The 113,120-nt window shown below is 57.8% G+C and carries 121 protein-coding genes and 1 tRNA gene (1 of these 122 running past the window's edge); 50 read left to right on the forward strand and 72 right to left on the reverse strand.

Going from position 1 to position 113,120, the window contains the following annotated elements; genetic code table 11:
* Nucleotides 1-2: 2 nt before the first annotated feature.
* The 5 genes from A7976_RS11875 (at nt 3) to A7976_RS11895 (ending at nt 4,186) form a co-directional block, all read left to right on the forward strand.
* Nucleotides 3-485 carry a TPM domain-containing protein gene (locus A7976_RS11875; protein ID WP_067112090.1) on the forward strand — a complete coding sequence of 161 codons (483 nt, stop codon included), beginning with the start codon at nt 3-5 and terminating at the stop codon, nt 483-485.
* The gene (locus A7976_RS11880) at nt 466-1,101 is read left to right on the forward strand and encodes a hypothetical protein (protein WP_067112093.1); all 636 of its coding nucleotides are present in this window, start codon (nt 466-468) and stop codon (nt 1,099-1,101) included. Before A7976_RS11875 ends, A7976_RS11880 begins: the two co-directional genes overlap by 20 nt.
* Nucleotides 1,102-1,174: 73 nt before the next feature.
* On the forward strand, nt 1,175-2,881 hold the full coding sequence (locus A7976_RS11885; RefSeq protein WP_067112096.1) for a proline--tRNA ligase: 1,707 nt from the start codon (nt 1,175-1,177) through the stop codon (nt 2,879-2,881).
* A gap of 18 nt (nt 2,882-2,899) precedes the next feature.
* On the forward strand, nt 2,900-3,493 hold the full coding sequence (locus A7976_RS11890; protein ID WP_067112099.1) for a lytic transglycosylase domain-containing protein: 594 nt from the start codon (nt 2,900-2,902) through the stop codon (nt 3,491-3,493).
* A 198-nt stretch (nt 3,494-3,691) separates the two neighbouring features.
* Nucleotides 3,692-4,186 carry a DUF1097 domain-containing protein gene (locus A7976_RS11895; RefSeq protein WP_067112102.1) on the forward strand — a complete coding sequence of 165 codons (495 nt, stop codon included), beginning with the start codon at nt 3,692-3,694 and terminating at the stop codon, nt 4,184-4,186.
* 53 nt (nt 4,187-4,239) lie between these two features.
* Here the strand turns inward: A7976_RS11895 and A7976_RS11900 are convergent, their stop codons facing one another.
* Nucleotides 4,240-5,130 carry a hypothetical protein gene (locus A7976_RS11900; protein WP_067112105.1) on the reverse strand — a complete coding sequence of 297 codons (891 nt, stop codon included), beginning with the start codon at nt 5,128-5,130 and terminating at the stop codon, nt 4,240-4,242.
* A 44-nt stretch (nt 5,131-5,174) separates the two neighbouring features.
* Between A7976_RS11900 and A7976_RS11905 the strand changes: the two genes are divergently transcribed.
* The 7 genes from A7976_RS11905 to panD all read left to right on the forward strand — a co-directional run bounded on the left by A7976_RS11905 (nt 5,175) and on the right by panD (nt 10,828).
* Complete coding sequence (locus A7976_RS11905) at nt 5,175-6,260, forward strand: hypothetical protein (RefSeq protein WP_067112108.1); 1,086 nt, start codon at nt 5,175-5,177, stop codon at nt 6,258-6,260.
* A 65-nt stretch (nt 6,261-6,325) separates the two neighbouring features.
* The gene (pcnB, locus tag A7976_RS11910) at nt 6,326-7,684 is read left to right on the forward strand and encodes a polynucleotide adenylyltransferase PcnB (protein WP_067112111.1); all 1,359 of its coding nucleotides are present in this window, start codon (nt 6,326-6,328) and stop codon (nt 7,682-7,684) included.
* A complete protein-coding gene (gene folK, locus A7976_RS11915) occupies nt 7,681-8,166 on the forward strand; it encodes a 2-amino-4-hydroxy-6-hydroxymethyldihydropteridine diphosphokinase (RefSeq protein ID WP_067112114.1) in 486 nt (161 codons plus the stop codon). The genes pcnB and folK overlap by 4 nt, the downstream gene beginning before the upstream one ends.
* Entirely contained in the window at nt 8,163-8,813 is a 651-nt protein-coding gene (locus tag A7976_RS11920) for a deoxynucleoside kinase (protein WP_067112117.1), read from the forward strand. The genes folK and A7976_RS11920 overlap by 4 nt, the downstream gene beginning before the upstream one ends.
* Nucleotides 8,810-9,586: a 3-methyl-2-oxobutanoate hydroxymethyltransferase gene (panB, locus tag A7976_RS11925; RefSeq protein WP_067112120.1), complete on the forward strand. Its 777-nt coding sequence runs from the start codon at nt 8,810-8,812 to the stop codon at nt 9,584-9,586. Before A7976_RS11920 ends, panB begins: the two co-directional genes overlap by 4 nt.
* Nucleotides 9,586-10,416 (forward strand): pantoate--beta-alanine ligase, encoded by an 831-nt coding sequence (gene panC / locus A7976_RS11930; protein ID WP_067112123.1) that lies wholly within the window; start codon nt 9,586-9,588, stop codon nt 10,414-10,416. Before panB ends, panC begins: the two co-directional genes overlap by 1 nt.
* 31 nt (nt 10,417-10,447) lie before the next feature.
* Entirely contained in the window at nt 10,448-10,828 is a 381-nt protein-coding gene (gene panD, locus A7976_RS11935; RefSeq protein ID WP_067112126.1) for an aspartate 1-decarboxylase, read from the forward strand.
* A gap of 78 nt (nt 10,829-10,906) precedes the next feature.
* Here the strand turns inward: panD and A7976_RS11940 are convergent, their stop codons facing one another.
* The 7 genes from A7976_RS11940 to A7976_RS11970 form a co-directional block, all read right to left on the reverse strand.
* A complete protein-coding gene (locus A7976_RS11940) occupies nt 10,907-12,064 on the reverse strand; it encodes a methyl-accepting chemotaxis protein (protein WP_067112129.1) in 1,158 nt (385 codons plus the stop codon).
* Between the two features lie 76 nt (nt 12,065-12,140).
* Nucleotides 12,141-12,833 (reverse strand): dethiobiotin synthase, encoded by a 693-nt coding sequence (bioD, locus tag A7976_RS11945; protein WP_067112132.1) that lies wholly within the window; start codon nt 12,831-12,833, stop codon nt 12,141-12,143.
* Entirely contained in the window at nt 12,830-13,708 is an 879-nt protein-coding gene (gene bioC, locus A7976_RS11950; RefSeq protein ID WP_067112135.1) for a malonyl-ACP O-methyltransferase BioC, read from the reverse strand. Before bioC ends, bioD begins: the two co-directional genes overlap by 4 nt.
* Nucleotides 13,705-14,514: a pimeloyl-ACP methyl ester esterase BioH gene (gene bioH, locus A7976_RS11955; protein WP_067112138.1), complete on the reverse strand. Its 810-nt coding sequence runs from the start codon at nt 14,512-14,514 to the stop codon at nt 13,705-13,707. Before bioH ends, bioC begins: the two co-directional genes overlap by 4 nt.
* Entirely contained in the window at nt 14,511-15,683 is a 1,173-nt protein-coding gene (gene bioF, locus A7976_RS11960) for an 8-amino-7-oxononanoate synthase (protein WP_067112141.1), read from the reverse strand. The genes bioH and bioF overlap by 4 nt, the downstream gene beginning before the upstream one ends.
* 44 nt (nt 15,684-15,727) lie before the next feature.
* A complete protein-coding gene (bioB, locus tag A7976_RS11965) occupies nt 15,728-16,714 on the reverse strand; it encodes a biotin synthase BioB (RefSeq protein ID WP_067112144.1) in 987 nt (328 codons plus the stop codon).
* Nucleotides 16,707-17,099, reverse strand: coding sequence for a hypothetical protein (locus A7976_RS11970; protein WP_067112147.1), 393 nt, complete (start codon nt 17,097-17,099; stop codon nt 16,707-16,709). The genes bioB and A7976_RS11970 overlap by 8 nt, the downstream gene beginning before the upstream one ends.
* A 93-nt stretch (nt 17,100-17,192) precedes the next feature.
* Between A7976_RS11970 and A7976_RS11975 the strand changes: the two genes are divergently transcribed.
* Together A7976_RS11975 and trmL are read left to right on the forward strand one after the other, a co-directional pair.
* Nucleotides 17,193-17,849, forward strand: coding sequence for a ComF family protein (locus A7976_RS11975; RefSeq protein WP_256365517.1), 657 nt, complete (start codon nt 17,193-17,195; stop codon nt 17,847-17,849).
* Between the two features lie 76 nt (nt 17,850-17,925).
* Nucleotides 17,926-18,390, forward strand: coding sequence for a tRNA (uridine(34)/cytosine(34)/5-carboxymethylaminomethyluridine(34)-2'-O)-methyltransferase TrmL (gene trmL / locus A7976_RS11980; RefSeq protein ID WP_067112150.1), 465 nt, complete (start codon nt 17,926-17,928; stop codon nt 18,388-18,390).
* 58 nt (nt 18,391-18,448) lie between these two features.
* On the opposite strand, the gene A7976_RS11985 is transcribed toward trmL, so the two are convergent.
* The 7 genes from A7976_RS11985 to A7976_RS12015 all read right to left on the reverse strand — a co-directional run bounded on the left by A7976_RS11985 (nt 18,449) and on the right by A7976_RS12015 (nt 21,948).
* Entirely contained in the window at nt 18,449-19,438 is a 990-nt protein-coding gene (locus tag A7976_RS11985) for an NAD(P)H-dependent glycerol-3-phosphate dehydrogenase (RefSeq protein ID WP_067112153.1), read from the reverse strand.
* Nucleotides 19,439-19,505: 67 nt separating this feature from the next.
* A complete protein-coding gene (locus tag A7976_RS11990; protein WP_205633529.1) occupies nt 19,506-19,958 on the reverse strand; it encodes an SH3 domain-containing protein in 453 nt (150 codons plus the stop codon).
* The gene (gene secB, locus A7976_RS11995; RefSeq protein WP_067112159.1) at nt 19,936-20,445 is read right to left on the reverse strand and encodes a protein-export chaperone SecB; all 510 of its coding nucleotides are present in this window, start codon (nt 20,443-20,445) and stop codon (nt 19,936-19,938) included. Before secB ends, A7976_RS11990 begins: the two co-directional genes overlap by 23 nt.
* 82 nt (nt 20,446-20,527) lie before the next feature.
* On the reverse strand, nt 20,528-20,785 hold the full coding sequence (gene grxC / locus A7976_RS12000; RefSeq protein ID WP_067112162.1) for a glutaredoxin 3: 258 nt from the start codon (nt 20,783-20,785) through the stop codon (nt 20,528-20,530).
* A 3-nt stretch (nt 20,786-20,788) separates the two neighbouring features.
* Nucleotides 20,789-21,202: a rhodanese-like domain-containing protein gene (locus tag A7976_RS12005; RefSeq protein WP_067112165.1), complete on the reverse strand. Its 414-nt coding sequence runs from the start codon at nt 21,200-21,202 to the stop codon at nt 20,789-20,791.
* Between the two features lie 11 nt (nt 21,203-21,213).
* Nucleotides 21,214-21,444 (reverse strand): DUF2892 domain-containing protein, encoded by a 231-nt coding sequence (locus A7976_RS12010; protein ID WP_067112168.1) that lies wholly within the window; start codon nt 21,442-21,444, stop codon nt 21,214-21,216.
* A 183-nt stretch (nt 21,445-21,627) separates the two neighbouring features.
* The gene (locus A7976_RS12015; RefSeq protein ID WP_067112786.1) at nt 21,628-21,948 is read right to left on the reverse strand and encodes a helix-turn-helix transcriptional regulator; all 321 of its coding nucleotides are present in this window, start codon (nt 21,946-21,948) and stop codon (nt 21,628-21,630) included.
* A 146-nt stretch (nt 21,949-22,094) separates the two neighbouring features.
* Here A7976_RS12015 and gpmI point away from each other — a divergent pair, with 146 nt between their 5' ends.
* On the forward strand, nt 22,095-23,651 hold the full coding sequence (gene gpmI / locus A7976_RS12020) for a 2,3-bisphosphoglycerate-independent phosphoglycerate mutase (protein ID WP_067112171.1): 1,557 nt from the start codon (nt 22,095-22,097) through the stop codon (nt 23,649-23,651).
* 13 nt (nt 23,652-23,664) lie between these two features.
* The gene (locus tag A7976_RS12025) at nt 23,665-24,891 is read left to right on the forward strand and encodes a murein hydrolase activator EnvC (RefSeq protein ID WP_067112174.1); all 1,227 of its coding nucleotides are present in this window, start codon (nt 23,665-23,667) and stop codon (nt 24,889-24,891) included.
* Nucleotides 24,892-24,900: 9 nt separating this feature from the next.
* On the opposite strand, the gene A7976_RS12030 is transcribed toward A7976_RS12025, so the two are convergent.
* From A7976_RS12030 to clpB, 11 genes are all read right to left on the reverse strand, one after another.
* Nucleotides 24,901-25,659 (reverse strand): VIT1/CCC1 transporter family protein, encoded by a 759-nt coding sequence (locus A7976_RS12030; RefSeq protein ID WP_067112177.1) that lies wholly within the window; start codon nt 25,657-25,659, stop codon nt 24,901-24,903.
* Nucleotides 25,656-26,276, reverse strand: a complete 621-nt coding sequence (locus tag A7976_RS12035; RefSeq protein WP_067112180.1) for a DUF2238 domain-containing protein — start codon at nt 26,274-26,276, stop codon at nt 25,656-25,658. Before A7976_RS12035 ends, A7976_RS12030 begins: the two co-directional genes overlap by 4 nt.
* Entirely contained in the window at nt 26,273-27,463 is a 1,191-nt protein-coding gene (locus A7976_RS12040; RefSeq protein ID WP_067112183.1) for an iron-containing alcohol dehydrogenase, read from the reverse strand. Before A7976_RS12040 ends, A7976_RS12035 begins: the two co-directional genes overlap by 4 nt.
* The gene (locus A7976_RS12045) at nt 27,460-27,762 is read right to left on the reverse strand and encodes an antibiotic biosynthesis monooxygenase (protein ID WP_067112186.1); all 303 of its coding nucleotides are present in this window, start codon (nt 27,760-27,762) and stop codon (nt 27,460-27,462) included. The genes A7976_RS12040 and A7976_RS12045 overlap by 4 nt, the downstream gene beginning before the upstream one ends.
* 2 nt (nt 27,763-27,764) lie before the next feature.
* Nucleotides 27,765-28,184, reverse strand: a complete 420-nt coding sequence (locus tag A7976_RS12050; protein ID WP_067112189.1) for a secondary thiamine-phosphate synthase enzyme YjbQ — start codon at nt 28,182-28,184, stop codon at nt 27,765-27,767.
* A gap of 171 nt (nt 28,185-28,355) precedes the next feature.
* Nucleotides 28,356-29,024, reverse strand: a complete 669-nt coding sequence (locus tag A7976_RS12055) for a thiopurine S-methyltransferase (protein ID WP_067112193.1) — start codon at nt 29,022-29,024, stop codon at nt 28,356-28,358.
* A gap of 45 nt (nt 29,025-29,069) precedes the next feature.
* Nucleotides 29,070-29,513, reverse strand: a complete 444-nt coding sequence (locus A7976_RS12060) for a glutaredoxin family protein (protein ID WP_067112196.1) — start codon at nt 29,511-29,513, stop codon at nt 29,070-29,072.
* Nucleotides 29,514-29,559: 46 nt separating this feature from the next.
* Nucleotides 29,560-30,462 carry a lytic transglycosylase domain-containing protein gene (locus A7976_RS12065; RefSeq protein ID WP_240483871.1) on the reverse strand — a complete coding sequence of 301 codons (903 nt, stop codon included), beginning with the start codon at nt 30,460-30,462 and terminating at the stop codon, nt 29,560-29,562.
* Nucleotides 30,463-30,581: 119 nt separating this feature from the next.
* Nucleotides 30,582-31,226, reverse strand: coding sequence for a VTT domain-containing protein (locus tag A7976_RS12070; protein WP_067112202.1), 645 nt, complete (start codon nt 31,224-31,226; stop codon nt 30,582-30,584).
* Nucleotides 31,227-31,352: 126 nt separating this feature from the next.
* The gene (locus tag A7976_RS12075) at nt 31,353-31,847 is read right to left on the reverse strand and encodes an EF-hand domain-containing protein (protein WP_240483872.1); all 495 of its coding nucleotides are present in this window, start codon (nt 31,845-31,847) and stop codon (nt 31,353-31,355) included.
* Between the two features lie 646 nt (nt 31,848-32,493).
* The gene (gene clpB / locus A7976_RS12080; protein ID WP_067112208.1) at nt 32,494-35,073 is read right to left on the reverse strand and encodes an ATP-dependent chaperone ClpB; all 2,580 of its coding nucleotides are present in this window, start codon (nt 35,071-35,073) and stop codon (nt 32,494-32,496) included.
* Between the two features lie 273 nt (nt 35,074-35,346).
* Between clpB and A7976_RS12085 the strand changes: the two genes are divergently transcribed.
* The 3 genes from A7976_RS12085 to A7976_RS12095 all read left to right on the forward strand — a co-directional run bounded on the left by A7976_RS12085 (nt 35,347) and on the right by A7976_RS12095 (nt 41,770).
* On the forward strand, nt 35,347-38,001 hold the full coding sequence (locus A7976_RS12085; RefSeq protein ID WP_067112211.1) for an EAL domain-containing protein: 2,655 nt from the start codon (nt 35,347-35,349) through the stop codon (nt 37,999-38,001).
* Complete coding sequence (locus A7976_RS12090) at nt 37,998-39,293, forward strand: HD-GYP domain-containing protein (protein ID WP_067112214.1); 1,296 nt, start codon at nt 37,998-38,000, stop codon at nt 39,291-39,293. Before A7976_RS12085 ends, A7976_RS12090 begins: the two co-directional genes overlap by 4 nt.
* Nucleotides 39,294-39,541: 248 nt before the next feature.
* The gene (locus A7976_RS12095) at nt 39,542-41,770 is read left to right on the forward strand and encodes a TonB-dependent receptor (RefSeq protein WP_067112217.1); all 2,229 of its coding nucleotides are present in this window, start codon (nt 39,542-39,544) and stop codon (nt 41,768-41,770) included.
* Between the two features lie 220 nt (nt 41,771-41,990).
* Here A7976_RS12095 and A7976_RS12100 read toward each other — a convergent pair whose 3' ends face one another.
* Genes A7976_RS12100 through A7976_RS12110 form a run of 3 tightly spaced genes read right to left on the reverse strand, consistent with a single transcriptional unit; the run spans nt 41,991 to nt 46,047 of the window.
* Nucleotides 41,991-42,464, reverse strand: a complete 474-nt coding sequence (locus A7976_RS12100; RefSeq protein ID WP_082878117.1) for a redoxin domain-containing protein — start codon at nt 42,462-42,464, stop codon at nt 41,991-41,993.
* Nucleotides 42,461-43,666 (reverse strand): sialidase family protein, encoded by a 1,206-nt coding sequence (locus A7976_RS12105; protein WP_067112788.1) that lies wholly within the window; start codon nt 43,664-43,666, stop codon nt 42,461-42,463. The genes A7976_RS12100 and A7976_RS12105 overlap by 4 nt, the downstream gene beginning before the upstream one ends.
* 2 nt (nt 43,667-43,668) lie before the next feature.
* Nucleotides 43,669-46,047: a TonB-dependent receptor gene (locus A7976_RS12110; protein ID WP_205633514.1), complete on the reverse strand. Its 2,379-nt coding sequence runs from the start codon at nt 46,045-46,047 to the stop codon at nt 43,669-43,671.
* 141 nt (nt 46,048-46,188) lie between these two features.
* Between A7976_RS12110 and A7976_RS12115 the strand changes: the two genes are divergently transcribed.
* The 8 genes from A7976_RS12115 to A7976_RS12145 all read left to right on the forward strand — a co-directional run bounded on the left by A7976_RS12115 (nt 46,189) and on the right by A7976_RS12145 (nt 54,962).
* The gene (locus A7976_RS12115; RefSeq protein WP_067112223.1) at nt 46,189-47,475 is read left to right on the forward strand and encodes an ATP-binding protein; all 1,287 of its coding nucleotides are present in this window, start codon (nt 46,189-46,191) and stop codon (nt 47,473-47,475) included.
* Nucleotides 47,472-48,020 carry a response regulator transcription factor gene (locus tag A7976_RS12120; RefSeq protein ID WP_067112226.1) on the forward strand — a complete coding sequence of 183 codons (549 nt, stop codon included), beginning with the start codon at nt 47,472-47,474 and terminating at the stop codon, nt 48,018-48,020. The genes A7976_RS12115 and A7976_RS12120 overlap by 4 nt, the downstream gene beginning before the upstream one ends.
* 221 nt (nt 48,021-48,241) lie before the next feature.
* Nucleotides 48,242-48,385, forward strand: coding sequence for a cytochrome oxidase putative small subunit CydP (gene cydP / locus A7976_RS15210; protein ID WP_165601741.1), 144 nt, complete (start codon nt 48,242-48,244; stop codon nt 48,383-48,385).
* A 15-nt stretch (nt 48,386-48,400) separates the two neighbouring features.
* On the forward strand, nt 48,401-49,954 hold the full coding sequence (locus A7976_RS12125) for a cytochrome ubiquinol oxidase subunit I (RefSeq protein WP_067112229.1): 1,554 nt from the start codon (nt 48,401-48,403) through the stop codon (nt 49,952-49,954).
* Nucleotides 49,955-49,964: 10 nt separating this feature from the next.
* On the forward strand, nt 49,965-51,107 hold the full coding sequence (gene cydB / locus A7976_RS12130; protein ID WP_067112231.1) for a cytochrome d ubiquinol oxidase subunit II: 1,143 nt from the start codon (nt 49,965-49,967) through the stop codon (nt 51,105-51,107).
* Between the two features lie 9 nt (nt 51,108-51,116).
* Complete coding sequence (cydX, locus tag A7976_RS12135; protein WP_067112234.1) at nt 51,117-51,224, forward strand: cytochrome bd-I oxidase subunit CydX; 108 nt, start codon at nt 51,117-51,119, stop codon at nt 51,222-51,224.
* Nucleotides 51,208-53,826, forward strand: coding sequence for a cation-translocating P-type ATPase (locus A7976_RS12140; RefSeq protein ID WP_067112237.1), 2,619 nt, complete (start codon nt 51,208-51,210; stop codon nt 53,824-53,826). The genes cydX and A7976_RS12140 overlap by 17 nt, the downstream gene beginning before the upstream one ends.
* Nucleotides 53,827-53,927: 101 nt before the next feature.
* Nucleotides 53,928-54,962 (forward strand): MBL fold metallo-hydrolase, encoded by a 1,035-nt coding sequence (locus tag A7976_RS12145; protein WP_205633515.1) that lies wholly within the window; start codon nt 53,928-53,930, stop codon nt 54,960-54,962.
* 27 nt (nt 54,963-54,989) lie between these two features.
* Here A7976_RS12145 and lspA read toward each other — a convergent pair whose 3' ends face one another.
* From lspA to murJ, 4 genes are read right to left on the reverse strand one after another with little or no spacing between them, the layout of a single operon-like run.
* Nucleotides 54,990-55,481 carry a signal peptidase II gene (gene lspA / locus A7976_RS12150; RefSeq protein WP_067112240.1) on the reverse strand — a complete coding sequence of 164 codons (492 nt, stop codon included), beginning with the start codon at nt 55,479-55,481 and terminating at the stop codon, nt 54,990-54,992.
* Nucleotides 55,474-58,260, reverse strand: coding sequence for an isoleucine--tRNA ligase (ileS, locus tag A7976_RS12155; RefSeq protein WP_067112243.1), 2,787 nt, complete (start codon nt 58,258-58,260; stop codon nt 55,474-55,476). The genes lspA and ileS overlap by 8 nt, the downstream gene beginning before the upstream one ends.
* A complete protein-coding gene (locus tag A7976_RS12160) occupies nt 58,257-59,171 on the reverse strand; it encodes a bifunctional riboflavin kinase/FAD synthetase (protein ID WP_067112796.1) in 915 nt (304 codons plus the stop codon). The genes ileS and A7976_RS12160 overlap by 4 nt, the downstream gene beginning before the upstream one ends.
* Nucleotides 59,172-59,188: 17 nt before the next feature.
* A complete protein-coding gene (gene murJ, locus A7976_RS12165) occupies nt 59,189-60,733 on the reverse strand; it encodes a murein biosynthesis integral membrane protein MurJ (protein ID WP_067112246.1) in 1,545 nt (514 codons plus the stop codon).
* Nucleotides 60,734-60,857: 124 nt separating this feature from the next.
* Between murJ and rpsT the strand changes: the two genes are divergently transcribed.
* Nucleotides 60,858-61,124: a 30S ribosomal protein S20 gene (gene rpsT, locus A7976_RS12170; protein ID WP_067112249.1), complete on the forward strand. Its 267-nt coding sequence runs from the start codon at nt 60,858-60,860 to the stop codon at nt 61,122-61,124.
* 121 nt (nt 61,125-61,245) lie between these two features.
* Here the strand turns inward: rpsT and A7976_RS12175 are convergent, their stop codons facing one another.
* From A7976_RS12175 to rplU, 6 genes are all read right to left on the reverse strand, one after another.
* The gene (locus A7976_RS12175) at nt 61,246-62,373 is read right to left on the reverse strand and encodes a 5-(carboxyamino)imidazole ribonucleotide synthase (protein WP_067112252.1); all 1,128 of its coding nucleotides are present in this window, start codon (nt 62,371-62,373) and stop codon (nt 61,246-61,248) included.
* Nucleotides 62,370-62,837: a 5-(carboxyamino)imidazole ribonucleotide mutase gene (gene purE / locus A7976_RS12180; protein ID WP_088178437.1), complete on the reverse strand. Its 468-nt coding sequence runs from the start codon at nt 62,835-62,837 to the stop codon at nt 62,370-62,372. Before purE ends, A7976_RS12175 begins: the two co-directional genes overlap by 4 nt.
* An 89-nt stretch (nt 62,838-62,926) precedes the next feature.
* Nucleotides 62,927-64,045: a glutamate 5-kinase gene (gene proB, locus A7976_RS12185; protein WP_067112258.1), complete on the reverse strand. Its 1,119-nt coding sequence runs from the start codon at nt 64,043-64,045 to the stop codon at nt 62,927-62,929.
* Complete coding sequence (gene cgtA / locus A7976_RS12190) at nt 64,042-65,094, reverse strand: Obg family GTPase CgtA (RefSeq protein WP_067112261.1); 1,053 nt, start codon at nt 65,092-65,094, stop codon at nt 64,042-64,044. Before cgtA ends, proB begins: the two co-directional genes overlap by 4 nt.
* A 71-nt stretch (nt 65,095-65,165) precedes the next feature.
* Nucleotides 65,166-65,423, reverse strand: coding sequence for a 50S ribosomal protein L27 (gene rpmA, locus A7976_RS12195; RefSeq protein WP_067112264.1), 258 nt, complete (start codon nt 65,421-65,423; stop codon nt 65,166-65,168).
* 12 nt (nt 65,424-65,435) lie between these two features.
* A complete protein-coding gene (gene rplU, locus A7976_RS12200) occupies nt 65,436-65,750 on the reverse strand; it encodes a 50S ribosomal protein L21 (protein ID WP_067112267.1) in 315 nt (104 codons plus the stop codon).
* Nucleotides 65,751-65,912: 162 nt separating this feature from the next.
* On the opposite strand from rplU, the gene ispB reads away from it, so the two are divergent.
* From ispB to A7976_RS12250, 9 genes are all read left to right on the forward strand, one after another.
* Entirely contained in the window at nt 65,913-66,881 is a 969-nt protein-coding gene (gene ispB / locus A7976_RS12205) for an octaprenyl diphosphate synthase (protein WP_082878118.1), read from the forward strand.
* A gap of 27 nt (nt 66,882-66,908) precedes the next feature.
* Nucleotides 66,909-66,985, forward strand: a tRNA-Pro gene (locus A7976_RS12210).
* Nucleotides 66,986-68,059: 1,074 nt separating this feature from the next.
* Nucleotides 68,060-69,313: a DNA-primase RepB domain-containing protein gene (locus tag A7976_RS12220; RefSeq protein ID WP_067112273.1), complete on the forward strand. Its 1,254-nt coding sequence runs from the start codon at nt 68,060-68,062 to the stop codon at nt 69,311-69,313.
* A gap of 373 nt (nt 69,314-69,686) precedes the next feature.
* Nucleotides 69,687-69,926 carry a hypothetical protein gene (locus A7976_RS12225; RefSeq protein WP_067112276.1) on the forward strand — a complete coding sequence of 80 codons (240 nt, stop codon included), beginning with the start codon at nt 69,687-69,689 and terminating at the stop codon, nt 69,924-69,926.
* A 21-nt stretch (nt 69,927-69,947) separates the two neighbouring features.
* Complete coding sequence (locus A7976_RS12230; RefSeq protein ID WP_067112279.1) at nt 69,948-72,212, forward strand: type IV secretion system DNA-binding domain-containing protein; 2,265 nt, start codon at nt 69,948-69,950, stop codon at nt 72,210-72,212.
* A 178-nt stretch (nt 72,213-72,390) separates the two neighbouring features.
* On the forward strand, nt 72,391-72,780 hold the full coding sequence (locus A7976_RS12235; RefSeq protein ID WP_082878119.1) for a hypothetical protein: 390 nt from the start codon (nt 72,391-72,393) through the stop codon (nt 72,778-72,780).
* Nucleotide 72,781: 1 nt separating this feature from the next.
* The gene (locus A7976_RS12240; RefSeq protein WP_067112284.1) at nt 72,782-73,663 is read left to right on the forward strand and encodes a relaxase/mobilization nuclease domain-containing protein; all 882 of its coding nucleotides are present in this window, start codon (nt 72,782-72,784) and stop codon (nt 73,661-73,663) included.
* A 13-nt stretch (nt 73,664-73,676) separates the two neighbouring features.
* A complete protein-coding gene (locus A7976_RS12245) occupies nt 73,677-74,144 on the forward strand; it encodes a hypothetical protein (RefSeq protein ID WP_067112287.1) in 468 nt (155 codons plus the stop codon).
* Nucleotides 74,144-74,416, forward strand: a complete 273-nt coding sequence (locus A7976_RS12250) for a hypothetical protein (protein WP_067112290.1) — start codon at nt 74,144-74,146, stop codon at nt 74,414-74,416. Before A7976_RS12245 ends, A7976_RS12250 begins: the two co-directional genes overlap by 1 nt.
* A gap of 373 nt (nt 74,417-74,789) precedes the next feature.
* Here A7976_RS12250 and A7976_RS12260 read toward each other — a convergent pair whose 3' ends face one another.
* The 4 genes from A7976_RS12260 to A7976_RS14975 form a co-directional block, all read right to left on the reverse strand.
* The gene (locus A7976_RS12260) at nt 74,790-75,095 is read right to left on the reverse strand and encodes a hypothetical protein (protein ID WP_067112294.1); all 306 of its coding nucleotides are present in this window, start codon (nt 75,093-75,095) and stop codon (nt 74,790-74,792) included.
* A 69-nt stretch (nt 75,096-75,164) separates the two neighbouring features.
* A complete protein-coding gene (locus A7976_RS12265; RefSeq protein WP_131801024.1) occupies nt 75,165-75,914 on the reverse strand; it encodes a hypothetical protein in 750 nt (249 codons plus the stop codon).
* Between the two features lie 23 nt (nt 75,915-75,937).
* Nucleotides 75,938-76,582: an SOS response-associated peptidase gene (locus A7976_RS12270; RefSeq protein WP_067112300.1), complete on the reverse strand. Its 645-nt coding sequence runs from the start codon at nt 76,580-76,582 to the stop codon at nt 75,938-75,940.
* A gap of 52 nt (nt 76,583-76,634) precedes the next feature.
* A complete protein-coding gene (locus A7976_RS14975) occupies nt 76,635-76,865 on the reverse strand; it encodes a hypothetical protein (protein WP_088178438.1) in 231 nt (76 codons plus the stop codon).
* A gap of 161 nt (nt 76,866-77,026) precedes the next feature.
* Here A7976_RS14975 and A7976_RS12275 point away from each other — a divergent pair, with 161 nt between their 5' ends.
* Nucleotides 77,027-77,473 carry a LexA family transcriptional regulator gene (locus tag A7976_RS12275; RefSeq protein WP_240483873.1) on the forward strand — a complete coding sequence of 149 codons (447 nt, stop codon included), beginning with the start codon at nt 77,027-77,029 and terminating at the stop codon, nt 77,471-77,473.
* Nucleotides 77,451-78,743, forward strand: coding sequence for a translesion error-prone DNA polymerase V subunit UmuC (umuC, locus tag A7976_RS12280; RefSeq protein ID WP_067112306.1), 1,293 nt, complete (start codon nt 77,451-77,453; stop codon nt 78,741-78,743). Before A7976_RS12275 ends, umuC begins: the two co-directional genes overlap by 23 nt.
* Before the next feature lie 69 nt (nt 78,744-78,812).
* Here umuC and A7976_RS12285 read toward each other — a convergent pair whose 3' ends face one another.
* From A7976_RS12285 to A7976_RS15405, 5 genes are all read right to left on the reverse strand, one after another.
* Nucleotides 78,813-79,844 carry an RES family NAD+ phosphorylase gene (locus A7976_RS12285; protein ID WP_067112309.1) on the reverse strand — a complete coding sequence of 344 codons (1,032 nt, stop codon included), beginning with the start codon at nt 79,842-79,844 and terminating at the stop codon, nt 78,813-78,815.
* Nucleotide 79,845: 1 nt separating this feature from the next.
* A complete protein-coding gene (locus A7976_RS15085; protein WP_067112313.1) occupies nt 79,846-80,796 on the reverse strand; it encodes a sce7725 family protein in 951 nt (316 codons plus the stop codon).
* A gap of 27 nt (nt 80,797-80,823) precedes the next feature.
* Entirely contained in the window at nt 80,824-81,750 is a 927-nt protein-coding gene (locus tag A7976_RS12295) for a sce7726 family protein (protein ID WP_082878122.1), read from the reverse strand.
* Between the two features lie 49 nt (nt 81,751-81,799).
* Complete coding sequence (locus A7976_RS12300; RefSeq protein ID WP_067112317.1) at nt 81,800-82,816, reverse strand: site-specific integrase; 1,017 nt, start codon at nt 82,814-82,816, stop codon at nt 81,800-81,802.
* Between the two features lie 310 nt (nt 82,817-83,126).
* Nucleotides 83,127-83,594 carry an HU family DNA-binding protein gene (locus A7976_RS15405; protein WP_165601742.1) on the reverse strand — a complete coding sequence of 156 codons (468 nt, stop codon included), beginning with the start codon at nt 83,592-83,594 and terminating at the stop codon, nt 83,127-83,129.
* Nucleotides 83,595-83,598: 4 nt separating this feature from the next.
* On the opposite strand from A7976_RS15405, the gene A7976_RS12310 reads away from it, so the two are divergent.
* Together A7976_RS12310 and A7976_RS12315 are read left to right on the forward strand one after the other, a co-directional pair.
* On the forward strand, nt 83,599-84,201 hold the full coding sequence (locus A7976_RS12310) for a LexA family transcriptional regulator (RefSeq protein ID WP_067112812.1): 603 nt from the start codon (nt 83,599-83,601) through the stop codon (nt 84,199-84,201).
* Nucleotides 84,198-85,478, forward strand: coding sequence for a Y-family DNA polymerase (locus A7976_RS12315; RefSeq protein ID WP_067112325.1), 1,281 nt, complete (start codon nt 84,198-84,200; stop codon nt 85,476-85,478). Before A7976_RS12310 ends, A7976_RS12315 begins: the two co-directional genes overlap by 4 nt.
* A 30-nt stretch (nt 85,479-85,508) precedes the next feature.
* Here the strand turns inward: A7976_RS12315 and A7976_RS12320 are convergent, their stop codons facing one another.
* Entirely contained in the window at nt 85,509-85,826 is a 318-nt protein-coding gene (locus A7976_RS12320) for a hypothetical protein (RefSeq protein ID WP_067112329.1), read from the reverse strand.
* Between the two features lie 168 nt (nt 85,827-85,994).
* On the opposite strand from A7976_RS12320, the gene A7976_RS12325 reads away from it, so the two are divergent.
* From A7976_RS12325 to A7976_RS12345, 5 genes are all read left to right on the forward strand, one after another.
* A complete protein-coding gene (locus tag A7976_RS12325; protein WP_067112334.1) occupies nt 85,995-86,855 on the forward strand; it encodes an A24 family peptidase in 861 nt (286 codons plus the stop codon).
* Nucleotides 86,852-87,448, forward strand: coding sequence for a dephospho-CoA kinase (gene coaE / locus A7976_RS12330; RefSeq protein ID WP_205633516.1), 597 nt, complete (start codon nt 86,852-86,854; stop codon nt 87,446-87,448). The genes A7976_RS12325 and coaE overlap by 4 nt, the downstream gene beginning before the upstream one ends.
* A gap of 73 nt (nt 87,449-87,521) precedes the next feature.
* Entirely contained in the window at nt 87,522-88,280 is a 759-nt protein-coding gene (gene zapD, locus A7976_RS12335; protein ID WP_067112337.1) for a cell division protein ZapD, read from the forward strand.
* Between the two features lie 38 nt (nt 88,281-88,318).
* Nucleotides 88,319-88,495: a DNA gyrase inhibitor YacG gene (locus A7976_RS12340; RefSeq protein WP_067112340.1), complete on the forward strand. Its 177-nt coding sequence runs from the start codon at nt 88,319-88,321 to the stop codon at nt 88,493-88,495.
* Nucleotide 88,496: 1 nt separating this feature from the next.
* Nucleotides 88,497-88,931 (forward strand): copper chaperone PCu(A)C, encoded by a 435-nt coding sequence (locus tag A7976_RS12345; RefSeq protein ID WP_082878123.1) that lies wholly within the window; start codon nt 88,497-88,499, stop codon nt 88,929-88,931.
* Here A7976_RS12345 and A7976_RS12350 read toward each other — a convergent pair.
* Genes A7976_RS12350 through argJ form a run of 4 tightly spaced genes read right to left on the reverse strand, consistent with a single transcriptional unit; the run spans nt 88,928 to nt 92,368 of the window.
* On the reverse strand, nt 88,928-89,335 hold the full coding sequence (locus A7976_RS12350) for a hypothetical protein (protein ID WP_165601743.1): 408 nt from the start codon (nt 89,333-89,335) through the stop codon (nt 88,928-88,930). The two genes, A7976_RS12345 and A7976_RS12350, sit on opposite strands and share 4 nt — an antisense overlap.
* Complete coding sequence (locus A7976_RS12355; RefSeq protein ID WP_067112349.1) at nt 89,332-90,273, reverse strand: Nudix family hydrolase; 942 nt, start codon at nt 90,271-90,273, stop codon at nt 89,332-89,334. Before A7976_RS12355 ends, A7976_RS12350 begins: the two co-directional genes overlap by 4 nt.
* Entirely contained in the window at nt 90,270-91,139 is an 870-nt protein-coding gene (locus tag A7976_RS12360; protein WP_067112352.1) for an ATP-binding protein, read from the reverse strand. The genes A7976_RS12355 and A7976_RS12360 overlap by 4 nt, the downstream gene beginning before the upstream one ends.
* Entirely contained in the window at nt 91,139-92,368 is a 1,230-nt protein-coding gene (argJ, locus tag A7976_RS12365) for a bifunctional glutamate N-acetyltransferase/amino-acid acetyltransferase ArgJ (protein ID WP_067112355.1), read from the reverse strand. The genes A7976_RS12360 and argJ overlap by 1 nt, the downstream gene beginning before the upstream one ends.
* 132 nt (nt 92,369-92,500) lie before the next feature.
* Between argJ and A7976_RS12370 the strand changes: the two genes are divergently transcribed.
* Complete coding sequence (locus tag A7976_RS12370; protein WP_067112358.1) at nt 92,501-94,900, forward strand: ATPase, T2SS/T4P/T4SS family; 2,400 nt, start codon at nt 92,501-92,503, stop codon at nt 94,898-94,900.
* 12 nt (nt 94,901-94,912) lie between these two features.
* On the opposite strand, the gene A7976_RS12375 is transcribed toward A7976_RS12370, so the two are convergent.
* From A7976_RS12375 to A7976_RS12440, 15 genes are all read right to left on the reverse strand, one after another.
* Entirely contained in the window at nt 94,913-95,398 is a 486-nt protein-coding gene (locus tag A7976_RS12375; RefSeq protein WP_067112360.1) for an Rrf2 family transcriptional regulator, read from the reverse strand.
* A gap of 28 nt (nt 95,399-95,426) precedes the next feature.
* Entirely contained in the window at nt 95,427-97,052 is a 1,626-nt protein-coding gene (locus A7976_RS12380) for an HD family phosphohydrolase (RefSeq protein WP_067112363.1), read from the reverse strand.
* Nucleotides 97,053-97,070: 18 nt separating this feature from the next.
* A complete protein-coding gene (locus A7976_RS12385; protein WP_067112364.1) occupies nt 97,071-97,760 on the reverse strand; it encodes an FHA domain-containing protein in 690 nt (229 codons plus the stop codon).
* Nucleotides 97,761-97,890: 130 nt separating this feature from the next.
* Entirely contained in the window at nt 97,891-98,361 is a 471-nt protein-coding gene (gene nusB, locus A7976_RS12390; RefSeq protein ID WP_067112367.1) for a transcription antitermination factor NusB, read from the reverse strand.
* Complete coding sequence (gene ribH, locus A7976_RS12395) at nt 98,358-98,807, reverse strand: 6,7-dimethyl-8-ribityllumazine synthase (RefSeq protein ID WP_067112370.1); 450 nt, start codon at nt 98,805-98,807, stop codon at nt 98,358-98,360. Before ribH ends, nusB begins: the two co-directional genes overlap by 4 nt.
* A gap of 7 nt (nt 98,808-98,814) precedes the next feature.
* A complete protein-coding gene (locus A7976_RS12400) occupies nt 98,815-99,393 on the reverse strand; it encodes a phospholipase D family protein (protein ID WP_067112373.1) in 579 nt (192 codons plus the stop codon).
* A gap of 3 nt (nt 99,394-99,396) precedes the next feature.
* Nucleotides 99,397-99,642, reverse strand: a complete 246-nt coding sequence (locus A7976_RS12405; RefSeq protein ID WP_067112375.1) for a hypothetical protein — start codon at nt 99,640-99,642, stop codon at nt 99,397-99,399.
* On the reverse strand, nt 99,639-100,640 hold the full coding sequence (locus tag A7976_RS12410; RefSeq protein ID WP_067112378.1) for a formate dehydrogenase subunit gamma: 1,002 nt from the start codon (nt 100,638-100,640) through the stop codon (nt 99,639-99,641). Before A7976_RS12410 ends, A7976_RS12405 begins: the two co-directional genes overlap by 4 nt.
* Nucleotides 100,641-100,647: 7 nt before the next feature.
* Entirely contained in the window at nt 100,648-100,869 is a 222-nt protein-coding gene (locus tag A7976_RS15220; protein WP_067112381.1) for a hypothetical protein, read from the reverse strand.
* A complete protein-coding gene (gene fdh3B / locus A7976_RS12420; RefSeq protein WP_067112383.1) occupies nt 100,866-101,507 on the reverse strand; it encodes a formate dehydrogenase FDH3 subunit beta in 642 nt (213 codons plus the stop codon). The genes A7976_RS15220 and fdh3B overlap by 4 nt, the downstream gene beginning before the upstream one ends.
* Before the next feature lie 86 nt (nt 101,508-101,593).
* Complete coding sequence (locus tag A7976_RS12425) at nt 101,594-104,482, reverse strand: formate dehydrogenase subunit alpha (protein WP_240483874.1); 2,889 nt, start codon at nt 104,480-104,482, stop codon at nt 101,594-101,596.
* A 14-nt stretch (nt 104,483-104,496) separates the two neighbouring features.
* On the reverse strand, nt 104,497-104,697 hold the full coding sequence (locus A7976_RS14980) for a formate dehydrogenase (RefSeq protein ID WP_131801026.1): 201 nt from the start codon (nt 104,695-104,697) through the stop codon (nt 104,497-104,499).
* A 22-nt stretch (nt 104,698-104,719) separates the two neighbouring features.
* Nucleotides 104,720-105,337, reverse strand: a complete 618-nt coding sequence (locus A7976_RS12430) for a molecular chaperone (RefSeq protein ID WP_067112386.1) — start codon at nt 105,335-105,337, stop codon at nt 104,720-104,722.
* Nucleotides 105,334-106,917 carry a 4Fe-4S binding protein gene (locus A7976_RS12435; protein ID WP_067112388.1) on the reverse strand — a complete coding sequence of 528 codons (1,584 nt, stop codon included), beginning with the start codon at nt 106,915-106,917 and terminating at the stop codon, nt 105,334-105,336. The genes A7976_RS12430 and A7976_RS12435 overlap by 4 nt, the downstream gene beginning before the upstream one ends.
* Nucleotides 106,914-107,300, reverse strand: coding sequence for a DUF3306 domain-containing protein (locus A7976_RS12440; protein WP_067112392.1), 387 nt, complete (start codon nt 107,298-107,300; stop codon nt 106,914-106,916). The genes A7976_RS12435 and A7976_RS12440 overlap by 4 nt, the downstream gene beginning before the upstream one ends.
* 372 nt (nt 107,301-107,672) lie before the next feature.
* Here A7976_RS12440 and A7976_RS15090 point away from each other — a divergent pair, with 372 nt between their 5' ends.
* Both A7976_RS15090 and A7976_RS12450 read left to right on the forward strand, forming a co-directional pair.
* Entirely contained in the window at nt 107,673-107,909 is a 237-nt protein-coding gene (locus tag A7976_RS15090; RefSeq protein WP_131801027.1) for a hypothetical protein, read from the forward strand.
* 36 nt (nt 107,910-107,945) lie between these two features.
* Complete coding sequence (locus A7976_RS12450; protein WP_067112398.1) at nt 107,946-108,233, forward strand: (2Fe-2S) ferredoxin domain-containing protein; 288 nt, start codon at nt 107,946-107,948, stop codon at nt 108,231-108,233.
* Here the strand turns inward: A7976_RS12450 and A7976_RS15410 are convergent.
* Nucleotides 108,222-108,353, reverse strand: a complete 132-nt coding sequence (locus A7976_RS15410) for a hypothetical protein (protein ID WP_256365518.1) — start codon at nt 108,351-108,353, stop codon at nt 108,222-108,224. The genes A7976_RS12450 and A7976_RS15410 overlap by 12 nt on opposite strands.
* Nucleotides 108,350-109,720 carry an OFA family MFS transporter gene (locus tag A7976_RS12455; protein ID WP_067112401.1) on the reverse strand — a complete coding sequence of 457 codons (1,371 nt, stop codon included), beginning with the start codon at nt 109,718-109,720 and terminating at the stop codon, nt 108,350-108,352. Before A7976_RS12455 ends, A7976_RS15410 begins: the two co-directional genes overlap by 4 nt.
* 201 nt (nt 109,721-109,921) lie before the next feature.
* Between A7976_RS12455 and A7976_RS12460 the strand changes: the two genes are divergently transcribed.
* Nucleotides 109,922-112,312, forward strand: coding sequence for a GspE/PulE family protein (locus tag A7976_RS12460; RefSeq protein WP_205633517.1), 2,391 nt, complete (start codon nt 109,922-109,924; stop codon nt 112,310-112,312).
* Between the two features lie 88 nt (nt 112,313-112,400).
* Here A7976_RS12460 and A7976_RS12465 read toward each other — a convergent pair whose 3' ends face one another.
* Together A7976_RS12465 and A7976_RS12470 are read right to left on the reverse strand one after the other, a co-directional pair.
* The gene (locus tag A7976_RS12465; RefSeq protein WP_082878144.1) at nt 112,401-112,571 is read right to left on the reverse strand and encodes a YbdD/YjiX family protein; all 171 of its coding nucleotides are present in this window, start codon (nt 112,569-112,571) and stop codon (nt 112,401-112,403) included.
* 8 nt (nt 112,572-112,579) lie between these two features.
* Nucleotides 112,580-113,120 carry the 3' portion of a hypothetical protein gene (locus A7976_RS12470; protein WP_067112826.1) on the reverse strand. Its footprint extends 215 nt past the window's final position, so only the last 541 of its 756 coding nucleotides appear in the window; the start codon falls outside the window, past its right edge; the stop codon is at nt 112,580-112,582.

Below are 113,120 nucleotides of genomic sequence, written 5' to 3' on the forward strand. Positions count from 1 at the left end.
TCCTGAAACACTGGTTTTTTCCGCCCTGGCTGGTTAAGCGTAATTTTCCATCCAGCGCCATGTCGGCCATCGCCAAAGCCATTAGCGATAGCGAGCGCTCGCATACGGGCGAAGTGCGCTTTGCCATTGAAGGTGCGCTGCCCTGGCATGACGTGCTGGACGGCATGCCGGCGCGCAAGCGGGCGCTGCAAATCTTCTCGCAACTGCGGATCTGGGATACCGAACACAACAACGGCGTGCTGATCTATCTGCTGCTGGCAGACCATGATGTCGAAATCGTCGCCGACCGCGGCGTGCATGCGCGGGTTGGCGCGGCCAACTGGGAAGCGATTTGCCACGCAATGGAAACCGAATTCCGCGCAGGCCGTTTTGAAGCGGGCGTGCTGCTGGGCATCGCGCGCATTACCGCCATCCTGCAAGAACACTTCCCCGCGCATGGCCGTGACAACCCCAACGAATTGCCCGATGTCCCGGTGGTGGTCTGATCGTCATGTTTTGAAAGCGGCGGTGGTGGCCGCTGTTTTATCTTTTCCCATCGCGGCAACAGCCGATGCCGAAGCGATGACGCACGTTCTACATGAAACTCCGACACCGCAGCGCTTCAGCTTCTGCTGGGGCGGCACCTGCGCCGCCATCGAGCAGGTCGGACTGACTTCAGAGGAATGGTCGCGGGTGCGCGCGATGTTTGACCCCCTGCCGCGCGATGCGGAATCCGAGCTCGAAACCATACGCAACGCTATCGGCCTGCTGGAAAGCATCGTCGGCCCCAAGACCGGCACTTCAGGCGACCGCGCCGGGACTTTCGGCAACTCGGCCTGGCCGGGCCAGCTCGATTGCAACGATGAAGCCACCAACAGCACGAATTACATGCGCATGATGCGCGCCGACGGGCTGATACACTTCCATGAAATCCTCGATACCAAGACTCGCGGCGGATTTTTGATCTTCGGACGCCACTCCACCGCCGTCATCGCCGAAATCGGCAGCATGAAGAAATTCGCCGTCGATTCGTGGTTTTACGATAACGGAAAACCAGCAATTATTCTTCCTCTCGATATCTGGCAGGCTGGCTGGAAGCCTGACAATAGCGCGGCGCATTAAGTCATCGCTGACTTAACACGGTAATTCCTATAAAATTCCGTGCCTTAACGGTTCAATTCAGAAAGCTTTCCCGATGCGCGTTTCACAATTCTTCCTGTCCACCCTTAAAGAAGCTCCGGCCGAAGCCGAACTGGCGTCGCATCGCCTGATGCTGCGCGCCGGGCTGATCAAGCGTTTGGGCTCCGGGCTCTATAGCTGGATGCCGCTGGGCCTGCGCGTGCTGCGCAAGGTAGAAGCCGTCGTGCGCGAAGAAATGGACAAGGCCGGCGCGCTGGAGCTGCTGATGCCCGCCGTCACCCCAGCCGAACTGTGGCAGGAAACCGGCCGCTGGGAAGTCTTCGGCCCGCAGATGCTGAAAATCAAGGACAGACACAGTCGCGATTTCTGCTTCGGCCCGACGCACGAAGAAGTGATCACTGACATCGCGCGCCGCGAAATCAAGAGCTACAAGCAACTGCCGCTCAATTTCTACCAGATCCAGACCAAGTTCCGCGACGAGATTCGCCCCCGTTTCGGCGTGATGCGCGCGCGCGAATTCGTGATGAAGGATGCATACTCCTTCCACACCGACAAGGGGAGCCTGGAAGAGACCTACGCGGTGATGCACCGTACCTATTCCAACATTTTCACCCGCCTCGGCCTGAAATTCCGTGCCGTGGCCGCTGACACCGGCGCCATAGGCGGCACCGGCTCGCATGAGTTTCACGTGCTGGCCGATTCAGGCGAGGATGCAATCGCTTTCAACCCGTCCTCGGATTACGCCGCCAACGTGGAAATGGCGGAAGCACTCGCCCCCGCCGAACCGCGCGCGACAGCAGCCGAAACCATGCGCGATGTGGAAACGCCCAAGCAGACTACGTGCGAGGACGTCGCCGCGCTGCTCGGCATTCCGCTGCAACGCACGGTGAAGCTGATCGCCGTGATCGCCAACGAAAAGCTGCACATATTGCTGATTCGCGGCGACCATAGCCTGAACGAAGTAAAGGCCGCCAAGATCGAGGGGCTGGCCGATTTCCGCTTCGCCTCCGAAGCCGAAATCCGCGAAATCTTCAATTGCCCGCCCGGATTCCTCGGCCCGGTTGGCATCGACCGCAGCAACATCCGCGTAATCGCCGACCGTACCGTGGCCGCAATGAGCGATTTCGTTTGCGGCGCCAACAAGCCGAAATATCACACCGCCGGCGTCAACTGGGGCCGTGATTTGCCAGAACCCGACCTGGTCGCAGACATCCGCAACGTGGTCGCGGGCGATCCATGTTCCGACGGCAAGGGCGCGCTGGATATCTGCCGCGGCATCGAAGTCGGTCACATCTTCCAGCTGGGCAACAAATATTCGCAAGCGATGGAAGCCACTTACCTGGACGAAAACGGCAAAGCGCAAGTAATGGAGATGGGCTGCTACGGCATCGGCGTTTCGCGCATTGTGGGTGCTGCCATCGAACAGGGCAACGACGAGCGCGGCATCATCTTCCCCACGGCGATTGCGCCGTTCACCGTGGCCATCGCGCCCATCGGTTTCGACCGCAACGAAGAAGTACGTGCCGCCGCCCTCAAGCTGCACGATGAACTTGCCGCTAACGGGATAGACGTGTTGCTGGACGACCGCGGCGAACGGCCCGGCGTGATGTTCGCCGACCTGGAACTGATCGGCATTCCGCACCGTATCACCATCGGCGACCGCGGCCTCAAGGAAGGCCAGGTGGAATACCAGGCCCGCACCGACAAGGAATCGCGCAACATGCCATTGAACGATATCGTTAATTTCGTAAAATCGTTATAGGTCTCGATCGGAAACCCTATGCGCGCAATGCTATTCATTCTGCTGGCGGCCCTTTCGCTGCCCTGCCTCGCCGGCAGGCAGAAGGAAGAGCCGTTATCCAACAGCGTGCGTGCCATGCTGCACAAGTCGATCAGCGATTCCGCCTCGCCCAAGCTGATGTTTGCAAGCGAGCAGGAAGCGACGGCCTGGCTTGAGGATATGTCGCGCCGTCTGGCCAAGCGGATTCCCGACGAAAATTACCGGATGGATTTCCTGCGCACGGTGCATTACGAAGCGACACGCGCCGGCCTTGATCCGCAGCTGGTGCTGGGGTTGATCCAGGTCGAAAGCGGCTTCAAGAAATACGCCGTCTCTTCCGTAGGCGCACGCGGCTTCATGCAGGTGATGCCGTTCTGGGTGCGCTCCATCGGCACCACCGACCAGAATTTATTCCACCTGCGCATCAACCTGCGCTACGGCTGCACCATCCTGCGCTATTACCTGGACATCGAAAACGGCGATCTCTATCGCGCGCTCGGCCGCTACAACGGCAGCCTGGGCCGGCCGGAATATCCCAACCTCGTTCTGGGCGCCTGGAAACGCCACTGGGCCTACCCTGTCACCAACCCCTGACCGGCCAAAAACCGGCAATACATCTGACTAGACAAGCGCTTAGCGCCACATTTCCGGTGCAAATTCATTGCACCAGCAGGTGTTCGGGGCTACCATCCTCTGCGGCGGGCCTTCCAGGGCGATCCCAAGAACGGAAAAATCCGTCGCGCCAATACGAACGTCCGCAGTTGTTCCATTCACTTTCCGAGGAGAAAAGCAATGGATTTACTTGTAGCGTTAGGTATCAGCATCGGTGTTTTAATTGCGGTGTGGGTGTATGTGGCGGTCGGCATGCCCGATCTGGGATTGATCGTCTGGGCCGGAATCGTCGCGTGGGCTACGTTCTATGCAGCCGGCGGCGGCATGGAAGGCCTGAAAAAAGCCATCGCCTCCAATCTTGCCGGTAATTTCTGGGCGGCAGTCGCCTTGTTCATCTTCGGCATGGTCGGTGATAGCAATGTACTTGTACTGGCTGGTCTGTTCGGTGTTGTCGCCTTTATCTTCTGCGTACAGGCAAAAATTCCATTGCTGAGCTTCATCCCGGGCGCCTTCCTGGGCGCCGCCACCTGGGTCGGGGTTGACGTGGCGGGCGCTGGCGCCGACGGCGGGGTTGTCGATGCCGCAGACATCATGATTCCCGTGTCCATGGTGATCGGCGCCGTGCTTGGCTATATCTCCGAAATCGCCGGCAAGAAACTGGCGGGCAAGGGTTAGGATTTAATCGTAGGAATTGACGGCGGACGGGTGACCTTCCGCCGTTTTTTACGCTATCGCGCCTTATCCGAGATGCGAAAACCGTGATAGGTGCCGAACTCGCCTTCCGGCTCGTGATACACGAAGAACAGGTTGTTGGCGTAGCCCAGTCCGTTGTAATGATTATTGGCACGCAGCTTCATTCCGGCAGGCAACGCGCTCTTGCCAACGAATTTACCCTTGATATCGAACACCACGACCGCCTTGTGATCCACATCCAGCAGCGCCAATTCCTCGCCGGGGATATCGGTATAAGCCACGAAGTGTTCGCTGAGATCGTCGGGCAGCACCCCGGCAGCCGCGAAATCGAGCGCGATTTCGCCGACGGGAGTACGGCTGTCGAGTTTGACGACGAGCACCTTGTTGCTTCTTTCCTGCTTGGCGTAATAACTGTTGGTCGCGGCGTCGTAGGTCGGCATGGTGGCAGCGCCGCCGAATGCGGGATTGTGCCCCTGTATCTCGTCCGTCTGCTCGGACAGCTTGCCGCCTTCGTCCAGTTTGAGGCCGAAAACACCGGTATTGGGTGTAAAGCCGGCACCGCTGGAGATGTTGTAGGTGATGCTTTCCAGCCGGTCGGTGTTGCGGTTGAAATAGATCGAGCGATTGTCGAGGCCGGGCTTGGCCGATTGCAGGTACTCGCCCTTTTCACTGTATACATGAACTTCGGAACGCGACATGGGAATACCGAAGCCGTCCGGCATCGGAGCAAGACCGCCATCCGCGATGAAGTAACGGCTATAATCCGGCACATAGGCAACGGTCATGGGCCGCGACGTGGGCTTGGCAACCAGCGGAATTCGCAATTCGGAAACCGCTTCCGGCAGAACCTGCGCATTTGCGGAAAAACTGCCGGCCGACAGCAGGGCTGCCGCCCAGATAACAAAAATTCGTCGATTGCTATTCATACGGGTTCCTTGCCATGAGAAACGGATTCTAACCTGCACAGCCTATGGACACGCAACCGCATTTATTAGTTTGCATCTCCGGACATGGTTTCGGCCACGTCGCACAGACGGCACCAGTGCTCAACGCCTTGCACGAGCGCATGCCCGATTTACAGATCACCGTACGTACAACGGCGCCAATTTCTCATCTGCGCAGCAGGATACATTGCCCGTTCAATTACATGCGCGAAAGCGGCGGCGATGTCGGTATCCTGATGCACTCTGCCCTCGACGCACAGGTCAACGAAACCGCCGCCGCTTACCAGCAATTACACCGCGACTGGGGACTCACCGTATCCAATGAATCGCGCGCACTACGCGAGATTGCTCCCGACTTCGTGCTTTCGAATGTCGGCTATCTTGCATTGGCAGGCGCTTATCGCGCCGGCATTCCATGCGCCGGAATGAGCTCGCTTAACTGGGCGGACGTCTTCGATCACTACTGCGGTGCAATTTCGGGCACGCACCAGATTGTCGAACAGATCAACCTCAGTTATGCCAACGCCGGTGCTTTCCTGCAATTGACACCTCACATGCCGATGATGCATCTGGAAAATCGTTTGCAGATTGGTCCGATTGCACATGTAGGCCGCAATCGGCGCAAAGAGATCGATGAGTTCTTCGGCCTGGGCGATGGCGAAAAACTTGTACTCGTCAGCCTGGGCGGTTTCGACAGTCGCCTGTCCACCGAGCAATGGCCGCGCATCCCCGGCGTCCGCTGGCTGATCCCGGCCAGCTGGCGCAGCGCGCACCCGGATGCGTTGATACTGGAAGCGCTGGAGATGAACTTCAGCGACGTACTTGCCAGTTGCGATACGCTGGTCTGCAAACTCGGCTATGGCAGCTTCGTAGAAGCCGCATGCAGCGGGGTCCCGGTGCTCTACATTCATCGTGAAGACTGGCCAGAGACGCCCTTTCTGGCGAAATGGCTGGATGAAAACGGCACATGCAAGGGCGTGTCGCGGCCCAGGCTTGAAAGTGGAGACTTCTTCGACGAACTGTACGACATTCTCGACATGCCAACCGAGCCGATTGCTGCCGCGGGCGTGGCGCAAGCCGCCGAATGGCTGGAACAACGTCTTGCTCGTTAGGTCTCCGGGCTTGATCGTGGCGTTTGCGTTATAATTCTGCGGGTTAGCCCACCATTCATGGCTCCATGATCAAAAAACTGATTCAACGCGTCTTCAACGGCAAAAAGAAGACGGTAAATTCCAAATCCCACCATAGCGTCCACCGCTATCCCCGCCGCGACCATGGCATCGACCGCAAGCAGCTCAGCTCTGCCGCCTTGCGCACGACCCAGGAACTGCAAAAGGCCGGATTTGCCGCCTTTGTGGTCGGCGGTGCTGTGCGCGACCTGCTGCTGAAACGCATACCGAAGGATTTCGACATCGCCACCAATGCGACGCCGGAGCAAGTGCACAAGATTTTCCGTCGCTCGCGCATCATCGGTCGTCGATTCCAGATCGTGCATGTGATGTTCGGCTCGGAAACCATCGAGGTTTCCACGTTCCGCGGCAGTCATCTTGCTGACGATGTCGGCGCGCAAATCGCCGACACCGGCCGGATTCTGCGCGACAACGTCTTCGGCTCGCACGAAGAAGACGCCGTGCGCCGTGACTTCACGGCGAACGCGCTGTATTACGATCCGCACACCGAGGAAATCTTCGATTTCCATAACGGCCTGCCCGACCTCAAGGCCGGCGTGCTGCGCATCATCGGCAATCCGCAAACGCGCTACCGCGAAGACCCGGTGCGCATGCTGCGCGCCGTGCGGCTTTCCGCCAAGCTCGGGCTCAAACTCGATCCGGCCACGGAAACACCGATTCCGAAACTCGCCGATTTGCTGCACGACGTGCCACCCGCGCGTCTGTTCGACGAAATGCTCAAGCTGTTCCTTTCCGGCCATGCGATGGAAAGCGCCCGAGCATTGCGCGAGCATGGACTGCACCACGGCCTGCTGCCGATGCTGGATGTGGTGCTGGAACAACCGATGGGCGAGCGCTTCGTCACGCTGGCGCTGCAGAACACCGACGAACGCGTATTGGCCGACAAACCGGTATCGCCTGCCTTTCTGTTTGCAACACTGCTATGGCACGAGGTACTGGCCGCCTGGCAGAAGATGCAGGCCAAGGGCGAGCGCTCGATTCCGGCACTCATGCAGGCGATGCACGACGTCTCCGACATCCAGGCGGAAAAACTCGCGATCACCAAGCGCTTCAGCGTGACGATGAAGGAAATCTGGGCCATCCAGCCGCGTTTCGAGCAGCGCTCCGGACAGCGTCCTTACCGTTTGCTGGAAAACCCGCGCTTCCGCGCCGGTTACGACTTTCTGCTGCTGCGCTGCCAATCCGGCGAGTTGCCGATGGAACTGGCAGAATGGTGGGATACCTTCGCTCAAGCCGATGCCGAGCAGCGCGCCGCAATGCTGCTACCCGACACCGGCCCCAAGAAACGCCGTCGCCGCCGCCCGCGCCGCGCCGCGAGCGACACAACCCCGCCCGTCGAAGCATGAGCCATCGTGCTTTTGTTGCCCTGGGCAGCAATCTGGAAGATCCGCAGCAACAGGTGCTGCGCGCCTTGGCAGAACTGGATGGATTGCCCGGAACTCGCGTCACGGCCAAGTCCGCGCTTTATCGCACTGCTCCCGTGGGCTATGACAACCAGCCGGACTTCATCAACGCCGCCGCCGAAGTGAGCACGACACTGGAGCCGCTTGCGCTGTTGCGCGCTCTTCTTGCGCTGGAGACGGCACACGGCCGCGAGCGCCCATTTCCCAATGCGCCCAGAGTGCTGGACCTCGATCTTCTGCTCTACGACGATCTGGAACTGCACGACCCCGAATTGACCTTGCCCCATCCACGCCTGCATGAGCGCGGATTCGTGCTGTTCCCGCTGGCGGATATCGCGCCCGAATTGCACGTCCCTGGCAAGGCCAAGGTACGCGATCTGCTGCTCGTCTTGCCGGACCAGGGAGTGGAAAGGATGGCGGCATGACGCTGACGGAAAAATTCCCTTACATCGTCATCGAAGGCCCCATCGGCAGTGGCAAGACGACTCTTGCGCGTCGCTTGTCGGATCGTTTCTCGGTCGATCTGCTGCTGGAAAATGCCGGTGCCAACCCTTTCCTGCCACGCTTCTATCAGGATCCGCAGCGTTATGCGCTGCAAGCGCAATTGTTCTTTCTCTTCCAGCGCGCCGAGCAGGTGCGCGAACTAGGTCAACGCGACCTGTTTGCCAAGGCCACTATCGCGGATTTCTTTCTTGAAAAAGACCCTTTGTTCGCGCGCCTCAACCTCAGCGACGAAGAATATGCGCTTTATCGCCAGATCTACGAGCATCTGCAATTGCAGACGACCACGCCCGACCTGGTGATCTATCTGCAAACGCCGGTAGACGCGCTATCGAAACGCATCGAGCAGCGCGATATTCCCTACGAGCAGGACATTCCGCGCGATTACCTGGTGCGCCTGGCGGAAGCCTATAGCGACTTTTTCCATCATTACGACGCGTCGCCGCTCTTGATCGTGAACAACGAAAACCTCAACGTCACCAATAACGAAGCCGCGCTCGAACTGCTGCTGGAACGCATCCAGTCCATGCGCGGCCGACGCGAATATTTCCACCCGAGGCTGGAAGGATGAATCTGACTGCACTTCAGCAGATGGCCGCTCGTGGCGAGAAGATAGCCGTCTTGACCTGCTACGACGCGAGCTTTGCCGCACTGTGCGAAGCCGCGGGCGTGGATGTGCTGCTGGTCGGCGACTCGCTTGGCATGGTGTTGCAGGGCGGTAGCGATACGCTCGGCGTCACGATGCGAGACATGGAATATCACACCCGCACCACTGCAACTGGCGCAAAAAACAGTTATATCGTGGCCGACCTGCCCTACGGCAGCGATACCACGCCGGAAACTGCCCTGGAAAATGCCCGCGTGCTGATAGCAGCCGGGGCGCACATGGTGAAGCTCGAGGGCGACAAGGTCGCCGTTGTGCAGCTGTTGGTGAAAAACGGCATTCCGGTATGTGCCCATCTCGGATTCACGCCGCAATACGTACATGAACTGGGCGGCTACAAGGTGCAGGGCCGCGATGAAGCTGGCGCCCGGAAGATCATGGAAGACGCCGTTGCTCTCGACCAGGCGGGTGCGGCGATGGTGGTGCTGGAAATGATGCCGGCTGCGCTGGCGAAGCAGATCACCGAGAAGGTGGGCATGATGACCATCGGCATCGGCGCCGGCCCCGACTGCGACGGACAGGTCCTGGTGCTGCACGACATGCTGGGCATCTACCTCGGCAAATCACCGCGCTTCGTGCGCAACTTCATGGAAGGCGCTTCCAGCATTCAGGAAGCCGTCCAACACTATGTAGCCGCCGTCAAAAGCGACGCATTTCCGACGACGGAACACAGTTTCTGATGGAAGTGATCGGTACTATCGAAGCGCTGCGCCAGCGCCTGGCGCGCGAACGCGCAATCGCCTTCGTGCCCACCATGGGCAACCTGCACGCCGGCCATTTGCAGCTGGTTGAAATCGCGCGCCAGCGTGCAAGCTGCGTGGTGGTCAGCATTTTCGTAAACCCGCTGCAATTCGGCGCGAACGAGGATCTGGCAAGCTACCCGCGTACGCTGGAACAGGACTGCGTGAATCTTGAAGCCGCCGGCGCGGATATCGTATTTACCCCCAGCGTCAGCGAAATGTACCCGGTACCGCAACATGTGCTGGTTGAGCCGTCGCCCATCGCCAACGCGTTGTGCGGAGCGGCCCGCCCCGGACATTTTCGCGGCGTGGCGACTGTTGTGCTGAAACTGTTCAACATGGTTCAGCCCCAAGTGGCGATATTCGGCAAAAAAGACTTCCAGCAGCTTTTTATCCTGCGCGACATGGTGCAGCAGCTCAATTTGCCCATCGCAATCCTGGCGGGTGAAACGGTACGCGAAACCGATGGCCTGGCAATGAGTTCGCGCAACAGCTACCTGAAACCGGCCGAGCGCATGGAAGCGCCGCGTCTCTATCGCGCGTTATTGCAAGTGGTGCAGGCCGCAAAAGGCGGCCGCCGCGATTTCGACGCCATCGAAGCCCAGACCGCGCAATACCTCACACAACTCGGCTGGATCGTCGATTACATTTCGGTACGTAGCGCAACCACCTTGCTGAGGCCCGCGCCTGACGAGCAATCGCTCGTCGTTCTGGGGGCTGCGCGCCTGGGGAAAACCCGGCTTATCGACAATATCGAGTTTGCGTTATAATAGTCGCCCTTTGAAATCAATCGGATACCACATGCAACGAACCATGCTCAAATCCAAGCTTCACCGGGTGCGCGTCACGCACTCCGAACTGGACTACGAGGGTTCCTGCGCCATCGACGAAGAATTGCTGGATGCCGCGGACATTCGCGAATACCAGCAGATCGAAATCTACAACGTCAACAATGGCGAACGTTTCTCTACCTACGCGATTCGCGCCCAGCGCAACTCCGGCATCATTTCGGTCAATGGCGCGGCAGCGCGCAAGGCTGCCCCCGGCGACATTCTGATCATCGCGACCTATGCGATCTACAATGAACTGGAACTGGAAAAATTCCGCCCGGAACTGGTATACGTGGATTCCATGAATCGCATCAAGGACAAGCGCCGCGACATCCCGGTACAAGCCGCCTGATAGCAATTCCTTTCGGATAAAAACAAAAACGGCAGCCAAGGCTGCCGTTTTTTATTGCGCTGATTGTGCGATCTCGTGCTACACGATGAATTTCGAAACCAGTTCATTAAGATGTCCGGCCTTGTGGGACAGATCCTGCGACATCGTATGGAAGGAATTCGCTTCATCGGCGTTCTGACGGGAAAGACCTTCAATATAGGTCACCGCTTCGGTGATACCGCCGGTAGCGGTTTCCTGTTGCGCAGTCAGCTCGGCAATCGCATCAGACAGCGTCACGATCTCGTGAACCGCGCCGACGATGCCGTTCAGGGCATTTTCAGCAGATTTTGCGCTGCTGGCTGCAGCATTGGCATCCTGCTGCTTTTCCTGCACGGTCTTGGCGACCTGGTGCGACTTGCTTTGCAGGCTGGTGATGATCTGCGTAATTTCTTCGGTGGACTTGCTGGTACGTTGCGACAGGTTGCGCACTTCGTCGGCAACCACGGCAAATCCGCGACCGGCCTCGCCGGCACGTGCGGCCTCAATGGCGGCGTTGAGTGCCAGCAGGTTGGTTTGTTCGGAAATGTCGCGGATGACCTGCATCACCGAACTGATCTTGTTGATTTCGTCCTGCAGCGAGGTGATGGATTCGGCAATGCCTTGCACGTCATTGGAAATGGTCTCCAGCGAATGAATCGTGTCCCCAACCACTTTGCTGCCGCCGACTGCGGCTGTGTTGGCTTCCTTGGCTGAAGAAGCAACGCGCGTCGCCTGGGCGGAAACTTCCTTCACCTGACTGGCCAGTTGCATGATGCTGGCGGCAATCTGGTGGGTATGTTCGCCCTGGCTGGCGATGGCTTCCTTGGTACGCAGCGCCATCGTACTCATATTGTCCGCGGAGCGGCCAAGATCCTGCGATGTGTCGGTCACCCCCTTGATCAGGATGGACACGCCCTTGCGCGCGCGGTCGGATTCGTAAGCCATCCAGGCAAAGTCATCCTTGCCCTGCAGACCGAACTTTTGCGAAAGATTACCGCCGGCGATAGTTTGCAGGTTACGCGCAATCGCCTGGGCGCGATTTGCGGAACGATAACCGAACCACAATGCCGTCACCACGTTCAGTATCAGGAAAACGAGAATTATTGGCCATGAATTGTCGAAATAAACGACAACAAATCCAATCGCCTCAAGGAAACAAAGCATCAGGAATTGCTTCTTGAGGTTCAGCTGCTGTACGAGTTTCTCAAATATATTCATAGCACGTCCAATTCGATAGGTAATTCGGGGACTTAAGGCAATACCCCATATTAGGTATTTTAGCTAGTTTGGGTAATTACGCGCAAACTAAATTCCGTATTTCCTGCGTATCAAACGCCATTGCCACCGTGTTGAAATCTGCCACGGACTGATAGGATACGACACCCAGGCATGGCGCGGAAATACGTTTGCCAAGTGCGGCCAGGTTTTCTTGTTGCATCTCCATTTCCGGGTCTATGCAATTTGCCACCCATCCGGCAAGCTTCAGCCCGCGCGCAACAATACTCTCCGCAGTCAGCAGCGCATGATTCAGGCAGCCCAGCCGCAGCCCAACCACTAGAATGATCGGCAGCCCAAGTCGACACGCAAGGTCTGCGGTGTCTTCCTGATCGTTGAGGGGGACGCGGAAACCGCCGACGCCTTCCACTACGAGGATATCGACAGTATCCGCCGCTTTCTTGAAGGCTTCGTGAATAATAGTTAGTTCGATGCGCACTCCTTCCGCTTCCGCGGCGATATGTGGAGCAAGCGGAGGTTCGAAGGCGTAAGGATTGATGACTTCGAGCGGTATGTCGACGTTGCCTGCATCTCGAAGCGAAGCGACATCTTCGGACAGCAGGTGAGCACCCACGCGCTCGCAGCCTGCCGCAACCGGTTTCATCCCGGCGGCCCGTAATCCGGATTGCGCAAAGTAATGAACCAGCGCCGACGAAATAAGCGTCTTGCCTACGCCGGTATCGGTACCAGTAACGAAGAAGCCGTGCTTCATTTGCGATGCAGCTTGATCACGCTGGCGCCATCCGGCAACACCGATGCGGCAGATTCGGATTTCCATGCATGCCCATACACCACTTCGAATGTCGCGGGCAGTTTGCCTTGTTCACGGAAGCGCTCATAGCGCTCGGTCAATCGGGCGAGGAAGCCCTTGCCTTCGAGGCCGCGCGGACGGCCCTGGGCGGCGTTGCGTGCGCCGATGGCCTTCAGATCGCGCATTACGCCGAGCACGTCGTCGTAAGTCAGCACAAAATGCTCGACATCCATCACCGGCGCGGAAAAACCGGCCCGCACCAGCGCATCGCCGATGTCATGCATGTCGATGAAACGGCTGACATGCACATGGGAAGGATCGGCGGCGCTCGCTTCGCGCAACTCCTTGAGGGTGTCCGGCCCGAAGGTGCTGAACATCAGCAAACCTTCCGGGCGCAGCACCCGCGCCATTTCGCCGAACGCCTGATCGAGGTCGTTGCACCACTGGATCGCGAGATTGGACCACACCAGATCCATGCTGCCGGTTTGCAATGGCAGGTTTTCGATGTCGGCACACACGGCGCTGCGACGGTCAGGAATGAAGCGGCGCCACCACGGCTCGGCGGCAGCGGCCAGACGCAGCATGCCAAGGGCGATATCCAGCGCAACGATGTGGCTATCCTTGTAGCGCTCGGCCAGCGCGCGCGCGGCATGCCCTGGACCTGTACCGGCATCGAGAATCCGGCGCGGCGCCAGTCGGGTGTAATCCAGCCGCTCCAGCATGCGCCCGCGCACTTCTTTCTGCAGCACGGCGGCGGCATCGTAGCTGGCAGCTGCGCGGTCGAAAGAGGCGCGCACGCGGGCCTTGTCGATGGTGTATTCGTCCTGCTGACTCAAGTATTCGTCTCCGCCGTGCTCAGGTACTCGCTTCCGGCAGACGCCGGAGCAAGAAATTGCATCGTTTCCGACATGAATGTCGTGGGGTGCGAAAGAAAAGGGGCATGCGACGCGCCTTCGATGATGCGCAATCGGGCATGCGGCAAATGCGCAGCCATGAAGCGCGAGGCATCGGCCGGCGCCAATGTGTCGCGATTACCGTGTATCAGCAGCGTCGGTTGCCGCAAACCGGGCAACTCGCCGCGCAAATCGCTTTCCAGCAGGATATGCAGGGCATCCTGCAATACGGCGCTGTCCGGCACCGGGCGTGCAAAAAAACGCTCTTTCAACTCGCGCATCAGCACCCGCGAGGACTCGCCGCCGAAGGCCTGCAAGCCGAGAAAGCGCGTCATGGTGTCGTGGTAATCCGCTGCCACTTGCGATGCGAAAAGATTGAATACCTCGGCCGCGACGCCGGATTGCCAATCGGCACCGTTGACGAAGCGCGGCGTTGCACCGATCAGCACCAGCTTCTCGACTTGCTGAGGATGATCGAGCGCCAGCCGCATGGCGACCTGCCCGCCCAACGACCATCCGAAAAAAGCGGCTCTATCCGGCAACTCCGCGGCAATGACCTCGGCCACGCGCTTCAGAGTATAAGGAGAGCATGCCTTGCTCCACCCCATGCCGGGAAGATCGACGACATGCACGCGATAGCGTTCGGCGAGCGCATCCCTCACGCCGGACCACACGCCGCCATGCATGCCCCAGCCGTGAATCAGGACGACATCTTCGCCGCTGCCGACGGTTTCAATATAAAGGCTCATTGCGCACCTTCCGCCGCATGCAGCGCATTCACCAGGCGCATTACGTCTTCAACGGTATGTGCGGCAGACAGCGTAATCCGCAGCCGTGCCGTGCCCTGCGGAACGGTCGGCGGGCGGATTGCCGGTACCAGGATGCCACGCTCGCGCAAGTGCTCACTCACGCGCAGAGCATCTTCGTTGCTGCCGATAATCAAGGGCTGAATCGGCGTAATGGATTCGTCCAGTCGCCATTGTTTCGGTTTCAGGTTTCCGCGCAAGGTCGCGATCAGCGTTTGCAGTTGTTCGCGCCGCGAGGTTTCCTTTTCAATAATGGGTAGTGCCGCCAGTAAAGCCGCCGCCAACACGGGCGGCATGGCGGTCGTGTAAATATAGGTGCGCGCCCGCTGGATCAGGTATTCCACCAACTCCGACTCGCCGGCGACGAATGCGCCGGATACGCCGGCAGCCTTGCCCAACGTCGCCATGTAGATGATGCGCGGGCCATGCACGCCGAAATGCTCCAGCGTGCCCTTGCCGTGCGCGCCCAGCACGCCGAAGCCGTGCGCATCATCGAGCATCAGCCAGGCGTCGTAGCGTTCGCATAGCTCCAGCAATTGCGGCACCGGTGCGATGTCGCCGTCCATGCTGAACACCGCGTCCGCCACCACCAGCTTGCGCCTGGCCGTGCTCCGCGCCAATTGCTTTTCGAGCGCGGCAACATCGTTGTGCGGATAGCGGTGCAGGTCGGCGCGCGACAAGACCGCCGCATCGTTGAGCGACGCATGATTGAGACGGTCGGCAAAAATGGCGTCGCCGCGGCCCGCCAGCGCTGAAATAACGCCGAGGTTGGCCATGTAACCGGTGGAGAAAAACAATGCGCGCGGCATGCCGACGAAGTGCGCTAGCGCTTCCTCAAGCTCATGATGCAGCCGGTGATGGCCGGTGATCAAATGGGAGGCGCCGCCGCCCACTCCCACCTCTTGCGCGGCCTGTTGCACGGCAGCGATCAGTGCTGGGTGACTTGCCAATCCGAGATAGTCATTGCTGCAAAAAGACAGCATATCTTCGCCATCGGCCAGCAGCGCCGGCTGCTGCTTGCCGGCTATGATCCGGCGCTTGCGCAACAGGCCTTCCGCGGCGCGGGCATCCAGCTCTTCCCGCAATTCGCGAAACGGGTCGGTAGTCGTCATGATGAAGGTTGAACACAAGGGGAGCGAGCGCTCCCCTCAGGCGTTCAGTTGGACATGTTGATGCCGAGTTTGGCGAATAGCGCCTTGTCGGCTTCGACATCGGGATTGCCGGTGGTCAGCAGTTTTTCGCCGTAGAAAATCGAATTGGCACCAGCGAGGAAGCACAGTGCCTGCAAGCTTTCCGCCATGCTCTGGCGACCGGCCGAGAGACGGACGTAGCTCTTGGGCATGGTGATACGCGCAACGGCGATGGTGCGCACGAATTCGAACGGGTCGAGCTCGTCCGTGCCGTGCAGCGGCGTGCCTTCGACTTGCGTCAGCAGGTTGATCGGCACACTTTCCGGGGGTGTTTCCATGTTGGCGAGCTGGGCGATCAGGCCGGCGCGCTGGTTACGCGATTCGCCCATGCCGACGATACCGCCGCAACACACATACATGCCGGCGTCACGCACGCGATCCAGCGTTTCCAGGCGATCCTGGTAGGTACGGGTGGAAATCACCTCGCCGTAGAATTCGGGCGCGGTATCCAGGTTGTGGTTGTAATAATCGAGTCCGGCTTCGCGCAGCTGTTCCGCCTGTCCTTCTTTCAGCATGCCCAGCGTCGCGCAGGTTTCGAGACCGAGCGACTTCACTTCCTCGATCATTTTCAGCACCGGTTCCAGGTCGCGCTGCTTCGGGCCGCGCCAGGCGGCACCCATGCAAAAGCGGGAAGCGCCGTTTTCCTTGGCGGCTCTGGCGGCAGCGACCACGTCATCCAGCGCCAGCAGCTCTTCGTTCTCAACGCCCGTATGGTAGCGTGCAGACTGCGGGCAGTAGCCGCAATCCTCGGAGCAGCCGCCGGTCTTGATCGACAGCAGCGTACTGACCTGTATGGCATTCGGGTCGAAATGTTCGCGATGCGCCGTCTGCGCACGGAACATCAGATCACTGAATGGCAGTTCGAACAGCGCGGCGATTTCCGCCACGGTCCAGCGTTCGGTGTCCGGCTTGGCCTTGGCCGGGCGAACGAATTCCAAAGTTGTTTCAAGCATGCTCTACCTCGATTGTCATATCCTGCCAGTTCTCCTTGCCTGCGCGAATAATGTCGCGTATCGCCGGCAACACCACGATCAGCAGTCCGAGGCCCCAGATGACAAATGCCAGATTCCAGGCGCCACCGACCATCTTTGCCAGCGGCGAGCTGAAATTGAGCACCGCGATCAGTGCGCCGACCAGGCCGTAAAAACGGTGCCCGGACGGCCGCAGATAATCGACGACACGCGGGTTCGGATGATGTGCGACGGAAGCGTAAACGAAAATGGACGCAGCGATCCAGATGGCAATGGGCACTACCGTAGCAACGGCAATTGCGGAGAAAAAATTGAACACTTGTGCCGCACGCTTCTGATCAGCTGCGGTAATCGTTTTCGCTGGCATAATGGTGGCTCTCGTGAGAAAGCGGGAATTATAGCCTGTCAAAGAACGTTGCCGCAATTGATTGACATCAGATCAAAAATTAAGCATATTTTGTTGCCGCAGCGTTGCGCGCTGTGTGACGCACCGGCATTCGAACATATGCTCTGCGCGGATTGCGAGCGCGATTTGCCTTGGCATGACGGCAAGCAATGCCCTGTCTGCGCCCTCCCCACGGGCTCCGGCGACATCTGCGGTACCTGCCTGAAGACTCCACCGGCCTTCGATGGCACCTACGCTCTGCTGGAATATCGTTTTCCGGTAAATGCAGTATTGCAGCGCTACAAGTACTCCGGCTTTCTGACAGTTTCCGCACTGATAGGCCATCTTCTGGCACGCGAACTCGCGACTGCCGCTCGACCGGGCATCATTATCCCGATGCCGCTGCACCCCTCCCGCCTGAAGGAGCGCGGATTCAACCAGGCCTCCGAAATCGCCCGCATCGTTGCGGAACAGCTTGGCATTCCGCTCGCAACACGCATCTGCTCGCGCACGCGCCAGACCTCACCGCAAGCCGGGCTGTCACTGCAAGAACGCCGACGCAACATGAGAGGTGTTTTCGCATGCGGGCAGAGTCTTGCGGGAAAACACGTGGCGCTGCTGGATGACGTCATGACCACCGGCGCCAGCCTTGACGCGCTGGCGCGCGCCGTCAAGAACGCCGGCGCTGCGCGCGTGGATTGCTGGGTCATTGCCAGGACCTTGCCGGAATAAGTCTTTCTTCGGGCGCACGGCGCGGCATAATAAAAGCCCGTCGCAATGCCTTCTCTCATTATTATCGGATTCACCCATGTTCCATCTCGTGCTCTACCAACCCGAAATTCCGCCGAATACCGGCAACATCATTCGGCTGTGCGCCAATACCGGCGCGACGTTGCATCTGGTGGAGCCGCTGGGATTTGCGCTGGAAGACAAGCAATTGAAACGCGCCGGACTGGATTATCACGAATACGCCAGCCTAAAGGTGCATGCCGACTGGGAATCCTGCCTGGCCGCGCTGGAAGGCAGGCGCATGTTTGCGCTGTCGACGCGCGGAAGCCGCTCTTACGATCAGGTGGAATACGCGCCGGAGGATGTGTTTGTTTTCGGGCCGGAAACGCGCGGCTTGCCGCAGGAACTGCTCGAGACCTTCCCCCTTGAGCAACGCATTCGTTTGCCGATGCTGGCGCACAGCCGCAGCCTGAATCTCTCGAACTCGGCGGCGGTGATTACATATGAAGCCTGGCGGCAGAACGGGTTTTCGGGAGGGAAATAACCGACCGGAACGGAGGGCACTGAGGTAGTGCAAGCACCCTCGCTTGCACTACCTGTTGTTAATAATGTTCTGCCTTTTGCTCGCGGTTCAGCAGGTTTTCGACTGCGGTACGCGGCGATCGGCCTGCGGAAAGTACGGCATGCACTTCGCAGGTAATAGGCATTTCCACGCCAAGCTCGCGCGCCTTGTTGAACACTTCGCGCGTGGTGTGCACGCCTTCGGCAACGTGGCCCAGTGAAGTGATGATTTCGTCGAGCGTCTCGCCCTTGGCCAGCCGCAAGCCGACCGTGCGGTTGCGCGAGGCGTCACCGGTACAGGTCAGGATCAAGTCTCCGGCACCGGCCAGGCCCATGAAGGTTTCCAGCTTGCCACCCAGCGCCATGCCGAAGCGGGTGATTTCCGCCAGGCCGCGGGTGATCAACGCGGCGCGCGCGTTGCTGCCGAAGCCCATGCCGTCGCTGATCCCGGCTGCAATTGCCATGACGTTCTTCAGTGCGCCCCCCACGGCCACGCCGACCACGTCGGTGCTGCTATAGATGCGTACGGTACCGCCATGCATTGCGGCAGCGGCTTCGCAGGCGAATATCGCGTCGGAAGACGCCAGCGTGATGGCGGTCGGCAGGCCTTTCGCCAGCTCACCTGCAAAGCTCGGGCCGGAGAGAATGCCGCGCAATTGACCTGCCGGCAACTCTTCGGATATCACTTCATGCATCAGCTTGGACGTGCCGTTTTCAAGCCCCTTGTTGGCCCATACCACTGGCGCCTTGCAGCCGGAGGCCTTGATCTCGCGCAGGATGCTGCGGAAACCGGCGGTCGGCACCACGGATAGAATCAGGTCGGCCGAGTGCAACGCGGCATGTAGATCGGATTCCAGTCGCAATGCCTCAGGAAAAACATAATCGCCCAGATAGCGCGGATTGGCCCGCAGGCGGCTCATTTCGGCGACTTGCGCGGCATTGCGCGCCCACAGCGTGACAGGGTGGCGTTGAGCCAGATGGATAGCAAGTGCGGTGCCCCAGGCACCGGCGCCAAGTACGGTGATATTCATAGACTAAATCGTTGCAAAACACCCTGGGCGCAAACAACGCAACAAGCGGGGTGTTTCACGCTCCCTTTTATAAACCCCAAACTTGATTGATCTGGATGTAACCCATCAGGCCGTCGCGATGGCGAACCTTGACCCAGCCATTGGAGCCATTCTCGACCAGTTCGAGCGCGACATCCTGCTCGGCGCGAAACACCAGTTTCGCCGATGGATCGGCAGCCTCGCGGGCTTCGGCTTGCGGCACTCTCACGATAACCGTACGTTTCTGCTCAAGTTGCTTGGCGTCGACCCAGGCAAATTCGCCGCGCACATCGCGCACCTTGATCCAGTCGCCGAGATTGACGATGACTTCGACCGGATAGAACTGGTACGCCACATAAAGCTTTTTGGCTTGTGCGGATGGGGCATCGTAGAACACGGCCCTGGGCACCGATATCGAGCGATAATCCAACGCCCAGGCCATGGCTGGCAGCAGCAGTGCCGCCAGCGTGACGGCTATCTTAATGCTGCGTAGTTGCTGCATCACCGGCTTGCGCCTGTTGTTGCTGCTTCTGCTGGAGATAGAGCGCTTCGAAGTTGATCGGGTTGAGCAGCACCGGCGGGAATCCGGCACGCGTCACCAGGTCGGACACGGCTTCGCGAGCGTACGGGAAAAGGATGTTCGGGCAAGTCACGCCGAGGATGCCTTCGATGGCTTCGTTCGGTACGTTGCGGATCTGGAAGATCCCGGCTTGCGCCACCTCGACCAGGAACACGGTCTTGTCTTCGATCTTGGAAGTAACGGTCACGGTAATGACCGCTTCGAACACGCCTTCGCCAATGGCGGCGGCGGAGTTGTGCAACTCGATGCCGACTTCGGGGTTTTCGCGTTGCAGGAATACGTGCGGCGCATTCGGGATTTCCAGCGAAACATCCTTGACGTATATCTTCTCGATACCGAATGCCGCTTGTGCTTGTTCCTCGCCTGCGGCCTGTGCCGTATCCTGGGCGTTTTCCTGATCTTGTGCCATTGCGATTCCTAAAATGTTGATGGGCTAAAAGTTTGCCATTTTAGCCGCTAAACAAGGCTTTTTGAAAGCCGGATCGGGAATCTTACTCCACAAGAAGAGGATCGAGCGCGCCAGCCATGTCCAGTGCGCGCAAGTCATCGAAACCGCCGACATGACGCTCGCCTATCCAGATTTGCGGAACGGTGCGGCGGCCGGTCTTTTCCATCATCTCGAGGCGACGCTGCGGGTCGAGATCGACGCGAACCTTCTCGATATCTTCCACACCCTTGTTGCGCAGCAGGCGCTCTGCATTGATGCAGTAAGGGCAGGTCGCGGTGGTGTACATGGTAATTTGCGCCATGACTCAACCTTTCGCCACCGGCAGTTTGGCCTCGTTCCAGGCAGTGATGCCGCCTCTGAGGTTGTAGAGGTTGGTGAAACCGGCTTTCTTCAGCTGGCCGCAGGCATTCGCGGAGCGGACACCCCCCTGACAATTCACCACCACGGGCTTCTGCTGGAACTTGCGTAACTCATTGGCGCGTTCAGCCAACTTGGAAAGCGGGATATTCCTCGCAGCGGGAATATGGCCGGCAGCAAATTCGCTTTCTTCGCGCACATCCAGGACGATCGCATTCTCGCGATTGATCAAAAGCACCGCCTCGGCCGGCGAAACATCCCTGGCGCCCGAAGCGCTGCCGCGCAGCATCGGCCACAGCAGCATCGCACCCGAACCCAGCATCAGGCCGATCCACCAGATATTTTCCATTACAAATTTCAAGACTCGCTCCTTTAGCGTTGCGTCGCAGTTTCGCAGGTTTTCTTCAACCCGAACCGGGCTAGGATTCTATCCATCAGACAAGCGTTGGTAAATCCGCTTTGAAGCAAGTTCAATCCGACAAAGACGGTAAACCATAACCATGATACCCGCCCGAGGTCTGCCTGCCCTTGCAAATGCGCCAGTATCAGCGACAACAGGATAAAAAATCCGGCAATGATCCGTACTGCACGATTGATTGTCATGAGGCAAATCCTTCCATACGTTGATAATTAAATGCGTAATAAAGCACCGGATCACCAGCATTAGCGGGTGGGAACCAGCAAGTGCTTCATACCCGACCCTTAAACATTCGTTAATTAGAATATTCTAATATATAAAAGAAAGCAAGATGGCTAAATGGTGATGGCAGCAATTATTTCAGTGGCTTATTCGGAAAAACCACAGAAAACATCACGCATCAAAGCGATCAATTTCAGCGTTCTTGGATCGCCGATGCGGTAATAGACGCGGTTGGCATCCTTGCGGGTACGCAGGACATCCTTGTCGCGCAGAATGGCGAGATGTTGCGAAATGTTGCTCTGGGTTGTGCCGACCGCTTCGACGATTTCCTGGACGCTGATTTCCTTGTCGCCGAGCACGCACAGAATCTTCAGGCGCAGCGGATGTGACATGGCTTTCAGCGCACGAGCAGCCTGCTCGATCTGCTCATCGTGTTCAATAATCTCGGATTGGCTTGTTTTTTGCATAAATTTGTAAGCAACTTTGACGAAACTACCCTGCATGGATAATGTCACAGAACCTTAATACCCATTAAGTATAATGCGAAAACCCTTGAAATATAATAGAATAGCAAGGGTTTATACATTGGAATATCAAGAAACGAAAAGTTGAGATGAAAGTCACTCCTGTTTTGCTGCTGATTCTGGACGGCTTCGGCCATAGCGAGGAATCCGCGGACAACGCCATCGCTTTGGCGCATAAGCCAAACTGGGATTCCCTCTGGCGCACTTACCCCCACACCCTGATCAATGCCTCCGAGCACTCCGTCGGCTTGCCTGCCGGCCAGATGGGCAACTCCGAAGTCGGTCATCTCAACATCGGTGCGGGACGGATTCTCTACCAGGAATTCGAACGCATCAACCGCGCCATCGGCGATGGCGATTTCTTCACCAATCCGGCACTGACGGCAGCCGTCAACACCGCCAAGGACAACGATCGCACGCTGCATATCTTCGGCCTGCTTTCCAGCGGCGGCGTGCATAGCCACGAACATCACATCCACAGCATGGTGGAAATGGCTGCACGACTCGGCCTCAAGAAAATCTGCGTGCATGCATTCCTCGACGGCCGCGACACGCCGCCCAAGAGCGCGGAGGCTTTTATCAAACGCATGGACGACACTTGCACCCATTTTGGTGCGGGGCGTATCGCCACCATCATCGGCCGCTTCTACGCAATGGATCGCGACAAGCGCTGGCCGCGCATGGAAGCCGCGTACAACCTGATTGCCTGCGGCAAGGGGGAATTCCATGCCGCGACAGCCGCCGAAGGCCTCGAAATGGCCTATGCACGCGGCGAGACGGACGAATTCGTCAAGGCTACCGTCATCGGCGAGCCGGTGCGCGTGGAAGACGGCGATGTGATCGTTTACATGAACTTCCGTTCCGACCGGGCGCGCGAACTCACTCGCGCCTTCCTCGACAAGAATTTCGAAGGCTTTCATCGCAGCCACGTCCCCAAACTGGGTGGTTTCTATACGCTGACGATGTACAACAAGAACGAACTCTCGGCGCACGTCGCCTTTCCGCCGGAAACCATACACAACAGCCTGGGCGAATACCTGGGCAACCTGGGCCTGAAACAGCTGCGTATCGCGGAAACCGAGAAATACCCGCACGTCACCTTTTTCTTCAACGGTGGCGAAGAGCAGGTTTATCCCGGTGAAGATCGCATTCTGGTGCCCTCGCCGCAAGTCGCCACGTACGACATGCAGCCGGAAATGAGCGCATTCGAAGTCACCGACAAGCTGGAAGAAGCCATCCTCAGCAAGAAGTACGACACCATCATTTGCAACTACGCCAACGCCGACATGGTTGGCCATACCGGCAACCTGCCGGCTGCGATCAAGGCGGTCGAGGCGGTGGATATCTGCATCGGTCGCGTGGTGCGCGCGATGCAGAAGGTCGGCGGCGAAGTCATCATCACTGCCGACCACGGCAATGCGGAGTGCATGGAAGACCATGCCCACCAGCAGCCGCACACCCAGCACACGACCAACCTCGTGCCGTTGCTGTACGTCGGCCGCCCGGCGCACCTGGCAAACAATGGCGCGCTTTCCGATGTCGCACCCACGCTGCTGCGCATGATGGGAGTGCCGCAACCCACCGAAATGACGGGGCGTCCATTGGTCGAGTTCGAGGATGTACCTCTCGTCGTCAACGCTCAGTAACGGTTATCGCATCATGGCATTACAGCGGCGGGTTCGGGGCGGCGTCCTCGCGCTCGCCCTGCTGTCGCTGCAGGCCACCGCCTTCGCCGCCAAACCGGAAACCTCCAAGGAAGCTCTGCAAGAACTGAAAAGCCGTATCGAGTCGCTCAAAAAGGAGCTTGATACGACCAAGGAGGCTCACTCCGAGGCCGCCGACGCGCTCAAGAAGAGCGAAAAGGCCATCAGCGAGGCCAACCGCAAGCTCCATGAAATCGCCCAGCAGCAAGCCACCAGCCGCCAATCGCTGCAATCCTTGCAACAGGAGCTCGCAGGCCTTAACGAGACGATACGCGACCAGCAGCAATTATTGGGCAAGCAGTTCTACCAGCAATATCTCAACGGGCAGCAAGGCTATATGCAGATCGTGCTGACGGGGCATGACCCAAATACCGTCACGCGCGACCTGCAGTATTTTTCATACCTGGCCCGCGCCCGCGCCGAGATGATCGAGTCGTTGCGCAAAAACCTCGACCACGTGGCGACGCTCAACCAGAAAACAACGGCCACACTCGCCGAAATCAATGCCTTGAAAGAAGAGCAGGAAAAGCAGCGCCAGCAACTGGAATCCGAAAAAAAAGAACGCAAGGGCGTAATGCAGGAGCTCGCAGGCAAGATCAAAATGCAGCGCGGCGAGATTTCCAAGCTGCGCCGCGACGAGAAACGCCTTACCAACCTGGTCGAGCGGCTGGCCCGCATCGTACCCGCCAAACCCAAGCGCAAGAAACAGGCGCAACCGGCACCTTCGCCTGCGGCACCCATAGGCAAGAACGAATCCCTGCCCAGCCCGTCGCTGGCCGACACCGCCTTTGCGGCGCTCAAGGGCAAACTCAACCTGCCGGTGCGCGGCGACATCGTCAACCGCTTTGGCACCACGCGCGAAGACAGCGGAATCTCCTGGAAGGGATTGTTCATCCGCGCCAACGAAGGCAGCGAGGTGAAGTCCATCGCTTCCGGCACCGTGGTGTTCGCCGACTGGCTGCGCGGCTTCGGCAACCTGCTGATCATCGATCACGGCGACGGCTTCATGAGCCTTTACGGCAACAACCAGGCGTTGCTGAAAAACGTTGGAGATGAGGTTGGGCCGGGAGACAACATCGCCTCGGTCGGCAATAGCGGCGGAAACGCAGACGCCGGGCTTTACTTCGAGATGCGCCACCGCAGCAAGCCGTTCGACCCGCTTGGGTGGTGCGTGATCAGGTAGACCTCCTGGCTAAATACTCCCGACCAATCCTTTCAGTAAAATCCCCGCCAGATAAGCCAGTGCAGCCGCCGCGCCACCGACCAGCAAGGTCTCCATTCCGGATTTGAACAACGGATATTGCAAAGTCCGGCCTTTCAGCACGCCGATTGCAAAAAAGGTCAGCCCGGTAGCGGCAGCGCTTACCGGGAACACCTGTGATGCCGGCAGGCCGGGCAGAAGATAAGGTAGCAAAGGCACGATCCCGGCTGCGCAGAAGCCGAGAAACGTCGTCAGCGCAGCGATGCCGGGGTTCGGCAGATCGAGTCGCAGGCCAAGCTCTTCGGTCAGCATGGTATCCACCCACAGCTTGCGATCCTGGGTGATGCCATTGACAATTTCTTCCAGTATTTCTCCCTGGAAACCCTTGGCAGCATAGATTTGCCGGACCTCCTCGCGCTCGCCCTCGGGCACTTCATGCACGTGCATTTCCTCGATGGTCCGCGCTCTTGCCAGCAGCTCGTGTTCGCTTTTCGCGCGCTGATAATTGCTGGCCGCCATGCTGAAACCGTCTGCCACCAGATTGGCGAGGCCGAGCACGATGGCCACTCCGGCAGGCAAGGCCGCGCCCGCGGTGCCGGCGACGACGGCGAAGGTGGTCACGCAGCCATCGATGGATCCCAGCACGGCATCGCCGAGGTAGCTGCTCTGCTTGGCCGCGGCAAGGCGCGCTTCTATGACCGCGACTTCGTGCTGGGCGCGCAAGTCCTGAAGGTTTTGCGGCGCTTTCAACGCACCGCTCCCAGACGCCGCATCGAGCGGTCATGCCAGCCGGACAGCAACAGCAGTGCGGCCAGCGCGCCGAGCAGCGCCAGGAACATATCCCATTGCGTATCCCATACGTCGCCCTGCGTGGCGAGGAAAGCCACCGCATCGCTGCCGGAAGCGACGGCCACCCACCACTCCAGCATTTCATAGAGCGCGCTGATCGCCAGCGCAATGCAGAGCACGAGGAAAAACAACCACTTGCCGGGCCGGAGCGGCGAAGTGCGCAGCAGGATCTCGCGCGCGATGATGGCCGGGATAAATCCTTGCGCAACGTGGCCGAGGCGATCGTAATAATTGCGGTCCCAGTCATTGGCGTCGCGCAGCCAGTTGAACAGTGGCATTTCGGCGTAGGTATAGTGTCCGCCTATCAGCAGGACAATCGCATGCACCAGCATCAGTGCATAAGCCAGGCGCGAGAACGGAAAGCGTTTGTATGTGAACAACAGTATCGGCAATGCGATCATCACCGGGAACACTTCGAGATACCAGGTAAAGCGGTCGTGCGGCTGGATGGCCGACCAAACGGACACCGCGCCGAGTATCGCCAGCAAGAGCGCGTAGTAACGGCGATCCGTGGTCATAGCCGTTCTTCCAGGATTTCCGCGACTTCATCGTCGGTCAGTACGATGGGGTTGGTTTTCATGCTGCTGCCGCGGCAATGGGCAACCACGCGCGGAATATCCTCCCGGCGCATGCCGTATTCGCCGAGGCGCGGCAACTTCAAACGCTCCGTCCAATCCGCAAGGGTTTCCAGTAACGCGGCGTGCGCCGTTTCATCATCGAGATCCGGCTTGCTCGTCAGCAGCCTGCCCAACTCGGCATATTTGCTCAATGCCGGACTATCGGGAGCGCGATCACGCAAGCAGCGGATATTGCTGGCACTGCACGCCGCGACCAGCGTGCCGCAGACCACCCCATGCGGGATAGGGAAGAACGCCCCCAGTGGGGCCGCCAATCCATGCACCGAACCCAGCCCGACCTGCGCCAAGGTGATGCCCGACAGCAGCGAGGCATAGGCCATGCCGCTCCGATGTGCGGCAAGGTCGCCGATGCCGGCATGCCATGGCAACAGGCTGTCGCGCGCCGCGCGAATGCCGGACAAGGCCAGGGCGTCGGTAAACGGGTTGGATTTGAGCGAAACGTAGGATTCCAGCAACTGGGTCAACGCATCCATGCCATCGGCTGCAATCAACCCGGATGGGCATGTCGCGAGCAACTCCGGATCGACCACGGCATATTTCGCGATCAGGGAATCATGCCGGAAGGATTTCTTGAAGCCCTGCTCGCCCTGCACGGACAGTACGGCGTTCTTGGTCGCTTCGGAACCCGTGCCGGCTGTGGTCGGCACCGCGACGAAAGGCACGGCCGGGCCTTGATACGGCAACTCCGGACCGACGCCTTCCAGATAATCCATCACGCTATTGGGAACGCGCAACAGGCCGGCGATGGCCTTGGCGGCATCCAGCACGCTGCCGCCGCCGATGCCGATGACCACATCGATCTGCGCATCCTTGAACTGCCGTGCCAACCCGTCAGCCAACTGCGGAGAAGGCTCGCCGCTGACGCTGACGTGGTCAAGGGTAATCCCTGCCGCCTGCAGTCCTTCCAGCAATTCCGGCCATGATGGCGAATTGCGGAACGATGCGTTGCCCGTCACCAGCAAGACATGCCGGCCGAATTCGAGCGCCAGTTCGGGCAAGCGGCGGCGCACGCCGTCGCCGAAAACGATACGCGGCAGATTGGAAATCGCAAATGCGGGGATCTTCATGCCGACGTCTCCGGATACAGTCCGTGATAGCGCAGGCCTTCACGCGGCCTCGCCATCCATTCGGCAACGGTATCGCGCCACTTCAGATAATGCGCGGTCTGCTTATGCCGTGCAGTATCGACTTCGCTGGCATAGGCCTCGTACAGCACAAAATGCGTCGCATTGTCCGGCGACTGCAACACATCGAAACGCCGGTTTCCGGGTTCCAGCACCGAATGTCGATGATTTTCGTGCGTGGCGCGGATGAAATCGTTCACATGTTCCGGCTTGACGTGGACATGCACCAGCGTGACGTGCATCGCTATTCTCCTATCAGATGCAGCACCACGCGCCGGGTATAGGGCTCGTGGCGGTGCTCGTAAAGAAAGACGCCCTGCCATGTGCCGAGCGCCGCCTTGCCGCCGATCAGCGGGATGCAAAGATGCGTTTGCGTCAGCGCCGTGCGCACATGTGCCGGCATATCGTCCGGGCCTTCGGCGGTATGGACGAACAGCGGATCGCCGTCCGGCACCAGCCGCGAAAAGAAACGTTCGAGATCGGCGATCACGTCAGGATCGTAGTTCTCGTTGATCAGCAGACTGGCGGAAGTGTGCTGGATGTAGAGCGTCAGCATGCCGGTAGTCATGCCACTCTGCCGAACCCAGGCCGTCACCTCATTGGTGATGTCGTATATGCGGCGGCCGTGGGTATTGACGGAAAGTTGATGTGTAAGTTGGCGCATGTGCAAAGGCTTCGGTCAAAGAGACAGGAAATTATAGCCCCGGCCCGAAGGCTGTGCGCCGTCATGCAGTTCTGAAACGTTCATTCACAACGGGAAAGCGCTCCGAATCATGAGCGAAATAGGGCATGGCAATGCGAGCGCGCAGCCAGCGACCGTCAGATGCCGATACTGTCAGCCCGATGTCCCATCTTTCACCAACGCATAAACGACTTCTTTCAGCCGCGTCACGCCTTTGTCGCGAAAGCGCGGCTCCTGCGCCAGGATGTCCTCTTCCAGCAACAGTTTTATAGTGCACTGCGCACCGAACAACGCGGATACTTCCGCCGAATCGACATTGAACGGCGGCCCCGGCATTTCATGCTGCGGGTATTCGAAGGCGACAAGCAGGGTTTGGGCGCCAGAGGGAAGCAACCTCAGAAGGTGGCGGGCATAGCGCTCACGCATTTCCGGCGGAAGCGCAATCAGGGCGGCCCGATCATAAACCGCCGACACTCCGTCCAAATGCGATGCCGTAAGCGCGAAGAAATCCCCGCAGTAGAGCCGGATACCGTCGCACTCATAGAACTGGAATGAATCAACTGTCGAGACGGATGGCGTCAGGCGATTTTCTTCAAAAAACTCCCGCACCGCGATGGGGCTGACTTCCACCCCCACGACCTCATGCCCTTGCGCACGCAGCCAGAGCAGATCATTGCTTTTTCCGCACAAGGGGACGAAAACCCGGCTGCCGGGAGCAATGCCCAGCGTAGGCCAGAAACGGGTCAGATAGGGATGCGCTGCATCGCGATGGAAACCGATCTCTCGGTTCTCCCAGCGTTCGCGCCAGAAATCAGGATTCATTGTCTTTTTTACTCCGAAAACATTCCCAGCATTTGGGGTGCAGGGCTAAGGTTTATACAGGTGGTTGAAATGAGTCTCGCTGAATCCATTCATGAGATTGTCTCCAACCAGGATGAGCGGCACTCCTTTGCCGTTGAGTGCGTCATATTCAGACTTCGCGCTTGCGGAGCTTTCAATGTCGTAATCTTCAAAGGGAATGTTGTTTGCCTGGAAATAGCGGCGCGCCTTGGTGCAATAACCGCACCAGGCAGTCCCATACAGGATGACGTTTTTTTTGCCCGCCGATTTGGGAGCAATTGTCTTGATAGTGCGCGGCGCGCGATAAGTCTGCACTCCGGAAATGCTTCTAACCTTGAATTCCTCGTAACGCGCGCCTTGCGGCTTACGGTCCTCGAAATGCACTGTTCCGTCCTTGTCCACCCATTTGTAGATTTCTGCCGAAACTTCGACCGACAACAGCGTCAATACCAACCACAGCAATACATGCATGCTTTCCCCACAGGATTTTTGTTATGGGATTGGTTTTTATTACCAACTAGCCTTTCTTGAGCACAACAGGAGAAGGCATTACCAGGTTTTCTTCATAAGGATGTGACGCGCGTTGATAGAACTCCATTACGCGTTTCACGTAGTTACGCGTTTCCGGATAGGGAGGTACGCCCTTGTAGCGGTCCACTGCGCGTTCACCGGCGTTATAGGCCGCGGCGACCAGCTGGACATCGCCCTTGAAATAAGAGAGCAGCCAGCGCAGGTACTTGAGGCCGCCCTTGATATTTTGCGTGGCGTCGAAAGCGTTCTTGACGTTGAAGCGCTCGGCGGTTGCGGGAATCAGCTGCATCAGGCCCATGGCGTCCTTGTTCGAAAGCGCTTCGGGACTGAAGTTGGATTCGACCGCGATCACCGACAATGCGAAATTGGGATCGATGCCGTACCAGTCGGAAAGGGAACGCACCATCTCGACCACCCAGCGACGACTCTTGGGCAGAGTTTCGACATAACGCTCGATGCGGGTGATTTCCGGCTCCAGTTCGGAACGAATGCTGGATCGCGGAGGGAGTTTTTCGGGCAGCACTTCTGCCAGGACGCACTGGGGCAATTTGTCCGCCTGCTGCAAATTGATGGTTTCCAGCATGTTCTGCGCCTGGAAATGTCCCTGATGCGCGGCCACCTGGAACAGTGCCGCTGCCTGTTCGCGGTTTTCGGGAACCCCTTTGCCGAAGGCGTATTGCATGCCTAAACGATACTGTGCTTCGGCGCTGCCCAGCCTGGAAGCCGTGCAATACAATTTGGCCACGCTCCAGCCTTTATCGGGATCGTCCAGTTCGCCCGCCAGCACATCGGCTTGCGTCAGCAGCTCACGTACCTTGGGCGATTCCTCGGAATAATCCGCCGGCATGGAGGCAGCATTGGCCGCTCCTGCGGCCAGCCAGAAAAACACAGCAACCGATTGTTTTATCGAACTTAAGATGGCAGCATCTCCGATGCCCCGATAGATGGATAAGTATACTCTTACACAACACTACCGTCGCAATCGGGACTTAACAATTGCCGCAAAACTCACGTCCGCAATCTGGCCTTGTATGCTCGCACCAGCCCGCTCACGACCAACGAGCCCAGCCCGAGCGCCAAACCCAGCAGCACAATGGCGCCCATGTGGTCGCGAATCAGCGGAATGTTGCCGAAGAAATAGCCGCCGGGCACCAGCACAAGCACCCACACCGCGGCACCGGCAATCACCGAAATCAGAAAGTTCTCGAAGGTCATGCCGGCAATGCCACCGACAAACGGTGCAAATGTGCGAACTACGGCAATGAATGGAGACAGAATGAAAGTGACGCGCCCGTAGCGTTCGTAAAACGCATGCGTCTTTTGCAATGCGCCGCGATCCAGCCAGCGATAGTTCAAGGTATACGCCCGCTGGCCGATGGCATGCCCCGTACCGTAGCTCAAGATGCTCCCGGACACGGCGGCAACAAAAAGCAGAGGCGTCAGCAGCCAGATATTGAGTGCGCCCATCGCACAAAATGCCCCGCAGAGAAACAACAAGGGATCGCCCGGCAGGAAGAATAAAGGCAACACGCCTATTTCGCAGAAGACAACTGCGAACAACACCACATAGATCACCTCATGGTGATGGGCGATCATGCCGCCGAGCTGCTGATCGAAATGCACGAGAAAATTCAGGAACTGCGCAAAGTCCATGCTGATATTCCCGGTGACTGGCCGCAACTGCGTCCAATATAGCAGTCATTCACCGTCTTGGCACCAAGCCCGCACAGACAAAACAAAGGCCAGATAAACTGGCCTTTGTCTGTAACAACATTCGCGTCAATTACCGGTTGTCTTGCGCAGCCAACTCTCCGCGTCGATCATTTTTTCGCCCTTCGTGTCCATGGCGGTAAAAACCGAGTCATGGAACTTGATGAACTCATCCTTGGTGACCTTGTGGTCCTTGTCGGTATCCATCGCCTTCATCATCTCCATCTTGCGCAATTGCTGGCTGTAACCGCCAGTCGCGATACTGACCTTGTTGTCGCTCTTGGTGCCCACCCATTCTTTGCTGTCGATGGCGCCGTCGCGATTTTTATCCAGTTCGTCAAAGAGCGAACCGTAATAGGTCGTAAATTCCTCATTGGAAACCATATGGTCGCTGTTCGCGTCCAGCATCTTCATCATTTCCATGGTATGTAGTTCACGGTTGTAGCCGCCGGTGCCCAGCATGGTATCTGCAGATACTGCGACTGTGGAAAATCCCGCCAGCGACAGCAGCACTCCGACAACCATTGCAGTGCGATTACAATGAATAGCCATTCGAGTAGTCATTTCAGTCTCCTAATTAAAAGAATTAGCGGGAACAAATCCTTGAAAACCGGATTTACCTGCGAACATTAGTCGGCCAGCCTGCAAACCCCTTACGTAAATTCAATACGTACCGATCTAACGCTGTCACATCTCCCTTAAGATGAGGAATAAATTCAGGATGTCCAAATGATCCACAAGACGCGTTATACGAACGAAGCAAGAGTCCGAAACAGCGGTCCAGGGGCCGCACAATAAACACTTTGACTCATGCCTTGCACCGTGCCAGCCAAGAAGATTCCGGCCCATCAGCCAAGCGGTCGTGGGACTCCCGGGTACGGCAGAGGCACGTCACATCGTCGACCGCGAGAACGCTTCCGCCATCACGAATCTGGATACTGGCAATCGGGTTGCCCCACCTTCTAAATCAAGCACAATACATGCCCATCAGGGGCAGGCTTGCCGGAAGCCACAAATGACACGGGACCGGAGTAGATGAGCCAGAGAAGGAAGGACGTCTCTGTAAAGTTATCCGACAATCGGGATCGCGGAGGGGTCGTTGAGTTGGATTTATTGCCATGAAAACTCCTCTTGCCGGAGGGCGGACAAGAGGAGTTGAATCACTTTAATACCTTAAAAAGAAGAATCTGCCGTAAGGGGCAATGGTTGCTCAATCCTTGTTAAAAACCATCTTGCCTGCCTGCACATCCACCTTGACGGTATCCTTCGCCGCAAAATTTCCGGCGAGGATTTCCTTTGCCAGCGGATTTTCGATTTCCGACTGGATCGCGCGCTTGAGCGGTCTTGCGCCGTAGACCGGATCGAAACCTGCCGCAGCGATTTCAGCAAGGGCCGCGTCGGTCACCACCATATCCATTTCCATCGCCTTCAATCGCTTGGCGAGACTCTGCAACTGGATTGCGGCAATGGACTTCACGTGCGCTTCGCCCAAGCCATGGAATACCACCACCTCGTCGATGCGGTTGATGAATTCCGGACGGAAGTAGCTCTTCACTTCGGCCATCACCGCCAGCTTGATGACCTGGTAATCGTCGCCGGCCATCTGCTGGATCATCTGGCTGCCGAGATTGGAGGTCATGATGATAACGGTGTTCTTGAAGTCCACGGTACGGCCCTGGCCGTCGGTCATGCGGCCGTCGTCCAGCACCTGCAACAGCACGTTGAAGACATCCGGGTGTGCCTTTTCCACTTCGTCGAACAGGATCACGGAATACGGCTTGCGGCGCACGGCTTCGGTCAGCGTGCCGCCCTCCTCGTAACCCACATAGCCCGGCGGCGCGCCGATCAGGCGGGCGACGGAGTGCTTCTCCATGAACTCGCTCATGTCGATGCGGATCAGGTGATCCTCGCTATCAAACAGAAAACCTGCCAGCGCCTTGCATAGCTCGGTCTTGCCGACGCCGGTCGGGCCGAGGAACAGGAAGGAGCCGTACGGCCGGTTGGGGTCGGACAGGCCGGAGCGCGAGCGGCGGATGGCGTCGGACACCAGTCGCACGGCCTCATCCTGCCCTACTACGCGCTCGTGCAGCTTGTCTTCCATGTGCAGCAGCTTGTCGCGCTCGCCCTGCATCATTTTGGAAACCGGAATACCGGTCGCGCGCGACACCACCTCGGCGATTTCCTCCGCGCCTACCTGAGTGCGCAGCAGCTTGTGTTTGGGCTCGGCTCCCGCCGTCGCCTCGGCCTGCCTGAGTTGGGCTTCCAGCTCAGGCAGCTTGCCGTACTGGATTTCAGCAAGCTTGTCGTACTGACCCTGGCGTTGCAGATCGGCCATCTGCGCCTTGAGTTTGTCGATTTCCTCCTTGATGTGCTGGCTACCGTGCACCTGCGCCTTTTCGGCCTTCCAGATTTCATCGAGGTCGGAATACTCCTTTTCAAGACGCGCGATTTCCTCTTCGATCAGCGCAAAGCGCTTCTGCGAAGCTTCGTCCTTTTCCTTGCGCACGGCTTCACGCTCGATCTTGAGCTGGATCAGACGGCGATCGAGCTTGTCCATCGCTTCCGGCTTGGAATCGATCTCCATCTTGATGCGACTCGCGGCCTCGTCGATCAGGTCGATCGCCTTGTCCGGCAGAAAACGGTCGGTGATATAGCGGTGGCTCAATTCGGCAGCAGCGACGATGGCTGGGTCGGTAATGTCCACGCCGTGGTGCAACTCATATTTTTCCTGCAAGCCACGCAGGATGGCGATGGTCGATTCGACGGTGGGTTCGTCCACCAGCACTTTCTGGAAACGGCGCTCCAGTGCGGCGTCCTTTTCGATGTATTTGCGGTATTCGTCCAGCGTGGTCGCGCCGACGCAATGCAACTCGCCGCGCGCCAGGGCGGGCTTCAGCATGTTGCCGGCGTCCATCGCGCCTTCGGCCTTGCCCGCGCCGACCATGGTGTGGAGTTCATCGATAAAGACGATGGTGCGGCCTTCGTCCAGCGACAGTTCCTTGAGCACGGACTTCAGGCGCTCCTCGAATTCGCCGCGGTATTTCGCGCCAGCGAGCAGCGCTGCCATGTCGAGCGACAGGACTTTCTTGTTCTTCAGCGTTTCCGGCACCTCGCCGTTGACGATGCGCTGCGCCAGCCCTTCGACAATGGCCGTCTTGCCGACGCCGGGCTCGCCGATCAGCACCGGGTTGTTCTTGGTGCGGCGCTGCAGTACCTGGATGGTGCGGCGAATCTCATCGTCGCGGCCGATGACCGGATCGAGCTTGCCCATGCGCGCGCGCTCCGTCAGGTCCAGTGTGTATTTCTTCAATGCCTCGCGGCTGCCTTCGGCCTCGGCGCTCTGCACGTTTTCGCCGCCGCGCACGGTGTTGATGGCCTGTTCCAGCGCCTTGCGGACAAGCCCGTTCTGCTTCAGCAGGCGGCCGGCCTCGCCCTTGTCTTCGGTCAATGCGAGCAGAAACATCTCGCTGGCGATAAAGGCGTCGCCATGCTTTAGCGCTTCCTTGTCGGTCAGGTTGAGCAGGTTGTTGAGGTCGCGCGAGATGGAAATTTCCCCACCGGTGCCCTCAACTTTGGGCAGGCGATCAATCGCGTGACTCAGGCCGTTCTTCAGCGGTACTAGATTGACTCCGGCGCGCGAAAGCAGCGATGCGGTACCGCCATCCTCCTGGCTCAGCAACGCGGAGAGCAGGTGGAGCGGCTCGATATAGGCGTGATCATTGGCGTTTGCCAGGCTTTGTGCATCGCCCAGCGCTTGCTGGAATTTGGTCGTCAATTTATCGAAACGCATGGCTGGCTTCCTCGGTAATGTTCATTTGATGCTTCCAATGTGAGGGGCGAACTGGCAATTTCAAGATTATCCCTAAGTGGAGATAGGAATTGATGCATTTTTCTGGTTGCACAGCAGCGCGGCAACGCACACAATATGCAGCATAAAACCTTGTTAGAATGCCGGTTAACGTGCAAAAGGGCTGTCAAATAAACGTATGAGCAAGTTGCAGTACCCCATCAAAAGAACGATGACAGCCTCCCTTCTGACTTGCGGGGCGACGGCTTACCTCCAATGACCGCCGAAATCCTCACCGACATGCTGTCATTCGAGCCTTTACTCAAAACGGCTCCGGGACTTGAAACCCTGGTGCGTGCGCTGCTTAACTCCAGTCTTGATTTCATTTGTTTCAAGGACGGTCAGGGCCGATGGATTGCCGCGAACGCAAGCGGTCTGGCGTTGTTCCAGCTAGGCAATGATTACGCATTCAAAACCGATGAACAACTGGCCGAACAGGCGCCGCCGCAATACCGCGAGGCTTTCCGCAACTGCGGCGAATCAGACGAGCGCGCCTGGCTCGCGCGCGCCACGCAGCAAGAAGAACAGATCATCCCCGGCGCGAATGGTGAGCAGCGTTACTTCGATGTCGTCAAGATGCCCTTGTTTATGGAGGATGGCAACCGCTATGGCATGGTGGTGCTGGGCCGCGATATTTCCGACCGCAAACAGGCGGAAATCAGCCTATACCGCCGCAGCGCGATTCTCGATGCTCTGGTTTCGACCGACTGGCTACTGTATTCCGCCGATTCCTGGCAGAAAGCCATGCCAGCGGCGCTGGAGCTGATCGGCAAGGCAGCCCGTTTCACGCGCATCCAGATATTCATGAACACGCCAGGCAGCGACCCGCTCACCAGCGCCGAGTTGATCGGATGGACGGATTCCGGGATTGCCGCCTCGCCCGGCATGGTGGCTCGCGTCATTGAATTCGACCGCCCCGAGCATAGCCGTTGGCGGGAAATGCTGACACGCGGCGAAGCAATATTCGGTATGCAATCGGATTTTCCTCCGCCGGAGCATGTGTTTTTCAATCAACGCCAATCGCAGTCCATCGCTCTCCTGCCCATCCACACGGAAAAGCAATGGTGGGGGCTGATCTGTCTGGAGCGCTTCGACAACGCCGAGCGAATTTCGCCCCAGGAAATCGGCGCGCTGCTCGCTGCCAGCCGCTCCATCGGCATTGCCATCCAGCGCGATATTGCCAATAAACGCCTGGGGCAAGCCTCGATCGCGTTCGACACGGCGGCCGAGGGCATCATGATCTGCGATGCCGAAAACCGCATCACCGGCATCAACATGGGCTTCACGGAGATCACCGGCTACAGCGAGGGCGAAGTGCTGGGCCTGAACCCGGATATCCTCAATTCCGGCATTCATGCGCCCGAATTCTTTGAAGCCATGTGGGCCAGCCTGGAACAGACCGGGCGCTGGCGCGGCGAAATCCGCAACCGGCGCAAAAACGGCGAAATCTATCCCGAATGGCTGACGATCACCGTCGTCAAGAACACGGAAAACCAGATTTCGCATTTTGTCGCGGTCTTCGCCGATATTTCAGAAATCAAGCATTCGCAGCAGCGCCTGTACGAACTGGTCAATCACGACCCTTTGACCGGCCTGCCCAACCGCCGCCTGCTCAACGAACTGCTCGAACACGCCATCAAGCGTGCCGAGCGAGAAAGCACCAAGATCGCGCTGCTGTTCGTCGATCTGGATCGCTTCAAGAACATCAATGACACTCTGGGCCACCAAGTCGGCGACAAGCTGCTGAAGAAAGCGGCCCAGCGACTCAGTGCATCCGTGCGCGACAGCGACACCATTGCCCGCCTGGGCGGCGACGAATTCGTGGTGATGATGGAATTCATGGGCGACATCGAAGACCCTGCCACCGTCGCCAAGAAAATCATCTCCGGTATCCAGGACGAGTTCGTCATCGATAACTACGAATTGTTCATCGGTGCCAGCATCGGCATCAGCATTTTCCCTGAGGACGGCCGGACGGCGGACGACCTGATCAAGGCCGCCGACATCGCGATGTACCAGGTCAAGAACGAAGGCAAGAACGACTACCGCTTCTACGCCAGCCAGTTGAGCGACCACGCACGCGAACGGCTGACACTGGACACCATGCTGCGCCGCGCACTGGAACGCCGGCAACTGGAAGTCTATTACCAGCCGCAGGTTTCGCTGGAGACAGGCAAGATCATTGCGGCGGAAGCGCTCATCCGCTGGCATCATCCGGAACTGGGCATGGTATCGCCGGCCAAATTCATCCCGCTGGCGGAAGAAACCGGCCTTATCGTGCAGATCGGCGAATGGGTGCTGCGCGAAGCGGCCAACCACGCGATGTGCCTGACGCAACTGGGGATCCCGCTGCAATGGATCGCCGTCAATGTGTCCGGGGTGCAGATTCACCGCTCCAATTTCGCGGACACCGTCTACGGCGTGCTGGTTGAAACCGGCTGCGACCCCGGCATGCTGGAACTGGAAATCACCGAAAGCGCGATCATGCGCAACGTGGAATACGTTATCGATGTCTGCCAGCAGCTGAAGTCCATGGGCGTGCGCCTGGCGCTGGACGACTTCGGAACCGGCTATTCCTCGCTGTCGTATTTGAAGAAGTTTCCGCTCGACAAGCTCAAGATCGACCAGTCCTTCGTGCATGACCTGCCGGACGACGCCGAAGATGCCGCCATTGCAGGCGCCATCATCGCACTCGGGCAGAACCTGGGCCTGCGCATCACCGCCGAGGGCGTGGAGAAAACGGAGCAGCGCGATTTTCTCTATGCGCGCGGTTGCACCGAAGGACAGGGATATTTATACAGCCAGCCCATTTCATTTGAAGATCTCGTGAATTTATTGAAAAACAGTCCGTTACCGGAAATAGCATCATGAAGCCGGAAGCCGTCAACACCATTACCCCGGACCAACTGCGTATCGGCCTATACATCCATCTCGACCTCGGCTGGATGGATCATCCGTTCACCTTCAGCAACTTCAAGATTCGCAACGAAGGCCAGATCGCGCAGATCAAGGCCCTCGGCCTGAAGCAACTGCGCTACGACCCGTTGCGTAGCGATTGCGAACCGGCCGAATCACTCCCCGCCCCGAGCCCGACGCCTGCCGTTGTGCAGAATGACGTCCAGCCACCGCCCGTAACGGATGACATCATTGCGGATGCTCCAGAGGAAGATTTCGAAACCAGACGCCTGGAGGAACTGCGCAAGGCCGTGCATGAATGCGAACACAAGTTCGCCCAGGCGGCGAACACGATCATGCGTATAGAGCGCGAAATCCACATCACGCCGCCGAAATCGATGGCCGAGGCACATGCGCTGGTGGATAGCATGGTGGAATCGCTGCTGACGGAAAGTGATGTGGTGCTGCACGCGATGAACGACCGGCGCGGCATGACGGAGCAATACTCACACTCGCTGAACGTCACGGTATTGGCGATGATACTCGCCAAATCGCTGGACATGAGCGAAGAGGAAGTCAGGCACCTGTCGATGGGCGCGCTGTTCCATGACATCGGAAAATCGCAGATTCCCGACCGCATCACGCGCAAGACCGACCCGTTGACCAAGTCAGAACTCGCGCTGATTCATGAACATTGTCTCTTCGGCGCGAAATTCGCCGAAAACTTCAAGCTCGCCCCGCGCGTGGGCCAGATCATCCTGCAACACCATGAATGCATAGACGGCAGCGGCTATCCCGGCAAGCTCAAGGGCGAGGAAATCGACCGCCTGTCGCGCATTGTCGCCATCGTGAATACCTACGACAACCTGTGCAATCCGCTGGATATCACGGCGGCGATGACGCCTTACGAGGCACTCGCCAACATGTTCTCGCGCCAGCGTGCCAAACTCGACCCATCCATCCTCAAGCTGCTGATCAAGAGCATGGGCGTCTATCCACCCGGCAGTATCGTGCGCCTTTCCAGCGGCGACCACGGCATGGTGATTTCGGTCAACCCGAGCAAACCGCTGCGTCCATGCGTGATGCTGCATCTGCCCAATGTGCCGCGCAAGACGCCGATGCTGATCGACCTGGGCGAAGAGGCCTCCCTCAGCATCACCCAATGCCTGCGCCCCAACCAATTGCCGAAAGAAGCGCTGGAGTACCTCAGCCCCGGCAAGCGCATCAGCTATTACTTCGACAAGGAACCGCCCAAGGTCGGGCAGTAGCATATCCGTTTCGTCGGGCGGAAAAGCGTAGCGCTTTCCGCCGAATGGAGTTTGCCATGCGACGGATAATGCCCGCAGCCCATCCGCCTCGCGTTCCTGCGACACTGTGTCACATTCCGCATTTCGACTGGCCTTTCTATCATGACAGACATTGATATCCGGATAGAAAGGCCTTTGAAATGGCTCCGCAAGACCGCCGCACAACCACAAAAAAATCTCCGACTTCGCCCGTATCCGGCAGATCCCGGTTGCGCCGCATTCCCCTTTGCATCGCGCTGGCATTTGCACCGGCGGCGTTGGCCGATAACACCGTATCCGCGCCTTTCGTCGATGTCACCGCCGAACGCCCGCAACCGCTGCCCGCCGGCATCGGCTTGGCAGACGAAGAACTGACTCGTCAACGCACCGGCGCCAGCGACACTGCCTCCCTGCTCGACGGCCAGCCCGGCATCAGCCTCTATCGCGCTGGCGGCGTCTCCAGCCTGCCGGCAATCCACGGCCTGGCGGACGATCGCATCCGCATCAAGGTGGATGGCATGGATTTGATCTCCGCCTGTGCCAACCATATGAACCCGCCGCTGTCGTACATCGATCCGGCCAATGTCTCTGATGCCAAGGTATACGCAGACATCACGCCGGTCAGCCTGGGCGGCGACAGCATTGCCGGCACGATACGGATCGACTCCGCCGCGCCGGAATTCGCCGAAGTGGGAAAGACACTGCTCAAGGGGCAATCCTCGGCCTTCTACCGCAGCAATAACAACACGCGCGGCGCGAATCTTTCCGCAACAGCCGCGAGCGATACGCTGTCCATCCGCTATACCGGAAGCACAGTCGAAGCCAACGACTACGAATCGGCCCACGACTTCAAGCCCACCGGGATCGCGGCAAGCGGTCGCGGCTGGCTGGACGGCGACGAAGTCGGATCATCCGCGTACAAGGCGCAAAACCATGCGCTCGACTTCGGCCTGCGCCACGAAAACCATCTGCTCGACCTCAAGCTCGGCGTGCAACATATCCCTGATCAAGGCTTCCCCAACCAGCGCATGGACATGACGGACAACGACAGCCGGCAGATCAACCTGCGCTACACCGGTCAATATGGCTGGGGCAATCTGGAGGCCTCCGCTTACCATGAACGCACGCGCCACCGCATGAACTTCGGCGACGACAAACGCTTCTGGTACGGCGCGGCGAATAATGTCGCCGGCATGCCTATGGACACCAAGGGCCGCAACACCGGAATGATGCTCAAGGGCGACGTGATTCTTTCCGAGCGCGACACGCTGCGCGTCGGCACCGAATTCCAGCGCTACCGACTCGACGACTGGTGGGATCCCGTTGCCAACTCCGCACCAATGATGGCACCGGATACATTCTGGAATATCCGCGACGGCGAACGTGACCGCTACGCCGCCTTTACCGAATGGGAAGCGCTCTGGAACAGGCAATGGACAACGCAACTCGGTATCCGGCACGAGACGGTCAATATGGATGCCGGCAAGGTACAAGGCTACAGTTCCAGCGGCATGATGAGCTACGGCGACCCCAACGATCCAGCCAGTATCCCCGGCACCTTCAACGCCCGTGATCGCAGCCGTACCGACCACAACCTCGACCTGACCGCGCTGGTCCGCCTCACCCCCGACACAGGCAAGACTTTCGAGGCCGGCTATGCGATGAAGACCCGCTCGCCCAACCTGCACGAGCGCTACACTTGGTCCCGCAACAACAGCATGGTGATGAACATGAACAACTGGGTCGGCGACGGCAACGGCTATGTCGGCAACCTGGACCTCGACCCGGAGATCGCACACACCGTCAGTCTCACCGGCCACTGGCACGACACCGCACAACAGGCTTGGAGCCTGCGGGTCGCACCCTACTACACCCATGTCACCGACTACATCGACGCCATCCCCTGCACTAGCATCTACGCCACCTGCCCGACACGCACCGACGGCTTCGCCAACTTGAGCCTGGATAACCAGGACGCACGGCTGTATGGCATGGACGTGTCTGGAAAAATGGCACTGGGCAGCATGGGCGGTATCGGCCGCTTCGCCGCCAGCGGCGTGCTGAGCTACACGCGCGGCAAGAACACAACCACCGACGACGACCTGCACAACATCATGCCGCTCAACCTCAAGGTCGCGCTGGAGCATCGACTGGGTAGCTGGAGCAACACGTTGGAAGCGAAACTGGTGAAATCCAAGATGCACGTCCAGTCGGTGCGCAAAGAGCTGGAAACTGCGGGCTATGGCCTGCTCGATTTCTACAGCAGCTATGCCTGGAAGCGGGTGCGTCTGGACATAGGCATCACCAATCTGCTGGACAAGGACTATGACGACCCGCTGGGCGGTGCTTACCTCGGCCAGGGCGACACCATGGGTTCCGGCGCCACAGCTCCGCAATACGGCACTGCCGTGCCGGGCATGGGCCGATCGATTAACACCAGCGTGACGGTGATGTTCTAACGGGCTTCTTCGTGTTGTTGGATTCCGCTCCTGATTCGCGGCAAGTTCGTTGAGGCTCGCACCATCTCCGTTCGTGGTGAGCCTTTCGAACCGCGAATGGGGATAAAACAATCAGGGTTTGCCGAAACGCCCTTCGACAAGCTCAGGGCGAACGGATTGATATAGACTGCCCATCAAGCAAAAGGCGCCCGCACGGACGCCTTTTGCTTTCCAACAAAAATTATCGCGCAATACTTCGCGCCCACTCCACCAACCACGTCGAGCTCACCACCCCAGACCGCCCCTGTACATCGCCCTTGCCATCGTAAAAATAGGTGCGCGGGAGCTCGCCATGCCATTTGCGATCAATGGCGAAATACAAGCGGTCGGGATCGTCGGCAGCGAATATCCAGCGCTCGCCTTTCCCGTCGGGAAGATACTCGGCCAGCTTCGTGCCGACTTCGGATTTCATCTCCATGCCATCCACGCTCACCAGCACCAGCCTGATATCCGGCCGTTTGCGCACGAGCGCGCCGAGGTGCCTGATTTCCTCCGGGCAATACGCGCAATCCACCGACCAGAAGGCCAGCACGAAAGGCTGGCCGGCATGCGCCTGCTCAATGGCCGTCCGGCTAGCGGGATGGAAAGGCTTAAGGTCAGCCGCCATCACGGACTGCGCCAGTAACAGAAGAGCGAGCAGGCTCAACCGTTTCATTGTCCGACACCCATCGGGATCAGGCGATAGCCGTCCGCCTTGGTATTCCATGAAAGATAAACCTGCCGGCCGTCGGAGATCAGGAACGGGTTATCCGCTGCGCCGGACGTTTCAGCCATCTTGCGCGTCTCGCTCCACGAGCGCCCACCGTCGCCGGACTCCATCGCCATGATGACGGCATGGGTGTCAGTCAGCTCTTTCCATACCAACCATACCCGCTCGCCTTGTGCGAACAAAGACGGATGCCCGGCCTGCGCGTCTGCATTGCCGAAACGGCGTGCCGGAGAAGTCACCCAAGCCTCGCTGTCCAGACGCGCGACATACAATCCCGGCTTTTTCTCGTTGCCGTCATACCATGCCAGATGCCAGCCCCAATCGCCGCCGCGCGCAATGGCGGGGCCGTGATGCGGGCAGGCGTCGATCTTCCAGTTGCCGAAAGTCGCGCGCACCGGCTCTTGCAGGACGCCTTGCGGCCCGATGCGGGCCACGGCGTGATCGCGGATGCTGCCGTCGTAAACATGCCGCCAGAATATGACCGCCGTGCCGCCCGGCTCGGCCGCCATGCCGATGCGGCAGCACTCGCAACTGCCGTCCGCGACCTTGTATTCCGTGCCAAAACTCGCGCCGCCATCGCGCGACACCGCGACATAAATCGCCGCGCCGTCGTATTTCCTGCCGGCGGCTTTCGCTGCCTGCAGATCACGCTTGTCTATCCAGGCAACGTAAATCGTGCCGTCGTCCGCCACGGCAAGCGACTCGAAACGATGCGTAATGGGATCGGTATTGCGATTGACGATGACCGGCGCGGAGAACGACTTGCCGTCGTCGAGCGAGCGGCTGAATTTGATGTGGCCGGCGTAAGACTTGTCCAGCGCCTGTGTCCAGGTGACATAGATTTCGCCGTTTTTGCCGAAAGCGATCTTGGGGCGAAGCTCGCCTTCGCCGCCGACTTTTTCCGGCTGCCGGTTCACCGCAACAGGCGTGCGGAAGGTGTGCCCATTGTCATCGGAACGGCTCACCATCACCCGCCCGCCATCGACCTCGGCCCGCCATAGCCGTCCCTGTTCGTCGAAGAGCGTGCTGACAGCCAAAGTCGCGCGGGCGGCTGCCGTGGTTTTGTTATGGGTATGCGCTTCGTGCGCTGCCACTTCCATACATGGCAGCAACAGGAGCAACAGGTATATAGGAGCTAACTTGCGCATGATCAATAATCGAACTTCATCTGCAAATAGACCGTTCGCTGCGGATAAGGGTGGAAAACATAGGATTTGTAATTGTTCAGATTATCGACTCCCAGCGCCGCCGTCCACCGCTGGGAAAAATTGTATGTTGCTCGCGCATCCACCACAAAAATCTTGCTGGCGCCGCCGAAGGTATCAGGGTTGATATCACTGTTGTCCAGGGCATTGTATTGCCTGCCGCTATATCGTGCGGCCAGGCTGTAGGTGATGTTGCTCCCCTGATGATAGGTGGCTACGGCCTTGATCATCGTGCGCGGAATGCGGGGAGGTTTGTTGCCTTCCGTCGCGGGCGCGGCTTCGTTGCTTAACACTTCCGCTTCGGTAAAGGTTGCATTCGCCTGCAAGTCCAGGCCATGCATCAGCACATCCTGCCATTGCGTTGCCAGTTCGATGCCGCGCGTGCGGATATGATCGACGTTCTGCACGAAGCTGCAGCCTGCCGCCCGGGTGCACGTGCCGGTATCGTAGGGAATCGCGCTGCCGCTGGCGAGGGTTTGCGAAATCAGCGCGTCATGCTTGTTTTCATGAAAAAGGCTGGCACGGATCAGGCCGCGGGCAAATCGCCGCTCGGCGGTAAACTCGCCCGCGATCACCTCTTCCGGCTTCAGGTCGGGGTTACTCTGCACGAAGTAAGCGGTCGCCCCGTTCTGCAAGGGCTGATACAGCTCGTTCACGGTGGGGAAGCGGTACGCCTGCCCCAACGCGGCCCGGAATCCCCAGGCAGGCTGTGGCTCGAAACTGAGCGAAACCTTGGGCGAGAAGCGTGTTTCCGACTTGTCCGCATAGTCAGCGGTACGCAGTGTGCCGGAAATCATTGTTTGATTGCGCCCGCGATCAGATTGCCAATGCTCTGCGCGGCCACCTAATGTCAGCGCCCACTCGGGCGCCAATTGCCATTTGTCTTGGGCATAGAATGCCTGCGTCCGGGTCTCGCCCCGCGCGGATGCATTCAGCGAGCCTTTGTTGCCGACCGACCAGTCATTTGTATTGTGCGTCGTGCTGCGCAGCTCATAGTCATCGATATGGTAGCCAAGATCAATTGTGTGGTCCTGCGGACGCAGGGTTGCGCGGGCGTCGAATACCGTCCAGCCGGTACCCTCCAGATCGGTCACGCGCCCGATGCGAGTGAGATAAGGATTCCCTGCCGTCACCGATCCTGTCGCAGACGGATTGGCACTACTACTTTTATCTTTCTGATAATCGTAATCGGATAAGGTCAGTTCCCAATCAAAAAACCCCTTGGTATTCGATTTCACATCCAAAGCCTGCATGATGTGCAACGCCTCGGATTCCGCCGGATTCATGCCGGAAATATCGTATCGGGCACCGTTGAAATTCACGCGGCCGTTATACACCGTAGCGCCGCTGGCGTCCTTGATATAACTTTGCACATCGGTACGGCTGTCCATATCCCACACTGCCAAGGTATAAGCGGCCCTGATGGCTGGTGCCAGATCATAGCTTGCCTTGAATTTGATATTGGTCTGCTCGGTATCGTCTATGCTGTTGGCGCCGAAAACGATACGATCGGCACCGGTCTCGCTCTTGTCGCGGTACGCGCCGGTGACTATCGGGCTGCCGCCGGGAGCGATGCCAGAAAGCGTGGCAGTCGAGAAATTCATCGGCTGCCCTTCGTTTTCCAGCCGGTCTATGCCCAGACGGAACGCGAAATCGCCGACTCGGTCACCCACCGAAGCGGTGGCATGACGGCCCTCATAGCCCTCGTCAGTGCCATAAAGCTCGAAATTCTGGCGGAACATCTGCGCGCTGGCATGGGATTCGAATCGTTCCGGCATACGCGTGTAGATGCTCATCACGCCGCCGAACGAATTTCCCGCATACAGCGCGGAGAAAGGACCGTACATCATGCTGATACTTTCGATCTCCTCCGGACTGACCACGCCCCAGCGCGGCGGAAACGCAAAAGAGTTGCCCAGCAGGTTGGAAAGCAGAATCCCATCTGCATACACCATGCTTTGCGCGCTGGACAGCGTGCCTATGGTACGCGAGGCGATGATGCCGTTACGGTCGCCGATGTAGCGCTCGCGCACCTGGATGCTGGGCAGATATTTCAAGGTTTGCGCGGCTGTTGTCGCATTAATGGTTTCCTCGATCTGCGCCCTGTCATAGGTTTCCACGGTAGCAGGATGCTTGGCGATCCGGCTATCGGTCGGCGTAGCCGTTACCTCCACTTCATCAGTCACAACATCAGCATCATTGTCCTTATGTGCCGCGTGCAGCGGCAAAGCAACCATCGCCAGCAGCCACAATGCATGCTTGTGATTTATCCGGAAATGATTACGCTCACCGAATGCATGCAAGCCTTTGATCTTGTCTATCATGAAGCACTTCCAAGTTTGCTGACAGTTGCATGTTATGTGATCACGGAGCATCACAAAATGCGACACGTTGTCGCACCGCGCATCCCCCCGCGGCGAATTGCCGCATTTCCTCAGCCTGCCGGGGAGGATTAGAATCGCAGCATGACTCATCCGCCCTATTCGTCACCCACCGCCGCCATCAAGAATCTGCTGCGGATTTTCGTGCTGCGCAACGTGGTGATCGCTTTCCTGTGCTCCATCGCGCTGGCGCTGGTGTATTTCGACATTCCCATCACGCTGATGCCCATCGTCGCCTCCATCGGCGCCATGCTACTGCTCAACGGCTGGACGTGGCTGCGGCTGCGAAGTTACGCCCAGGTTCGCGACGGTGAGCTGTTCGCGCAGCTTCTCGGCGACATCGCGGCGCTGACCCTTTTGTTCTACTTTACCGGCGGCTACAGCAATCCGCTGGTATGGATGTATCTGCTGCCGCTGGCCGTGGCCGCCGTCGCGCTGCCGGCACGCTACGCCTGGCTGATGGCCGGGCTGGCGGTGGCGTGCTATTCCATGCTGGTTTTTTTCTATGTTCCGCTTTCGCATCTACACGCAAACGATCTGGAAGGCGTCGGTCTCGACACCCATCTCGCTGGCATGTGGCTGGGTTTTATCGTCAGTGCCCTGCTGGTGGCCGGATTTGTTTCGCGTATCGGGCAGAATTTGCGCGAAAACGACCGGCTGATCGCCGAAGCGCGCGAACAAGTACTTGAAAGTGAGCGCATGCTGGCATTGGGCGCCCTGGCAGCCGCCACTGCGCACGAACTCGGCACCCCGCTCGCGACCATGGCGGTCCTGGCCGGGGAACTCGGCGACGAGCACGCCGGCAATCCGGCGCTGGCGCAGGATCTCGCGTTGCTTCGCCAGCAGATCGGCCGCTGCAAGGAAATTTTGTCATCCCTTGCCGCCTCCGCGGGACAAATGCGCGGCGAGGGCGCGAGCAGTATCGCACTCGACGACTTTTTGAACGAAACCCTGCAACGCTGGCGCGACACGCGGCCGGCGCTGCAATTCGATTGTCAATTGCAAGGCGTGACTCCGGCTCCGCGCATCGCCGCCGACCGCACCCTCGGCCAGGCTCTGGTCAATCTGCTCGACAACGCCGCCGACGCCTCGCCCGAGCGCATCGAAATGCACGGCGGCTGGAATGCCGTCGAATTGCGGATCGACATCCGCGATTTCGGCAGCGGGCTCACCCCGGAAATCGCCGCACGCGCCGGCACGCCTTTCTTTACCACCAAACAGGAAAAAGGCATGGGCATCGGTCTCTATCTGGCACGCACCATCCTCGGCCGCCACGGCGGCGATGTGAATCTGGAAAGCCATGCGCAGGGCGGCACGCTTACCCGTATCCGGCTGCCGCTGACGAGACTTGAAGTGGAGCCACAATCATGAATGCCGAGAATGCCACTCTGCCCAGCCTGCTGCTGGCGGACGACGACGAGACCTTCTGCGAAGTCATGGCCCGTGCGCTGCGCCGGCGCGGCTTCGAAGTCACGGTAGCGCACGACGCCGCCTCCGCCGCGCACATCGCCGAAGCCGATCCGCCGGAATACGCACTGGTCGATCTCAAGATGCCCGGCGAATCGGGGTTGGCATTGGTGCGCCGCCTGAACGCCATCGAGCCCGCGACGCGCATCGTCGTACTCACCGGCTATGCCAGCATCTCCACGGCCGTCGAGGCCATCAAGCTCGGCGCCACGCACTATCTCGCCAAGCCGGTGGATGCAGACGATGTCGTCGCGGCATTCAACCGCGACCAGGGTGACGAAACGATTTCTGTCGCCGCCAATCCGTTGTCGGTGGACAGGCTGGAGTGGGAACACATCCAGCGCGTGCTGGCCGAGCACGAGGGCAATATCTCCGCCACAGCCCGCGCCCTCAACATGCACCGCCGCACCTTGCAACGCAAATTGCTGAAGCGCCCGCCGCGGCCCTAGCGCCAGTTCATCGGGCCGATGCGACAACATGCCGCATTCCGGCGACGGCATCGCACCGCTAGAATGAAATCTCCAGGGTTTGCCCACATTCGCCCACCCCGGCCGGACCCGAATGTCGTGCGCTTTCTCTCTCCCGAGCGGCGGGGCAAACCCTGATTCTTTCCAGCCAACTTTGCTACACTGTCGCCATGTCGCCATCGCCGTCCTCATCGCGTAAACGGATGCTCGCCCTGAAGTGGGAAATCATTCTGGTGCTCATCGCCAAAGGGGTACTGCTGTATACGATCTGGGCGCTCTGGTTCGACCAGCCGATGCCCAGGGAGGATCGCGCAGGAAACGTGACCCGCGTCATTCTGAACAAATAACAAGCAAGGACCTGCATGCTGCCTTCCGCCGAAGTCGTTGACCTTTCCCGCCTGCAATTCGGGGCCACTGCGCTTTACCACTTTCTGTTCGTGCCGCTGACGCTGGGGCTGTCGTGGATACTGGTGATCATGGAGTCGGTGTATGTGATGACCGGCAAGCAGGTCTACAAGGACATGACCCGCTTCTGGGGCAAACTGTTCGGCATCAACTTCGCGATGGGCGTGACCACCGGCATCACGCTGGAATTCCAGTTTGGCACCAACTGGGCGTATTACTCGCACTATGTCGGCGACATCTTCGGCGCGCCGCTCGCCATCGAAGGGCTGATGGCGTTCTTCCTCGAATCGACCTTTGTCGGGCTGTTTTTCTTCGGCTGGGATCGTCTATCCAAGCAAAAGCACCTGATGGTGACCTTCCTGGTCGCGATCGGCTCCAACCTCTCCGCGCTGTGGATTTTGATCGCCAACGGCTGGATGCAGAACCCGGTGGGCGCGGAATTCAACCTCGAAACCATGCGCATGGAAATGACCAATTTCGCAGCGCTGATCTTCAATCCGGTGGCGCAGGTCAAGTTCGTCCACACCGTGGCGGCGGGCTACGTGACGGCCTCGATGTTCGTGCTCGGGATTTCCAGCTGGTATTTGCTGAAGAAGCGCGATACCGGCTTCGCGCTGCGCTCGATTGCGGTCGCTTCCGGCTTCGGTCTCGCTTCGATTCTTTCCGTGATCGTCCTCGGCGACGAATCCGGCTATACCACCGGCGAAGTGCAGAAAGTGAAGCTGGCCGCCATCGAAGCCGAATGGCATACCGAGGAAGCCCCAGCCGCGTTTACGCTGATCGGCCTGCCCAACCAGGAAATGGAGCGCACCGACTATGCGGTCAAGATCCCTTACGTGCTGGGCCTGATCGCGACACGCTCCATCGACGAGAAAGTCATCGGCATCGTCGATATCAAGAAGGAGAATGAGCAACGTATCCGCGACGGCATGCTGGCCTACGATGCGCTGACGAAGATCAAGTCCGGCGATACCGGTGCGCAGGCAGCTTTCGATGAGCACAAGGAGCACCTCGGTTATGGCCTGCTATTGAAAAAATACACGCCCAACGTGACCGATGCCACCGAAGAGCAGATCAAGCTCGCCGCCAATGACACCATCCCGCGCGTATTCCCGCTGTTCTGGTCTTTCCGCATCATGGTCGGGCTGGGCATTCTGTTCCTGTTCATCTTTGCCGCCACGTTCTATTACAGCGCGCGCCGTCAGATTGCGGAAAAACCCTGGCTGTTGAAACTGGCCGTCGTCGCGATTCCGCTGCCGTGGCTGGCCGCCGAGCTGGGCTGGTTCGTCGCAGAATACGGCCGTCAGCCGTGGACAATTTCCGGCATCCTGCCGACACGGCTTTCCAGTTCCTCGCTTTCCACCGGCGATCTCTATTTCAGCCTGGCCGGCTTCCTCGGTTTCTACACGCTGCTGCTAATCATTGAGCTGTATTTGATGTTCAAGTATGCGCGCCTCGGGCCTTCCAGCCTGCATACCGGCAAATACCATTTCGAACGCGCAGCGGCGTAAGGGGAATACGATGTTTTTCGACTACGAAACACTCAAGCTTATCTGGTGGCTGTTCATCGGCGTGCTGCTGATCGGCTTCGCCGTGACCGACGGGTTCGACATGGGCGTTGCCGCCTGGCTGCCTTTTCTCGGCAAAAACGACGACGAGCGCCGCGTCATCATCAATACCGTCGGTGCCACCTGGGAGGGCAACCAGACCTGGCTCATCACCGCTGCCGGCGCGATTTTTGCCGCATGGCCGCTGGCCTACGCCGCCGCTTTCTCGGGGTTGTATATCGCGCTGTTGCTGGTGCTGTTCGCGCTGTTCTTCCGCCCGGTCGGTTTCGATTACCGCAGCAAGCTCGCCGATCCGCGCTGGCGCAACGCCTGGGACTGGGCGCTGTTCATTGGCGGCGCAGTGCCGGCACTGGTGTTCGGCATCGCTTTCGGCAACCTGCTGCTGGGCCTGCCTTTCCATTTCGACGACACCATGCGCTCGTTCTACACCGGCAGTTTCTGGGCGCTGCTCAATCCGTTCGCATTATTGGCGGGCGTGGTCAGCCTGTCGATGCTGATGATGCACGGTGCGATTTACCTCGAACTGCGCACCGACGGCGCAGTCCAGCAGCGCGCACGCAAAGCCGCGCTGTATGCCGGTGCGGTATGCGCCGCCGCTTTCGCGCTGGCCGGCATCTGGCTGGCGCTGGGTATCGACGGTTTCCGTATCCTCACGATGCCGGAGGCCAACAGCGCCTTCAATCCGCTGGCCAAGACGGTCGAAAAAGCCGCCGGTGCATGGTTGGGCAATTACCGGACTTATCCGTGGATGACGGCCGCGCCGGCCGCCGCGTTTGCCGGCATCGCGCTGGCCTTGTGGCAAGGCCGCGCGGGACGACAATTCGTCGCGTTCTTTTTCAGTTCCGTGGCTTTGGCCGGCATTATCCTGACGGCCGGGTTCTCGATGTTCCCCTTCGTCATGCCGTCCGCCACCGACCCCAACAGCAGCCTGACGCTATGGGACGCGGCCTCCAGCCAGAAGACGCTGGGCATCATGCTGATCGTGACGCTCATCTTCCTGCCGCTGATCATGGTTTACACTTCCTGGGTGTATCGCGTGATGCGCGGCAAGGTCACGATACAATCCATTCAAGACAACACGCATACTGCCTATTAGGAGCTCGTCATGTGGTATTTCGCCTGGATACTTGGCTTGGGGTTAGCCGTCGCCTTCGGCGTCATCAATGTGATGTGGCTGGAAGCCGAACAGCCCTTCGATGACTCCATCGCCTGACAAGCTCTGGCACAGCCTGCATCATGAGGATGTCGCCCGACACCTCGATACCAATCTTGCGCACGGCCTGACCGCCGCCGAAGCCGCCAGCCGGCTGGAGCAGCACGGGCCTAACGCGCTGCCGGAAGGCAAACGGCGCACCCCGCTGCGCATCTTTCTCTCGCAATTCGCCGATGTGATGATCCTCGTGCTGCTGGCCGCGGCGGTCGTGTCGATGTTCGTCGGCGAAGCGCAGGACACGCTCGCCATCGTCGTCATCGTCACCCTCAACGCCGTCATCGGCTTCGTGCAGGAGTACCGCACCGAGCGCGCCATTGCTGCGCTGCGCCAGATGTCCTCGCCTTCCATCCGCGTGCGGCGCGGCGGCGAGATCGCCACGCTGCCCTCGCATGAAATCGTCCCTGGAGACGTGGTGTTTCTAGAAGCAGGCAATATTGTTCCCGCCGATGTTCGCCTCGCGGAAACCGCACACCTGCGCATCGCCGAGGCCGCCTTGACCGGCGAATCGCATCCGGTGGAAAAGGCGATGCATAAACTGGAAACCGTAGAACTGCCGCTGGGCGACCGCAGCAACATGGCCTACAAAGGCACGACGGTCACTTACGGGCGCGGCAGCGGCATCGTCGTCGCGACCGGCCTGGGTACGGAACTGGGCAAGATCGCGACGCTGCTTTCCGGCGCGGAAGAAGGCAAAACGCCGTTGCAAAAACGACTGGCGAGTTTCGGCAGCCGCCTTGCATTCGCAGTGCTCGCCATCTGCGTGATCGTCTTCACGGCCGGGTTGATCCGCGGTGAATCGCCGCTGCTGATGTTCATGACGGCGATCAGTCTTGCCGTCGCAGCCATTCCCGAAGCATTGCCGGCGGTGATCGCGGTGTCGCTCGCGCTCGGGGCCTATCGCATGGTCGGGCAGAAAGCGCTCGTGCGACGCCTGCCGGCGGTCGAGACGCTGGGCTCCATCACTTATATCTGCTCCGACAAGACCGGCACGCTGACGCAGAACCGCATGCATGCCGAAGCCTTTTTCGCGAACGGCACCGACCAGCCGAATCCGGATCAAGCGTTGTGGCGCAGCCTGTTCGAAGCGCTCGCGCTCAACAGCGATGCGACGCTGGGAAAATCCGGCCATGCCTCCGGCGACCCGACGGAAATCGCGTTGCTGGAGACCGCGCTCGAACACGGCGCAGACCGGGCAGTACTGGAAACTGCACAGCCACGGACAGCCGAAGTTCCGTTCGATTCTGAGCGCAAGCGCATGACCACGCTACATCGGCAGGAAACCGGTTATATCGCCTACTCCAAGGGCGCGCCGGAGAGCATCCTGCAGTGCTGCGCCAGCCAGCTTGGAAGCGAGGGCGTCGCTCCGCTGCAAAGCGACAAATGGCAGGCAGAGGCCGAAGCCATGGCGCAATCCGGGCTGCGCGTCATCGCCGTCGCGATGCGCAGCATGGATGCTTTGCCGGAACCGCTGGCCGACGCCGAGCGCGACCTGACACTGCTGGGCCTCGTCGGCCTGATGGATCCGCCGCGCCGCGAAGCGCATCATGCCGTCGCCGAGTGCAAGGCCGCCGGCATCACGCCGGTGATGATTACCGGCGATCATCCCGCGACTGCCATCGCCATCGCGCATCGCCTGGGCATCGTTGAAAATGGCGAAGCTGCCGTGCTCACCGGCTCCGACTTGGGTGTGCTGTCAGATGACGACTTGCGCCTGCGCGTCGAAACCGTCCGCGTCTACGCCCGCGTCGACCCGGCGCAGAAAATCCGTATCGTCGATGCACTGCAAGCCAACGGCGAGTTCGTGGCGATGACCGGCGACGGCGTCAATGACGCGCCTGCGCTCAAGTCCTCGGACATCGGCGTGGCGATGGGCAAGGGCGGCACCGACGTGGCACGCGAGTCGGCGCATATGATCCTGCTGGACGACAACTTCGCCACCATCGTGCATGCGGTGCGCGAAGGCCGGCGCATCTTCGACAACATCCGCAAGTTCATCAAATACGGCATGACCAGCAACGCCGGCGAAATCTGGGTGATCCTGCTCGCGCCGTTTCTCGGCCTGCCCATCCCGCTGCTGCCGATTCATATTCTATGGATCAACCTCGTCACCGATGGCCTGCCCGGCATCACGCTCGCCGTCGAGCCGGCCGAACGCCATGTGATGCAGCGCCCGCCGCGCCCGCCGCAGGAAAGCATTTTTGCGCACGGAATGTGGCAGCATATCGTATGGGTCGGCCTGCTGATGGGCGGAATTACCCTGCTGACGCAAGCCTGGGCGATCAACCAGGAGGGTGCACATTGGCAAAGCATGGTGTTCACCGTGCTGACGCTGTCGCAACTCGGCCATGTGCTCGCCGTGCGCTCCGAGCGCGAATCCATCTTTACGCTGGGGCTCTTTTCCAACCGGTCGCTGCTATTCGTGCTGATCGGCACCATCGCGCTGCAGATGGCGACGCTTTACGTGCCGGCGCTCAATCCGATCTTCCGCACCGAACCGCTCACGGCATCGGAGCTGGCCGCCTGCTTCGCCATCTCCAGCATTGTCTTCTGGGGAGTAGAAGCCGAAAAATGGCTGATGCGACGCGGCTGGCTGTATCGCTGACAGCACAGCTCTTCGCTAGCGTTCTCGTTCGATTCGGTTCACACTGCAATTCTGGGCCGCATGCTCAATAAGCACCCTACCGACGGCCGAAAGGGGGTATCGTGAATATTCGATTTCCGCTCCTGATCATGAGCCTGTTATGCCTGCTCGCCGCAGGCTGCAGCACGGCCCAGGCTCCTCCCGAAAAATCCGGCCTCTCCTCTCCCGCCTTCCGCATTACCGTACTGTACGACGCGTTCGGCAAATCTTCGGCAATGAAGAAAGACTGGGGATATGCCGCGCTGATCGAATACCAGGGCAAGCGCATCCTGTTTGATACGGGCAATGACGCGGGAGTGCTGGAACAGAACGCCAAGGCCAGCGGCGTCGACCTCAGCCGACTGGATTTTGTGGTGATGTCGCACCGGCACGGCGACCATATGGGCGGCATGAGCTATCTGTTGCGCGTCAACCCCAGGGTCATGATCTATGCACCCAAGGAAGGGTTTGGGGTCTACGGCGCCGATCTGCCCAGCAGCTTTTATCGCAAGGATGACTCGCTGCCGCGGGAGCAGCGCTATTTCGACGGTGCACCGCCTAAAGTCATGCGCTTCGGTTCCGCCTGGCCGAACGCGCGCTTCACGCTGATCGATCATGACACCGAGATTGTGTCGGGCATCCACCTGATCGCGCTGGTCTCAGACAAGCCCGGCACGCTGGAACTGCGCGAGCTTTCGCTTGCCATCGAGACGCCCGCAGGCATGGTACTGGTCGTCGGCTGCGCGCATCCCGGCATTGACCGCATCGTCGCCGCCGCGACTCGCATCGATACCCATATCCTGCTGGTTGCGGGTGGGCTGCATCTGGTGGTCGCGCAAGATCCCGAAATCGAACGCATCGTCCGCGCGCTCCACGATACTTATCAGGTGGGTTTCATCGCCCCGGGTCATTGCACCGGAGAAGCGACCTTCAAGGCGCTGCTGCGCGCCTTTGGCAACCGGGATATTTATGCCGGGCTGGGCACTCGCATCACCCTCGGCAATTTGCCCCATCGGTCAAAGATGCGAGCGCATCTGGATGCCGCCGACTTGCTGAGCTATCGCAAACTATTGCGTGAACACGACGAAGAGCAGCAGCACGTCGCGCAACGAAACTGACACCCGGAGACAGGAAGAGACTGAGGCTCAGGAGCGCAGCGAGCGCTCCTGCTTGCCGGCATGCACTTTTTCTTCGATCAGGCCATCCCACAGCAGCAGGATCACGCCTACGGTAATTGTCGAATCGGCGACATTGAACGCCGGCCAATAGAAGGTTTCATAGTGGAAGAACAGGAAATCCACCACATAGCCCAGCGTCAGGCGGTCGTAGAGGTTACCCAGCGCGCCGCCCAGCACCAGGCTGAGCGCGAAACAAAACAGTTTCTTTTCCGGATGCTTGCGCAGCAGGTGAATAATCACGCCGGAAGCGATAATCGCGAAGGCGCTGAAAAACAATCGCTGCCAGCCGCCGGCACCCGCGAGAAAGCTGAACGCCGCGCCTTCGTTGTGAAACAGCACGAGGTCGAAGAATGACGTCACCGGCACATGCTCGCCATAGGTCAGCGCGCTTTGCACCAGATGCTTGGTGTAGAGGTCGAGCGCGACAATGATCCCGCTGAGTCCCAGCCAGTTACGCATGTTCGCGAGGCTCCCCGTCACCGTAGAGGTTGCTCACGCATCGGCCACAGATGTGCGGATGCGCAGCATCGGCGCCCACGTCGGCGCGGTAGTGCCAGCAACGCTCGCATTTCTGATGTGCGCTCGGCGTGACGACGATCTTTTCATCCGTCTCGCTGGTTGCACGATGCAGCGTGGCGCGGGAGGTGATCAACGCAAAGCGCAGATCGTCGTCCAGCGTCGCCAGCGCGTCATGCGTCACGCCATTCACATAGACATCCAGTTCTGCCTGTAGCGATGACCCGATGCCGCCTGCGGCACGTACTTCTTCCAGTTGCTTCAACACGCGTGCGCGGAACTCCCGGATGGTTCCCCATTTACCGACCAGCGCTTCATCCGCCGCCGGGAAATCGTGCCACAAGTGCAGGAAAACGCTGTCTTCGGCACCGCCGCCCACATCTGCCCAGGCTTCCTCAGCGGTAAAGCTGAGGATGGGCGACATCAGTTTCAGCAGACTCTGCGTGATATGCCACAGCGCGCTCTGCGCGGCACGGCGTGCGCGCGAGTCGCTGCCTGCGGTATAGAGGCGATCCTTGAGGATATCGAGATAAAAGCCGCCCAGGTCTTCGGAGCAGAAACCGACGAACCTCTGCGCCACCAAATGAAACTCGTAACGCGCGTAGGCAGCCGTCATTTCGTCCTGCAGTGCCTTGGTCATCGCCAGCGCGTAGCGGTCGATTTCCAGCCATTGCTCGACCGGCAGCATATCCTTCTGCGCATCGAAATCAGCCAGGTTGGCGAGCAGGAAGCGTAGCGTATTACGAATACGGCGATAGCTCTCGACGACGCGCTTCAGAATTTCGTCGGAGATGGTCAACTCGCCGGAATAGTCGGTCGACGCGACCCACAGGCGCAGGATGTCGGCACCGTAGGTATCCATCACTTTCTGCGGCGCGATCACGTTGCCCTTGGATTTGCTCATCTTGTAGCCGTTGCCGTCGACGACAAAACCGTGCGTCAGCAGTGCCTCGTATGGCGCACGGCCATCAATGGCGCAACCGGTCAGGAGCGAGGACTGGAACCAGCCGCGGTGCTGGTCGGAACCTTCAAGATACAGATCGGCCGGATGACTCAGGTCCGGGCGGCGCTTCAGCACCGCGGCATGCGTGGCGCCGGAGTCGAACCACACGTCCAGCGTATCGGTGACTTTCTTGTATTGCTCGGCGCCTTCGGGCGCATGCGCCTGCAGGAAGGCCGCGCCGTCGAGCGAGAACCAAGCCTCGATGCCCTGCTGCTCGACCTGCAGCGCTACTTTTTCCAGCAGCTCGGCGGTCAGCGGATGCGGCTCGCCCGTTTCCTTGTGCACGAACAGCGGCATCGGTACGCCCCAGTTGCGCTGGCGCGACACGCACCAGTCGGGGCGATTCTTGATCATGGCTTCGAGGCGCGCGCGCCCCCAGGCCGGGAAGAATTCGGTATGCGCCACCGCCGCGTTGGCAATGCCGCGCAGCGTGTTTCCGTCCTTGCCGTGCTGGCTCATGCCTATGAACCACTGATGCGTCGCACGGAAAATCACCGGTGTCTTGTGGCGCCAGCAATGCGGATAGCTGTGGTTGAGGCGCGCAGACGCCATCAGCACGCCGTTGGCTTGCAGCGTCTCGATGACGGCCTTGTTGGCATCCCAGATGCTCATGCCGGCGAATTTCTCGACGCGGCTGTAGAACTTGCCGTCATCACCCACCGGGTTGTCCACCGGCAGGTCGTAGCGCATTCCGACCGCATAGTCTTCCAGACCGTGTGCGGGCGCAGTGTGTACCAGGCCGGTACCGGCGTCAGTGGTCACGTGGTCGCCGCAGATGACGGGCACGGTACGGTCGTAGAACGGGTGTTGCAGCTTGAGGTTTTCCAGCGCCGCGCCCTTGCACGAGCCCAGCACTTGCGTGTCGGATTCGCCATAACGCGTCAGCGTTGCTTCGGCCAGTTCGTGGCCGAGAATCAGCAATCCCTTGCTGGTCTGGATCAAATCGTAGCTGAGTTCGGGGTGCACGCACACCGCCTGGTTGGCAGGCAGCGTCCATGGCGTCGTGGTCCAGATTACTGCGAACGCCGGCGCATTCAGATGCGCGACGCCGAATGCGCGCGCCAGCGCTTCGTTGTCCACCGCCTTGAAGCCAACGTCGATGGCGGGCGAATTCTTGTCCTCGTACTCGACTTCCGCCTCGGCCAGCGCCGAGCCGCAGTCCACGCACCAGTGCACCGGCTTGGAGCCCTGGTACAGATAGCCGTTTTTATAGATTTCACCCAGGCTCCGCATGATGTCGGCCTCGGTCCTGAAATCCATGGTCAGGTAGGGATTCTCCCAATCCCCCAGCACGCCGAGGCGGATAAAATCCGCCTTCTGGCGCTCCACCTGCGCCTTGGCGTATTCACGGCACAGTTCGCGGAACCTGGCCGGCGGAATGTCCTTGCCATGCTGCTTCTCGACCATGAGTTCGATCGGCAGACCGTGACAGTCCCAGCCCGGCACATAGGGTGCATCGAAGCCGGACAGCGTCTTGGATTTGACGATGATGTCCTTGAGGATCTTGTTGACCGCATGACCGATGTGAATGTCGCCATTGGCATAGGGCGGGCCGTCGTGCAGGATGAATTTGGGGCGGCCTTGCGCGGTTTCGCGGATTTTACGGTAGCGCTGCTTCTCCTGCCAGGCTTGCACCCATGCCGGTTCGCGCTTGGCGAGATCGCCGCGCATCGGGAAAGGGGTATCGGGCAGGTTCAGCGTATTTTTATAGTCGGTCATGATTCGTTCTTGAAATAATCTCTCGCCATCTGCTCATCGATGGCCATCTGGCGCTTCAGCGCCTCCAGGTCGGGGAATTTTTCTTCGTCGCGCAGCTTTTTGCTGAAAATCACATGCACGTGACGACCATAGATATCCTGATCGAAATCGAACAGATGGACTTCCAGCGTCGGCCTGCCGTTGATCTTCATGGTCGGGCGCACGCCCAGGCTGGCAACGCCGGGCAGCGCCTCTTCGGCAATTCCGCTCAATTTTACCGCATAGATGCCGAAAAGCGGCGGCCGGTCGTGCAGCATATGGATGTTGGCGGTCGGATAGCCGAGCTCGCGGCCCAGTTTGTCGCCATGCGTTACGTGTCCACTGAGGCTATACGGCCTTCCCAGCAGCGCAGCCGCATGCTTGAGATCGCCATCCGCCAATGCCTTGCGTATCGCGGTACTGGAAACCCGTTCGCCATTCACCGTCACGTCCGGAACGCTTTCCACTGCAAAACCCGCGTCGCGCAGCATTCCAATATCGCCGGTACGATCCGCGCCGAAACGGAAATCCCCGCCGACCAGGATCAGACGCGCATTCAAACGGCGCAAAATATCGTCCGTGAACGCCTGTGCGCTGATGGAGGCGAATTTGCTATCGAAGCGGCACAAGTACACGGACGCCACGCCGGCACCTTCGAACATCTCCAGCTTTTCGCGCAGCGAAGTAAGCCGCGCCGGCGCGGTAGCTGGCGAGAAAAACTCGCGCGGATGCGGCTCGAAGGTCATCACGCAGGGTGCAAGCCCGAGCTCGGCGGCGCGATTGCACAGCATCTCAAGAATGGCGCGATGCCCACGGTGCACGCCATCGAAGTTGCCGATGGCCAGCGCAATCGGAGCAGCAGTCCTGGAAGGAATATGACGAAAAACTTGCATGTTCATCGATCTAAATATTAGGCCTTTGTCCGGCGCATGAAATCCCGCAGGCGAATCCCTTGCAGCCACAATGCAAGGAAATACGTCCCTGCTCCGCCGGCTACCAGCATCATGATCCGCAGTATTTTTTCAACGAAACCATAGTGCAGCCAATTGCTTTCCACACCCATGCCGAACCACAGCACGGCACCCATTGCGCTCACCGCCACCAATAATTTGAGCAGGAATAATATCCAACCCGGTTGCGGCTGAAAAATGCCGTCGTGCCGCAGATAATAATAAAGGAGACCGGCGTTCAGGCACGCCCCCAGCGAAATCGCGAGCGCCAGACCTGCATGGGCGAGATTCAAGCCAAAGACAAACACCAGATTCATGACCTGTGTAGCCAGCAGCGTAAAAATTGCGATTTTGACCGGCGTCTTGATGTTCTGGCGCGCATAAAAGCCAGGAGCCAGCACCTTGATCAGGATCAGTCCAAGCAGCCCGACGCTATAGGCCACCAGCGCTTGCCGGGTCATGAAAAGATCGGTCGCATTGAATTCGCCATAACGGAACAGCGCCGCGATCAAAGGCACGCCCAGCACCGCCAGCGCCACGGCCGAGGGCAGCGCCAGCATGAAGGTGAGCCGCAGCCCCCAATCCAGTAATTGGGAATATTCGCCATCCGTCTTGTCGGCGTAGCTTTTGGAAAGACTGGGCAGCAGGATGGTCCCGAGCGCCACGCCGAGCATGCCGGTCGGGAACTCCATCAGCCGGTCGGCGTAATACAGCCAGGAAACGCTGCCGGTCTGCAGAAAAGAAGCGAATATGGTGTTGATCAACAGGCTGAGCTGCGCAATCGACACGCCAAACACCGCGGGTCCCATCAATTTCAGAATACGCCACACGCCTTCATCATGCAGATTGAGGCTGAATCGCGGCACCAATCCGACTTTCAGCAGGAACGGCACCTGGAAAGCCAGTTGCGCCACGCCACCAAAAAATACTGCCCACGCCAATACCATGATGGGCGGATCGAAATACGGCGCAAAAAACAGCGCGGCAACGATGAAGGAAAGATTGAGCAGCACTGGCGTGAATGCCGGTACCGAAAATCGACTCCAGGTATTGAGCACGCCGCCCGCCAGCGACACCAGCGAAATGAAGAATATATAAGGAAAGGTAATGCGCAGCAGATCGACCGTCAGCTGGAACTTGTCCGGGCTGGACTTGAAGCCCGGCGCGCTGAGATAAACCACCCAGGGCGCAGCGATAACGCCGATAATCATCACTACCAAAAGCGCGAGCCCGAGCAGCGTCGCGACGTGATTCACCAGCGCATGCGTTTCGTCATGGCCGCGCCGGTTCTTGTATTCAGCCAGCACCGGCACGAAAGCCTGCGAAAACGCTCCTTCGGCAAACAGGCGGCGCAACAGGTTGGGAATCTTGAAAGCAATGAAAAAAGCATCGGTATAAACACCGGCGCCAAAGACTCGCGCAATCAAGGTATCGCGCACGAAACCCAGGATACGGGAGAGGAATGTCATGCTGCCGACAGCGGCCAGAGCTTTGAGCAGGTTCATACAACCGATTGAAAATCAAAGGCGCTTATCTTACCATGGCACCTCGCGTGAACGGCCTTGCAAAAGGCCTTTTGAATCTGTATGATTGCGCGTTTCAAATTTTGCATAATTTTCAGGAGTTTTAATGGCTAACAGCGCACAAGCAAGAAAGCGTGCCCGTCAGGCGGTAAAGCAACGCGCCCACAATGCGAGCTTGCGTTCTGCCCTGCGCACCGCTGTCAAAAAGGTGATCAAGGCCGTCGAAGCTGGCGACAAGGCAGCAGCACAGGCAGCTTACATCGCAAACGTAAGCGTCATCGACAGCATCGCCGACAAGAAAATCATTCACAAGAACAAGGCCGCTCGTCACAAGAGCCGCCTGTCCGCTGCCGTGAAGGCAATGGCTGCTTAATTCAAGCGCTTGTGTAAAAAAGCCAACCTTGCGGTTGGCTTTTTTATTTTCTGCATCCCGGCCTTGATGGCCTCATTGGCAATCAGGCGCCGAGGCAAACGCAACCTCTCCTGCGTTTTGCCTAGCCCTCCACCTTGATACGCCGCCTGGCCGACATGGCATGCGCCACCACTTCTTCGGCGTGCTCGCCAATCACCGTGAAATGGCCCATCTTGCGACCGGGGCGCGCCTCATGTTTGCCGTAAAGATGCAGCTTGAGATCGAGTTGCTCGAACAGCACCTCCCATTCGGGTTCGCCGTCGCGCCAGATATCGCCCAGCAGATTGACCATCACCGCCGGACTATGCAATCGCGTGTCGCCCAGCGGCAAACCGCAGAGCGCGCGGATCTGCTGCTCGAACTGATCGGTGACGCAGGCATCGATGGTGTAATGGCCGGAGTTGTGCGGGCGCGGCGCCATTTCGTTGACGTACAGACTGCCGTTGCAGACGAAGAATTCCACGCCCAGCGTGCCGACATAATTCAGCTTGGCCGCCACTCCGCGCGCTAGCGCTTGTGCCTGCTCGCGCACCTCGGCGCTGCCGCGGGCCGGCACGATGCTGATATCGAGGATGCCGTTGCGGTGAATGTTTTCCGCGACGGGGAAAGCCTTCACGTTACCGGCTGCATCGCGCGCCAGCACCACCGAGACCTCATAATCCAGCGCCAGCATTTTTTCCAGCACACACTGCTCGCCCTTGAAGTTGCGGAAAGCAGCAGCCGCCTCTTCGCGATTGCTGACACGCGCCTGCCCCTTGCCGTCATAGCCGAACCGGGCTACCTTGAGTATGCCCGGATACAAACCGGCGTTATCCTCCGGAATATCGGCTTCTGCATTGATCTCGGCATAAGGCGCGTGCGGAAAACCGTTGTCGCGCAGAAAGCCCTTCTCGGAAATACGGTGCTGGCAAATCGCCACGGCAGAAGCGGCCGGATGCACCGGCACTGATTGCGCCAGCGCGCTCAAGGTGCTTGCAGGGACATTCTCGAATTCGGTCGTCACCGCCACGCACTCCTGTGCCATGCGATCGAGCGCCGCCTGGTCGTCATAGGCAGCACACAAGTGAACATCCGCCAGCAAGCCGGCGGGGCTGTTCTTGTCCGGATCGAGCACCATGACCCGATACCCCATCTCGTGGGCGGCGATGACAAAAAAACGGGCCAACTGGCCCCCGCCGAGCATGCCGAGCATGGAAGGTGGCAGTATCATGCATCCCCCTTCAGCGTCATCGCGAGCACCTTTTCGGTTTGCTTGCGGCGGAATTCGGCCAGCTTTTCAGACAACGCTGCATCCGTGGTCGCCAGCAGCGCAATGGCGAACAAGCCGGCATTGGCAGCACCGGCCTCACCGATGGCGAAAGTCGCGACCGGAATACCTTTGGGCATCTGCACGATGGAGAGCAGCGAGTCCTGGCCTTGCAGATGCTTGGACGGCACCGGCACACCCAGCACCGGCAGCGTCGTCTTCGCCGCCACCATACCCGGCAGATGCGCGGCGCCGCCAGCGCCGGCAATGATCGCCCGGAAACCGCGCGTTGCGGCATTTTCCGCGAACTCGAACATCAGGTCGGGCGTGCGATGCGCCGACACCACGCGCGCTTCATACGGCACGCTGAAATCGTCTAGCATCGCCGCTGCCGCCTTCATGACCCGCCAATCGCTGTCGGATCCCATAATGATGGCAATTAAAGGTTTTTTGTCTGTCACAACTTGCTCCTTCTTTCAGAGTCTCTTCGCGTCCCGCCGTAGCACAGGCCTCTGCGCTATAGCAGAACCAGGTTGTCCCGATGGATCAGCTCCGGCTCATCCACATAGCCCAGAATCTGCTCGATTTCCTGGCTGGGCTTGCGCAGAATGCGGGCCGTTTCTACTGCCGTGTAATTAACCAGGCCGCGCGCCACTTCTTGACCATGTGCGTCGATGCATGCGACCAGCTCTCCGCGTTCAAAACTGCCCGACACGGCCGTCACGCCTATCGGCAGCAAGCTCTTGCCAGCTTCGCGCAACGCCTTGGCCGCGCCGTTATCCAGCGTCAGCTTGCCGCGCACTTGCAGATGATCGGCCAGCCACTGCTTGCGCGCGGCGGTTTTCATTTCCGGCGCGCGCAGATGCGTGCCGATCGCCTCGCCTTGCGACAGACGCACCAGCACATCCTTTTCGCGGCCGGAGGCAATAACGGTGTGCGCGCCGCTGCGTGCTGCCCGCTTGGCTGCCAGTATTTTGGTCAGCATGCCGCCGGTGCCGACGCTGCTGCCGGCGCCGCCTGCCATTTTTTCCAATGCAGGATCGCCCGCCGTCGCCTGCTGGATCAAAGTCGCCGCCGAATCCTTGCGTGGATCGGCGGAGTATAGCCCCTGCTGGTCGGTGAGGATCACCAGCGCATCGGCTTCGATCAGGTTTGCGACCAGCGAACCCAGCGTATCGTTATCGCCGAAGCGAATCTCGTCGGTAACGACGGTATCGTTTTCATTGATGATGGGAATGACGTTCAGGTCGAGCAGCGTACGCAAGGTGCTGCGCGCATTCAGGTAGCGCTTTCGGTCCGCGAGGTCGTCATGCGTCAGCAGCAACTGCGCCGTGTGCATCTTGTGCCGCGCGAAGCAGGATTCGTACATCTGCACCAGCCCCATCTGCCCGACGGCGGCAGCGGCCTGCAACTCGTTGATCGCGGTCGGACGCTTCACCCATTCCAGACGCTGCATGCCCTCGGCCACCGCACCGCTGGAAACCAGCACAACCTGGCGACCGTGATGGCGCAGCCGCGCGATCTGGTCCGCCCAGGCAGCTATCGCCGCCTGGTCCAGCCCGCGTCCGTCATTGGTGACAAGACTGGAGCCGACCTTGACGACAATGCATCGCGCGCTGGCAAGCAGGGATTTCATTCCGGATAGGGCTCCTGAGTCTGATCTGTTTGTTCTGCGCGCTGGCTCTCGAGGTACTCCATGATCGCATAAACCAGCGCCTGGCAGCCCTCGCCGCTCAAGGCCGAAATACAGAACGAAGGTGCATCCCAGCCAAATTCGCGCAGGAAAGCCACGCGCTTCGCATCGCGTTCGTCGGCCGGCAGCATGTCGACCTTGTTGAGCACCAGCCAGCGCGGCTTATTGTAAAGACCTTCGTCGTATTTTCTCAATTCCTCGATGATCGCGCGCGCTTCGGCTACCGGATCGATCGCCTCATCGAACGGGGCAATATCGACGATATGGAGCAGCAGACGCGTACGCGCCAGATGGCGCAGGAATTGATGGCCCAGGCCGGCACCTTCCGCCGCGCCCTCGATCAGGCCGGGAATGTCGGCGATGACGAAGCTGCGATTGGCGTCCACGCGCACCACGCCAAGATTGGGATGCAGCGTGGTAAACGGGTAATCCGCCACCTTGGGCTTGGCTGCGGAAACAGCACGAATGAAAGTGGACTTGCCCGCATTCGGCATGCCGAGCAGGCCGACATCGGCCAGCACCTTCAATTCCATGTAGAGCTCGAACTCCTCGCCCGGCTCGCCCTTGGTGCATTGACGGGGAGATCGATTGATACTGGATTTGAAATGGATGTTGCCGAGGCCGCCGTTGCCGCCCTTGGCAAGGGTAGCCTGCTGCCCGTCCTGCGCCAGATCCGCAACAACCTGGCCGGTCCCCTTATCGGTAATGACTGTACCGACCGGGACACGCAGCACCATGTCTTCACCACGTGCGCCATAGCAGTCCGAACCGCGACCATTTTCGCCGCGCTGGGCACGGAATACGCGCGTATAGCGGTAATCGACCAGCGTGTTGATATTGCGGTCCGCCATCACGTGAATGGAGCCTCCGCGTCCGCCGTCCCCGCCATCGGGGCCGCCCATCGGTTCGTATTTCTCGCGTCGGAACGTGGCAACGCCATTGCCGCCGGCACCGGCGTAGACCTTGATGGTAGCTTCGTCTATGAATTTCATGTCAGGCCTGTCGCAAAATAAAAAAGCCCTATCGTGGTGATAGGGCTTTCTTGCTGAGTCATGATCGCGCTTTAAGCGGGAACAATGCTCACGAACTTGTGACGCAGAGCGCCCTTGATCGTGAACGCAACCTTGCCGTCCACTTTGGCGAACAAGGTGTGATCCTTGCCCATGCCTACGTTTTCGCCAGCGTGCATCCTGGTACCGCGCTGACGCACGATGATGCTGCCTGCGGAAACCAGCTGGTCGCCGAATGCCTTCACGCCCAGTCGCTGGGCATTTGAGTCGCGGCCGTTACGGGAACTACCGCCTGCCTTTTTATGTGCCATTGCTAACTCCTTTTACTTAGCAGCAATCTGCTGAATCTGGATTTCGGTGTAATTCTGACGGTGACCCTGGGTCTTGCGATAGTGCTTGCGGCGACGCATCTTGAAAATCATCACCTTATCGTGACGACCATGCGAAACCACGGTAGCCTTTACGCTAGCGCCGTTGATCAGGGGAGAGCCGATAGTGACCTGGTCGCCATCTGCTACCATCAACACCTTGTCGATAACGATTTCGCTACCGACGTCGCCGACCAGTTGTTCAACCTTCAGCTTGTCACCGGCCGCTACGCGATATTGCTTGCCGCCAGTCTTGATGACCGCATACATGTTAAGCCTCGTTTGCTTATGCTTCGAAATGAACCGCGCATTATACGGAAACGTCTCAAAAATGCAAAGCCGATTTTGCATCCCTGATGCCCGGCCTGGCTATGCTAGAATCCGCCATCAAACTTTGAAATCCCGTCAATAGTCTTTTCGTCAGCGACTCAAGTGTCTATCGAAAACATACAAGCAGTCATCGCCGATGACATGCGGGCTGTCGACGCGGCGATTCGCGAATGCCTGCACTCCGAAGTCGTCCTCGTCAATCAGATCTCCGAATATATCGTCAACAGTGGCGGCAAACGTCTGCGCCCCGCGCTGGTGCTGCTCTCCGGCGGAGCCCTGGGCGCCGTGACGCCGCAGCACCATACGCTGGCGGCCGTGGTTGAATTCATTCATACCGCCACCCTGCTGCACGACGACGTGGTGGACGGCTCCGGCATGCGCCGCGGCAAAGCGACGGCCAATACCTTGTTCGGCAACTCGGCCAGCGTACTGGTCGGCGATTTTGTCTACTCGCGCGCGTTCCAGATGATGGTCGGCATACAGAACATGCGCGTGATGCGGATACTCGCCGACGCCACCAATGTGATTGCGGAAGGCGAAGTACTGCAATTGCTGAACTGCCATGATGCAGACATCAGCGATGAGACTTATCTCAAGGTTATCCATTACAAGACGGCAAAACTGTTTGAAGCAGCCACTCGCCTGGGCGCCATCATGAACGGCGCGTCGGAATCCGACGAAGAGGCCCTGCGCGAATACGGCATGCGCCTGGGCACCGCCTTCCAGCTGATCGACGACGTGCTCGATTTCAGCGGAAACAGCAGCGATATAGGCAAGAATGTCGGCGACGACCTCGCTGAAGGCAAGCCGACCCTGCCGCTGCTGTATGCCATGCGCCACGGCACGCCGCAGCAACAGCAACTGATCCGTACCGCCATCGAACAAGGCGGCCTGGAAAACCTCGACCAGGTGCTGGAGGCCGTGCGCGGATCCGGCGCACTGGACCACGTACGCCGTCTGGCTCGCACCGAGGCAGAAACCGCATGCGCAGCAATCGCGCATTTACCGGCTTCAATTTATCGAGAAGCTCTGATAGAATTGTCGACCTTTGCAGTTGACCGCAATTTCTAGGTGGTTTTCTAGATCAAAATCAAATTTCGGGGTGTAGCTTAGCCTGGTAGAGCGCTACGTTCGGGACGTAGAGGCCGGAGGTTCGAATCCTCTCACCCCGACCATAATTTCCTCAATAAAATCCATCATTTAGCAACTGAAAGCAATTTCAGGCAATTGTCACAGATTGCTTAATTCGGGACACTGGGTGTCCCCAAAATGTCCCACGGGACACTTCCATTTCGGCAATCCCTGACAAGTCAATCGCCAATCGAATAGCGGAGCGAGAAGCGGCACCAGCCGCGCCGAGTCGCAGCCCGTGCCGGCCGTGGCCGGCACACCCCCACAAGCGGCTTTCGCCGCTTGCTGAAAGACCAGAGCAAGCCTTACAACCATTGCAACCCTTACAACCATTGCAACCCTTGCAAGCGTTGTATGCCTTGCAAGGAAGCCAAAACCCGCATTCCCAAGCCATTCTCAAAAATTAAGGATCGCCGCGCGGGTTGATTTATTGGATTTATATCGAGATTAACAACCAGCGTGATATGCAACACGCAACACTTTGTCAATCCTATCCGATTGATTAATATAGTAATAATTTGACAACTTGGCGCAAGTTTGATATACTGCGGTCAATTGATGAGTGATCTGCGAAGCAGGCCCAGCGAAATGGCAGGTTGGGCTGACGTGGATGTTGTAGTCAAGGGTCGCCCGGGCGCAGAAATCCGGATCAGCGGCAACCAAGACGGCGAGGGAGTGACTCGTATGCCTGTAATCCTAACCGCACACCGTGCGACTGGAGCAGACAACGTATGAGCAGCAACCACGCATCACCTACACGCACTTTAAACAGCACCGAACTCGCAGAATTGTTCTGCTTGTCCCCCCTCTCGATCCACTCGACTCTTGTCCGCCGCCCGGACAGGCTTCCCCCACCCATCCGCGTGCCCGGTTCTAGCCGACTGCTTTGGCTTGAATCCGACGTCCTTAATTGGCTTGAATCGCATAAGTCGAAAGTGGAATCGGCTCCCCGCAAACGCGGCCGCCCGCACAAACAACCCAAGGGCATCAGCCAATAAAAAACCCGGCAGCGGTGGACGCTGGCCGGGCTGTGGTACCACTAGATTTGGCGATCTAGTATTCATAATACCACAATTCCTTGTGTCTGATGCACCGCTGCCTCCTAAACGGAGGCAGACATGAGCGAAAAAAAACTGTCCGGGCAACAGCTTTCCTGGGCTATCCGCGACTACCGCAGCGAAGACCTCACCCGGACTGAGAAGTCCGTTTTACAAAACATCGCGCTGCGCATGCAGTCTAGCGACTCAGAGCCATTCCCGAGCATACCCACCATCGCGGCTGACGCAATCATCCATCCGCGGACAGCGCAACGGCTGATCAAAACGCTTGAAGAGAAGGGGTATTTAAAAGTCACCAGGCGCTGGAATGAGGGGCGTAAAACAAACGATTCAAACCGATATCGAATCGTCTGGCCTCCTCAAAAACCCACCCCACCCCTGGTGGCATCCTGCCACCCACCTGGTGGCATGGTGCCACCCACCCCTGGTGGCATGGTGCCACCCGAAGTTGAAAAGCTTTTGAAGTTGAAAACGGAAGATGAAAAGAGCTTGTTAACCACGGCGGGGCGGTCTGAAGGGCAAACCAAACATCCGGCTACTGTTTTATCGGAGTGGCTCAAGTCCGCTGGCGCTGAAGCAATCGAAGTAGCGTCGCTATCGCGCGACGAGAGTCAGCAGCGCGCCAGCTTCAGGTCGATTACACCTGGGGATGCGCGGAGCGAGAACGACGCTCATTGCTGCATCTTCATCCGGCCGGCGCGCGGTGATGCGCAGCCCTGCATCATGCTGGACGACCTGGACGCAACCGCCGCGGCTGATGTCGCCAGCCGCTGGCGCAGCGCAATCGTGGAAACCAGTGCCGGTAACCATCAAGTGTGGGTCGCGGCAGCGCGACCGATGTCCGAGGATGAGCGAAAGCGAGTCCAGCGCATCGTTGGAGCCGGCTACGGCGCGGATAAGGGCTCTAGCAGCGGCGACCATTACGGCCGAGCACCCGGCTTTGTTAATCGCAAGCCGGAGCGCGCCGGCTTCGAAGCGCGCCTGATTCAGGCGGCAGAGCGCGGCAAGCTGCTGGATGTTGATGCAGTATTACGACAAGAACCAGCAGCACCAGCTACTCGTTATCGTCAGTCGGCAAGCGCCGTGCTCACCTTCCCGCGCCGACCAGCAAACCGCATATACGCAGGCGGCGATGCCTCCGAATCCGGCCGCGAATTCGGGTGGGTAATGGGCGCGATCGAAAACGGAATGAGCCCATCAGAAGTCGAGGCTCGACTCGCTGACCAAGCGGAAGCGCGGCGCGGGAAAGATGCTGCACGTTATGCCACTCGTACTGTGCGCGCTGCACTAAAAAAAGTGGGTGCACGAGCATGACGTTCAGCTCAGGGCTTTCGGCAAGGGGCTTTGCCCCTTGTGGACATGCCGGCCACGGCCGGCACGGACGACTTCAAGGGTCGGACTTCCCCCGGTCTGATGACCGGGTCGCGCCTCCTATTCCATCCACTCTCTCCATCGGTCATATACGGTACCCACTTAACCCTCGGAACTGCTTCCGCAGATCCTCAAATTCGGGCCGCCAGTCCTCCGGACACGCGGGGCCTGTTGCATCTATACAACACAATCGTGTATCGAGTATACGATACACGATTAAGCAATTGATTATTAATGATATTTATTGATTTTCACACCCCGAAAACATATACTTAAAACGTCTCAAAAAACTTCAAACACAACTGAAAGGGATTACATGGACGTTTCGCAGGTGACGGACAGGGCGGCGTGGGACGGCGAAGACTTTATGGAGATCCACCTCACAAAGGGCGAGATTGATGCCCTGCTCGCCGCAGGGCGAGTAGCTGGTTGCACTGATCTAAAGAGCGTGATCCTCGGCGTCCTGGATGATGCTATCGGCATCGGCTGCCGCGTGCAGCGAGCTGAAGAAGATGCCCGCCTCGAATGCGAAGCGCGAGATTTTCAAGCGGCCTAAGCCTTCCCTCAAAGGAAAAACATGGCTCAAAACACCAGCACCCCACTAATCGCCCCGACCGCTCAAGCAGTCATCGCCCGCCCCCGCGTCGGCGAGGGCATCGCCATTGGCGTGCTGGTGTTTTTTGTCGCAAGTTACTGCATTGCGTTTTTGTTAAACAAGGCACTACTGCAATTTAACCAGGGACTCGGTCTGCACCTCAACACGCACTTCGCGCTATGGCTAAAGTCGCTGGTATATGCCGTGAGCGCCGGCCGCGCTTGGCCGGAGGCCGTTCCAGGCTACTGGCACTACGCAACAGCGCTGCCCGGGCACGGCTTCGCAGTTATATATTTCACATCATTCACCTCTGCTGCCGGTGCACTCATCAGCGCGGCATGGTCCGGCTGGCATGTAGCCCAGCCCCGCGATCCTCACATCCATGTCCGAGGCCGCCAACTCCGGCGCGGCGAAGAAGCCCGTCAATACGCGCAGCGCGCATCGCGCGAGAAGTGCGCCATCAGCAAGCCCGAGCTCAAAATCCACCCCGACATCGTGCTCGCACGGCATCAGGTGATGCAGTCAGTTATGGTGATGGGCGCCCAGGGGGGCGGGAAAACGCAGATCTTGTGGCGCATCTTGCTGCCGCTAATCCAAAAAAACTGGAAAACAGTGATATTCGATCTGGCGAAAGGTGACTACACGATCTCAACACCCAACGTCCACCGCTTGTTCGCCCTCGGCGACGCGCGGTCCAGCGTGTGGGCTATCTGGCGCGACGTGCGCACCCTGGCGGATGCTGAGAGCTTCGCAAGGGGCCTTGTCATCGAATCCGCCGACCCGATGTGGTCAAACGCCGCGCGCGGCGTGGTTGTAGCCATGCTGATGCGACTCATTAACGAGCGCGGGCAGGATTGGCGCTGGCGCGACCTCGGCGAAACCACCTTCGCCAGCCTCCCCGAAATCAAGCAGTTCGCCGAACGCCACTACCCCCCGGCGGTCGCGTCGGTTTTCGACGAGGAGAGCAAGACGACGCAGTCCATCCACATCAACCTCATGGCGTACCTCGCTCCCTTATACCGCTTTTCGCTTGAGTGGGCGGACGTGCCGGAAAATTTCGCTAACGGCAAGCCGCGTACGTTCAGCTGGATCGACTGGCTGAACGACGACGACAGTGCCGACCGGAACATCATCCTGCAGTCAAATTCAAAGGACAAAACTAGCGCGACAGCTCTCATCCGCGCGATGTTGGAAGTCCAGATCGCACACATCGCGTCGCTCGAATTCAGCGAGTCAAAAACGCGCTCAATCTTCTATATGCTAGATGAGCTTCCTCAGGCAGGCAGGCTTTCAAGTCTGCCCACGATCATGGAAGTCGGACGCAGCAAAGGCTGCGCCGTGGGCCTATCGTTCCAGGACATCGCTCAAACCCGCCAGATCTACCCGCGCGGTGAAGATGACAAATGGCTGTCCTTGTTGGGCATCCGAATTTTTGCGCAAATAAAAGGCGGGGCATCGGCGAAATTCGTCATCGATCAAATCGGCAGCCGAGAGGTTGAGCGCCCGACGACCAGCGTCACCAGCAGCGGTGGCGGGTACAGCGCATCAAACAGTTACCAGCGCGCAGAGCTGCCCGTGATGACCGCCGACGAGTTGGAAAAGCTGGGACCACAGCGCGACGGGGTCAAGGCCATCGTTTTGGGGCACAGCTCCGACGTGCTGGAGCTGACCTGGCCGTATCACGATACGGTCGAATACCGAAAAGCCAAAGTTGCACGTCCCGCCGTGATACCCAACACGCCAGCACAAGTCAACGGCAGTGAAGCAAAAGCGGAGAACGTGAATATTGACCATCCGAACCTGTTCAAAAATGGTTCAGAACCGGTTATTAACCCCCTCAAATATAGCAGTTTTGAGATTGTCGAAACTCCCAAAACGCCCGCCGAGAAATCGAGTTTTGAGAATCCCGAAACCTCTGAAGCTCGCTCCAACACTGAAACCTCGCAAGTAATTGACGTTGCCGAAACTACCGATTTTTTCACGACTTTCGAGAATGCGGAAACCGAAACCGACCGGGGCGAGCAGGAAGGCGTGACAGAAACGGTCGCGGATGAGGCTGCGCAGCATGTTGTGGCTGAGGCAATTTCAGAAGCGGCTGGGGTGTCTCCTGAGGCCGTAGAAATGGGGTTTGCAATGCTGGACGAGCTATCAGGAAGTGGCAATCAGGTAGGCGTGCAGGCTGAAGTGACGATGACGCTTGCGCAGATGAGGAAGGCAAGAAAGCGGGATCGAGAGGCCGCTGAATGAAGAAAAACCTCATCAAAAAAGAATCTCCTTTGCTTTACCCAGCAAGCCATGTTTTGACCATGCGGGTTGCTACGCAACCCACCTGTTCAAAACCTCCCTTCGGTCGTGCTTGGCCCTCCGGGCACTAGAAGAGATTCCATATATTTAACGATTTTCATCATCAACGAGAGGAGCAAACATGGACACCATGCCAACGCAACCGACTCAGCCAACCCGCCGCCGTGGCGGTCGCCCGCGGCTACCAGACATCGAGCGGCGCAACATCAAAACTACAATTACGCTCAACCGACTTGAAGCTGAACAATTAATGCTAAAGTCGGAAGATGCCGGAATGGACGGAGCGAGCTACATCCGCGTCGCGGCACTGGGCAACACGATTACAGCAGTGCCTGCGATAAATCGTGAAGCCTACGTAAAACTCGCACGCTTAGCTGGCAACGTGAATCAGCTAATGCGGCACATCAACAGTAGCTCGTCTGTCGTCGTAAACGGCCAGCAGCTCGGCGCTGGACTCGAGAAGCTCCGCGCGGAAGTCCAAGCGCTTCGCGCCGCGCTGCTGGGAGCGTGACATGATTCAGAACATAGTGGTCGGATCAGGCTTTGCCGGCATTGTCCGCTACGCCCAGGAAAAGGAAGACGGTGAAACTTTAGCCAGCAACCTCGCCTCGCACGACTGGAACGGCCGTGCGGCTGAGATGGATGCGATAGCGTCGATGAATACGCGCACGCAAAAACCCGTATGCCACGTCTCACTATCCGCCTCGCCCGGCGAGCACCCCACGAACGAGCAATGGATCGCAGCTGCGAACGCCTGGAAGCGCGAAATGGGCTTTTCAGACGATCATCAATTTGTTCTGATAAAGCACAACGACCGCGACCATGATCATGCGCACCTTATCCTAAACCGCATTCATCCTGATGGCGGCAAAGCTGTCTCAATGAGCAATAACTTCGAGCGCGGCGAACAAGCCTGCCGCATCGCCGAGCGTGAAGCTGGGTTGCAGGGGTTCAATGAGTATCAAGCACAAACCTTAACCGGCACAAAGGGACGCATGGCCGAGATCCGCGCATGCATCGACCGTTCATTAGCCGGCAACCCTGGCCTAGACCTTTTTCGCTCGCGGATGCAAAAGGAAGGCTTCGACGTGATCGAAAACCGCAGCCCATCCACAGGCCGGCTCTCCGGCCTGTCTTTCCAAAGTCTGGTAGACGGCAAAACCTGGAAAGGCAGCGAAATCGGAAAAGTCTACAGCGCAGCCGGCTTAAAAAAGCGCGGCCTCGATCTGGATGGCGACCGCGAGCATCCGCTGCTGAAGAAAGACAAGCTGAAGAGCCTGAAGCCCAGCCGTCGCTCTAACGACATCCTCGGCAAGATGGGCACGCCGAAGATCTCGCTGCCCACTCCAGGCGGGTTGCTAAAAAAAGCCGCCAAGGCCGCTCTGGCACTGTAACGAAAGGACAAAAATGGAAGCTACACTCGACCCACTGGACGACCTGGCCTTAATCCAGGACATCTACAACACGACCGTCCGCATCGCCGGCATCGCCCGCGCGCCCGAGCTGATCGTCACAAATCTGCCCGGCGACCTCGCTGCTCAATACAACCAGCTGAGCCATACGATTACTACCGATCCGCGTTGGGCTATGAATGTCTCGGAAGCCGAGCTGTACGGGGCCTGCGCGCACGAACTGGCGCACGCACGCGCTGGCGTGCAGCTCAAACACGGTCCGCGATTTCAAGCCTTCGAAAACGATATCGTCGACCGCCTGCGTGCCGCCGGCATCCGGGTAAAAAAAGCCGACCCTCAAGGCGGATCAATCCCCGCCGATGACTGGAAGGGCTGGCTTAAATTGCTCGCGTGGGTTGTCCCAGCCGGCCTGGCCGTGTTGGCATTGTGCATCTCAGCGCTGGTCGCGCTGGGAGGTCGCTAATGGCGAAGAAAAGAACCCTCGAGCAGATCCTCGCTGCTGCGCGCGCGAGTCGGGAACACGCAGCATTGCAAACCGAAAATGAATCCCTCCGCTCAAGCGACATCAGGCCACCCGAACAAAAGCCGCGATCCTCACCACCGTTGCGGCTGGAGCCGGCCGACCGTGACTATCCGGTGATTGAGGAGACACTGATTTTTGTATTGCTGACACTGGCAACGATGGCGCTCAGCGTCCCCGCTTTGGCGATGTACTGGCTGGCTGGACCAATCTAACTCAGCCGTGAATGCTTAGAAACCTCACTCACTACCGTTGACAAAGTGTTACGCATTGAAAAGTAACAGAGGCACGCAGAATATAGTAAGTTGATGCAACTTACATCAAGTTGCGATTTTTCACACTTCGTAGAATTTCCAGATTGGAAAATCACTATCTAGTGTCAGCTCTCGGGCTTGCAAGTCCTACAACCTCTTTCAACTCGAAAATTGCGTCCTGACCTATCAACCTCGTTGTTCCATCCTGTCTTTTTACGCGATAGGACAGCGGTGTTTTTTTAATACATTGCACACCCTGCTCATACTCGATCTCATAGCGACCGGTTGCAAAAGCAACGTCATAAAACTTCCCGATTTCCATATATTCCCTTCATTACTGAGCACTATAGTAGTGCTTGCGAAGGTCATGAGCATGCAAGTATGCCTCTGCAGTCTCGCAGTCAGCCTCTTTTTCAATTGCAATAGCTAGGGCAAGGTCACAACCATCTTTGTAACTCTTATCTCCTCTTTGACATTGAGTCACATCGGCTCTCGCCAAATGGGCAATTACACACTTATCAACCGATTTTTTTATCAAGTATTTTTCAGGCCAAAAAATTAGGTGTAAGTCGAAAAAAATGACTCCAATAAAAACAAGCACCGCAGTTGCCACCAAGATCTTTATAAGCCTTTCGCTCATATCTCCCCCATAGCATAAACGCTTGCATTTACATTCCCGTCCGCATCCCTCTAGGTTGTGTGAACCACCCTACACTAACGATTGAAGCCATTGATTAGCGATCTTTCTAACGAAAGATTCAGCTTCCCCCTTTGTCATAGGATTCGAAGTCCTTGGAGTGTCATGATACGCATGACGAGCCCAATCTCCAGTTACAGCTGGATTATGAACTGCATCCCGGAAACGGTTGAATTCATCCCACGTGATTCCAAACTGTGCATGAAAGCTTTTTCGATTGTCAGGATGGCCTTCGGCTAACTCGTAAATCCTGTATAGGGTTTCGGATGAAAAATTCTTAGTTGCAAGCAGTTCCATCATCTTTGCAGCATTAACATTGGTATAAGCAGGTATAAGCCGAGAATGCTGACTTTCCAGGCGAGCTTGATATTCTTCTTCTTTGCGATAAGCTTTCCATTGCTCTAACTCGTTTTCAGAAAGGCCGGACGGCGGAGAAATAATTGCTTCTCCGACGGCGGATGCCGTTGCCATAGCACCAGCAGATGCCTCAGCGAAGACATGTCTTATTGGTACTTGAGATGAGTAATCGATTACTGCACCTAGAGCAAAGTCATGATCGATATTCGCTGCACCTATAAATGCATCCCGCACCAACTTAGCTTTTTCATATACTTCCGGTGCGGAACCGCAGTTTTCGATTTCAGGCGATGTAAAAGCAAGGTACTTAACACCCTCTATAAGATCGAAACCTAGCCCTTGCAGCAAATCTTCCAGATTTCTTTTTTCAAGCCCTGTACTCTCAATTTCAACTGCCCATCTCAATTGTTGATCCCCCCCAGCTAACATCATTCAGAAAAGGTCATTAGCTCCGTTGGAAACTGCCGCAGGAAAAAACGACTCTCATCGGCCGACGCCGACAGCCAAGCGTCATACTCCTCATCCTGCAGGATGACCACCATCCGCTTTTCGTCGTCCGGCTTGTGGAAATTCCGCATGAACGGGTGATCATCAGCATTCACGGTCAGCATGGTGTAGCTACGCAGGATCTCGCCATCTGGCTGTTTCCAGCCCGTCCAAAGTCCGGCAATTCCCATAGGCTTGCCATCCGCTCGAATAATTCTGGTCGGCACCGCTTTCCCGCTACGCCAGTCCGGCTCAAATATCGCTTCGGCAGGAATGATGCAATGCCGCCCCAATCGCCACGCATCGCGATAGCTAGGTTTCTCGTGCACAGTTTCCGACCTGGCGTTGTATGTTTTTCGCGCGATCTTCGTATCCTTCGCCCAATGAGGGATAAGCCCAAAGGATCCCGCCATCAACTCGCGGAATGGCACTGCTTCGTCACCAACGTCGACATTCTCGTGCTTGCGGATAAAAGGCCCGATGTAACCAGGCCACAATCTCGGCTTAAGATCGGCTGGCGGGGGCTCAACGCCGAAATGCTGGCGCAGAGTGGCTGCGTTCAGGACGGGATCGTAATTCGAGCACATATCAATTTCCTAAACTCTCGATCTCTCCACCACTCCCTCATGCTCATGGTTACTATAGCTTTACATCATCCACAAAAACTACAGTTGAGCTCTGATCATTGGGAATAACGATGCGCACGGCTTTTCCAGATTCTGTTTTAATTTTAATGGTTATGCTTTTGGGCGGAGGACGTATATCGTCACCGAGAAAATTGGTGACAAACAACTGGCAGGCTTCACCCTTTTCATGCATTGGATAAAGATCACCATTTACCAGTGACGCATATACTTCAAGGTTGCTCATCATCATCCTCTTTTAAAATTTTGACCCTATAGTAATTACCGGCCTTTACGGGCGCAACAATCACTTCGGCTAATAAGCTAATTTGGTTGCAGCTCAACCCTGCTAAAGCGTAAACTTGATTTTTGTAACATTAATCAAACCACGCATCACAGGTTCTCCAATTGGCTGCTATCTCACCCCTTACGCATTGTGCGATCAACGCTCCAAGCGTCCTCCTTCGGCCCCTTTACAGCGGCAAAGTAATCGCCGGGCAGTCCCGATTCCCTTCACCAGCCCAAGACTACGAACTGGCTGAGTTGGACCTAAACCAACGGCTAATTGCCAATCCCCCGGCCACCTTCTTCATGCAAGTTACCGGCGACTCCATGACAGGGGTAGGCATCTATCCCGGCTCGATGTTGGTAGTAGATAAATCGAAAACTCCCAAATCCAACAGCATCGTAGTGGCCCTCGTCGATGGCGAACTGATGGTTAAGCGTCTCTACAAGCGCGGAAGTATCATAAAGCTGCTCTCTGAGAACGATGCCTACCCTCCCATCGTGTTTTCCGAAGGTCAAGAACTGATAGTTTGGGGTGTCGTGACCTATGTCATTAGCCCCGCCTCTTAAACGTGTCTTTGCGCTTGCCGACGCCAACAGTTTCTACGCCTCTGCCGAGAAAGTGTTTCGACCTGAGCTGGAAGGCCAACCGATTGTCGTACTCTCCAATAACGATGGTTGTGTGATCGCCCAAAGCAAGGAAGCCAAAGCCAACCTCGACATTCACATGGCGCGCCCCTGGTTCGAACTGGAAGCGGAAGCCAGAAAGATCGGCGTAATCGTGTTCTCTTCGAATTATGAGCTGTATGCCAACATGAGCAATCGTTTCATGGCGACACTGCGCCAGTTCGCGCCCCAGCAAGAGGTCTATTCCATCGATGAATCCTTCCTCGAAATGACCGGCATGAATGTAAACCTCAGCGAGTACGGCCAGGAGATCAAGGACACGGTGAAGCGCTGGACCGGATTGCCAATTTGCGTCGGGTTCGGCCACAGCAAGACCCTGGCAAAGCTCGCTAATCATTGCGCCAAGAAGCAACCTGTTTGGAATGGCGTTTGCGACCTCACCTCGTTCTCGGAAGCCGAACTGAACCCCATTCTGGAGAAGCTGCCAGTCTCGACCGTGTGGGGTGTTGGAAGGCGGCTAGAGGTCAAGCTCAACAAGCTGGGTGTTCATGACGTGCTGCGGCTGAAACGGGCCGACCCCAAGCGCATCCGGGACGGGTTCGGCGTGCTGCTGGAGCGGATCATCAAGGAGTTGAACGGCGAGCCTTGGCTAGAGATGGATGAGATGCTGCCGGAAGCCAAGCAGGTGATGTCATCACGCTCGTTTGGAGCGCGAGTGACACATCTTGAAGATCTTCAGCAAGCGATCAGCTTCCATGCGGGGAATGCGGCAGAGCGTATGCGGAAGCAAGGCTTGTATGCGAATGCCGTATATGTGTTCATTCAGAACAGTCCCTTTGACCAAGCCGAGTTTTACGGCAATAGCCAAACGGTCGCATTGCCATCCCCAACCGATTGCACATTACAGATCAACAAGGCGGCAATGTGGCTGCTCAAGCAAATCTACAAACCCGGGGTCTATTATCAGAAGGCCGGGGTCATGCTGATGGAGCTAGTGCCGGAAGGCGGAAAGCAGACTGACCTGTTCGGCTATTCAATCAATAGCGGTAAAAAGGATCAGCTGATGACAACAATGGATCGCATCAATAAGAAATATTCCAGGGGAATGATCAAGCTAGCGTCGGAAGGGATTGAAAAAGCTTGGGTTATGCGCCGGGGCTTCAAGAGTCCCAACTATACGGGGGATTGGAAGCAATTGCCTAAGGTGAGATGACGTTCACGCAGAGCATGGAGGGTAGCTATTAGCTAAAAGTAACACTCATGCAATCAGACCATCTATTACTTAATCCACTACCCTTTTTATAGAAGAGTAGTGCAAAGCTTCAATTCGATGCGAACTTACACCAATGGGCTTAATTTTATGCTCTCCAAACAAGGCAAAATTCACACCCGATCCGACTGAGCTTTGGAACTTCACGCCATCATAGCCAGACTTTTTGATCAGTTCACAAAGATATTGAGTCGGAAGATATTCCAACTCTGCCACATCTGGTGTTATGGGCTTTGATAGTACCTCCCCCAGATGACAAAGAAATTCAACGTCATATCTCAGTTGCAATAAGTAATCCTCATCACCTTGCTGATATGCGACGATCAGTGGAGAAATCATACTTCGAGGATTAATTAGATTTACTACTTTTAAACCTTCAACAACTTTGAATTTCCCAACACTCACGTGGTTACCTGGGTGAGGTCTAGTTTCCGCAATTGCCGTGTCTAAGTTAGATGCCCCATAGAAACACGGTATGCCAATCGGATTAGCACGCCCACTTTTTGCCAATTTTGGAGGAGGCATACCCATTTCATTTTTCTTGAAAGGCTGATCGTATTCAATACGAGCTCTAAATACATGGCTAGTGAGTAATTCTTCAAGATGCTGGAAAAGTAGAGGCAAGTATTCTTTATCAGGTTGGCTATCTGGGAAAAACCGGAACTCGCTTACCAATTCTTCACAAAAATTTATCCACTTTTCCTTTGGAGTGATTTGAGCTAACGCAATGGGGTTATAGTATTTACCGACGATTGCAGGATCATCAATAATCTGCGACAGAAGCTGTGCAGACTGCAGTCGATCCCGACCTTTAAAAATTTCCCAATCATCAGAAAGACAGTCAATTATTGACTTTCCGCCCCCGTCAGGAACCTCCTCATAAATACTACACAGGAACTCAAATTCATTTTCCAGTAACTGAGGCGAAATTAGCGCAACTTCTACTGAACCACAAAAATCACAGTTAGCCGTTTTGATACTAAAAGTAGTTATCCAATCAGCAATATATTTGTCATTTCCAAAACAATTAGCACAGCAATCCACACTATGCCTCTTTATTTAGAACATGCGCCATTAACTCCAGATGATGTTGCATTGATAATTTTTTCATGTAACCCAGCCCTGGAAAGTGTTGTTCCTCATAGAACTGAAGATACTCGTTTACGGCATTACTTTTGTATACAAGAGAATCATCAGACGTTACATCGTCATATAACTTCTGCAATGCTTGCAAACATTTACCGCCTGGGTTTTTTGGAGTATCTACATCCTTAGAAACATAATGCTTAATAGCAATCGAATTATCAGCTTCAGGATCTACATAGGTAAGATGAATCGCAATTGCATAAGCCGGCCCACCTCCTTCACTAAATTCACTGCCCACCATCAGAAAATCGCCGAAGCCTTGGCAACCTAACTCATCGTAGGTTAGATATAACTCAGAAAATGGTTCGCTTGCTGGATGCTCTCGATTCTTTCGATTGATAAATCCATCTTCAATCAGTACCCTTTTATGACTACCGAAGTGTTTGCGGTAAAGCCTCGAATTCTGCTTTTCAATAAAGATGTGCTCTTGAATTTTTAAACTCTTTTCAGCAATCAATTCGGATAATTTCTGACCTTCTGAAAATCCGTTATGAATAATACTGATCGGTCTATCAAATTGATCGAGTATTTGGCTTGCTTGATCAAATGTGTTTTCTGAAGATAAGTGAATGCCGACAGAAAAATTTGCATAATCACCAATATGGCCTTCAATAATTTGTTGAACAAGGCTAGATGCATCGTTTTTTTGAAATTCGCCCACATAAGGATTAGCGATCAAAACAAAATTACAGTTGTTCTCGCATAATTCATCTAGTGCACGTTTTAGGACAGAGAAATTTTTCTTAACAGGCTCAATTACTGGCGTAAAGCCCCATTCGGCAATTTTGGGGGCCATTTCACGAAGCATTAGCAGTTCAAATTGTTTACCGCGTACATATGGGTAATACACATCGCCCCCTTTATTTTTAGTTGAGCGTCAACCGAATGCAACTGAGATATTATTTTTTAACAAGTCGAGAAACTTATGATTTTCTGACTTCGAAAGTTTAAGCGATAAGTATGCTGCTTTGAGACTACTCGGCACTTCATGAATAAACTCAGATACTTTAAAAGCACCTTGACGCTTTTTAATAGCTCTTACCATCTCAGCATGCGCGATTTCAGGGTCGATCTTTGAGAAATAAGACTTTGCTATTTCGTATATTTGGGTATTTGGCACGTCTTGCAAATCCACAGCGAGAATTTCTTCAATAATTTGTAGATATTCTTTCCGATGTAGTGAGTCGAATATCACTGAGGAATGTACATTTTTAACATTACTTATGGGCTCTCTATAGGGTGTTTTTTTGAATTTATACCCAGTCTTTGCTAGCACCATAATGCCAATTGTTTGGTCAACTCTACTCTCAACAGCTTGATATAGGTTCTCTGTAGTTATTACAGTGATCAAATCAAAAACTTTTTTATATGCGGAAAGTTGACGTTCCAACCTATCAAAGTTATCCATCTCAGATTTAATTTCATAAACATGAGATGTGCCATTAAGAACTACGACATCCGCTTTGCAGCAATCCACTCCAAATTCAGTCTGCATGAATGCTGTATTCAAATTGTGCTTTCCAAGTAGCACTTTCTCAGCGATCGCGTTTTTGTATATATATTCATGGCGATATTCTTTATTTAACTGCATGAATAGCGCGTCATAAAAATCAGCTACGGTAGTTTCAGGGGTAAATCTTTCATTGAGGTTGTATTGATGGAATATTCGACCAGCAATTTTAGAGTGACCTTGTTTCGCCAACTCAGTCAGAACACTGTATGAGAAAAATCGAGCAAATGCTGCCCCTACCGTTGATTCGGAACCAAAAAAACTTGATTGATCTAGCCTTTCCATTTCGCCCATGAAATTACTTTATAATAAATCTATAATCCAATGAATAATAAATATAATATCAACCAAGTTTTTTTGCCAGATCCTCAGCTTTCGGATGATAGTATCGTTTCAACATCCGTAAATCGCGATGACCTGTGACAGCACTTAACTCTAGTACATTTGATAGCTTCATGCTGATCCTGCTGGCCGCCTCATGCCGTAAGTCATGGAAATGGAAATCTTCGATACCAGCACGCACGCATGCACGCTCAAAGCCCTTTTTAAGCGCATTAGGGCTGATAGGGAAGACTACCCCACCAATTGACCTTGGCAACGCTTTTAAAACTGCTACAGCTCGCTTGGAGAGGGGTACATTTCGGGCATCACCATTTTTCGTATCGGAAAGATGTGCAACGGCCCGTTTCAAATCGATATGTTTCCACTCAAGCGAGAGCAACTCTCCGCGCCGCATCGCCGTTTCCAGAGCAAGCTCAACAACAGGCTTTAGCCAAGGATTCCTAGCGCCCTTCTCAAATGTCCCATCCTCCCGCCTTGGCGCCTCTTCCAAAGCATCAAGCAACCGCTTCTCTTCGTCGCCTTCCAGCCTTCGCTCCCGCGCCTTACCTTTTGGCGGCCGACGAATAAGAACAACAGGATTTTCGATATGCATGCCCCATTCTTTGCGGGCCTGATTCACTATAGAAGAGATAACGTCAATCTCGCGATTAACTGTAGAACCGGTAACTTCAAGCAACCTGGCATCACGCCACTCTGCGAGTGCCACACCGCTGAGAGCGGTCATCTTGAGTTTTGAGATTTTTGTCTTGAGGAGGTTATCAATAATAACCTCCTCGATTTTCTGGGACTTCTTAGAAGGGGTAATTTCTTTACGGTAGCGCTTCAGGACTTGTCCAAATGTACTCTTGTCAGCTTCGCTTCGATCCAGAAATACGCCACGGTCCATTTCGCGCTCAACGTCGCGCGCCCAAATCTCCGCGTCGGCTTTGAGATCGAATGTTCGGCTTTGTGGCGGATACCCTTTGCGCCGAATCTTAGCCTGCCACTGATAATCGCCGCGCTTTGTGATTGTAGCCAAGCTGAGTCTCCGCTGTCCCGAATTTGTCCCAATAAATGATACTGGACAGCTAGAACGGCGTCAAATATGGCTTTTGTTTCTCGTTCGGGACGTAGAGGCCGGAGGTTCGAATCCTCTCACCCCGACCAGAATTTCTTTTCCCCACGCTGCAACAAACAACAATCTGATACGGATTCGGCGCCGATTTCGGCCAACTGAAAAGCTGAAGTGAGCAGGTCGGACATGTGCACATCCGACCTTGCTCAAACGCAACCCCTACCCATTCTCCGTTGGATAAGGGACAGGAGCCGGGAGGCTCCCTGAGCGTCAATTAGTTGACTGCGTCCTTCAGTGCCTTGCCGGCGGTGAAAGCCGGGGACTTGCGGGCAGCAATCTTGATTTCTTTACCAGTTTGCGGGTTACGGCCGGTACGTGCAGCGCGTTGGTTCACCTTGAAAGTGCCGAAGCCGATCAGAGCGACGCTGTCGCCTTTCTTCAGGGCGCTGGTAACGGCATTGGTGAAAGCGTTCACAGCCTTGCCTGCATCTGCCTTGCTGATGTTGGCTTCGCTGGCAATGGCATCAATAAGTTCTGTCTTGTTCATGCGGTTCTCCGTGTTAATGTTGAGGTGCTCACTACAGGAATCAAGCCTGCAGGCTCCGAACTGTATCGCCTGTTGCGCCGCTTGGCAATCGGTTGCGCATGAAAAATCGTGATGCCAGGCGGTTTGCAGCACATATTCCTTGCATGCGCATCCATTTGCACGTAGATTGATTTCCGTTACAGAAATCAAGATCATTCTTATGGAAAACGATAGCAGCAAACGCGGCGGCCCACGTCCCGGCGCCGGTCGCAAACCGGGCGGCGGCCTCTACGGGGAGCCGACGACTGTCCTGCGTGTGCCAACCAGCCAGGCCGGGCCTATTCGCGACTTCCTCTCTGCGCTCAACCGGAAACGCCAGCGCGACGCACAGGACAATGTGCTCGAATTGGCGGAATTCGTTCCCGACTGTCGGAAGATATCCCTGCCGCTTTACACATCCAAGGTAGCGGCCGGCTTTCCCTCACCGGCAGACGATCACGTCGAACGACGTCTGAACCCCAGCGACTATCTGGTGGACAATGATAGCGCGACCTTTTTCGTGCGCGTCAAAGGCGATTCGATGATAGACGCCGGAATTTTCGAGGATGACGTACTGGTCATCGACCGCTCTCGCGTGCCGCAGATCGGAGATATCGTGCTGGCAGTGCTGGACGGGGAATTTACCGTCAAGACGCTGGGCAAAAGCAAAAGCGGCGCGCGCCTGCTTCCGGCCAACAAACATTATCCTGTCATTGAAGTGAAAGAAGGCCAATCTTTCGAGGTCTGGGGGGTCGTCACCGGCTCGATGCGCAAGTTCAAATGACGCAGCACGCAATTGCACTTGTCGACGTCAACAATTTCTACGTCAGTTGCGAGCGCGTGTTCAATCCACGGCTGGAAGGCCGTCCGGTCGTGGTGCTCTCGAACAACGACGGCTGTGCGATATCGCGGAGCGAGGAAGCCAAAGCCATCGGGGTGCGCATGGCACAGCCATGGTTTCAACTGCGCGACCTGGCATCGCAACACGGCATCGTCGCCCAATCCTCGAATTACGCGCTCTACGCAGATATGAGCAACCGCGTAATGACCATACTCGCCGGACTCGGCCGCGATCAGGAAATCTACTCCATCGATGAATGCTTTCTCGACCTCTCCGGAATGCGCAGTGCGGAACTGGATCATCATGCGCGACATATACGGTACACGATACGCCAGTGGACCGGCCTGCCGACGTGTGTCGGGATAGGCTCCACCAAGACGCTGGCCAAACTTGCCAATCACATCGCCAAGAAAAATCCGGAACTGCACGGGGTTTGCAATCTGAATGCCATGACGGCAGAAGAACGAGAAGGCTGGTTTGACCGCCTGGCCGTGGGCGAAGCCTGGGGCGTAGGGCCGCGCCTGGCGTCCCGGCTCGGAACACTAGGCATTACGACCGTGCGTGGACTGCAACAGGCCGACGCCGCGCTGCTGCTGCGCGAGCACTTCAGCGTAACGCTGCAGAAAACCGTACGTGAACTGAACGGCATTCGCTGCCTGGAGCTGGAAGACACCAGCGAGCCGCGAAAACAGATCGTTTCCTCGCGCTCGTTCGGGTATTACGTGACCGATCTCAAGCAGTTGCGCGAAGCGGTTACACAATACACCGCACGCGCGGCAGAAAAGTTGCGCCGGCAAGGGTCGGTCGCCGGCATGCTATCGGTCTATATCCACAACAGTCCGCACAACACCAGGGAAATACACCATGCTTCCGGCCTGACCGTAGCGCTGCAGCAGCCAACCGGCGACACCTTGAGACTCGTCAACGCGGCGCTTCATGGCCTGGAATGCATTTATCAGCCGGGGATCAGTTATCAGAAGGCCGGGATCGTACTCTTCGACATTGCGCCGAAAGTGTTGCAACAAGGCGATTTGTTTGCCAGCGGCGATGGTCGGCGCGAGAGCCTGATGGCCGCTATCGACAAGATCAACGCACGTATGGGAAGCGCGACCTTGCGGTCAGCGGGTGAAGGGATAGAGAAGCTCTGGAAAATGCGGTCCGGCAATAAAAGTCCGGCCTATACGACACGCTGGAACGAAGTAATACGGGTGAACGCCTGACACGCATCAGGCGTTTTTTCGTTGATCGCCTTAATTGAGCAGGACTTTTTCGCCGCTCTCGGCGTTGTAGTATTGCAGGCGGGCAAAACCGGAGGCGAACGTCAGATGCCCGTCGTACAAGGTCCGGTCGCCCACGCCCACGGTTGCATAACCGGTGCGATACAGCACGACCTGCGCCTCTTCGGCATCGCGACGGAAAGAATAGACGTCGCACAGCTCGGTCTCTTCCTCATCCGACAACAACCAGCCGGACTTGCCCGTCAATTCTCGCAGCCACGACGGAAGATCGACCTCGGCATGGCAGACGATCGAATAATCAAAGTCGGAAACTACGGATGGTTCGAGCATGGTTTGTTACCTCACACTGACTGCTTAATCTGTTATCGACTAAATGGCGCCGAATTTTAATATTTCAAGTCGGGGCCAATGCAAGCCATCCTCCACCCACCGCCTTGCCAAGCCCCAACAAGGGTGGGATGATGCCCCATCCAAAAATCACGCATAGAGCATGCCAACATGCCAGAAATTATCGAGTTACTGTCCCGGCAGCCTGCCCTGTTTATAACGGTTGCGACGCTATTTGGTTTACTGGTCGGCAGCTTCCTTAATGTCGTTATTCATCGCCTGCCGAAGATGATGGAGCAGGAATGGCTTCGAAACTGTGCCGAGCTACGCAACGAAGAGATTGCAGACAGCCCATCCTATAACCTGGTGGCGCCCCGCTCTGCCTGTCCGAGCTGTGGGCATCAGATTCGCGCCTGGGAAAATATTCCGGTAGTCAGCTACCTGGCACTGGGCGGAAAATGTTCCGGCTGCAAGACCCGCATCAGTCCGCGTTATCCGTTGATAGAGGCCGCGACCGGCCTGCTGACGGGGCTGATCGCCTGGCATTTCGGATTCGGGGTCACGGCACTGACGGCCATGCTATTCGCTTTCGGCTTGATCGCGCTGACCTTTATCGATTTCGATACCCACCTGTTGCCGGATGACATTACCTTGCCACTGATGTGGCTGGGCCTGCTGCTGAACATCAACGGCACCTTCACCGACCTCCAGTCGGCGGTGATAGGAGCGATGGCAGGCTATCTCTCGCTCTGGTCGATATATTGGCTGTTCAAGCTGGTCACCGGCAAGGAAGGCATGGGGTATGGCGATTTCAAACTGCTGGCGGCCATCGGCGCTTGGTTCGGCTGGCAGTTGTTGCCGGCAGTCATACTGCTTTCCTCGCTGGTCGGCTCCGCCATCGGCATCGGTCTCATCGTGCTGGCGCGCCACGGCCGCAACGTGCCTATCCCGTTCGGCCCATACCTTGCGCTGGGCGGGATCGCCGCGTTGTTCTGGGGTTCCCGGATGGCCAATCTTTATCTGCCCCAATGATGGTCGTCGGATTGACCGGAGGCATCGGCAGCGGCAAGAGCGAGGCGGCCCGGCTATTCAGCGATCTGGGTGCGCCGGTGGCAGACACCGATGCCATCGCTCATGCGCTTACCGCGCCCGATCAGCCGGCGCTGCAGGAAATCGCAAAATCTTTCGGCAAGGATGCGTTGTACCCCGACGGTTCGCTGAATCGCGCCTATCTGCGTCAAAGGATTTTTTCCGATGCCGACGCCAAGCGCATGCTGGAAGGCATTCTTCATCCCTTGATCCGCGAAGAAGTCGCCAATATCCTCGCCCGCAACGCATCCGCGCCTTATCAGATCATTATGGTGCCGTTACTTTTCGAGACCGGAGCCTATGCCGGCCTGATCGACCGCAGCTTGCTCATCGACTGCGAAGAATCCCTGCAAATCGCCCGTGCCATGGCGCGCAGCCAGCTTGCCGAGGCGGAAGTGCGCGCCATCATGGCCACACAATGCTCGCGTACTCAACGCCTGGAAATGGCGGATGACATCATCGTTAACAACGGAACGCTCGCCGACCTGGAAAAGCAGGTCCGGGAAAAACACGAAAAATACATTAGACTTGCATAGTTAGATAATCAATTTCATAATCCACGCAAATTGTTATTACCTACCAACGCTACGATCAAATCCATCAAACTCAGTGGCCAGCTACGACTACCCATTTAATGAACGTGTCCGCACGCTGCTGCGACTTGAGGATTTGTTCACCAAGATCTTCCATTACCTCGAAGGCGACCACGAGCTCAATCACCATTGCGCGCTGATCAGCATCTTCCAGGTGCTGGACGTTATCGACCGCGCCGAACTGAAAAACGATCTGCTGCAGGAACTGGACCGCCAGAAGATCGTCATGGAAAACCTGCGCGGCAATCCGGCCATCGCCGAACAAATCCTGGATGAGGTCGTTAGCGAAATCGAACAGACGACGCATGCCCTGCGCACCACTCCGGGCAAGATCGGCCAGGTGTTGCGCGACAACGAATGGCTAATGGGCATCAAGCAGCGCGCCGTGATTCCGGGCGGCGTGTGCGAATTCGACGTGCCGTCCTATCATTACTGGCTCGGCCTTTCCAGCGAGCGGCGCAAGCAGGACCTGGAAAGCTGGCTGGTATACCTGACGCCGCTTTACGATTCCCTGCGCATCATCCTGCACATTCTGCGCGGCAGCGGCGTGCCGACCCAGCTGGTCGCGCAGCAAGGCACGTTCCAGCAGATGCTGGGCGGTGCAAAGCCAGCGCAGATGCTGCGCATCACGGTCGCCGACGACCTGCCCTGCTTTCCCGAAGTCAGCGCCAACAAATACGCGATCAATATCCGCTTCAACGCGCTCGAAGGCATACTGAAACCGCGGCAATGCGAGCGCGACGTCGTCTTCGAACTAACGCTGTGCAATCTGTGACTAACTCAGCGTTACCGCACTAATCGTCTGGAACCATCATGGTCACTCTGGTCACTTGCCCCACCTGCGGCGAACAGTCCGCATACACCCCCGACAACCCTTACCGCCCGTTCTGTTCCGAACGCTGCAAACTGATTGACCTCGGGCAATGGGCTACCGAAAGCTACCGTATTCCCCAGACCGGGATACCGGAAACACCCGAGGATGAGCAATAGCATGATCAAACGCCTCTGTGCGTCGCTGCTGCTGGTGGCAGCAGCGCTTTCCTGCACGGCTTCATCCGTCGCCATCGACCACGCCTGGGCACGCGCTACGGCGCCGGGACAGGATGTCGGGGCCGCGTATCTGGAACTCAAAAGCGCGACTGACCTGACGCTCACCAAGGCCGAAAGCCCGGCTGCCGGCAGCGTGGAAGTTCACAAGATGTCGATGAAGGACGGTGTGATGGAAATGCGCTTGCTGGAAACGCTGGCATTACCCGCAGGACAAACGGTAAAGCTGGAGCCGGGCGGCCTCCATTTGATGCTGTTCGGCCTGAAGAAACCGTTGAAGGCTGGTGAGAATATTCTCCTGACACTGCACTTCCAGGACAAGGGCGGCAAGGAATCGTCGATGAAAATCGATCTGCCGATCAAACGCAGCGCCGACTAACGGCTGTTGAAAGGGATTTCGTAACGGACGCCACCCGCCTCGACCATCATCAGCCAGTCCTTGCGGCCCTGAATACAGGCTGGCAGCATCACCTCTGCTTGCCAGCGCCCCACTCCATCGGCCAGCAGGCGATACCGGTTAAATCCCATCTCCATGCCGCGCATGTTGAAACTGGCATGAACCTCCGGCGCCTCCGGCAATTCCACGTAGACCTTGAAGCGCTGCAAGGCGTCCGGTTGCCGGTCGAACCGGACGCGCAATCCCGCCGGCGCTAACCCGCAACCTGCAACGATATCCTGACAGGGCACGGGTATCACTTGATCGCGACTGCCCAGCCGCGGCCACAGCAATCCGATCGCCAACACTACGACAATCAGAACCCACCATCCATGACGACGCATCATTTCCATATCGCCCGCTGCATCGCGATGCCGTGCGCGCCATGCGTCCAGGCATCGATCAGGCACTCTGGCTTCATGCCGCCCAGCGCGTATACCGGCAGCGAAAACTCCGCGATCATGCTCGCTAATGTTTCCCATCCCAGCGGCTGCGCCTGCGGATGACTGAGCGTCGTCATCACAGGCGACAACAGCACAAAGTCGAAACCGAGCTCTGCCGCGCGCCGCAACTCTTCGACATTGTGGCAGGACGCGGCGCATAGCAGCCCTTCCGGGCATGCCGGCAATGCCGCGAGATTGGCTGAGGAAAAATGCACGCCATCCGCGCCAATTCGTTGCGCTATTTCCGGTGTGCCATTCAGCAGAACGCGCGCGCCATAAGGCCGGCATATCGCGATGACTTCGGAAGCAAACGCCTCCAGTTCGGCCGGGGTCAGGTGTTTTTCACGCACTTGAACCAGTCGCAAGCCTTTTTCCAGCGATTGGCGCAGTCCGGCAAAGAAGGACTCCCTGCCCATTTCCTGCATGTTCGTGATGGCGTAAATCGACGGTAGGCGCAGCGCATCAAGAATCGGGGCATTCGCCGGAAGCAAGGGACCGACATCGATAGAGGCCAGATCTTGCCAGGAGAGCTGCTGATTTTCGCGACCATGCGGTTCGCCGCGCCATTGATGGACGGTAAAGAAGCGCAGTTTGACGGTACGCTCCGGGTAATCGAACGTGCGGGTCACCCACGGATAGGCTACTTCCGCCTCAACACCCAGTTCTTCATGCAATTCGCGCTGCAAGGCATGGAAAGGCGTTTCGCCTTCCTCGATCTTGCCGCCGGGGAACTCCCACCAGCCAGCCCACGGCTTGCCCTCCGGGCGCTGCCCCAGAAGAACCTGACCGTCATCGCGGCACAACACCGCAACGGCGGCTTCGACAAATGGCTTGGTGCTCATGAACGGCGCAAGGCCTGCCGGCCGGCCCAATCCCGCGCAAACTGCCACGCGACCCGGCCGCTGCGCGAGCCGCGCTGCAACGCGAATTGCAATGCCGCCTTGCGCGTTTGCGGAGTCAGGCGATTGATGTCGAAATGCCCCAACCAATGCCGCACAATGTCGAGATAGGCTTCCTGGTCGAATGGATAGAACGTAAGCCATAAGCCGAAACGCTCGGACAGCGAGATTTTTTCTTCAACAGTATCGCCCGGCCTGATTTCGTCGCCGACGTATTGGGTTTCGAGGTTTTCTTTCATGAACTCGGGCATCAGATGACGCCGGTTCGACGTCGCGCAGATCAGCATGTTGTCCGCGGCAGCGGCTACCGAACCGTCCAGCGCCACCTTGAGCGCCTTGTAGCCCGGCTCATCGGCATCGAAAGACAGATCGTCGCAGAAAATGAGGAAGCGTTCCGGACGATCGCGCAGCAGATCGGCAATATCCGGCAAGTCGACGAGGTCGGTCTTGTCCACTTCGACCAATCGCAAGCCTTCGGCAGAAAAATCCGTCAGTAGCGCCTTGAATAGCGAGGACTTACCGGTGCCGCGCGCACCGGTAAGCAACACGTTATTGCATGGCAGGCCGTGCAGAAACTGCCGCGTATTGGCGACCAACTGCTTTTTTTGCGGGTCGATATCCTGCAGGTCGGCAAGACGAATACGGTGCGGATGCTTCACCGCCAGCAAATAGCCGCGCCCTTGCTGGCGGCGCCAACGGAAGGCGTGTGCCGACCAATCCGTTTCCGGCAATGACGCGGGCAGCACCCCCTCAAGCCGCGCAAGCAGGCTTTCTGCACGACCGATCAGATTTTCGAAATCGCTGGCCATCAGGTACGATAGTCCGCGTTGATCTTCACATAGTCGTAGGAGAAATCGCAGGTCCAAATGGTGGCTTCGGCATCGCCTCGACCCAGCCCAACGCGCACGGTAATTTCCGCTTCCTTCATTACTCGCTGGCCGTCGGTTTCCTGATAGCTCGCCGCGCGGCCGCCGTTTTCCGCAACCAGCACATCGCCGAGATGCAGCTTGATCAGATTGACATCCAGATCGCCGACGCCGGCATAGCCAATCGCCGCAAGGATACGGCCGAGGTTGGGATCGGAAGCAAAGAAAGCCGTCTTGATCAGCGGCGAGTGAGCGATGGCATAGCCAATCTTGCGGCATTCAGCTTCATCGCGGCCGCCTTCGATGCGAATGGTCATGAATTTCGTCGCGCCTTCGCCATCGCGCACAATGGCCTGCGCCAGCACCATGGCAACTTCGGTAACCACATCGCGTAGCGCCTGGTAATCGGCACTTTGCGCATCGGTGATTTCACTGTTACCGGCCTGGCCGGTAGCCACAAGGACCAGCGAGTCGTTGGTGGAAGTATCTCCGTCCACGGTGATGCAATTGAAGGAGCGATTCACCGCATGCTGGATCATTGCATCGAGCGCGGACTGGCAGATGGCGGCGTCCGTGGCGATATAGCCCAGCATGGTCGCCATGTTGGGATGGATCATGCCGGAGCCCTTGGCGATGCCGGTCACGGTGACGGTCTTGCCGCCAAGCTGGACCTTGCGCGCAGCGCCCTTGGCCACGATGTCGGTAGTCATGATCGCCTGCGCGGCATCGAGCCAGTTGTTTTCCTGCAGGTTTGCCACGCTGGCGGGCAATCCGGCGACAATGCGATCCACCGGCAGCGGCTCCATGATGACACCGGTGGAGAACGGCAACACCTGCTGCTCGGTGCATCCCAGCAGCCCAGCTACCGACTGGCAGGTCTGGCGCGCGCGGCGCATCCCTTCTTCGCCGGTACCGGCGTTGGCGTTTCCGGTATTCACCACCAGCGCGCGAATTTCGCTGCCGGAGGCCAAATGCTCCTTGCACAAGACGACTGGCGCGGCGCAGAAGCGATTCTGCGTGAACACGCCGGCCACACGGCTGCCGGGTGCCAGCTGCATGACCAGCAGATCCTTGCGGTTCGGTTTGCGGATATTGGCTTCAGTGACGCCGAGTTTCACGCCGGGAATGGGAAAAAGGTCGCCGACGACGGGAGGCTGCAGATTAACGGGCATGATGTTTTCCGGGATGTTCGATTGCCCGATTTTACCTTAACTCCCGATCACTACGACTTTATGCGAATTGACTTTCCGGGGTGTCATGATATTTTACTAAAGATATATATGTTTATTTTTAAGGAATAGCCAATGGCAACGACGCCGAATGCCATTCCCATAACGGCAGGGATTACCAGCCTGGCTGAAATCGGCAGTGAGCTTGCTTTCACCAAAAAGCTGCAAGCTGTCAGCAACAAAATCCACGCCACCACCAACATCGATCAGATCATTCTGGATGTCAGTCACGACATCTGCCAGGTGTTCGAGGCCGAGCGCATTACCATATTCACGGCCAGCGAAGACAAGACAATACTGATCTCGAAGATCAAGACCGGTCTCAGCAGCTATAACGACGTGCAGCGCCCGATCAGCCGCATGGCGATTGGCAAGCAGAGCATTGTCGGCTTCGCCGCCGCCAACAAGATCCTGGTCAACATCGCCGATGTTTACGATACCGAAGAGCTGAAGCGCATCAGCCCGGAAATCAGCTTCCTCAAGAATGTGGACCAGCAGACCGGTTTCCGCTCGCGCCAGACACTGGTGTTTCCTATCCTGGATCCAAGCAGCGCCGAATTGATCGGCGCGGTACAACTGACAAACACGCTGTCCGGCCTGCCTTTCTCGCATCTTGCCGAGCACGGCGCCAGCGAGATCGCCAAGACGCTTGCCATCGCATTTACTCAGCGCCAGGCTTGTGCCGGACCGATCAAGACCAAGTTCGACCTGCTGATTGCGGAAAACATCATTTCCGCTTCGGAGCTCGAATTGGCGCAACGTTCGGCGCGCAAGAAAAAACTGGCGCTGGAGGATGTGCTGATTGACGAATTCCAGGTCAAGCCGGCAGACGTGGGGCATTCGTTGTCGGTCTTTTTCGGCGTCCCTTATGAGCCGTATCGCGCGGATCATGTGCGCCCCATGAATCTGCTGAAGCACCTGAAGCATGACTATGTGCAATCCAACGGCTGGATCCCCATCGATGAAACGCGCGAAGAAGGACTTGTCATCCTTACTCCCGACCCGGAAAGCGTGCGCAGTTCGCGCATCGTCAATAACGTTTTCCCGAAATATCCTAAGATCACCTACAAGGTCTGCCTGAACCGGGATTTCGCCAATACGGTCAGCCTGTTTTACGGCATCGGGGCTTCTTCGACGCATATCGATGAACTCATTTCGCACATGGGGGCGGAGGAAGAGGAGGAATTCGGCTTTACCGCGGAGGATATCTCGGCCGCCGAGGACAACGAGCTGGTCAAGCTGGTCAACAAGATCATCATCGATGCCTATACCCAGGGCGCCTCGGATATTCATATCGAACCCTACCCCGACAAGAGCAAAGTCGTCGTCCGCTTGCGCCGCGACGGCACGCTGATGCCCTATATCGAGATTCCGCCCAGTTATCGCAACGCCCTTGCGGCGCGCATCAAGATCATGGCGGAAATGGACATTTCCGAGCGGCGCGTGCCGCAGGACGGCAAGATCAAGTTCCGCAAATTCGGTCCGGTGGATATCGAACTGCGCGTCGCTACCGTTCCGACTGCGGGTGGGCTGGAGGACATCGTGCTGCGCCTCCTGGCTTCCGGCAAACCGATTCCGATCGACAAGCTCGATCTCGCCCCGCAGTCGCTGGACAAAATCAAACACCTGGTGAGCAAGCCTTATGGTTTGTTCCTGGTATGCGGCCCCACCGGCTCGGGCAAGACCACGACACTGCATTCGGCGATGAGCTACATCAATACGCCGGAAACCAAGATCTGGACGGCCGAAGACCCGGTGGAAATCACTCAGCGCGGCTTGCGGCAGGTGCAGGTCAATCGCAAGGCCGGTTTGAATTTCGCGACCATGATGCGGGCATTCCTGCGCGCCGATCCGGATGTGATCATGGTGGGCGAAATGCGCGACAAGGAAACCGTCTCATTGGGCATCGAGGCCTCGCTGACCGGCCATTTGGTGATGTCCACGCTGCACACCAACAATGCCCCGGAATCGGTGGTGCGCCTGCTCGACATGGGCATGGACCCGTTCAACTTCTCCGACGCGCTGCTAGGCATACTCGCGCAACGACTGGCCAAGCGCTTGTGCGTCTGCAAGCAACCCTACACGCCGAGCCCCGAGGAAATCGACAGCCTGCTGACCGAATATTGCCGGGAACTGGAATCCACCGAAAGCTGGATACACGATCCGCAAGCCGCGCGTCAAGCCGTTATGGATCAGTGGGCACTATCCTTTGCCGACAAGGATGGCAAGTTCACCCTGTACAAAGCCGTCGGCTGCGACAAATGCAACAGCGGTTATCGCGGCCGGGTCGGTCTGTTCGAATTGCTGGAAGGAACGGACGCCATCAAGAAAGGCATCCAGGAGCACCTGCGTGTCGCCGAGTTGCTGGCGATTGCGCTGGAAGACGGCATGCGCACACTCAAGCAGGACGGGATCGAGAAGGTATTGAAGGGCATCACCGACATCAAGCAGGTGCGGTCGGTCTGCATTAAATAGAAGCAGGCGCTCCTAGGAGGTGCAGCCCGGTATCTGCACCGGTGTCGCCGGAAGCAGGTTATGGGGAATATCGCTGAGCCGGTATTTCCCGCTGCGCACCGCGTCGCTCAGCATGGCCAGCGTCTGCCCGGTCAGCATCTTGATGACCTCCTGCTTGATGGGCGTCCATCTGTGATGCATCGGGCAAGCCGTGGCATCACTGCATTCCTTCAGCCCAAGCAGGCAATCCTTGGTGAACTCAGGCCCTTCGGTGATCAGAAGGATGCGCATCAGATCGATTTTTTCCGGCTCTTCCCGAAGACAGAAGCCTCCCAGGCGTCCGCGATAAGACGTCACCAAACCACCCTTGCACAAGGTTTGCATGATTTTGGCAAGATAGGCTGCCGGCACTTGCAGCTTCTCGGCCACTTCGCGGCTGAGTATGGGTGCGCCTTGATCCTGCGTCGCGATATAAATCAGGGACTGGACAGCGTATTGGCTGGTGCGTGAAATCAACATGAGAGTATCGGGTTAAGGGTTGGGGTGATTATGGCACGTATCCCGGGATCGTGCTTTCATCGACCGTATCGATCTGCTCGGGCTCCAGAAACTGCCGGGCATATTCGAGATAGACCTTCTGGCGGATGAAAATATCGAACAGGTCGGGATCGACGTGGTGATCCAGCTTCATCTTGCCCAGAATGAAAAGCGACTCGGAAAGCGTCTTGGCTTTCTTGTAAGGCCGGTCGCGCGCAGTCAGCGCCTCGAAAATATCCGCGATACCCATGATGCGCGCGGGAATCGACATCTGCTCGCGCGTCAGGCCGCGGGGGTAGCCCTTGCCGTCCATGCGCTCGTGGTGGCCGCCTGCGTATTCCGGGACCCGCTGCAGATCCTTGGGATACGGCAGCGATTCCAGCATATTGATCGTCACCACGATATGGTTGTTGATGATCTCGCGCTCTTCGGCCGTCAGCGTGCCGCGCGCGATATTGAGGTTATATACCTCGTTCTCGCTGAGGAACGGAACCGGCTGCCCCTCGGGATCAAGCAGCGGATAGGCGGCGATGCTGCGCACCCGTTCCTGGTGTTCCGGCGTCATGAATTCGCCGCCGACATTGGCGTTCCGCAGGAACGCGCGATCCTCGTCCAGATGTTGCCGCAAGGTCTGGAACTCCGACTCCAGTGTCGCCAGCCGGGCCGTATCGCCGTCCAGCGCCGCATCGAGCTGGCATCGCAGCATTTCTGTTTCCCTCTGTTTCTTCAGCAGCTCGAAGCGCTGATCGACCAGTTCGATGCGGTCGAAAATGGTGGAAAGCTTGGTCGCCTTGTCCACCACATACTCCGGCGTCGTCACCTTGCCACAATCGTGCAGCCAGGAAGCGATCCGCATTTCGTACAGTTCCTTGTCGCTCATGCGGAAATCGCGCAGCGGGCCTTCTGCACAGGCGTTAGCGGCTTGCGCCAGCAGCATCGACAATTCCGGCACGCGGCGGCAATGGCCGCCGGTGTAGGGCGATTTCTCGTCAATCGCTTCCGCGATCAATTCGATGAAGGATTCGAAAAGCTGCTTCAGACCCTGAATCAGGTTATGGTTGGTCAGCGCCACGGCCGCCTGCGACGCCAGGGATTCCGCCAGTTGCTGGTTTTCGGTCGAGAACGCGATGATGTCGCCGCTTTCTTCGTCCAGTGCATTCAACAGTTGCAGCACGCCGATGATCTCGTTCTCGTGATTCTTCATCGGAATGGTGAGGAAGGATTTGGACCGATAGCCCGTCTTCTCGTCGAATTTGCGCGTGCCGGAAAAATCGAAGCCCTCGGCGACATAAGCATCCTCGATATTGACGGTGCAATCGTGCAGCACGCTGTAGGCTGCAACCATGTTGTTGTTCGGCGAGCCGTCCTCCGCATAAAGCGGCAACGGGGCAAACGGGATTTCCTTGCCGGTGGTGCCGCCCAGCGCAATACCGAGCGAATCGGTACGCATGATCTCGAAACGGAGCGTCCTGTCGTCAGTGACGGTATAGAGCGTTCCGCCGTCGGCACCGGTAATTTCCTTGGCACCCAGCAGGATCATTTCCAGCAGGCGCGGCGCATCGCGCTCGGCAGATAGCGCAATGCCGATGGCATTAAGGCGCTCCAGCCGTTTCAGCAGCTTTTTAAGTTGCGGCATATCCCTTCCCTGCAGGCTTTACTTGTCAGCCAGGTAATACTCCATTTTCACGCCGGCCAACTCAATCACGTCGTGATCATGAAGTAGATGCGCCTGCATTCCGATGGGATTTCCGTTGACGTCGGGCGAACGCTCGCCTTCCACATGCGTAATGAAGTAGCCCTGCGGACGCCGTGTAATCACGGCCACCTGCACACCCGCCTTGCCGAGTGTGGTGAGGGTTTTGGTAAGCTGCATTTCCTTGCCGGTGGCCGGGCCGTTCAACACCTGCACGCGGGCAGGCGGCAAATCGCCGGCTTCCGCCGCATCCTCCGCCTGTGCAACGGATTGGGGCTCGGGCACGAACTCTTCTTCCGCGGAAGGCTGCATCATGATGGTATTTTCGAAATCGACCTGCCTGGCTCCGCCGTTAGCGGTGGCAGATTCATTCACGTAGGTGAGTTTGTGTTTGCCGATGGCAACGACATCGCCATGGCGCAGCGTCTGCTTTTGCACTTTTTTGCCATTGACGACGCTGCCGTTGGTGCTGCCCATATCCTCAAGCAGGGTTTCGTCGCCTACGGTAATGACGCGAGCATGGTCGCCGCTCACTGCAAGATTATCGATGTGAATATCGTTGGTTGCCCTGCGGCCTATCGTCAGGCATTTCTTTTCAAGCGGGTATTCCCCGAGCAACGCACCATCGAGCGTAAGAATCAGTTTCGACATATCTACCCCGTGTTGAACCGCCTTTTTATCGAAGCGGTTTATTTTTTATGTGCCGGGCAGGAAGACCCGCGAACCCGTCAAATCTTACACCGGATTGGAAAATCGATACATATGGGAAGCTGCGGCTCGTTTATTTGCGGCTTCTGCGGCCGTTTTCGCGTCCGCACTCGTCCGGGCGGGCTTCGGCAGCCAGCTTGTCGAGCACGCCGTTGACGTATTTATAGCCGTCGGTCCCGCCGAAACGTTTGGCCAGCTCCACGCCTTCGTTAATCGCAACGCGATAAGGAATGCTGAGGTCGTGGACCAACTCGAAAGCGGCGATACACAGGATCGCATGCTCGATCGGGCTCAATTCGGCGATGCTGCGATCCAGCAGCGGAGCAATGCGTGCATCGAGTTCGTCGGCGCATTCCGCGACGCCGCTCAGCAGACCTTTGAAGTATTCGATATCCGCACGCGGGTAGTCTTCGTCCCCTTCAAGATTCTCGATGATTTCCTTGAGCTCGCCGCTGCCGAGGAACAGGCTGTACAGACCCTTGAGGGCCAGTTCGCGTGACTTTCGGCGATTCTGGCCGGGTTTGGGTGTGGATTTTTCTGTCATAGCGATTTCAGCAGGTTGACCATTTCAATCGCCACGGACGCAGCCTCGGACCCTTTGACGGACATGCGTGCCAGCGCCTGGTCGTCGTTGTCCGTGGTGAGAATCGCGTTGGCGACGGGTACGCCGGTTTCCAGTTGCACTTCGGAAATTCCGCGCGCCGACTCATTGGACACGACTTCGAAGTGATAGGTATCGCCGCGAATCACCGCTCCCAGCGCGATCAATGCGTCGAACTTGCCGCTCAAGGCCATTTTCTGCAGCACCAGAGGCGTCTCCAGTGCGCCCGGCACGGTCGCCAGCGTTACCGCATCGTCCGCCACACCCAACTTGCGCAGTTCGGCCTTGCACGCGCCGAGCAAGCCATCGCCCACGTCACTGTTGAAGCGCGACAGCACGATGCCGATGCGCAGACCGCTTCCATCAAGGTTTTGTTCGATTTCTTTCATGATTTTCCTAATGTAATACAAGTGGCCGCGAATGCGCGAAATGACGCTGCCAGTTCGCGACGTAAGAGCGAACCAGGACGTCGTTGCCGCCGATGAAGACGACATTTTCCGCGTTTTTGTGTTGCGCTGCACGGGTAAAATTGTAAGAGCCGGTAACAATCAGTGCGGACGGCTGTCCGGCATCGATCACCATCACTTTGTTATGCGCGCTCTGGTGCTCGCCGTCGAGCCACACCGGCACACCGGCACGCGCCATTCCGGTCACTTGTTCGCGCTTCATTTTTCCGGTCTGCTCGGTGTCGGCGATCAGCTTCACATCGATGCCGCGCTTGTGGGCATCGATCAGCGCACGCGCAATGCCGTCATGGGTAAAGGAAAACGCCTGAACCAGTACCTGCTTGCGTGCCTGGCGGATGGCGTCGATGATTTGTCCGGCGGCATCGTCGCCCGGCGTGAATGCCACGCGCACATTGGCCGTCACCGGAGCGGCAAGCGGCGTTGCCATCGGCTCCAGAGCCCACGAGGCGGTCACGGCCAACAATCCGCCAAGTGCGCTTGCCCAGCGCGCGATATTCGATACGGTCATGAATTATTTCGCTTGGGTAATGACAGGAACGGGGTGAGGTGTATGCGGGTTCTTTGCCCGGTAACGGCTGGCGACACGATCCTGCGCCTTGGCCAGAGCAGCTTTCGCGGCCTCGTCACCCAATGCTTTTTTCTCGGCGGCAGCAGCTTTTTGCTGCGCCTCTTCGATGGTTGGCGCAGGCAATTTGGCCAGCACCATCGTCGGGCTGAGAAGCGCTGCCGACAGCATCCATACGTTCAGTCGCTTCATGCCTTGTCTTTCATTTCTTCGTACCAGAGTTCGTGGTGCTCCTTCGCCCAGGTTTCGTCGACCATGCCGGTCTTCATCGCCTTGAATGCACCCTCCGCACCCAGAGTACCCATGTAGATATGGCCCAGGCCGGCAGCAATGAATAGCAGCGCGCCGATGCCGTGCACCGTGTTGGCAATCTGCATGGTCTGGCGGGTTTGTTCGAAAGTCGGAAAATCCAGCACCAGGCCGGAGGCACTGACAATCAGGCCCAGAAACGACACGCCACCCCAGAACCAGGCCTTTTCACCGATGTTGTATTTGTAGGAAGGCACATGTTTCTTGCCAGTGACAACAAGGTGCACATTGAGCAGCCATTGCAGATCGATGGCCTTGAAAAGGTTGTCGCGCACGAAGGTGATGAACATCGCGAGCACCGCCACGGCAAAGAACGGCCCGACAATGTTGTGGATGTTCTTGCCGATGATCGCTACCCAGGAGAATGCATCATGGCCGATCACCGGAATCAGCACGTGCTTGCCGAACAGAATGATGATTCCGGTCAGCGCCAGGATCACGAAGGATCCGGCAGCGCTCCAGTGCACCACCTGCTCCTTGCGCGAAAAACGGCGGATTTCCCGGCCGGCAGGCGCAGAGTGTACTTTCAGCGGGCCAAATATCAGATAAAAGGCAAGCATGAGCGCCGGTGTCACCATCAACAGCCAGCCGCCATAGAACGTCACTGGCCCATTGCGCAGCACGCGCCAGTCATGGCCTTGCGTCTGCTGGAACACGCCCGCGTCGCGGATGCGCGACTGCGTGACGCCGGCAGCACCGGATTCCGCCTGGCGCTGGGTGTCGGATTTGACGCCGGCCGTCCGGCCTTCTTCCTGCGCGAATGGCGTGGCGCTGCTCATGCCGTCCGCGGGCGGAACGGCTTCTTCGGCATAACCCACCGTGACCATGGTCATCATGCACACCGCCAGCATCAGTCTCAAGAAATTCTGCAACATAGACATCGCGGGCTTACTCCTGTGGTTCCGTACGCACATATTCGTTTTGGTGCTGGGTACGTTCGTTGACCATTTGCTTCCAGACCGACGGATCGTGCATGAAGCGCTCGCTGTCCCACATGCGCGTATCTTTCTTGCCCTGATAGCCGCCGTCCTCATAAGTCACCGATTGCCTGTACTCACCGCAACCGGCGAGCAATGCAGCCAGCAGAAACGTTACATGGAATGCCCTCATGTCTTGTCCGCCCCTTCGTTCTCGGCGCGGCCATAGGCCATATCCCAGCCCCAGCGCGTATCGCCGTAGCCGCGCTGCTCGATGCGATGCTCATGGATCGCGACGATGACAGGCGCGTCGCCGGCCAGCAACGCCTTGGTGGAGCACATCTCGGCGCACAGCGGCAGTTTGCCTTCGGCCAGGCGGTTGCGCCCGTATTTCTCAAACTCGGCTTCCGAGCCGTTTTCTTCCGGGCCGCCGGCACAGTAGGTGCATTTGTCCATCTTGCCGCGCGCGACAAAAAAGTCGGTCGCGCTTTCGCCCGGGGCCTTGCCCGCAGAATTCGGGAATTGCGGCGCATCGAACGGGCAAGCGTATGAGCAGTAGCCGCAGCCGATGCAGATATCCTTGTCGTGCAGCACGACACCGTCTTCGGTCTTGTAGAAACAGTTGACCGGACAGACTGCCATGCAGGGCGCGTCGGTGCAGTGCATGCAGGCGACTGAGACTGATTTTTCGCCCATCTGGCCGTCGTTGACCGTGATCACGCGACGGCGATTGATCCCCCAAGGCACCTCGTGCTCGTTCTTGCAGGCGGTGACGCAGGCGTTGCATTCGATGCAGCGCTCGACGTCGCAGATAAATTTCATTCTTGCCATTGATAACCTCTAACTTCCTTAACCACGGAGAACACCGAGGAAAAACGCTTTTCTCCGCACCTTCTGTGCTCTCCGTGGTTCAAGATTCAAGCCCTCTCAAAACGACACAACGTCACTTTTGTTTCCTGCATCATCGTCACCGAATCGTAGCCGTAGGTGGTCGCGGTATTGACCGCTTCGCCGCGCACATAGGGCGCCGCGCCTTCGGGATACTTGTCGATCAGGTCGTGTCCTTCCCACCATCCGCCAAAGTGATACGGCATGAAGGCCAAGCCAGGAGACACGCGCTCGGTCAGCAGCGCGCGCACCTTGATGCGCACCTTGGCCGGCGTTTCCACCCAGATGAAATCGTTGTTGGCGACGCCTTGCTTGACGGCATCCGCGGGATTGACCTCGCAGAACATTTCCTGCTGCAATTCGGCGAGCCACGGATTGGAACGGGTTTCCTCGCCGCCGCCTTCGTACTCCACCAGGCGCCCGCTGGTGAGAATGATGGGGTAGTCGCTGGCCGCGTCCTTGTTGGCCTGCTGCACGGATTCGTACAGCGTGGGCAGCCGCCAGAAACTCTTCATGTCCTTGTGCGTCGGGTATTTGTCGATCAGGTCGCGGCGCTTGGTGTAGAGCGGTTCGCGATGCAGCGGCACCGGGTCGGGAAAATTCCACACCACGGCACGCGCCTTGGCATTGCCGAACGGCGCGCAGCCATGCTTGATGGCAACGCGGATGATGCCGCCGGAGAGGTCGGTCTTCCAGTTCTTGCCTTCGGCTGCCAGTTTTTCCGCTTCGGTGAGATCGCTCCACCATCCCAGCTTTTTCAGCAGCACGTGGTCGAATTCGGGATAGCCGCCCTCGAGTTCGGAGCCTTTCACCGTCACGCTGTCTTCCGCCAGCAGGCTGACGCCATCGCGTTCCACACCGAAATTGGCGCGGAAACCCATGCCGCCTTCGGCCACCGGCACCGTCACGTCGTACAGGTTGGGCGAGCCCGGGTGCTTCATTTCCGGCGTTCCCCAGCACGGCCACGGCAAACCGTAGTAATCGCCGGCGCACGGGCCTTCGGTCGCCTTGAGGGTGGACACGTCAAAGGTATGTGCGTACTTCATGTGCAGCTTGAGGCGCTCGGGTGATTGGCCGCTATAGCCGATGGTCCAGGTGCCGCGATTGATTTCGCGCAGCATGTCCTCGATGTCCGGCTCGTCCCAGCCCTGCGCGTCCTTGTTGACCTTGATGTTCTTCGTCAGCTCTTTCTCAAAGCCGAATTTCTTGGCGAAGGCGTACATCAGCGTATGGTCGGGACGCGATTCGAACAAGGGCTCGATTACCTTCTCGCGCCATTGCAGTGAACGGTTGGAAGCGGTGCAGGAGCCGTAGGTTTCGAATTGCGTCGCCGCCGGCAGCAGGTAGGTGTTGTCCTTGCGGTCGTGCATCACTGCGGCCGCCGCCGGATAGGGGTCGATCACCACCAGCAGGTCCAGCTTCTCCATCGCCTTTTTCATTTCGGCGCCGCGCGTCTGGCTGTTGGCGGCCATGCCCCAGTAGATCGCCGCGCGCAGGTTCGGGCCCTGATCGATGTGCTCGTTCTTTTCGAGCACGCCGTCGATCCAGCGAGAGACAGTGATGCCAGGCTTTTCCATCAGATCCTTGGAAACGTAGCGGCTCTTCACCCACTCATAATCCACGCCCCACACCGTGCACCAGTGCTTCCACGCCCCCTCGTTGAGGCCGTAATAGCCGGGCAGCGATTCCGGGTTGGGGCCGACGTCGGTCGCGCCCTGCACGTTGTCGTGGCCGCGGAAAATGTTGGTGCCGCCGCCGGACACGCCGACGTTACCCAAAGCAAGCTCCAGGATGCACAGCGCGCGGGTGTTGGCATTGCCGACCGTGTGCTGGGTGATGCCCATGCACCAGATCACCGTGCCGGGGCGGTTTTCATGCAGCGTACGCGCGACCTGGTAGATCTCGGCTTCGGGGATGCCGGTAACATCTTCCACCTTGTCCGGCGTCCAGTTGGCGACTTCCTTGCGGATTTCGTCCATGCCGTAGACGCGGTCGTTGATGAATTGCTTGTCTTCCCAGCCGTTCTGGAAGATGTGCCACAGCACGCCCCAAACGAAGGGAATATCGGTACCGGGGCGCAGGCGCACAAACTGGTGCGCATGTGCGGCGGTGCGAGTGAAGCGCGGATCGACGACGATCATCTTCGCGCCCTTCTCCTTCGCGTGCAGCACGTGCATCATCGCCACCGGGTGCGCTTCGGCGGCATTGGAGCCGACGAACAGCATCACCTTGCTGTTGTGGATGTCGTTGTAGGAGTTGGTCATCGCGCCGTAACCCCAGGTATTGGCAACGCCCGAGACCGTGGTCGAGTGGCAGATGCGCGCCTGGTGGTCGACGTTGTTGCTGCCCCAGAACGAGACGAATTTGCGCATCAGGTAGGACTGCTCGTTGCTGTGCTTGGAGGAACCTATCCAGTACACCGAATCCGGCCCGGACTCTTCGCGCAGCTTGAGCAATTTGGCTGAAATTTCGTCCAGCGCCTGCTCCCAGCTGATGCGCTGGTACTTGCCATCCACCATCTTCATCGGATATTTCAGGCGGCGGTCGCCGTGGCCGTGCTCACGTACCGAGGCGCCCTTGGCGCAGTGCGCGCCGAGGTTGATCGGCGAATCGAAGGCCGGCTCCTGGCGTATCCATATGCCGTTTTGCACCACCGCGTTCACCGAGCAGCCGACCGAGCAATGCGTACACACCGTGCGCTTGATCTCGATTTTGCCGCCGGGGCTGGCCGGATTGGCCGAAGCCTTGCCTATCATGTTGAACGGAAGCTGCGACAGCGCGACACCCGCGCCCGCCGTCAAACCGGAACGCTTGAGAAAGGTGCGTCGGTCCATGGTGTTGCCCAGCCAGGCGGAGGTTCCGCTTTCGGCCTGGGGCGCGGGTCCGGCCGCGACGGAAGATTTCTTTTTAAGCAGCATACGTGTTCTTTCGCCTAGACGCGGGTCGTGCGGTAATAACGTTTAACGTGTTCGGAAGCATGGTAGCCCTTGACGGCCTGCGGCTCCGCGGCAGTCGCCTCGGTCTTGGTCGCAACGACCGGACGCTTGCCCATCAATACGGCAGATACCGAACCCAGCGCACCCAGCCCGAAGGCCACCATGAAATTCCTGCGTTTGTTACTGGTTTGCTCCATCTTTATCACCCCGAACTTCAATTCAACCCCCGATATCGAAGGCTTGCGCTTCGATATCGAGAAAATCCTTCAACAACCGGGCCACCGTCCGGTAATAATTCGCGCTCGGCGCGGCGTCGAGCGTATCCGCAAATCGCACATACCACGGCTGCAGGTGGCGGGCGAAGAATTCGCGCTGCCGTGCCAAGGCGGCCGGTGCGGTTTCCATGTCGCCCGCCGCCAGCCAGCGCATCACTTCGCACAAGGCGGCAATATGGTCTTCCGGCTCACTTACTTCGACAGCCCGCGCCAGGCCTAATTCCGCAAGATCATCGCGCAGTTTCGCCAGCGGCTCTTCCATGAGGAAGCCCGTCAGATACCAGGACAGATAAGGCATGACCTCGCCCTGCCCCAGGCCAATGAACAGTCGCTCGTATTCCTCTCCAGCCGCCTCGGCATCCATGACTTCGGATGCCGCCTGCAGCCCATGCCAGGAAGCCGCCAATGCGGATTCGGGTGCTGCGATTTCGTCCGCGCCGGCAATCGCCTGCAACAACTCCGCGTCAGGCGCGGCATAAAGCAGGCGAGCCAGCAATCCGTAGAGGTTGGCCCGTGCGGCGTCCTCTTCCGTTGCCGTGCGCTCTTCCGTAGCCGCGATCATCGCCCTTCTCCCGACAACTGCTTGCCCATCATGTCCACCACGCGACAATCGCCGCACATTTGCAGGCGGCGCTTCGCTTCCGGCGTGGCAAACATGCTATGTCCGGACAGCTTGTGCAGCATGCTGCCTATCATGTGCGTCGTCGCGAACGGCTTGCCGCAACTCACGCAGTAAAACGGCGTGTCCTGATGCAAGGTTCGCGCCTGCCTGACGTCAGGCGTCAGCAACAGCCGCGCATGCAGGGTGATGGCATTTTCGGGGCACGCATTTTCGCACAAGCCGCACTGGACGCAATTGCGTTCGATGAATTTCAGCATGGGAGCCCCGGCACCGTCCTGCAATGCGGCTGCGGGGCAGGCGCTGACGCATGACAGGCAGAGCGTGCAGGAGCCTCCGTCGACCTCTATCGTGCCGTAAGGCGCGTCGCCGGAAAGTGCGATTACATCTGGAACCGTCGAGGGCGCATGGCGCACGAAGTGCTCAATGCAGAAGTCCAGGGTGGTGCGCTTTTCATCGAACAGGCGGAAAGATGCCGCTTCATGGGGCACGACAGCCGCCGGAACTCCCGTAAGCGCGTCCAGTCCATCCGCATCCAGCAGATGAAAGTGCCCGCCACCGTAACCGAGCCCGCCCAGGATTTCTTCGCCCAGCGCCATCTGCTCGCGCAGGACGATTGCGTATTGCGGCGCTTCCCTGCCGGTCGCCAATATGAAAATACGGTTGGCGCCTAGCGCAATCGCGCCGAGCAAGCGGTCAAGGCCGAGCGAGGCGATATGGAACACTTCGCAAGGAATCACATTGGCCGGCAACGCAGAAGACTGCACCCGTGCCGCGCCCTCATCAGGATCGTGCAGCAGCAGGCAGGCATCTTCGCCGCCCGCAGCGCGGTAGGCCTCCAGCATCGCCTTGAGCTTGCCACCCCAATACGAAACCGACGGGAAGTTATATTGCATCGCGCCCGACGGGCACACCATGGCACAAGCGCCGCAGCCCATGCACAGGTGCGGCTCGACGCGAATTCGGTCGCCGTCGGCGCGGATCGCTTCGGTGGAGCACACCTCGATGCAGCGGTCGCAGCCTTGCAGGCGCGAGCGGCTATGCGCGCAGATTTTTTCGTTGTAGAGGAAGAACTTGGGTTTTTCGAATTCGCCGATGCCGTCGCGGATTTCCGCAAGCGCCTGTTCAAGGGCAGCAGCATCCGGAGGGGCGAAATAGCCTTGCGGCGGCTGGTGCATCGCGAAGTAGGCATGCTCCGTCAGGTTCAGCACCATATCGAACTCGCCGGACTGGATAATTTCGGTTTGCGCGGCTTTCCAGGTTACCGCGAATTCGCCGAGCCAACCGGCCATGCCGACCACCTCGCCCTGGATCAGCGCGAATCCCAGGGCTTGCGAATGGCCGTCATTGCTCAGCACGGTCACCGGCAAATCGGCCGCCAGCGAAGTGGCGACCCCGGCGGCGCGCGCCGCCTCGCCAATGATCAGCAACCTTCCCTGCGAATGGTATTCCACCGCGGGGACAGGCGCAGGCGCCGGGTAACCGGCGGAAACCGCCAGCGCTGATTGGAGTGGGTGCGTCATACGGATTCCGGGTGATCGGGGGCGGCATCAACCGCTGCGCCGGGTATGGATTCTTCCGTTTTTTTCAGCAGGGTTTGCGCGTGATCCAGCGTTTGCAACAGATCGGACGGCAGCAAGGTCGGCCGGGAGTAATCGTCAACATAAACATCGAGCCCGTCCATCACGCGGTAATGATCGGTCATGAACAGCTTGCGCAGGGCATTGCGCCGGACCTCGCCATCGACGCCTTCCTGCATGAACATGCTGAAATCCGCATCGAAATCCAGCGTTTCCGGCGCAGGCAAAGGCACGGCGGCCTGCTTGACGCCCGTCGCCGGGGCTGACGGGACAGCGCCTTCGAGCTTGCGCTGAGACCAGCGGCGCAGAAAAGATGTTGAGTTCATAGGCCCAATATTTTAGCACAACTCATATGCGTCAGACCCATAAAAACCCAGCAAAATCAATGCCCATAGAAAATTTGTGAGATTGAGCCAAAAAGCCGCTGTTAGCGGTTGTACAAGGGAGAGATCGGGAACATCATAGTTTGCAAGAAAGGCTTGTTCTGAACCCGGCCGCGGACTGGTCATGATCACTTTGGTGCCGAATAAATCTTGTGGGCAAGGGGGAGTTTTAGCTAACTTAGGGCCATGAAGACTTTCCAGAAACTAAAAAAACTTCGTTCTTACGTGTCTTGTATCCCGGGCGTCAAAACTTGCAAGGAATTCGATATTGCGGTTGAAATCGGGTATTACCAGCAAAAGGGCACCCCATTGACAATGAAGCAGTTGGCCCTGCTCAACATCGTTCCGCCGGCCACCATGCGGCGCCACCTGAATCGGATGATCAAGGAAGGCACCGTTCAAAAACACCCCTCGCAGAATGACTTGCGCATTGTCTATTTCACTCTAAGCAATACCGCGCTAGACTCTTTTGCCAATTGCCTGGAACAGATCAAAAAAACATTGATTCAGGCTGTAGAACACGAATCCGCCGATCGAGCCATCGGCGCCTGACCATAGCGTCCAATACGTGCCAAGCCGCTCATCGCAATGAAACCCGCCAAACACATCACTGTTTGTATCAATCAGCGCGCCAACCCCGACACGCTCTCATGCGGCATGCGGGGCGGATTGGAGATCGCGGATGCGCTGAAAACGGCTCTCGCCGAAAACCGCCTGGAAATGGATGTCAGGACATTTCACTGCCTGGGCAAATGCGAACTCGGCCCGAACGCCAAGCTCTCCCCCGGCGGGGAGTTCTGTCACGGCCTGGACCCGACAGACCTGGCACCCCTCCTGAAAAAAATTGCAGAGTTTGTCACCGGCTCACGCAAATAATGCCAACGCCTTCTTGAAGGTCTGGTACACCCCCCATCCCAGCGGGATAAGCACATAGGCCCAGAACAGCACCAGCAGCACTGCGTGATTTTCCTTTCCTTGATTTTCGCTGGCGGTCATGCTGTTTCTCCGTTTTCGACTTCATCGTGTTTCATGTAATGCTGCTCATGCACTTCTTTCATCATTAGATTGCAAATGAATCCCACCATCAGCAACCCGGCCATGATGTAGAGCGTCGTGGTGTAGGCATCGGCTTTGGCGACGCCGTGATCGATCTGGTATTCGCGGATGTAATTGACCAGCACCGGCCCCAGCACGCCGGCTGTCGCCCATGCCGTAAGCAGCCGCCCATGGATTCCGCCGACGTATTTGGTACCGAAGATGTCGGCAAGGTAGGCGGGAATTGTCGCAAAACCACCCCCGTACATGCTCAGGATCACCGCGGATGCAGCGATGAATAGCACGATGTTGCCTTCGCCACTGAAAGTGGGCAGCATCGAATACAAGAAAGTGCCGAGCGCGAAAAACAGGAAATAGGTGTTCTGCCGCCCGAGGTAATCCGAGGCGGACGACCAGACGAATCGGCCGCCCATGTTGAACAGCGACAGCAACCCGACAAAACCTGCCGCCGCCTCCGGCGTGATCGCGCCCTTGAACATTTCCTGGATCATCACCGACGCCTGGCCGAGGATGCCGATACCGGCCGTCACGTTGAGGCACAAAATCGCCCATAGCAGGTAGAACTGCGGTGTCTTGAGCGCCTGGTCGATATGCACGTGACGCTTGGTGACCATTTTTTTCGATTCGACCGGCGGCGTCCAGCCTTCCGGTTTCCAATCGGGTGGCGGAATACGGATCGCGAGAGAACCGATCACCATGGAGATGAAATACAGCACGCCCATCACTACAAAAGCTTCCATGACGCCGACGCTGGTTTCGGATTCGAAGTGCTTCATCAGCATCACGCCCAGCGGCGCGCCTATCATCGCGCCGCCGCCGAAGCCCATGATCGCCAACCCGGTCGCCATGCCGCGCCTGTCAGGAAACCATTTGATCAGCGTCGATACCGGCGAGACATAGCCCAGCCCCAGCCCGCAGCCGCCGATGACGCCGTAGCCGAGATAAAGCAGCCAGACCTGATGCAAGTACACGCCGATGGCGGATAAAATGAAACCGCCGCCAAAACAGCAGGCGGCGGTGAACATGGTGCGGCGCGGACCGACTTTTTCCAGCCATTTTCCGCCGAAGGCGGCAGAAAGGCCGAGAAAAACAATGGCAAGACTGTATATCCAGCCAAGAGTCGTGAGTTTCCAGTCATCGGGAGCAGATTGCGAGATACCGAGCACACGGGTCATCGGTTCATTGAATACGCTGAAGGCATAAGCCTGGCCGATGCACAAGTGAACGGCCAATGCCGCCGGCGGTATCAACCAGCGATTGTAACGATGACCAGCGGTGATTCTTTCCTTGGAAAAAAAGCCCGGCATATCCCCTCCTCATGATTGTTTATTGCTATTACTTCACTTCACCTCAAAATATTCCGTGTTATATCAATATGCGCCACGTCCAACGACGGACGTTCAGGTATGAATAGTCTTATAAATTCAATATACTGGCAATGCCTTAAGAACCCCCAAGCACAACTCGCATGAAGAATTAAAACTGTTATGTCCCAGGGAACCTCGCCCATGAATACGTCTTCGTCTTCACTCGACTGGCCTTTGCCGCCCTATGCCGTCCTGGAATCCGAACTCCCCGAACCGCTTTGTTTCACCCAGCTACGCGACGGCAAGTCTGTGCAGGGCCTGCTAGGCAGCATGAATATCGATATCGGTATGCTGGAGATACACAATGCCAACAAGGGCATGAGTTCGGTCGGTATCAGCCTCGGTAATATCAAATGGCTGGAACTGACGCAGCCGGTCGCATTGAAAAGCGGCGCCACCGTGGTCAACGAAGCCAACGGCATATTCTCCGCGCCGGAATTGCGCGACATCGATATCGAGTTTACCGACGGCGAAACGATGAACGGCAAAACCTTCGGCATGCTGGAAACGGGGCGAGGCATTTATCTTTACCTGAAGCAGGACGAAGGCCGCTACCTGCGCCGTTTTATTCCAAGCGAAGTCATCCGGCATTACTCGACCGGCGAACCATTGGGCAAAATGCTGGTGGGAGCCAACGCCGTCTCCGAGGAAGACGTGGTCGAGGGACTGAATCAACAGAAACAACTCCGCGACCGGCCGCTGGGCGAATACCTGAAGAGCGAAGAAGTTATCTCCGGCGAACAGCTGGACAACGTGCTCCAGCAGTTGCGCCATCAGCCGTCGCTCAAGCTGGGCGAGGCTTTGCTGAAGGCCGGCATCGTCGATGAGTCGCAAATCCAGCAGGCGCTGGAACAGCAGAAGCACAACCGCAAGCGCGCGCTGGGCGAAATCCTCATCGACATGGGCATCGTCGACCGCTCCACGGTCAATCAACTGCTCGCGCGCAAGATGGGCATTCCGTACATCAAGCTAGCGCAATTCAATATTGACCCCAACGTCGTCAAGATGGTGCCGGAAAAGGTGGCTTCCAAATACACGCTCATGCCCTTGTGCGTGGTGGATCAACGTATTTTCATCGCGATGGAAAACCCGCTGCTGAACGAAGCGCTGAATGAAGTGCGCTTCCATTCAAAGAAGACTGCCGAGCCGGTGATGGCTTCGGCCGAGGAAATCCAGACCGCGATCCGCAGCTTTTATGGCACTGCGCACTTCGACGATCTGGCCTCCGAACTGGCAGTGGCGCTGGACAGTGGGGAAGATCAGATGGAAAGCAGCGAGCTTTCCGAAAACGACACCATCCTGACACGGATGCTGAACAAAACCATCCTCGATGCGCATCAGCAAGGGGCGTCCGACATCCACATCGAAACCTATCCCGGCAAGAAGCACAGCGTGATCCGCTTCCGCAAGGACGGCAACATGGTGCATTACTTCGATTTGCCGGCAAATTTTCGTAACGCCATCGTCTCGCGCATCAAGATCATGGCCAATCTGGATATTTCCGAGAAGCGCCGCGCGCAGGACGGCAAGATCGACTTCTCGCAATTCGGCCCGGCACGCATCGAGTTGCGGGTGGCGACCATCCCCACCACCAATGGGCTGGAAGACGTGGTGCTGCGGATATTGAACGCCGGCAAACCGATTCCGCTCGATAAAATCCTGCTCAGCGAATACAACCTGGCGCAGATCAAAGCCATCGCGCAGCGCCCGCACGGCATGCTGCTGGTCTGCGGCCCGACAGGCTCGGGCAAAACCACCACGCTGCACTCGGTGATGAGCCACATCAACACGCCGGAACGCAAGATCTGGACGGCGGAAGACCCGGTGGAAATCACCCAGGACGGCTTGCGCCAGGTGCAGACCCACGCCAAGATCGGCTGGACCTTCGCCGCTGCGCTGCGCGCCTTCCTGCGCGCCGACCCGGACGTGATCATGGTCGGCGAAATGCGCGATCAGGAAACCTCGCAAATCGGGGTTGAGGCCTCGCTGACCGGCCACCTGGTGCTTTCCACGCTGCACACCAACAGTGCTGCGGAGTCCGTCGTCCGCCTGCTTGATCTCGGACTGGATCCGTTCAATTTCTCCGATGCGCTGCTGGGAGTGCTAGGCCAGCGCCTCGCTCGCTCCCTGTGCCCGGCCTGCAAGAAACCGCATGCCGCCACGGAAGAGGAAATCGAATCGCTGATGCAGGAGTATTGCGAGAGCTTCGAGAACGTCGGCTATCCGGCGCCAGCCAGACAGGTACTGCTCGATGACTGGAAACGCCGCTTCACCGGCGGCAAGGGAACATTCACGCTGTATTCGGCGGCCGGCTGCAAAGACTGTGATAAGAGCGGCTATCGCGGCCGCATCGGCGTACATGAACTGCTGGTGAATAGCCCGAAGGTCAAGCACCTGATCCAGACACGCGCCTCCGTGACCGAAATCCAGGCAGCCGCGTTCGAGAACGGCATGCGCACACTGAAACAGGACGGCATCGAAAAGGTGCTGCAAGGGCTGACCGACATCAAGATGATCCGGGCTGCATGCTAGGGCGGGGCATCCCGGAAATCGCGTAACGGTGGTTTCCGGGATTCGCCCCGGAATCCCGGAGTGACGAAGACTCCGCTTCAGGACTGAATCAGCAGCAGCGCTTCACGCCTTTCCATTTGGTGTCCTGCCACTGCTTGAAAAAGTCTTCGCGCGACAAAGGCGGCGCATCCGGGTGATGCTCGGCATGGTGTGCCAGGTAACGCTCATAGGCGTCGTCGCCCGACAGGCGCCGCACGGCCCGCCAGCATCGTCGCAGCATGTTTCCGATCACGTCATGTTCTCCTTTATTCGATAACAGTAGAGCACGGTTTCGCGTCTGTCCTCGATTTCCAGCTCCGTTTCCGGCGCCCAGCCGGGTACCGCAAAGGATGAAGAAACGAAGAGCGTGCCCACACGCATTTCACGGCGGACTTTCTCAGCCAACTCAGGCATGGGGGCCGGCGAGAGAAACGCAAAAACCACATCGTGTCCCGCCAGGTTGCACTCCCAGAAACTCCGTCTATGCACGGCAAGGTTGGGCAGGCTGCGGCTGCGGAACGCCGTTACCGCCCACGGCAATGGCGCACTCTCCCAGGCTTCGACAGCCAGCAACGGAAAGTGTTTTGCCAGCGGAACGGCAACCGAGCCCACCCCAGCGCCAAGATCGGCAAAACGCCTCGCGCGTTCATCGTCGACAATCTCCGCCACCGCCTCGACCACCGCCGGGGAAGAAAGAAACAACGGCACGTCGCCTTTGACCGTGCCCCAGAACACCAGCATCAACAGGATGAATACCGCGAGATAAAGCTCGCTCGGCAAGTGCAGCGTC

Source organism: Methylobacillus sp. MM3, assembly GCF_001645185.1.
In the GTDB taxonomy this organism is placed as follows: domain Bacteria; phylum Pseudomonadota; class Gammaproteobacteria; order Burkholderiales; family Methylophilaceae; genus MM2.

Coding starts and splice junctions, on each gene's coding strand:
- A7976_RS11880 (WP_067112093.1), top strand. CDS start 466: ATGTCCCGGTGGTGGTCTGATCGTCATGTTTTGAAAGCGGCGGTGGTG.
- A7976_RS11885 (WP_067112096.1), top strand. CDS start 1,175: ATGCGCGTTTCACAATTCTTCCTGTCCACCCTTAAAGAAGCTCCGGCC.
- A7976_RS11890 (WP_067112099.1), top strand. CDS start 2,900: ATGCGCGCAATGCTATTCATTCTGCTGGCGGCCCTTTCGCTGCCCTGC.
- A7976_RS11895 (WP_067112102.1), top strand. CDS start 3,692: ATGGATTTACTTGTAGCGTTAGGTATCAGCATCGGTGTTTTAATTGCG.
- A7976_RS11900 (WP_067112105.1), bottom strand. CDS start 5,130: ATGAATAGCAATCGACGAATTTTTGTTATCTGGGCGGCAGCCCTGCTG.
- A7976_RS11905 (WP_067112108.1), top strand. CDS start 5,175: ATGGACACGCAACCGCATTTATTAGTTTGCATCTCCGGACATGGTTTC.
- pcnB (WP_067112111.1), top strand. CDS start 6,326: ATGATCAAAAAACTGATTCAACGCGTCTTCAACGGCAAAAAGAAGACG.
- folK (WP_067112114.1), top strand. CDS start 7,681: ATGAGCCATCGTGCTTTTGTTGCCCTGGGCAGCAATCTGGAAGATCCG.
- A7976_RS11920 (WP_067112117.1), top strand. CDS start 8,163: ATGACGCTGACGGAAAAATTCCCTTACATCGTCATCGAAGGCCCCATC.
- panB (WP_067112120.1), top strand. CDS start 8,810: ATGAATCTGACTGCACTTCAGCAGATGGCCGCTCGTGGCGAGAAGATA.
- panC (WP_067112123.1), top strand. CDS start 9,586: ATGGAAGTGATCGGTACTATCGAAGCGCTGCGCCAGCGCCTGGCGCGC.
- panD (WP_067112126.1), top strand. CDS start 10,448: ATGCAACGAACCATGCTCAAATCCAAGCTTCACCGGGTGCGCGTCACG.
- A7976_RS11940 (WP_067112129.1), bottom strand. CDS start 12,064: ATGAATATATTTGAGAAACTCGTACAGCAGCTGAACCTCAAGAAGCAA.
- bioD (WP_067112132.1), bottom strand. CDS start 12,833: ATGAAGCACGGCTTCTTCGTTACTGGTACCGATACCGGCGTAGGCAAG.
- bioH (WP_067112138.1), bottom strand. CDS start 14,514: ATGAGCCTTTATATTGAAACCGTCGGCAGCGGCGAAGATGTCGTCCTG.
- bioF (WP_067112141.1), bottom strand. CDS start 15,683: ATGACGACTACCGACCCGTTTCGCGAATTGCGGGAAGAGCTGGATGCC.
- bioB (WP_067112144.1), bottom strand. CDS start 16,714: ATGCTTGAAACAACTTTGGAATTCGTTCGCCCGGCCAAGGCCAAGCCG.
- A7976_RS11970 (WP_067112147.1), bottom strand. CDS start 17,099: ATGCCAGCGAAAACGATTACCGCAGCTGATCAGAAGCGTGCGGCACAA.
- trmL (WP_067112150.1), top strand. CDS start 17,926: ATGTTCCATCTCGTGCTCTACCAACCCGAAATTCCGCCGAATACCGGC.
- A7976_RS11985 (WP_067112153.1), bottom strand. CDS start 19,438: ATGAATATCACCGTACTTGGCGCCGGTGCCTGGGGCACCGCACTTGCT.
- A7976_RS11990 (WP_205633529.1), bottom strand. CDS start 19,958: ATGCAGCAACTACGCAGCATTAAGATAGCCGTCACGCTGGCGGCACTG.
- secB (WP_067112159.1), bottom strand. CDS start 20,445: ATGGCACAAGATCAGGAAAACGCCCAGGATACGGCACAGGCCGCAGGC.
- grxC (WP_067112162.1), bottom strand. CDS start 20,785: ATGGCGCAAATTACCATGTACACCACCGCGACCTGCCCTTACTGCATC.
- A7976_RS12010 (WP_067112168.1), bottom strand. CDS start 21,444: ATGACAATCAATCGTGCAGTACGGATCATTGCCGGATTTTTTATCCTG.
- A7976_RS12015 (WP_067112786.1), bottom strand. CDS start 21,948: ATGCAAAAAACAAGCCAATCCGAGATTATTGAACACGATGAGCAGATC.
- gpmI (WP_067112171.1), top strand. CDS start 22,095: ATGAAAGTCACTCCTGTTTTGCTGCTGATTCTGGACGGCTTCGGCCAT.
- A7976_RS12025 (WP_067112174.1), top strand. CDS start 23,665: ATGGCATTACAGCGGCGGGTTCGGGGCGGCGTCCTCGCGCTCGCCCTG.
- A7976_RS12035 (WP_067112180.1), bottom strand. CDS start 26,276: ATGACCACGGATCGCCGTTACTACGCGCTCTTGCTGGCGATACTCGGC.
- A7976_RS12040 (WP_067112183.1), bottom strand. CDS start 27,463: ATGAAGATCCCCGCATTTGCGATTTCCAATCTGCCGCGTATCGTTTTC.
- A7976_RS12045 (WP_067112186.1), bottom strand. CDS start 27,762: ATGCACGTCACGCTGGTGCATGTCCACGTCAAGCCGGAACATGTGAAC.
- A7976_RS12050 (WP_067112189.1), bottom strand. CDS start 28,184: ATGCGCCAACTTACACATCAACTTTCCGTCAATACCCACGGCCGCCGC.
- A7976_RS12055 (WP_067112193.1), bottom strand. CDS start 29,024: ATGAATCCTGATTTCTGGCGCGAACGCTGGGAGAACCGAGAGATCGGT.
- A7976_RS12060 (WP_067112196.1), bottom strand. CDS start 29,513: ATGCATGTATTGCTGTGGTTGGTATTGACGCTGTTGTCGGTCGAAGTT.
- A7976_RS12070 (WP_067112202.1), bottom strand. CDS start 31,226: ATGGACTTTGCGCAGTTCCTGAATTTTCTCGTGCATTTCGATCAGCAG.
- A7976_RS12075 (WP_240483872.1), bottom strand. CDS start 31,847: ATGACTACTCGAATGGCTATTCATTGTAATCGCACTGCAATGGTTGTC.
- clpB (WP_067112208.1), bottom strand. CDS start 35,073: ATGCGTTTCGATAAATTGACGACCAAATTCCAGCAAGCGCTGGGCGAT.
- A7976_RS12085 (WP_067112211.1), top strand. CDS start 35,347: ATGACCGCCGAAATCCTCACCGACATGCTGTCATTCGAGCCTTTACTC.
- A7976_RS12090 (WP_067112214.1), top strand. CDS start 37,998: ATGAAGCCGGAAGCCGTCAACACCATTACCCCGGACCAACTGCGTATC.
- A7976_RS12100 (WP_082878117.1), bottom strand. CDS start 42,464: ATGAAACGGTTGAGCCTGCTCGCTCTTCTGTTACTGGCGCAGTCCGTG.
- A7976_RS12105 (WP_067112788.1), bottom strand. CDS start 43,666: ATGCGCAAGTTAGCTCCTATATACCTGTTGCTCCTGTTGCTGCCATGT.
- A7976_RS12110 (WP_205633514.1), bottom strand. CDS start 46,047: ATGATAGACAAGATCAAAGGCTTGCATGCATTCGGTGAGCGTAATCAT.
- A7976_RS12115 (WP_067112223.1), top strand. CDS start 46,189: ATGACTCATCCGCCCTATTCGTCACCCACCGCCGCCATCAAGAATCTG.
- A7976_RS12120 (WP_067112226.1), top strand. CDS start 47,472: ATGAATGCCGAGAATGCCACTCTGCCCAGCCTGCTGCTGGCGGACGAC.
- cydP (WP_165601741.1), top strand. CDS start 48,242: ATGCTCGCCCTGAAGTGGGAAATCATTCTGGTGCTCATCGCCAAAGGG.
- A7976_RS12125 (WP_067112229.1), top strand. CDS start 48,401: ATGCTGCCTTCCGCCGAAGTCGTTGACCTTTCCCGCCTGCAATTCGGG.
- cydB (WP_067112231.1), top strand. CDS start 49,965: ATGTTTTTCGACTACGAAACACTCAAGCTTATCTGGTGGCTGTTCATC.
- cydX (WP_067112234.1), top strand. CDS start 51,117: ATGTGGTATTTCGCCTGGATACTTGGCTTGGGGTTAGCCGTCGCCTTC.
- A7976_RS12140 (WP_067112237.1), top strand. CDS start 51,208: ATGACTCCATCGCCTGACAAGCTCTGGCACAGCCTGCATCATGAGGAT.
- lspA (WP_067112240.1), bottom strand. CDS start 55,481: ATGCGTAACTGGCTGGGACTCAGCGGGATCATTGTCGCGCTCGACCTC.
- ileS (WP_067112243.1), bottom strand. CDS start 58,260: ATGACCGACTATAAAAATACGCTGAACCTGCCCGATACCCCTTTCCCG.
- A7976_RS12160 (WP_067112796.1), bottom strand. CDS start 59,171: ATGCAAGTTTTTCGTCATATTCCTTCCAGGACTGCTGCTCCGATTGCG.
- murJ (WP_067112246.1), bottom strand. CDS start 60,733: ATGAACCTGCTCAAAGCTCTGGCCGCTGTCGGCAGCATGACATTCCTC.
- rpsT (WP_067112249.1), top strand. CDS start 60,858: ATGGCTAACAGCGCACAAGCAAGAAAGCGTGCCCGTCAGGCGGTAAAG.
- A7976_RS12175 (WP_067112252.1), bottom strand. CDS start 62,373: ATGATACTGCCACCTTCCATGCTCGGCATGCTCGGCGGGGGCCAGTTG.
- purE (WP_088178437.1), bottom strand. CDS start 62,837: ATGGGATCCGACAGCGATTGGCGGGTCATGAAGGCGGCAGCGGCGATG.
- proB (WP_067112258.1), bottom strand. CDS start 64,045: ATGAAATCCCTGCTTGCCAGCGCGCGATGCATTGTCGTCAAGGTCGGC.
- cgtA (WP_067112261.1), bottom strand. CDS start 65,094: ATGAAATTCATAGACGAAGCTACCATCAAGGTCTACGCCGGTGCCGGC.
- rpmA (WP_067112264.1), bottom strand. CDS start 65,423: ATGGCACATAAAAAGGCAGGCGGTAGTTCCCGTAACGGCCGCGACTCA.
- rplU (WP_067112267.1), bottom strand. CDS start 65,750: ATGTATGCGGTCATCAAGACTGGCGGCAAGCAATATCGCGTAGCGGCC.
- A7976_RS12220 (WP_067112273.1), top strand. CDS start 68,060: ATGAGCGAAAAAAAACTGTCCGGGCAACAGCTTTCCTGGGCTATCCGC.
- A7976_RS12225 (WP_067112276.1), top strand. CDS start 69,687: ATGGACGTTTCGCAGGTGACGGACAGGGCGGCGTGGGACGGCGAAGAC.
- A7976_RS12230 (WP_067112279.1), top strand. CDS start 69,948: ATGGCTCAAAACACCAGCACCCCACTAATCGCCCCGACCGCTCAAGCA.
- A7976_RS12235 (WP_082878119.1), top strand. CDS start 72,391: ATGGACACCATGCCAACGCAACCGACTCAGCCAACCCGCCGCCGTGGC.
- A7976_RS12240 (WP_067112284.1), top strand. CDS start 72,782: ATGATTCAGAACATAGTGGTCGGATCAGGCTTTGCCGGCATTGTCCGC.
- A7976_RS12245 (WP_067112287.1), top strand. CDS start 73,677: ATGGAAGCTACACTCGACCCACTGGACGACCTGGCCTTAATCCAGGAC.
- A7976_RS12250 (WP_067112290.1), top strand. CDS start 74,144: ATGGCGAAGAAAAGAACCCTCGAGCAGATCCTCGCTGCTGCGCGCGCG.
- A7976_RS12260 (WP_067112294.1), bottom strand. CDS start 75,095: ATGAGCGAAAGGCTTATAAAGATCTTGGTGGCAACTGCGGTGCTTGTT.
- A7976_RS12270 (WP_067112300.1), bottom strand. CDS start 76,582: ATGTGCTCGAATTACGATCCCGTCCTGAACGCAGCCACTCTGCGCCAG.
- A7976_RS14975 (WP_088178438.1), bottom strand. CDS start 76,865: ATGAGCAACCTTGAAGTATATGCGTCACTGGTAAATGGTGATCTTTAT.
- umuC (WP_067112306.1), top strand. CDS start 77,451: ATGTCATTAGCCCCGCCTCTTAAACGTGTCTTTGCGCTTGCCGACGCC.
- A7976_RS12295 (WP_082878122.1), bottom strand. CDS start 81,750: ATGGGCGAAATGGAAAGGCTAGATCAATCAAGTTTTTTTGGTTCCGAA.
- A7976_RS15405 (WP_165601742.1), bottom strand. CDS start 83,594: ATGATCTTGATTTCTGTAACGGAAATCAATCTACGTGCAAATGGATGC.
- A7976_RS12310 (WP_067112812.1), top strand. CDS start 83,599: ATGGAAAACGATAGCAGCAAACGCGGCGGCCCACGTCCCGGCGCCGGT.
- A7976_RS12315 (WP_067112325.1), top strand. CDS start 84,198: ATGACGCAGCACGCAATTGCACTTGTCGACGTCAACAATTTCTACGTC.
- A7976_RS12320 (WP_067112329.1), bottom strand. CDS start 85,826: ATGCTCGAACCATCCGTAGTTTCCGACTTTGATTATTCGATCGTCTGC.
- A7976_RS12325 (WP_067112334.1), top strand. CDS start 85,995: ATGCCAGAAATTATCGAGTTACTGTCCCGGCAGCCTGCCCTGTTTATA.
- coaE (WP_205633516.1), top strand. CDS start 86,852: ATGATGGTCGTCGGATTGACCGGAGGCATCGGCAGCGGCAAGAGCGAG.
- A7976_RS12340 (WP_067112340.1), top strand. CDS start 88,319: ATGGTCACTCTGGTCACTTGCCCCACCTGCGGCGAACAGTCCGCATAC.
- A7976_RS12345 (WP_082878123.1), top strand. CDS start 88,497: ATGATCAAACGCCTCTGTGCGTCGCTGCTGCTGGTGGCAGCAGCGCTT.
- A7976_RS12350 (WP_165601743.1), bottom strand. CDS start 89,335: ATGATGCGTCGTCATGGATGGTGGGTTCTGATTGTCGTAGTGTTGGCG.
- A7976_RS12355 (WP_067112349.1), bottom strand. CDS start 90,273: ATGAGCACCAAGCCATTTGTCGAAGCCGCCGTTGCGGTGTTGTGCCGC.
- A7976_RS12360 (WP_067112352.1), bottom strand. CDS start 91,139: ATGGCCAGCGATTTCGAAAATCTGATCGGTCGTGCAGAAAGCCTGCTT.
- argJ (WP_067112355.1), bottom strand. CDS start 92,368: ATGCCCGTTAATCTGCAGCCTCCCGTCGTCGGCGACCTTTTTCCCATT.
- A7976_RS12370 (WP_067112358.1), top strand. CDS start 92,501: ATGGCAACGACGCCGAATGCCATTCCCATAACGGCAGGGATTACCAGC.
- A7976_RS12375 (WP_067112360.1), bottom strand. CDS start 95,398: ATGTTGATTTCACGCACCAGCCAATACGCTGTCCAGTCCCTGATTTAT.
- A7976_RS12380 (WP_067112363.1), bottom strand. CDS start 97,052: ATGCCGCAACTTAAAAAGCTGCTGAAACGGCTGGAGCGCCTTAATGCC.
- A7976_RS12385 (WP_067112364.1), bottom strand. CDS start 97,760: ATGTCGAAACTGATTCTTACGCTCGATGGTGCGTTGCTCGGGGAATAC.
- nusB (WP_067112367.1), bottom strand. CDS start 98,361: ATGACAGAAAAATCCACACCCAAACCCGGCCAGAATCGCCGAAAGTCA.
- ribH (WP_067112370.1), bottom strand. CDS start 98,807: ATGAAAGAAATCGAACAAAACCTTGATGGAAGCGGTCTGCGCATCGGC.
- A7976_RS12400 (WP_067112373.1), bottom strand. CDS start 99,393: ATGACCGTATCGAATATCGCGCGCTGGGCAAGCGCACTTGGCGGATTG.
- A7976_RS12405 (WP_067112375.1), bottom strand. CDS start 99,642: ATGAAGCGACTGAACGTATGGATGCTGTCGGCAGCGCTTCTCAGCCCG.
- A7976_RS12410 (WP_067112378.1), bottom strand. CDS start 100,640: ATGTCTATGTTGCAGAATTTCTTGAGACTGATGCTGGCGGTGTGCATG.
- A7976_RS15220 (WP_067112381.1), bottom strand. CDS start 100,869: ATGAGGGCATTCCATGTAACGTTTCTGCTGGCTGCATTGCTCGCCGGT.
- fdh3B (WP_067112383.1), bottom strand. CDS start 101,507: ATGGCAAGAATGAAATTTATCTGCGACGTCGAGCGCTGCATCGAATGC.
- A7976_RS12425 (WP_240483874.1), bottom strand. CDS start 104,482: ATGCTGCTTAAAAAGAAATCTTCCGTCGCGGCCGGACCCGCGCCCCAG.
- A7976_RS14980 (WP_131801026.1), bottom strand. CDS start 104,697: ATGGAGCAAACCAGTAACAAACGCAGGAATTTCATGGTGGCCTTCGGG.
- A7976_RS12430 (WP_067112386.1), bottom strand. CDS start 105,337: ATGATCGCGGCTACGGAAGAGCGCACGGCAACGGAAGAGGACGCCGCA.
- A7976_RS12435 (WP_067112388.1), bottom strand. CDS start 106,917: ATGACGCACCCACTCCAATCAGCGCTGGCGGTTTCCGCCGGTTACCCG.
- A7976_RS12440 (WP_067112392.1), bottom strand. CDS start 107,300: ATGAACTCAACATCTTTTCTGCGCCGCTGGTCTCAGCGCAAGCTCGAA.
- A7976_RS15090 (WP_131801027.1), top strand. CDS start 107,673: ATGAAGCAGTTGGCCCTGCTCAACATCGTTCCGCCGGCCACCATGCGG.
- A7976_RS12450 (WP_067112398.1), top strand. CDS start 107,946: ATGAAACCCGCCAAACACATCACTGTTTGTATCAATCAGCGCGCCAAC.
- A7976_RS15410 (WP_256365518.1), bottom strand. CDS start 108,353: ATGACCGCCAGCGAAAATCAAGGAAAGGAAAATCACGCAGTGCTGCTG.
- A7976_RS12455 (WP_067112401.1), bottom strand. CDS start 109,720: ATGCCGGGCTTTTTTTCCAAGGAAAGAATCACCGCTGGTCATCGTTAC.
- A7976_RS12460 (WP_205633517.1), top strand. CDS start 109,922: ATGAATACGTCTTCGTCTTCACTCGACTGGCCTTTGCCGCCCTATGCC.
- A7976_RS12465 (WP_082878144.1), bottom strand. CDS start 112,571: ATGCTGCGACGATGCTGGCGGGCCGTGCGGCGCCTGTCGGGCGACGAC.